This window comes from Pseudomonas sp. FW300-N2A2, assembly GCF_017351735.1.
Taxonomy (GTDB): Bacteria; Pseudomonadota; Gammaproteobacteria; order Pseudomonadales; family Pseudomonadaceae; genus Aquipseudomonas; species Aquipseudomonas migulae.
In genome coordinates this window covers 1-112,430 of sequence record NZ_JACNDU010000006.1, presented here as the reverse complement: position 1 = coordinate 112,430, position 112,430 = coordinate 1, and the positions used below count along the sequence as shown (strand labels likewise).

Annotated in this window: 111 protein-coding genes and 2 pseudogenes (1 of these 113 running past the window's edge); 68 read left to right on the top strand and 45 right to left on the bottom strand. The window is 59.7% G+C overall.

Translation table 11 applies throughout. The annotated features are described in order from the left end of the window. Both gatA and gatC read right to left on the bottom strand, forming a co-directional pair. Nucleotides 1–394 carry the 5' end (the start) of an Asp-tRNA(Asn)/Glu-tRNA(Gln) amidotransferase subunit GatA gene (gene gatA / locus J4E42_RS11330; protein ID WP_008026874.1) on the bottom strand. The gene continues 1,058 nt to the left of window position 1, outside the view, so only the first 394 of its 1,452 coding nucleotides appear in the window; the start codon lies at nucleotides 392–394; the stop codon falls past the left edge of the window. A gap of 16 nt (nucleotides 395–410) precedes the next feature. Then, nucleotides 411–698 carry an Asp-tRNA(Asn)/Glu-tRNA(Gln) amidotransferase subunit GatC gene (gene gatC, locus J4E42_RS11325; RefSeq protein ID WP_008026876.1) on the bottom strand — a complete coding sequence of 96 codons (288 nt, stop codon included), beginning with the start codon at nucleotides 696–698 and terminating at the stop codon, nucleotides 411–413. Between the two features lie 214 nt (nucleotides 699–912). Here gatC and mreB point away from each other — a divergent pair, with 214 nt between their 5' ends. The 8 genes from mreB (at nucleotide 913) to tldD (ending at nucleotide 12,271) form a co-directional block, all read left to right on the top strand. Continuing rightward, nucleotides 913–1,950, top strand: a complete 1,038-nt coding sequence (gene mreB, locus J4E42_RS11320; RefSeq protein ID WP_002555108.1) for a rod shape-determining protein MreB — start codon at nucleotides 913–915, stop codon at nucleotides 1,948–1,950. Nucleotides 1,951–2,088: 138 nt separating this feature from the next. After that, nucleotides 2,089–3,240, top strand: a complete 1,152-nt coding sequence (gene mreC, locus J4E42_RS11315) for a rod shape-determining protein MreC (protein WP_081500181.1) — start codon at nucleotides 2,089–2,091, stop codon at nucleotides 3,238–3,240. Beyond that, a complete protein-coding gene (gene mreD / locus J4E42_RS11310) occupies nucleotides 3,240–3,731 on the top strand; it encodes a rod shape-determining protein MreD (RefSeq protein ID WP_008037410.1) in 492 nt (163 codons plus the stop codon). Before mreC ends, mreD begins: the two co-directional genes overlap by 1 nt. A gap of 44 nt (nucleotides 3,732–3,775) precedes the next feature. Further along, nucleotides 3,776–4,372 (top strand): nucleoside triphosphate pyrophosphatase, encoded by a 597-nt coding sequence (locus tag J4E42_RS11305; RefSeq protein WP_207285279.1) that lies wholly within the window; start codon nucleotides 3,776–3,778, stop codon nucleotides 4,370–4,372. A 57-nt stretch (nucleotides 4,373–4,429) separates the two neighbouring features. Beyond that, the gene (rng, locus tag J4E42_RS11300) at nucleotides 4,430–5,887 is read left to right on the top strand and encodes a ribonuclease G (protein WP_008026884.1); all 1,458 of its coding nucleotides are present in this window, start codon (nucleotides 4,430–4,432) and stop codon (nucleotides 5,885–5,887) included. A gap of 75 nt (nucleotides 5,888–5,962) precedes the next feature. Then, entirely contained in the window at nucleotides 5,963–9,766 is a 3,804-nt protein-coding gene (locus J4E42_RS11295) for a YhdP family protein (protein ID WP_207285278.1), read from the top strand. Nucleotides 9,767–9,961: 195 nt separating this feature from the next. After that, a complete protein-coding gene (locus J4E42_RS11290; RefSeq protein ID WP_008037403.1) occupies nucleotides 9,962–10,810 on the top strand; it encodes a carbon-nitrogen hydrolase family protein in 849 nt (282 codons plus the stop codon). A gap of 18 nt (nucleotides 10,811–10,828) precedes the next feature. Continuing rightward, nucleotides 10,829–12,271, top strand: a complete 1,443-nt coding sequence (gene tldD / locus J4E42_RS11285) for a metalloprotease TldD (protein ID WP_207285277.1) — start codon at nucleotides 10,829–10,831, stop codon at nucleotides 12,269–12,271. A 48-nt stretch (nucleotides 12,272–12,319) separates the two neighbouring features. Here the strand turns inward: tldD and yjgA are convergent, their stop codons facing one another. After that, entirely contained in the window at nucleotides 12,320–12,844 is a 525-nt protein-coding gene (yjgA, locus tag J4E42_RS11280) for a ribosome biogenesis factor YjgA (RefSeq protein WP_008026892.1), read from the bottom strand. Nucleotides 12,845–12,952: 108 nt separating this feature from the next. Here yjgA and pmbA point away from each other — a divergent pair, with 108 nt between their 5' ends. The 6 genes from pmbA to J4E42_RS11250 all read left to right on the top strand — a co-directional run bounded on the left by pmbA (nucleotide 12,953) and on the right by J4E42_RS11250 (nucleotide 18,298). Beyond that, nucleotides 12,953–14,299 carry a metalloprotease PmbA gene (pmbA, locus tag J4E42_RS11275; protein ID WP_207285276.1) on the top strand — a complete coding sequence of 449 codons (1,347 nt, stop codon included), beginning with the start codon at nucleotides 12,953–12,955 and terminating at the stop codon, nucleotides 14,297–14,299. A 238-nt stretch (nucleotides 14,300–14,537) separates the two neighbouring features. Then, nucleotides 14,538–14,945 (top strand): hypothetical protein, encoded by a 408-nt coding sequence (locus J4E42_RS11270; RefSeq protein WP_008026896.1) that lies wholly within the window; start codon nucleotides 14,538–14,540, stop codon nucleotides 14,943–14,945. Then, the gene (locus J4E42_RS11265) at nucleotides 14,926–16,302 is read left to right on the top strand and encodes an aspartate ammonia-lyase (protein WP_207285275.1); all 1,377 of its coding nucleotides are present in this window, start codon (nucleotides 14,926–14,928) and stop codon (nucleotides 16,300–16,302) included. Before J4E42_RS11270 ends, J4E42_RS11265 begins: the two co-directional genes overlap by 20 nt. A 27-nt stretch (nucleotides 16,303–16,329) precedes the next feature. Then, complete coding sequence (locus tag J4E42_RS11260) at nucleotides 16,330–16,761, top strand: hypothetical protein (protein ID WP_008026901.1); 432 nt, start codon at nucleotides 16,330–16,332, stop codon at nucleotides 16,759–16,761. A gap of 1 nt (nucleotide 16,762) precedes the next feature. Continuing rightward, nucleotides 16,763–17,374: a superoxide dismutase gene (locus J4E42_RS11255; protein ID WP_207285274.1), complete on the top strand. Its 612-nt coding sequence runs from the start codon at nucleotides 16,763–16,765 to the stop codon at nucleotides 17,372–17,374. A gap of 30 nt (nucleotides 17,375–17,404) precedes the next feature. Then, nucleotides 17,405–18,298 carry a ZIP family metal transporter gene (locus tag J4E42_RS11250; RefSeq protein ID WP_207285273.1) on the top strand — a complete coding sequence of 298 codons (894 nt, stop codon included), beginning with the start codon at nucleotides 17,405–17,407 and terminating at the stop codon, nucleotides 18,296–18,298. Nucleotides 18,299–18,305: 7 nt separating this feature from the next. On the opposite strand, the gene J4E42_RS11245 is transcribed toward J4E42_RS11250, so the two are convergent. The 10 genes from J4E42_RS11245 to J4E42_RS11200 form a co-directional block, all read right to left on the bottom strand. Further along, a complete protein-coding gene (locus tag J4E42_RS11245) occupies nucleotides 18,306–18,581 on the bottom strand; it encodes an HPr family phosphocarrier protein (protein ID WP_008037392.1) in 276 nt (91 codons plus the stop codon). Between the two features lie 15 nt (nucleotides 18,582–18,596). Beyond that, nucleotides 18,597–19,454: an RNase adapter RapZ gene (gene rapZ / locus J4E42_RS11240; RefSeq protein WP_008037390.1), complete on the bottom strand. Its 858-nt coding sequence runs from the start codon at nucleotides 19,452–19,454 to the stop codon at nucleotides 18,597–18,599. A 2-nt stretch (nucleotides 19,455–19,456) separates the two neighbouring features. Continuing rightward, the gene (ptsN, locus tag J4E42_RS11235; protein WP_008026914.1) at nucleotides 19,457–19,921 is read right to left on the bottom strand and encodes a PTS IIA-like nitrogen regulatory protein PtsN; all 465 of its coding nucleotides are present in this window, start codon (nucleotides 19,919–19,921) and stop codon (nucleotides 19,457–19,459) included. Nucleotides 19,922–19,933: 12 nt separating this feature from the next. Then, a complete protein-coding gene (hpf, locus tag J4E42_RS11230) occupies nucleotides 19,934–20,242 on the bottom strand; it encodes a ribosome hibernation-promoting factor, HPF/YfiA family (protein ID WP_007941242.1) in 309 nt (102 codons plus the stop codon). Nucleotides 20,243–20,316: 74 nt separating this feature from the next. After that, the gene (locus J4E42_RS11225; RefSeq protein WP_032828652.1) at nucleotides 20,317–21,810 is read right to left on the bottom strand and encodes an RNA polymerase factor sigma-54; all 1,494 of its coding nucleotides are present in this window, start codon (nucleotides 21,808–21,810) and stop codon (nucleotides 20,317–20,319) included. 184 nt (nucleotides 21,811–21,994) lie between these two features. Further along, entirely contained in the window at nucleotides 21,995–22,720 is a 726-nt protein-coding gene (gene lptB / locus J4E42_RS11220; protein WP_008026918.1) for an LPS export ABC transporter ATP-binding protein, read from the bottom strand. Beyond that, complete coding sequence (lptA, locus tag J4E42_RS11215) at nucleotides 22,720–23,268, bottom strand: lipopolysaccharide transport periplasmic protein LptA (protein ID WP_008026920.1); 549 nt, start codon at nucleotides 23,266–23,268, stop codon at nucleotides 22,720–22,722. Before lptA ends, lptB begins: the two co-directional genes overlap by 1 nt. Next, nucleotides 23,255–23,827, bottom strand: a complete 573-nt coding sequence (gene lptC, locus J4E42_RS11210) for an LPS export ABC transporter periplasmic protein LptC (protein ID WP_008026921.1) — start codon at nucleotides 23,825–23,827, stop codon at nucleotides 23,255–23,257. The genes lptA and lptC overlap by 14 nt, the downstream gene beginning before the upstream one ends. A 7-nt stretch (nucleotides 23,828–23,834) precedes the next feature. Then, complete coding sequence (locus tag J4E42_RS11205; protein ID WP_008037377.1) at nucleotides 23,835–24,359, bottom strand: HAD family hydrolase; 525 nt, start codon at nucleotides 24,357–24,359, stop codon at nucleotides 23,835–23,837. Next, nucleotides 24,359–25,333 (bottom strand): KpsF/GutQ family sugar-phosphate isomerase, encoded by a 975-nt coding sequence (locus J4E42_RS11200; protein ID WP_008026924.1) that lies wholly within the window; start codon nucleotides 25,331–25,333, stop codon nucleotides 24,359–24,361. The genes J4E42_RS11205 and J4E42_RS11200 overlap by 1 nt, the downstream gene beginning before the upstream one ends. Before the next feature lie 276 nt (nucleotides 25,334–25,609). Here J4E42_RS11200 and J4E42_RS11195 point away from each other — a divergent pair, with 276 nt between their 5' ends. From J4E42_RS11195 to hisC, 10 genes are all read left to right on the top strand, one after another. Beyond that, complete coding sequence (locus tag J4E42_RS11195; RefSeq protein ID WP_008026926.1) at nucleotides 25,610–26,419, top strand: ATP-binding cassette domain-containing protein; 810 nt, start codon at nucleotides 25,610–25,612, stop codon at nucleotides 26,417–26,419. Further along, nucleotides 26,419–27,216, top strand: a complete 798-nt coding sequence (mlaE, locus tag J4E42_RS11190; protein WP_008026928.1) for a lipid asymmetry maintenance ABC transporter permease subunit MlaE — start codon at nucleotides 26,419–26,421, stop codon at nucleotides 27,214–27,216. Before J4E42_RS11195 ends, mlaE begins: the two co-directional genes overlap by 1 nt. Continuing rightward, a complete protein-coding gene (gene mlaD / locus J4E42_RS11185) occupies nucleotides 27,216–27,683 on the top strand; it encodes an outer membrane lipid asymmetry maintenance protein MlaD (protein WP_008026930.1) in 468 nt (155 codons plus the stop codon). Before mlaE ends, mlaD begins: the two co-directional genes overlap by 1 nt. 11 nt (nucleotides 27,684–27,694) lie before the next feature. After that, on the top strand, nucleotides 27,695–28,351 hold the full coding sequence (locus tag J4E42_RS11180; RefSeq protein ID WP_192417373.1) for a phospholipid-binding protein MlaC: 657 nt from the start codon (nucleotides 27,695–27,697) through the stop codon (nucleotides 28,349–28,351). Then, nucleotides 28,348–28,653 carry a lipid asymmetry maintenance protein MlaB gene (locus tag J4E42_RS11175; RefSeq protein ID WP_008037374.1) on the top strand — a complete coding sequence of 102 codons (306 nt, stop codon included), beginning with the start codon at nucleotides 28,348–28,350 and terminating at the stop codon, nucleotides 28,651–28,653. Before J4E42_RS11180 ends, J4E42_RS11175 begins: the two co-directional genes overlap by 4 nt. A 113-nt stretch (nucleotides 28,654–28,766) precedes the next feature. Continuing rightward, nucleotides 28,767–29,006 (top strand): BolA family protein, encoded by a 240-nt coding sequence (locus tag J4E42_RS11170; RefSeq protein WP_007901566.1) that lies wholly within the window; start codon nucleotides 28,767–28,769, stop codon nucleotides 29,004–29,006. 22 nt (nucleotides 29,007–29,028) lie between these two features. Next, entirely contained in the window at nucleotides 29,029–30,294 is a 1,266-nt protein-coding gene (gene murA, locus J4E42_RS11165) for a UDP-N-acetylglucosamine 1-carboxyvinyltransferase (protein ID WP_008026938.1), read from the top strand. Between the two features lie 127 nt (nucleotides 30,295–30,421). Then, a complete protein-coding gene (gene hisG / locus J4E42_RS11160) occupies nucleotides 30,422–31,057 on the top strand; it encodes an ATP phosphoribosyltransferase (RefSeq protein ID WP_008026940.1) in 636 nt (211 codons plus the stop codon). A gap of 125 nt (nucleotides 31,058–31,182) precedes the next feature. After that, complete coding sequence (hisD, locus tag J4E42_RS11155; protein ID WP_008026941.1) at nucleotides 31,183–32,508, top strand: histidinol dehydrogenase; 1,326 nt, start codon at nucleotides 31,183–31,185, stop codon at nucleotides 32,506–32,508. 1 nt (nucleotide 32,509) lies between these two features. Further along, nucleotides 32,510–33,562: a histidinol-phosphate transaminase gene (hisC, locus tag J4E42_RS11150; RefSeq protein ID WP_207285272.1), complete on the top strand. Its 1,053-nt coding sequence runs from the start codon at nucleotides 32,510–32,512 to the stop codon at nucleotides 33,560–33,562. A 135-nt stretch (nucleotides 33,563–33,697) separates the two neighbouring features. Here the strand turns inward: hisC and algW are convergent, their stop codons facing one another. Next, a complete protein-coding gene (gene algW / locus J4E42_RS11145; RefSeq protein ID WP_008026944.1) occupies nucleotides 33,698–34,858 on the bottom strand; it encodes a Do family serine endopeptidase AlgW in 1,161 nt (386 codons plus the stop codon). A gap of 102 nt (nucleotides 34,859–34,960) precedes the next feature. Here algW and J4E42_RS11140 point away from each other — a divergent pair, with 102 nt between their 5' ends. From J4E42_RS11140 to cysN, 3 genes are all read left to right on the top strand, one after another. Next, a complete protein-coding gene (locus tag J4E42_RS11140; RefSeq protein WP_008037366.1) occupies nucleotides 34,961–35,719 on the top strand; it encodes a Nif3-like dinuclear metal center hexameric protein in 759 nt (252 codons plus the stop codon). Between the two features lie 243 nt (nucleotides 35,720–35,962). After that, nucleotides 35,963–36,880, top strand: coding sequence for a sulfate adenylyltransferase subunit CysD (cysD, locus tag J4E42_RS11135; protein ID WP_008026947.1), 918 nt, complete (start codon nucleotides 35,963–35,965; stop codon nucleotides 36,878–36,880). Between the two features lie 9 nt (nucleotides 36,881–36,889). After that, nucleotides 36,890–38,788, top strand: a complete 1,899-nt coding sequence (gene cysN, locus J4E42_RS11130; RefSeq protein ID WP_192417369.1) for a sulfate adenylyltransferase subunit CysN — start codon at nucleotides 36,890–36,892, stop codon at nucleotides 38,786–38,788. A 168-nt stretch (nucleotides 38,789–38,956) separates the two neighbouring features. On the opposite strand, the gene J4E42_RS11125 is transcribed toward cysN, so the two are convergent. From J4E42_RS11125 to J4E42_RS11115, 3 genes are read right to left on the bottom strand one after another with little or no spacing between them, the layout of a single operon-like run. Then, nucleotides 38,957–39,862, bottom strand: a complete 906-nt coding sequence (locus tag J4E42_RS11125; RefSeq protein ID WP_207285271.1) for an acyltransferase — start codon at nucleotides 39,860–39,862, stop codon at nucleotides 38,957–38,959. Continuing rightward, complete coding sequence (gene pta, locus J4E42_RS11120) at nucleotides 39,863–41,962, bottom strand: phosphate acetyltransferase (protein ID WP_008026952.1); 2,100 nt, start codon at nucleotides 41,960–41,962, stop codon at nucleotides 39,863–39,865. It abuts the gene before it with no gap. A gap of 60 nt (nucleotides 41,963–42,022) precedes the next feature. Then, nucleotides 42,023–42,361 (bottom strand): DUF3565 domain-containing protein, encoded by a 339-nt coding sequence (locus J4E42_RS11115; protein WP_192227739.1) that lies wholly within the window; start codon nucleotides 42,359–42,361, stop codon nucleotides 42,023–42,025. On the opposite strand from J4E42_RS11115, the gene J4E42_RS11110 reads away from it, so the two are divergent. From J4E42_RS11110 to J4E42_RS11100, 3 genes are all read left to right on the top strand, one after another. After that, on the top strand, nucleotides 42,330–42,815 hold the full coding sequence (locus tag J4E42_RS11110) for a peptidylprolyl isomerase (RefSeq protein ID WP_008026954.1): 486 nt from the start codon (nucleotides 42,330–42,332) through the stop codon (nucleotides 42,813–42,815). The genes J4E42_RS11115 and J4E42_RS11110 overlap by 32 nt on opposite strands. 122 nt (nucleotides 42,816–42,937) lie before the next feature. Beyond that, on the top strand, nucleotides 42,938–43,420 hold the full coding sequence (locus J4E42_RS11105) for a glutathione peroxidase (RefSeq protein WP_008037360.1): 483 nt from the start codon (nucleotides 42,938–42,940) through the stop codon (nucleotides 43,418–43,420). A 220-nt stretch (nucleotides 43,421–43,640) separates the two neighbouring features. Continuing rightward, nucleotides 43,641–44,744 (top strand): NADH:flavin oxidoreductase, encoded by a 1,104-nt coding sequence (locus J4E42_RS11100; RefSeq protein ID WP_207285270.1) that lies wholly within the window; start codon nucleotides 43,641–43,643, stop codon nucleotides 44,742–44,744. 99 nt (nucleotides 44,745–44,843) lie between these two features. Here J4E42_RS11100 and J4E42_RS11095 read toward each other — a convergent pair whose 3' ends face one another. Beyond that, nucleotides 44,844–46,043, bottom strand: coding sequence for a glycosyltransferase family 1 protein (locus J4E42_RS11095; protein ID WP_207285269.1), 1,200 nt, complete (start codon nucleotides 46,041–46,043; stop codon nucleotides 44,844–44,846). A 288-nt stretch (nucleotides 46,044–46,331) separates the two neighbouring features. On the opposite strand from J4E42_RS11095, the gene J4E42_RS11090 reads away from it, so the two are divergent. From J4E42_RS11090 to J4E42_RS11065, 6 genes are read left to right on the top strand one after another with little or no spacing between them, the layout of a single operon-like run. Continuing rightward, nucleotides 46,332–47,027, top strand: coding sequence for a WbqC family protein (locus tag J4E42_RS11090; RefSeq protein WP_207285268.1), 696 nt, complete (start codon nucleotides 46,332–46,334; stop codon nucleotides 47,025–47,027). After that, nucleotides 47,024–47,953, top strand: a complete 930-nt coding sequence (locus tag J4E42_RS11085) for a glycosyltransferase family 2 protein (protein ID WP_008037356.1) — start codon at nucleotides 47,024–47,026, stop codon at nucleotides 47,951–47,953. Before J4E42_RS11090 ends, J4E42_RS11085 begins: the two co-directional genes overlap by 4 nt. Beyond that, nucleotides 47,934–48,566: a trans-aconitate 2-methyltransferase gene (locus tag J4E42_RS11080; RefSeq protein WP_008037355.1), complete on the top strand. Its 633-nt coding sequence runs from the start codon at nucleotides 47,934–47,936 to the stop codon at nucleotides 48,564–48,566. The genes J4E42_RS11085 and J4E42_RS11080 overlap by 20 nt, the downstream gene beginning before the upstream one ends. Beyond that, the gene (locus tag J4E42_RS11075) at nucleotides 48,566–49,231 is read left to right on the top strand and encodes an acetyltransferase (RefSeq protein WP_008037353.1); all 666 of its coding nucleotides are present in this window, start codon (nucleotides 48,566–48,568) and stop codon (nucleotides 49,229–49,231) included. Before J4E42_RS11080 ends, J4E42_RS11075 begins: the two co-directional genes overlap by 1 nt. Further along, nucleotides 49,228–50,151, top strand: a complete 924-nt coding sequence (locus tag J4E42_RS11070; protein ID WP_008037351.1) for a hypothetical protein — start codon at nucleotides 49,228–49,230, stop codon at nucleotides 50,149–50,151. The genes J4E42_RS11075 and J4E42_RS11070 overlap by 4 nt, the downstream gene beginning before the upstream one ends. Next, complete coding sequence (locus tag J4E42_RS11065) at nucleotides 50,151–50,525, top strand: EamA family transporter (protein ID WP_008037350.1); 375 nt, start codon at nucleotides 50,151–50,153, stop codon at nucleotides 50,523–50,525. The genes J4E42_RS11070 and J4E42_RS11065 overlap by 1 nt, the downstream gene beginning before the upstream one ends. Nucleotides 50,526–50,542: 17 nt before the next feature. On the opposite strand, the gene cysZ is transcribed toward J4E42_RS11065, so the two are convergent. Continuing rightward, entirely contained in the window at nucleotides 50,543–51,298 is a 756-nt protein-coding gene (gene cysZ / locus J4E42_RS11060) for a sulfate transporter CysZ (protein WP_192230120.1), read from the bottom strand. 315 nt (nucleotides 51,299–51,613) lie between these two features. Here cysZ and trxB point away from each other — a divergent pair, with 315 nt between their 5' ends. Beyond that, nucleotides 51,614–52,576: a thioredoxin-disulfide reductase gene (gene trxB / locus J4E42_RS11055; RefSeq protein WP_008026963.1), complete on the top strand. Its 963-nt coding sequence runs from the start codon at nucleotides 51,614–51,616 to the stop codon at nucleotides 52,574–52,576. Between the two features lie 155 nt (nucleotides 52,577–52,731). Here the strand turns inward: trxB and J4E42_RS11050 are convergent, their stop codons facing one another. From J4E42_RS11050 to J4E42_RS11020, 7 genes are all read right to left on the bottom strand, one after another. Further along, a complete protein-coding gene (locus J4E42_RS11050; RefSeq protein ID WP_207285267.1) occupies nucleotides 52,732–53,982 on the bottom strand; it encodes an aspartate aminotransferase family protein in 1,251 nt (416 codons plus the stop codon). Between the two features lie 253 nt (nucleotides 53,983–54,235). Then, the gene (locus J4E42_RS11045) at nucleotides 54,236–54,574 is read right to left on the bottom strand and encodes a HopJ type III effector protein (protein WP_008037347.1); all 339 of its coding nucleotides are present in this window, start codon (nucleotides 54,572–54,574) and stop codon (nucleotides 54,236–54,238) included. Continuing rightward, nucleotides 54,567–54,863: a DUF1244 domain-containing protein gene (locus J4E42_RS11040; RefSeq protein WP_008026968.1), complete on the bottom strand. Its 297-nt coding sequence runs from the start codon at nucleotides 54,861–54,863 to the stop codon at nucleotides 54,567–54,569. The genes J4E42_RS11045 and J4E42_RS11040 overlap by 8 nt, the downstream gene beginning before the upstream one ends. 68 nt (nucleotides 54,864–54,931) lie before the next feature. Next, nucleotides 54,932–55,303, bottom strand: a complete 372-nt coding sequence (gene folX, locus J4E42_RS11035) for a dihydroneopterin triphosphate 2'-epimerase (protein ID WP_008026970.1) — start codon at nucleotides 55,301–55,303, stop codon at nucleotides 54,932–54,934. 2 nt (nucleotides 55,304–55,305) lie between these two features. Then, nucleotides 55,306–55,881: a GTP cyclohydrolase I FolE gene (gene folE / locus J4E42_RS11030; protein WP_008026971.1), complete on the bottom strand. Its 576-nt coding sequence runs from the start codon at nucleotides 55,879–55,881 to the stop codon at nucleotides 55,306–55,308. 21 nt (nucleotides 55,882–55,902) lie between these two features. Next, nucleotides 55,903–56,613, bottom strand: a complete 711-nt coding sequence (folM, locus tag J4E42_RS11025; RefSeq protein ID WP_207285266.1) for a dihydromonapterin reductase — start codon at nucleotides 56,611–56,613, stop codon at nucleotides 55,903–55,905. Nucleotides 56,614–56,782: 169 nt separating this feature from the next. After that, nucleotides 56,783–57,352, bottom strand: a complete 570-nt coding sequence (locus J4E42_RS11020) for an antibiotic biosynthesis monooxygenase (protein ID WP_207285265.1) — start codon at nucleotides 57,350–57,352, stop codon at nucleotides 56,783–56,785. A 175-nt stretch (nucleotides 57,353–57,527) separates the two neighbouring features. Between J4E42_RS11020 and J4E42_RS11015 the strand changes: the two genes are divergently transcribed. Further along, a complete protein-coding gene (locus J4E42_RS11015) occupies nucleotides 57,528–58,523 on the top strand; it encodes a MerR family transcriptional regulator (protein ID WP_207285264.1) in 996 nt (331 codons plus the stop codon). A gap of 1 nt (nucleotide 58,524) precedes the next feature. On the opposite strand, the gene J4E42_RS11010 is transcribed toward J4E42_RS11015, so the two are convergent. Both J4E42_RS11010 and J4E42_RS11005 read right to left on the bottom strand, forming a co-directional pair. After that, nucleotides 58,525–59,130: a hypothetical protein gene (locus tag J4E42_RS11010; protein ID WP_192227748.1), complete on the bottom strand. Its 606-nt coding sequence runs from the start codon at nucleotides 59,128–59,130 to the stop codon at nucleotides 58,525–58,527. 54 nt (nucleotides 59,131–59,184) lie between these two features. After that, on the bottom strand, nucleotides 59,185–59,661 hold the full coding sequence (locus J4E42_RS11005; protein ID WP_008037334.1) for a PAS domain-containing protein: 477 nt from the start codon (nucleotides 59,659–59,661) through the stop codon (nucleotides 59,185–59,187). 143 nt (nucleotides 59,662–59,804) lie between these two features. On the opposite strand from J4E42_RS11005, the gene J4E42_RS11000 reads away from it, so the two are divergent. The 8 genes from J4E42_RS11000 (at nucleotide 59,805) to J4E42_RS10965 (ending at nucleotide 70,372) form a co-directional block, all read left to right on the top strand. Further along, entirely contained in the window at nucleotides 59,805–60,260 is a 456-nt protein-coding gene (locus tag J4E42_RS11000) for a flavodoxin (RefSeq protein ID WP_008026983.1), read from the top strand. A gap of 223 nt (nucleotides 60,261–60,483) precedes the next feature. Further along, nucleotides 60,484–61,266 (top strand): class II aldolase/adducin family protein, encoded by a 783-nt coding sequence (locus tag J4E42_RS10995; protein WP_207285263.1) that lies wholly within the window; start codon nucleotides 60,484–60,486, stop codon nucleotides 61,264–61,266. Beyond that, nucleotides 61,266–62,168, top strand: a complete 903-nt coding sequence (locus J4E42_RS10990) for an alpha/beta fold hydrolase (protein WP_008037329.1) — start codon at nucleotides 61,266–61,268, stop codon at nucleotides 62,166–62,168. Before J4E42_RS10995 ends, J4E42_RS10990 begins: the two co-directional genes overlap by 1 nt. 414 nt (nucleotides 62,169–62,582) lie before the next feature. Beyond that, nucleotides 62,583–63,494, top strand: a complete 912-nt coding sequence (locus tag J4E42_RS10985) for an SDR family oxidoreductase (protein ID WP_207285262.1) — start codon at nucleotides 62,583–62,585, stop codon at nucleotides 63,492–63,494. Between the two features lie 494 nt (nucleotides 63,495–63,988). After that, a complete protein-coding gene (locus J4E42_RS10980; protein ID WP_192417351.1) occupies nucleotides 63,989–65,782 on the top strand; it encodes a DUF1302 domain-containing protein in 1,794 nt (597 codons plus the stop codon). A 23-nt stretch (nucleotides 65,783–65,805) separates the two neighbouring features. Further along, the gene (locus J4E42_RS10975) at nucleotides 65,806–67,173 is read left to right on the top strand and encodes a DUF1329 domain-containing protein (RefSeq protein WP_207285261.1); all 1,368 of its coding nucleotides are present in this window, start codon (nucleotides 65,806–65,808) and stop codon (nucleotides 67,171–67,173) included. A 140-nt stretch (nucleotides 67,174–67,313) separates the two neighbouring features. Next, the gene (locus tag J4E42_RS10970) at nucleotides 67,314–69,869 is read left to right on the top strand and encodes a LuxR C-terminal-related transcriptional regulator (protein WP_207285260.1); all 2,556 of its coding nucleotides are present in this window, start codon (nucleotides 67,314–67,316) and stop codon (nucleotides 69,867–69,869) included. A gap of 140 nt (nucleotides 69,870–70,009) precedes the next feature. Beyond that, complete coding sequence (locus J4E42_RS10965; protein ID WP_219739816.1) at nucleotides 70,010–70,372, top strand: hypothetical protein; 363 nt, start codon at nucleotides 70,010–70,012, stop codon at nucleotides 70,370–70,372. Here J4E42_RS10965 and J4E42_RS10960 read toward each other — a convergent pair whose 3' ends face one another. Further along, a complete protein-coding gene (locus tag J4E42_RS10960; protein ID WP_192417347.1) occupies nucleotides 70,373–71,167 on the bottom strand; it encodes an IclR family transcriptional regulator in 795 nt (264 codons plus the stop codon). 165 nt (nucleotides 71,168–71,332) lie between these two features. On the opposite strand from J4E42_RS10960, the gene hmgA reads away from it, so the two are divergent. The 3 genes from hmgA to maiA are packed head-to-tail and all read left to right on the top strand — an operon-like array spanning nucleotide 71,333 to nucleotide 74,593. Continuing rightward, nucleotides 71,333–72,637 carry a homogentisate 1,2-dioxygenase gene (gene hmgA, locus J4E42_RS10955; protein WP_207285258.1) on the top strand — a complete coding sequence of 435 codons (1,305 nt, stop codon included), beginning with the start codon at nucleotides 71,333–71,335 and terminating at the stop codon, nucleotides 72,635–72,637. Between the two features lie 3 nt (nucleotides 72,638–72,640). Beyond that, on the top strand, nucleotides 72,641–73,945 hold the full coding sequence (gene fahA, locus J4E42_RS10950) for a fumarylacetoacetase (protein ID WP_207285257.1): 1,305 nt from the start codon (nucleotides 72,641–72,643) through the stop codon (nucleotides 73,943–73,945). Nucleotides 73,946–73,957: 12 nt separating this feature from the next. Then, complete coding sequence (maiA, locus tag J4E42_RS10945) at nucleotides 73,958–74,593, top strand: maleylacetoacetate isomerase (protein WP_207285256.1); 636 nt, start codon at nucleotides 73,958–73,960, stop codon at nucleotides 74,591–74,593. 446 nt (nucleotides 74,594–75,039) lie between these two features. On the opposite strand, the gene J4E42_RS10940 is transcribed toward maiA, so the two are convergent. Beyond that, nucleotides 75,040–75,843, bottom strand: a complete 804-nt coding sequence (locus tag J4E42_RS10940) for a SirB1 family protein (protein WP_008025317.1) — start codon at nucleotides 75,841–75,843, stop codon at nucleotides 75,040–75,042. A gap of 172 nt (nucleotides 75,844–76,015) precedes the next feature. Here J4E42_RS10940 and J4E42_RS10935 point away from each other — a divergent pair, with 172 nt between their 5' ends. The 3 genes from J4E42_RS10935 to J4E42_RS10925 all read left to right on the top strand — a co-directional run bounded on the left by J4E42_RS10935 (nucleotide 76,016) and on the right by J4E42_RS10925 (nucleotide 78,395). Continuing rightward, nucleotides 76,016–77,035, top strand: a complete 1,020-nt coding sequence (locus J4E42_RS10935) for a Glu/Leu/Phe/Val dehydrogenase dimerization domain-containing protein (protein ID WP_008025318.1) — start codon at nucleotides 76,016–76,018, stop codon at nucleotides 77,033–77,035. 158 nt (nucleotides 77,036–77,193) lie between these two features. Beyond that, on the top strand, nucleotides 77,194–77,967 hold the full coding sequence (locus J4E42_RS10930; protein WP_207285255.1) for a hypothetical protein: 774 nt from the start codon (nucleotides 77,194–77,196) through the stop codon (nucleotides 77,965–77,967). Continuing rightward, entirely contained in the window at nucleotides 77,964–78,395 is a 432-nt protein-coding gene (locus J4E42_RS10925; protein ID WP_008041821.1) for a hypothetical protein, read from the top strand. Before J4E42_RS10930 ends, J4E42_RS10925 begins: the two co-directional genes overlap by 4 nt. Nucleotides 78,396–78,559: 164 nt before the next feature. Here the strand turns inward: J4E42_RS10925 and J4E42_RS10920 are convergent. After that, nucleotides 78,560–78,799, bottom strand: a pseudogene (locus J4E42_RS10920) (YebG family protein); the annotation flags it as partial. Between the two features lie 357 nt (nucleotides 78,800–79,156). Here J4E42_RS10920 and J4E42_RS10915 point away from each other — a divergent pair. Further along, nucleotides 79,157–79,657, top strand: a complete 501-nt coding sequence (locus tag J4E42_RS10915; RefSeq protein ID WP_192417342.1) for a phosphate-starvation-inducible protein PsiE — start codon at nucleotides 79,157–79,159, stop codon at nucleotides 79,655–79,657. Here J4E42_RS10915 and J4E42_RS10910 read toward each other — a convergent pair. The 3 genes from J4E42_RS10910 to J4E42_RS10900 form a co-directional block, all read right to left on the bottom strand. Next, nucleotides 79,654–79,971: a DUF3509 domain-containing protein gene (locus tag J4E42_RS10910; protein ID WP_008025323.1), complete on the bottom strand. Its 318-nt coding sequence runs from the start codon at nucleotides 79,969–79,971 to the stop codon at nucleotides 79,654–79,656. The two genes, J4E42_RS10915 and J4E42_RS10910, sit on opposite strands and share 4 nt — an antisense overlap. A gap of 275 nt (nucleotides 79,972–80,246) precedes the next feature. After that, a complete protein-coding gene (locus J4E42_RS10905) occupies nucleotides 80,247–81,548 on the bottom strand; it encodes an HAAAP family serine/threonine permease (RefSeq protein WP_207285254.1) in 1,302 nt (433 codons plus the stop codon). 63 nt (nucleotides 81,549–81,611) lie between these two features. Further along, the gene (locus J4E42_RS10900) at nucleotides 81,612–82,988 is read right to left on the bottom strand and encodes an L-serine ammonia-lyase (protein ID WP_207285253.1); all 1,377 of its coding nucleotides are present in this window, start codon (nucleotides 82,986–82,988) and stop codon (nucleotides 81,612–81,614) included. A gap of 135 nt (nucleotides 82,989–83,123) precedes the next feature. Between J4E42_RS10900 and J4E42_RS10895 the strand changes: the two genes are divergently transcribed. Together J4E42_RS10895 and J4E42_RS10890 are read left to right on the top strand one after the other, a co-directional pair. Further along, nucleotides 83,124–84,071 carry a LysR substrate-binding domain-containing protein gene (locus J4E42_RS10895; RefSeq protein WP_008041817.1) on the top strand — a complete coding sequence of 316 codons (948 nt, stop codon included), beginning with the start codon at nucleotides 83,124–83,126 and terminating at the stop codon, nucleotides 84,069–84,071. Between the two features lie 213 nt (nucleotides 84,072–84,284). Continuing rightward, on the top strand, nucleotides 84,285–84,692 hold the full coding sequence (locus tag J4E42_RS10890; RefSeq protein ID WP_008025327.1) for an HPF/RaiA family ribosome-associated protein: 408 nt from the start codon (nucleotides 84,285–84,287) through the stop codon (nucleotides 84,690–84,692). 212 nt (nucleotides 84,693–84,904) lie between these two features. Here J4E42_RS10890 and fecA read toward each other — a convergent pair whose 3' ends face one another. From fecA to J4E42_RS10875, 3 genes are all read right to left on the bottom strand, one after another. Then, nucleotides 84,905–87,238 carry a TonB-dependent Fe(3+) dicitrate receptor FecA gene (fecA, locus tag J4E42_RS10885; protein ID WP_207285252.1) on the bottom strand — a complete coding sequence of 778 codons (2,334 nt, stop codon included), beginning with the start codon at nucleotides 87,236–87,238 and terminating at the stop codon, nucleotides 84,905–84,907. A gap of 245 nt (nucleotides 87,239–87,483) precedes the next feature. Then, the gene (locus J4E42_RS10880; protein ID WP_207285251.1) at nucleotides 87,484–88,422 is read right to left on the bottom strand and encodes a FecR domain-containing protein; all 939 of its coding nucleotides are present in this window, start codon (nucleotides 88,420–88,422) and stop codon (nucleotides 87,484–87,486) included. Further along, nucleotides 88,419–88,907 (bottom strand): sigma-70 family RNA polymerase sigma factor, encoded by a 489-nt coding sequence (locus J4E42_RS10875; RefSeq protein ID WP_207285250.1) that lies wholly within the window; start codon nucleotides 88,905–88,907, stop codon nucleotides 88,419–88,421. The genes J4E42_RS10880 and J4E42_RS10875 overlap by 4 nt, the downstream gene beginning before the upstream one ends. Nucleotides 88,908–89,089: 182 nt before the next feature. On the opposite strand from J4E42_RS10875, the gene J4E42_RS10870 reads away from it, so the two are divergent. The 6 genes from J4E42_RS10870 to J4E42_RS10845 all read left to right on the top strand — a co-directional run bounded on the left by J4E42_RS10870 (nucleotide 89,090) and on the right by J4E42_RS10845 (nucleotide 95,481). Beyond that, nucleotides 89,090–89,383 (top strand): DUF3649 domain-containing protein, encoded by a 294-nt coding sequence (locus tag J4E42_RS10870; protein WP_008041811.1) that lies wholly within the window; start codon nucleotides 89,090–89,092, stop codon nucleotides 89,381–89,383. Beyond that, on the top strand, nucleotides 89,380–90,960 hold the full coding sequence (locus J4E42_RS10865) for a PepSY domain-containing protein (RefSeq protein ID WP_207285249.1): 1,581 nt from the start codon (nucleotides 89,380–89,382) through the stop codon (nucleotides 90,958–90,960). Before J4E42_RS10870 ends, J4E42_RS10865 begins: the two co-directional genes overlap by 4 nt. Then, nucleotides 90,961–91,287: a DUF3325 domain-containing protein gene (locus J4E42_RS10860; protein WP_119922357.1), complete on the top strand. Its 327-nt coding sequence runs from the start codon at nucleotides 90,961–90,963 to the stop codon at nucleotides 91,285–91,287. Between the two features lie 4 nt (nucleotides 91,288–91,291). Further along, nucleotides 91,292–91,855, top strand: coding sequence for an RNA polymerase sigma factor (locus J4E42_RS10855; protein WP_008041802.1), 564 nt, complete (start codon nucleotides 91,292–91,294; stop codon nucleotides 91,853–91,855). After that, entirely contained in the window at nucleotides 91,852–92,838 is a 987-nt protein-coding gene (locus J4E42_RS10850; RefSeq protein WP_207285248.1) for a FecR family protein, read from the top strand. Before J4E42_RS10855 ends, J4E42_RS10850 begins: the two co-directional genes overlap by 4 nt. A 213-nt stretch (nucleotides 92,839–93,051) precedes the next feature. Next, the gene (locus J4E42_RS10845) at nucleotides 93,052–95,481 is read left to right on the top strand and encodes a TonB-dependent receptor (protein ID WP_192227769.1); all 2,430 of its coding nucleotides are present in this window, start codon (nucleotides 93,052–93,054) and stop codon (nucleotides 95,479–95,481) included. 117 nt (nucleotides 95,482–95,598) lie between these two features. On the opposite strand, the gene J4E42_RS10840 is transcribed toward J4E42_RS10845, so the two are convergent. Then, on the bottom strand, nucleotides 95,599–96,474 hold the full coding sequence (locus J4E42_RS10840) for a helix-turn-helix domain-containing protein (protein ID WP_207285247.1): 876 nt from the start codon (nucleotides 96,472–96,474) through the stop codon (nucleotides 95,599–95,601). 136 nt (nucleotides 96,475–96,610) lie between these two features. On the opposite strand from J4E42_RS10840, the gene J4E42_RS10835 reads away from it, so the two are divergent. Next, nucleotides 96,611–97,513 (top strand): DMT family transporter, encoded by a 903-nt coding sequence (locus J4E42_RS10835; RefSeq protein WP_207285246.1) that lies wholly within the window; start codon nucleotides 96,611–96,613, stop codon nucleotides 97,511–97,513. Between the two features lie 28 nt (nucleotides 97,514–97,541). Here J4E42_RS10835 and J4E42_RS10830 read toward each other — a convergent pair whose 3' ends face one another. From J4E42_RS10830 to J4E42_RS10815, 4 genes are all read right to left on the bottom strand, one after another. After that, nucleotides 97,542–98,051 (bottom strand): DUF2165 family protein, encoded by a 510-nt coding sequence (locus J4E42_RS10830; RefSeq protein ID WP_207285245.1) that lies wholly within the window; start codon nucleotides 98,049–98,051, stop codon nucleotides 97,542–97,544. A gap of 172 nt (nucleotides 98,052–98,223) precedes the next feature. Further along, nucleotides 98,224–99,198, bottom strand: a complete 975-nt coding sequence (locus J4E42_RS10825) for a D-glycerate dehydrogenase (protein ID WP_207285244.1) — start codon at nucleotides 99,196–99,198, stop codon at nucleotides 98,224–98,226. Nucleotides 99,199–99,552: 354 nt separating this feature from the next. Continuing rightward, nucleotides 99,553–99,858: a DUF6124 family protein gene (locus J4E42_RS10820; protein WP_207285243.1), complete on the bottom strand. Its 306-nt coding sequence runs from the start codon at nucleotides 99,856–99,858 to the stop codon at nucleotides 99,553–99,555. Nucleotides 99,859–100,278: 420 nt separating this feature from the next. Further along, nucleotides 100,279–101,247: a LysR family transcriptional regulator gene (locus J4E42_RS10815; protein WP_008025343.1), complete on the bottom strand. Its 969-nt coding sequence runs from the start codon at nucleotides 101,245–101,247 to the stop codon at nucleotides 100,279–100,281. Nucleotides 101,248–101,521: 274 nt separating this feature from the next. Between J4E42_RS10815 and J4E42_RS10810 the strand changes: the two genes are divergently transcribed. The 4 genes from J4E42_RS10810 to J4E42_RS10795 all read left to right on the top strand — a co-directional run bounded on the left by J4E42_RS10810 (nucleotide 101,522) and on the right by J4E42_RS10795 (nucleotide 106,411). Beyond that, nucleotides 101,522–103,021, top strand: a complete 1,500-nt coding sequence (locus tag J4E42_RS10810; RefSeq protein WP_207285242.1) for an efflux transporter outer membrane subunit — start codon at nucleotides 101,522–101,524, stop codon at nucleotides 103,019–103,021. Nucleotides 103,022–103,154: 133 nt separating this feature from the next. Continuing rightward, nucleotides 103,155–105,347, top strand: coding sequence for an FUSC family protein (locus J4E42_RS10805; RefSeq protein ID WP_207285241.1), 2,193 nt, complete (start codon nucleotides 103,155–103,157; stop codon nucleotides 105,345–105,347). Then, nucleotides 105,337–105,537 (top strand): DUF1656 domain-containing protein, encoded by a 201-nt coding sequence (locus tag J4E42_RS10800; RefSeq protein ID WP_008025348.1) that lies wholly within the window; start codon nucleotides 105,337–105,339, stop codon nucleotides 105,535–105,537. Before J4E42_RS10805 ends, J4E42_RS10800 begins: the two co-directional genes overlap by 11 nt. A gap of 25 nt (nucleotides 105,538–105,562) precedes the next feature. Next, nucleotides 105,563–106,411, top strand: coding sequence for an HlyD family secretion protein (locus J4E42_RS10795; protein ID WP_207285240.1), 849 nt, complete (start codon nucleotides 105,563–105,565; stop codon nucleotides 106,409–106,411). Between the two features lie 136 nt (nucleotides 106,412–106,547). Here J4E42_RS10795 and J4E42_RS10790 read toward each other — a convergent pair whose 3' ends face one another. From J4E42_RS10790 to J4E42_RS10780, 3 genes are all read right to left on the bottom strand, one after another. Next, complete coding sequence (locus tag J4E42_RS10790) at nucleotides 106,548–106,946, bottom strand: DUF4440 domain-containing protein (protein WP_207285239.1); 399 nt, start codon at nucleotides 106,944–106,946, stop codon at nucleotides 106,548–106,550. Nucleotides 106,947–107,067: 121 nt separating this feature from the next. Beyond that, nucleotides 107,068–107,892, bottom strand: coding sequence for an SDR family oxidoreductase (locus J4E42_RS10785; protein WP_008044485.1), 825 nt, complete (start codon nucleotides 107,890–107,892; stop codon nucleotides 107,068–107,070). Nucleotides 107,893–107,925: 33 nt separating this feature from the next. Next, complete coding sequence (locus J4E42_RS10780; protein WP_008044486.1) at nucleotides 107,926–108,390, bottom strand: hypothetical protein; 465 nt, start codon at nucleotides 108,388–108,390, stop codon at nucleotides 107,926–107,928. Nucleotides 108,391–108,550: 160 nt separating this feature from the next. Between J4E42_RS10780 and J4E42_RS10775 the strand changes: the two genes are divergently transcribed. Then, nucleotides 108,551–111,352 (top strand): RHS repeat domain-containing protein, encoded by a 2,802-nt coding sequence (locus tag J4E42_RS10775; RefSeq protein WP_207285238.1) that lies wholly within the window; start codon nucleotides 108,551–108,553, stop codon nucleotides 111,350–111,352. A 156-nt stretch (nucleotides 111,353–111,508) separates the two neighbouring features. Next, a pseudogene (locus tag J4E42_RS10770) lies at nucleotides 111,509–112,430 on the top strand (toxin); the annotation flags it as partial.

The following is a 112,430-nucleotide window of genomic DNA, read 5'->3' as shown; positions in this document are numbered from 1 at the left end:
ACTCGTTGGCCGAACCCATGGCGAATTCGTCCATGTTGGTCTTGCCCAGGGTCACCGCGCCGGCGGCTGCCAGTTTGGCGACGACGGTGGCGTCGTACGGTGCCTTGAAGTTGTCGAGCATCTTCGAGCCGCAGCTGGTGCGCACGCCCTGGGTGCAGAACAGGTCTTTATGGGCGATCGGCGCGCCGAGCAGGGCGCCGCTCTCACCATTGGCCCGGCGTGCGTCAGCGGCTTTCGCCTGCTGGAGCGCCAGGTCTTCGGTGAGGCTGATGAAGCTGTTGAGCTGTGGATCGAGCTGGGCGATGCGCGCCAGCAGGACTTTGGTCAGCTCTTCGGAAGAAAACTTTTTATCGGCGAGTCCGCGGGCGATCTCGGCCAGAGTCAATTGATGCATTGCAGGCTCTTTCCCTTTAGTCGATGACTTTCGGAACCAGGTACAGGCCGTTTTCGACCGCTGGTGCGATGGACTGATAGGCCTCGCGATGATTGGTCTCGGTCACGACGTCTGCACGCAGGCGCTGGCTGGCTTCCAGTGGGTGGGCGAGCGGCTCGATACCGTCGGTATTGACCGCCTGCATTTCGTCGACCAGTCCCAGAATGCTGTTCAGGGCCGAAGTGATGTGTGGAAGATCGGCATCATTGAGGCCCAGACAGGCCAGATGAGCGATTTTTTCCACGTCGGAGCGTTCAAGCGTCATGGGATTCTCCAGTGGAAGGAAAACAGAACGGATGCTATCCGTGTGTTAGATTGTCGGAACACTACCGCATTTCTACGGTCATAAGGCCGCGATTGTGGGGGTTGGTGCACAGAAAAGCGGCCAATTTAACATATTGGCGCCTTGCCCAAAATCCCTGTCGTTGTTAGAGTTTGCCGCACTTTTTTACCCACGCGTTGCCTAGGGTCCCTTTCCCATGTTCAAGAAACTGCGTGGCATGTTTTCCAGCGATCTTTCCATTGACCTGGGCACTGCCAACACCCTTATTTACGTGCGCGAGCGCGGAATCGTCCTGAATGAGCCATCGGTTGTGGCTATTCGGACACACGGTAACCAGAAAAGTGTCGTTGCTGTCGGCACCGAGGCCAAGCGCATGCTCGGCCGTACGCCGGGCAACATTGCCGCCATTCGTCCGATGAAGGATGGCGTCATTGCCGACTTCAGCGTCTGCGAAAAGATGCTGCAATACTTTATCAACAAGGTTCACGAAAACAGCTTCCTGCAGCCTAGCCCTCGTGTGCTGATCTGCGTTCCGTGCAAATCCACTCAGGTTGAGCGTCGTGCCATCCGTGAATCGGCCCTTGGTGCCGGCGCACGTGAAGTGTTCCTGATCGAAGAGCCGATGGCGGCTGCGATCGGTGCCGGCCTGCCGGTTGAAGAAGCACGCGGTTCGATGGTGGTCGATATCGGTGGTGGTACCACTGAAATCGCACTGATCTCCCTGAACGGTGTGGTTTACGCCGAATCCGTACGGGTTGGCGGCGACCGCTTCGACGAAGCGATCATCACCTACGTGCGCCGCAACTACGGCAGCCTGATCGGCGAATCCACCGCCGAGCGCATCAAACAGGAAATCGGTACTGCCTACCCGGGCGGCGAAGTTCGCGAAGTCGACGTTCGCGGCCGTAACCTGGCCGAAGGCGTTCCACGCGCATTCACCCTGAACTCCAATGAAGTGCTGGAAGCTCTGCAAGAGTCCCTGGCCACTATCGTTCAGGCTGTTAAAAGCGCACTGGAGCAATCGCCTCCGGAGCTGGCTTCCGACATCGCCGAGCGTGGCCTGGTACTGACCGGTGGTGGCGCCTTGCTGCGTGACCTCGACAAGTTGCTGGCCCAGGAAACCGGTCTGCCGGTGATCGTTGCCGAAGACCCGCTGACCTGCGTTGCTCGCGGCGGTGGCCGCGCATTGGAAATGATGGATAAACACACCATGGATCTGCTGTCGAGCGAGTGATCGCCCGATGCAACTATGCTGTTGAGCGCGCAGGCGGCACTTTGCAGTGCTGCCTGTTTGCGTTTACCTTCTGTCAGTCTGTATCCAGGCCGGTCTGCCGTATGAATAAAGAAAACATTTGCCTGGGAGGAGCGGCTTATTAAACCGCTTTTCACCAAAGGGCCTTCACTGGGCGTGCGCTTGTTGGTGCTGGTCGTGCTATCGGTCGCGCTGATGGTGGTCGATGCCCGCTTCACACTGCTCAAGCCAGTGCGTAGCCAGATGTCGCTGGTGCTGATGCAGTCTTACTGGATCACCGACCTGCCGCAGCGGCTATGGCAAGGTGTGGCCAGCCAGTTTGGCAGCCGTACCGAGCTGGTCGCCGAAAACGAAAAACTCAAGACCGAAAACCTGCTGCTGCAGGGTCGCATGCAAAAGCTTGCCGCCCTCACCGAGCAGAACGTTCGGCTGCGCGAGTTGCTCAATTCCTCCGCGCTGGTCAACGAGAAGGTCGAAGTGGCCGAGTTGATCGGCATGGACCCCAACCCCTTCACCCATCGCATCATCATCAATAAAGGTGAGCGCGACGGTGTGGTCCTCGGTCAGCCGGTGCTCGATGCCCGTGGCCTGATGGGCCAGGTGGTCGAGTTGATGCCGTACACCTCCCGTGTGCTGTTGCTCACCGACACCACCCACAGCATCCCGGTGCAAGTGAACCGTAACGGACTGCGAGCGATTGCCAGCGGCACCGGCAACCCGGAGCGTCTGGAACTGCGTCACGTGGCCGACACGGCGGACATCAAGGAAGGCGACTTGCTGGTCAGCTCCGGTCTCGGCCAGCGATTCCCGGCGGGTTACCCGGTGGCGACGGTCAAGGAAGTGATTCACGATTCCGGCCAGCCATTTGCCATTGTCCGCGCCGTGCCGACCGCTGCCTTGAACCGTAGCCGTTACCTGTTGCTGGTGTTCAGCGATACGCGTACACCGGAAGAGCGTGCAAACGACGCCGCTCAGGCCCAGGAAAACCTCGATGCGCAAGGCGGCGGGCCAATCATTCCCGCCACCGTGCCGAAACCTGCTGCGGTGATTGCTCCTGCTGCTGCCGCCGCCGTTCCAGCGACTGCACCTGCTGCGACCCCGGCCAAGCCTGCTGCCACAACCCCGGTCAAACCCGCTGCCGCACACCCTGCCGCCGCCAAGCCGCCCGCGACTGCACCCGCCGCCAAACCACCGGCGACACAACCCGCTGTCGTGAAGCCCGCTGCCAAACCGCCTGTCTCTGCACCGGCTACCACTGGGGGAAGAGAATAATGGTCGGTGCTACCGCCTCCCGAAACGGCTGGATGATCTGGCTGACGTTCGCCATCGGCATGTTGCTCAGCGTTTCGCCGCTGCCGCAATTCATGGAAATCCTTCGCCCGCTATGGCTCGCCTTGCTGCTGGCGTTCTGGGCGTTGGCCCTGCCGCAGAAAGTCGGCATGGTCACCGCGTGGTGCCTGGGCCTGGCCGAAGATGTGCTTTACGGCACGCTACTGGGCCAGAACGCGTTGATCCTGACGCTCATCACGTTCCTGGTGCTGTCGCTGCAACAGCGGCTGCGGATGTTCCCGATGTGGCAACAGAGCCTGGTGATCCTGGTGATCTTCGGCCTCGCGCAGCTTGTTCAGCTGTGGCTCAGCGCCCTGACCGGCAATCGTCAGCCAACGCTGGCGCTGGTCTTGCCGGCACTGGTCAGCGCGTTGCTCTGGCCGTGGATCAGCTTCGGTTTGCGCGGTCTGCGTCGACGTTACAAAATTAACTGATTCGGTCAGGCATTTGCCCACACCATGACAAGGGAGATGTCTTGATGAAACAGCTATTCCTCGCCTCAGGCTCGCCGCGTCGGCGTGAGCTGCTTACGCAGATCGGCGTGCCGTTCTCCGCCATCAGCGCGGACATCGATGAAACCCCTTTGAACCATGAATCGCCGTCGGCCTATGTCGAGCGCCTTGCGCGCGGCAAGGCTGAAGCCGGGCGTGGTGCGGTCGTGTCCGACGCCGATTTTTGCGTGCTGGGCGCTGATACCGCCGTAGTGCTCAACGGCAAAATTCTCGGCAAACCGGTGGACGAAGCCGACGCGTGCGCCATGCTTATGATGTTGGCAGGACAAGAACATGAAGTGCTGACCGCCATTGCCGTGCTTGACGGTGAGCGTTGCGAGTCTCGTGTTGTGCGCAGCCTGGTGCGTTTTCGCCCCATCGATCTCGATGAAGCGGCGGCCTACTGGGCCAGCGGCGAACCGCGGGACAAGGCGGGTGGCTATGGCATTCAAGGACTGGGCGCGGTGTTTGTCGCCGGGCTCAATGGCAGCTACTCGGCGGTGGTCGGACTGCCGCTGTGCGAAACCGCTGAGCTGCTTGGCCATTTCGGCATACCCTGTTGGCAAACCCTTAACGCGCGCTGAGCGTCGTACTGACAAGATGCGGCCATTATCGTGAACATGCCTGAACGAGACCCTGCCATGAGTGAAGAGATCCTGATCAACATCACGCCGATGGAATCGCGCGTGGCGGTGGTTGAAAACGGTGTCCTGCAAGAGGTCCACGTCGAACGCACGCAAAAACGCGGTATCGTCGGCAACATCTATAAAGGCAAAGTCGTGCGGGTGTTGCCGGGCATGCAGGCGGCGTTCGTCGACATCGGTCTGGACCGCGCAGCGTTCATTCATGCCTCGGAAATTTCCCTGCGCGAAGGCCCTGCGGTCGAAAGCATCAGCTCCCTGGTCCATGAAGGCCAAAGCCTGGTCGTGCAAGTCACCAAGGACCCGATCGGTTCCAAAGGCGCACGCCTGACCACACAACTATCAATACCTTCGCGTTATCTGGTGTACATGCCGCGTACCGCGCATGTCGGCATTTCCCTGAAGATCGAAGACGAAGCCGAGCGCGAGCGCCTCAAGCAAGTGGTCACCGATTGCGTGGCCACGGAAGGTATCAAGGAAGCCGGTGGTTTCATCCTGCGTACCGCCGCCGAAGGCGCCGGGGCCGATGAGATCCTCATGGACATCCGCTACCTGCGCCGGCTCTGGGATCAGATCAACGAGCAGATCAAAACCATCAGCGCGCCGAGTGTGATCTACGAAGACCTCGGCCTGGCACTACGCACCTTGCGCGACCTGGTCAGCCCGAAGATCGAGAAGATCCGCATCGACTCCCGGGAAACCTTCCAGAAAACCACGCAGTTCGTGGCCGAACTGATGCCGGAAATCGCGGATCGCCTGGAGCATTATCCGGGCGAGCGGCCGATCTTCGACCTGTACGGCGTCGAAGACGAAATCCAGAAAGCCCTCGAACGCAAGGTTCCGCTGAAGTCCGGCGGTTACCTGGTGGTGGACCCGGCGGAAGCCATGAGCACCATCGACGTCAATACCGGGGCGTTCGTCGGTCATCGCAACCTTGAAGAAACCATCTTCAAGACCAACCTCGAAGCCGCGACCGCCATCGCTCGCCAACTGCGCCTGCGCAATCTGGGCGGGATCATCATCATCGACTTCATCGACATGGAAGACGAAGAGCATCAGCGTCAGGTGCTGCGCACGCTGGAGAAACAACTGGAGCGCGACCACGCCAAGACCAACATTATCGGCATCACCGAGTTGGGCCTGGTGCAGATGACCCGCAAGCGCACTCGCGAAAGTCTCGAACAAGTACTGTGCGAGCCGTGCAACAGTTGCCAGGGGCGCGGCAAGCTCAAGACACCGGAAACGGTCTGCTACGAAATTTTCCGCGAAATCCTCCGTGAGGCTCGCGCCTATCAAGCGGAAGGCTATCGTGTATTGGCGAATCAGAAAGTCGTCGACCGCTTGCTCGATGAAGAGTCGGGCAACGTCGCCGAGCTGGAAGGATTTATCGGACGCACCATTCGGTTCCAGGTGGAAACCATGTATTCCCAGGAACAATACGACGTGGTGCTGCTCTGAATCGCTGTGTTTCAACCCGACTAGAACAGCTGGCCTCAGCTTTTTGCAGTAATTTTGCCATGGGAGCCAACTGACATGGACCGTCTGACACGCATTTTGGCCGCACTGACCCGCTGGGGTCTGGGCCTGTGCGCGTTGGCTTTGGTGATGATGGCGCTTTACGTCAGTCTCGGTCGCGAGCTGGCGCCGCTGGTGGCCGAATATCGGGCCGAAGTCGAAACCAAAGCCGGCGCAGCCCTGGGCATGCCGCTGCATATCGGTGAGCTGGAAGGCAACTGGAGTGGCTTCGCGCCGATTCTGCTGGCTCACGACGTGATGGTGGGCGAGGGCGCCAATGCCCTGCGTCTGGATCAGGTGCGCGCGGTGCCGGACCTCTGGGCCAGCCTGGCGGCCCGTGAACTGCGCATCGCTCATCTGGAACTCAACGGTCTGAAGATCAGCCTCAAGGAAGGCGAGGACGGTCATTGGGCGCTGGAAGGCTTGCCGGTGCAGCAGGATCAGCCGCTGGATCCGGAACAACTGCTCAATCGCATGCAGATGGTCCAGCAGTTGTCGGTGCTCGACAGCCAAGTGACCTTGCAGCCACTGGATCACCCGCCGCTGACCTTGACCTACGTTGGCCTGAATCTGAAAACCGGCGTCTCCCGGCAGCGACTCGACGCACGGCTGACCCTGCCCGACGGCCAGCCGGTCGCCATGAGCGTTCGCACCCGCATTAGCGCCAGTCAGTGGCAGGACGGTGCAGCGGATGCGTACCTGAGCCTGCCGCAAAGCGACTGGTCGAAATGGCTGCCCGAGCGTGTGACCCAGCAATGGAACTTTTCCGAAATCAAGGCCGGTGGCGAACTCTGGGTCAACTGGGATAAGGGCGCTCTGCAAAGCGCCGCGATCCGCTTGAACGCGCCGCAACTCAAGGGCGCCTACGCCGAGCGCAAGCCGATCCAGATCAACAACCTGGCGCTCAACAGCTATTTCCAGCGCAGTGCGGAAGGCTTTCTGGTGACGGTGGACTCGCTGTCCATGAACTTCGGTGAGACCCGCTGGGAATCGCACCTGCAACTCAAACAGAGCCTGGCCACCGACACGACCGAAGAGCTCTGGCATCTGCAAGCCGACCGCCTCGACCTCACCCCGCTGACTCCGCTGCTGAATGCCTTGGGGCCATTGCCCGAAGGCCTCGCCACCGCCGTCGAGCGGCTCAAGGTGACGGGTGGTTTGCGTAACGTGCTGGTCGACATCCGGCCCAACGCCACCGACGACAGCAAGGTCAGTTTTGCCGCCAACCTCGACCGGGTCGGCTTTGATGCCTATCACGGTGCCCCGGCTGCACGGAATGTCAGCGGCAGCATCAGCGGTGATCTGGGTCACGGCGAACTGCGCATGGACAGCAAGGATTTTTCCCTGCACCTGGACCCGATTTTCGCCAAGCCATGGCAGTACATTCAGGCCAACGCCCGTTTGACCTGGAAGCTCGACAAAGAAGGTTTCACCCTGATCGCGCCGTACCTGAAGGTGCTGGGCGAAGAGGGCAAGATTGCCGGCGACTTCCTGATCCGCCTGCATTTCGATCACACCCAGGAAGACTACATGGACCTGCGGGTCGGCCTGGTGGAGGGCGATGGCAAGTACACCGCCAAGTACCTGCCCGAAGTGCTCAGCCCGGCGCTGGACGAATGGTTGCGTACGGCGATTCTCAAGGGCGCGGTGGACCAGGGCTTCTTCCAGTATCAAGGCTCGCTGAACCATGGCGCCGCCGACACCGCGCGCAGCATCAGCCTGTTCTTCAAAGTGCACGATGCCGAGCTGGCGTTCCAGCCGGGTTGGCCGCATGTCAGCAAGGTCACTGGCGACGTGTTCATCGAAGACAGTGGCGTGCGGATTCTGGCCAGCAAAGGTCAGTTGCTCGACACACAAGTCAGCGATATTTACGTCAACATTCCCCATGCGCCCGCCGGGCAAAACCCTCACCTGTTGCTCGATGGCGCTTTCGCTGGCGGGTTGGGCGATGGCCTGAAAATTCTCCAGGAAGCGCCGATCGGCACCGCCGCCACCTTCGCCGGATGGGAAGGCGAGGGCGAGCTGAAGGGCAAGCTGAAACTGGATATTCCGCTGGCCAAAGGCGAACAGCCGAATATCCTCGTCGACTTCAAGACCGCCAAGGCGCGCTTGAAACTGGCCGAGCCAGTCCTTGAACTGACTCAGTTGAAGGGCGATTTCCGCTTCGACAGCACCAAAGGCTTGAGTGGGCAGAACATCACCGCTCGTGCCTTTGACAAACCCGTCACCGCACAGATTTTCGCCGATGGCAGTCCAGGCGACATCAAGACGCGCGTCACCGCTTCCGGCCAGGTCGAGGTCAAAAAGCTGACTGACTGGCTGAGTGTCACGCAGCCGTTGCCGGTCTCTGGTTTGATCCCGTATCAGTTGCAACTGAACCTGGATGGCGCAGACAGCCAGTTGATGGTCAATTCCAGCCTCAAAGGCGTGGCCGTCGATTTGCCTGCGCCGTTCGGCATGGCGGCCGATGTGGGGCGCGACACGACGTTCCGCATGACCCTGCAAGGGCCGGAACGGCGTTACTGGGTCAAGTACGGCGAATTGGCCAGCTTCACGTTTGCAGCGCCGGCCGGCAGTTTTGCCGACGGTCGCGGTGAACTGTTCCTCGGTGGTGGCGATGCCGTATTGCCAGGCGGCAAAGGCCTGCGGGTGCGCGGCGTGCTGTCGGAGCTGGATGTCGGCCCGTGGAAGGATCTGGTGGACAAGTATGCCGGCCAGGATCCGGGCGGCAGCGCCAAGCAGTTGCTCAGCGGCGCGGATTTCAAGGTTGGCAAGCTCAGCGGCATCGGTACCACGCTTGATCAGGCCTCGGTGCAGTTGAACCGAAAGCCGAGTGCATGGGCCCTGCAACTCGACAGCCAACAGGTCAAGGGCACCGCCGGTATCCCCGATGCGAAAGGCGCACCGATTGCGATCAATCTGCAATACGTGCGTTTGCCGGCACCGGACCCAACGATTTTGGCCGATGAAAATTCGCCGGATCCATTGGCCTCAGTGGATCCGACGAAGATCCCGGCGCTGGATATCACCATCAATCAACTGTTCCAGGGGCAGGACCTGGTCGGGGGCTGGTCGCTGAAAGTGCGTCCGACCGCCAAAGGCATCGCGCTCAATACGCTGGATCTGGGCCTCAAGGGCCTTCTGTTGCAGGGCAGCGGCGGCTGGGAAGGCGCGCCTGGTGCTTCCACCAGTTGGTACAAGGGCCGGGTCAGCGGCAAAAATCTGGCGGATGTGCTGAAAGGCTGGGGCTTTGCGCCCAGTGTCACCAGCGAAGAGTTTCATATGGATGTCGACGGTCGCTGGCCCGGTTCACCGGCCTGGCTGGCCACCAAGCGCTTCTCCGGGACGCTTGATGCGTCGCTGAACAAAGGCCAGTTCGTTGAAGTCGAGGGTGGCGCTCAGGCGTTGCGGGTATTTGGCCTGCTCAACTTCAACTCCATCGGCCGGCGCTTGCGGCTGGACTTCTCCGATCTGTTTGGCAAAGGCTTGAGTTACGACCGGGTCAAAGGCTTGCTGGTCGGGACCAACGGCGTTTACGTGACCCGTGAGCCGATTCTGCTGACCGGTCCGTCGAGCAATGTCGAGCTCAATGGCACGCTGGACCTGGTGGGTGATCAGATCGATGCGAAACTGCTGGTGACCTTGCCGGTTACCAACAACTTGCCGATTGCCGCGCTGATTGTCGGTGCACCGGCCATCGGTGGGGCGCTGTTCCTGATCGACAAGCTGATCGGTGACCGCGTGGCACGTTTCGCCAGCGTGAAATACACCGTCAAAGGCCCGTGGAAAGAGCCGAAAATCACCTTCGACAAACCTTTTTGAAAAGCCACTCCCCAAGCCTATGGAGTAGCATGGCCCTAGGCTCTAATGCTCCGACGCTAATCTCTGTAGGAGCGAGCGATGCGGCGACCCGACTTGCCCGCGAACCGACCCACCGAGGTGTGTCAGGAACGACGCTTTCGCGGGCAAGCCTCGCTCCTACGGGGTATCTATTGATTTCCAGGTAAAGGGAAGGCCATGTCTGTAGCGGTGATTCAAATGGTCAGCCAGAGCGACGTGCTGGCCAATCTGGCCCAGGCCCGTCGGCTGCTCGAGCAAGCGGCCGTCGGGGGCGCAAAGCTTGCCGTGCTGCCGGAAAACTTCGCCGCCATGGGCCGACGCGACATCGCTGACATCGGCCGCGCCGAGGCGTTGGGCGAAGGTCCGATCCTGCCCTGGTTGAAACAGACCGCCCGCGACCTCAAGTTATGGATAGTGGCCGGCACATTGCCGTTGCCGCCGGCGGATCAGCCAGCGGCGAAAGTGCATGCCTGCTCGCTGCTGGTCAATGATCAGGGCGAAACGGTGGCACGCTACGACAAGCTGCACTTGTTCGACGTGGACGTGGCGGACAACCGTGGGCGGTATCGTGAGTCCGATGACTATGCTTATGGCAGTGACGTGGTGGTCGTGGACACGCCCGTCGGTCGAGTCGGCCTGACGGTCTGTTACGACCTGCGCTTCCCGGAGCTGTACAGCGAATTACGCGCTGCCGGGGCGGAGTTGATTACCGCGCCGTCGGCCTTTACTGCGGTGACCGGTGCGGCGCATTGGGATGTACTGATTCGCGCGCGGGCCATTGAGACCCAGTGTTATGTGCTCGCGGCTGCCCAGGGTGGAACGCATCCGGGGCCGCGAGAAACCTGGGGGCATGCCGCAATTGTCGACCCGTGGGGTCGAGTGCTGGCGCAACAGGATCAAGGCGAGGCCGTGCTGCTGGCCGAACGCGATAGCAGCGAACAGGCGTCCATCCGGGCGCGGATGCCGGTGTCCAGTCACCGGCGCTTTTTCTCGCAGGGCGCCCGGCGACCTGCCTCAGAACGATGAATTTAAGGCGTAAAGCATATGAGCGAGTTGTTGTCCTCAGTCAGTGAACACCTCCTGGCGCCCGGCGGCGTTACCATCGAAAGCCTGCAAGGTGTGCTCGGCGATCTGGCCGGCCCGGGCATCGATGCCGCCGACCTGTATTTCCAAGGGCAGATTTCCGAGTCCTGGGCCCTGGAAGACGGCATCGTCAAGGAAGGCAGTTTCAACCTTGACCAGGGCGTTGGCGTGCGCGCGCAATCGGGTGAGAAAACCGGTTTTGCCTACAGCAATGCCATTACCCTCGAAGCCCTTGGCGCTGCGGCCCGTGCTGCGCGCTCGATCTCCCGCGCCGGGCAGAATGGCACGGTGCAGGCCTTCACCACTCAGGACGTCGCCCAGTTGTACGGGCCGGACAACCCGCTGGAAGTGCTGACCCGCGCCGAGAAAGTCGAACTGCTCAAACGCATCGACGTCGCCACTCGCGCTCTCGACCCGCGTATCCAGCAAGTGACCGTGAGCATGGCCGGCGTCTGGGAGCGCATTCTTGTCGCTTCGACCGACGGCAGCCTAGCGGCGGATGTGCGGCCGCTGGTGCGCTTCAATGTCAGCGTCATCGTCGAGCAGAACGGTCGCCGCGAGCGCGGTGGCCATGGCGGCGGCGGACGTACCGATTACCGTTATTTCCTCAGCGACGACCGCGCCATGGGCTACGCCCGTGAAGCGTTGCGTCAGGCGCTGGTCAACCTCGAAGCCATTCCGGCGCCGGCCGGTACGTTGCCGGTGGTGTTGGGTTCGGGCTGGTCCGGCGTGTTGCTGCACGAAGCGGTCGGTCACGGTCTGGAAGGCGATTTCAACCGCAAGGGCAGCTCCGCTTACAGTGGTCGTATGGGCGAGATGGTTGCGTCCAAGCTCTGCACCATCGTCGATGACGGCACGCTGGCCGGTCGTCGCGGTTCGTTGAGCGTCGACGACGAAGGCACCCCGACCGAGTGCACCACGCTGATCGAAAACGGCGTACTCAAAGGCTACATGCAGGACAAGCTCAACGCGCGCCTGATGGGCGTCGCCCGCACCGGTAACGGTCGCCGTGAATCCTACGCGCACCTGCCAATGCCGCGCATGACCAATACCTACATGCTGGCGGGCGAAAGCGATCCGGCGGAAATCATCGCCTCGGTGAAGCGCGGCATCTACTGCGCCAACCTTGGCGGCGGCCAGGTGGACATCACCAGCGGCAAGTTCGTGTTCTCCACCAGCGAGGCGTACCTGATCGAAGACGGCAAGATTACAGCGCCGGTCAAAGGCGCAACGTTGATCGGCAACGGGCCTGAAGCGATGAGCAAGGTGTCGATGGTCGGTAATGACCTGGCGCTGGACAGCGGCGTGGGCACGTGCGGCAAGGATGGGCAGTCGGTGCCGGTGGGTGTCGGCCAGCCAACGCTGAAAATCGATGCGATCACTGTGGGTGGTACAGGATCGTAAGGGATGGAGCTTCGGGTGAGCCGCGTGGCGACTCACCCGAGAAGAGATTCAACGCAGACCGCGTTGAGTCTCGTCCAGCTCACGGATGTACTTGAAGATTTTACGGCTCGATGCCGGTGGCTTGTTGGTCGCCAGTTCGTGCTGGGCCTGACGGATCAGGGAGCGCAACTGCTGGCGATCAGCCTCCGGGTAGTCGAGCACGAACTTCTCCAGGACTGCATCGTCGCCCGCGATCAAGCGATCGCGCCAGCGTTCCAGGCCATGGAAACGTTCGTTGTACTGCCGGGTGGAGGCATCGAGTTGATCGAGCAAAGTCAGAATGGCGTCAGTGTCCTGATCGCGCATCAGTTTGCCGATGAACATAAGGTGCCGTTTACGCGCGATATTCGCGGTGTGCTTGGGCGCATCGCCCAGAGCCCGGCGCAGAGCGTCGGTCAACGGGAGTTTTGCCAGCAAGTCAGGCTTGAGCGTTGTAAGGCGTTCGCCGAGGTCAACCAGAGCATGCAGCTCGCGTTTAACCTGGGATTTGCTTTTTTCTCCCGTATCGAGGGAGTCGTCGTAAGAATCAACCATGGTGGCCGTCCGCAAAGAAACGCCGCCATGATAACCAGTCGGGGGCCGCTTGTCCGGCCCGGTCGCTCGAAGGCCTTTACCGAAAGCAGAATTTGAGTGGAGAACAGCATGAGTGCAGTTGAAAGCGTCGGCCCACAAGCGTTGCCGGCACTGCAAGAACAAGTCGAGCAGATCATCGCTGAAGCCAAGCGTCAGGGCGCCAGTGCCTGTGAAGTGGCGGTGTCCCTGGAGCAGGGCCTGTCCACATCGGTGCGTCAGCGCGAGGTCGAAACCGTCGAATTCAACCGCGATCAGGGCTTTGGCATCACCTTGTACGTCGGGCAGCGCAAGGGCTCGGCCAGCACGTCGGCCAGTGGTCCTGAAGCGATTCGTGAAACCGTCGCTGCGGCGCTGGCCATCGCTAAACACACCTCCGAAGACGAAGCCGCCGGCCTGGCGGATGCCGCGCTGATGGCCAAGGATCTGCAGGATTTCGACCTGTTCCATCAGTGGGACATCACACCGGAACAAGCCATCGAGATGGCCCTGAGCTGTGAAGCTGCGGCATTTGCCACCGACAGCCGGATCAAGAACGCCGACGGCACCACCCTCAGCACGCATCAGGGCTGCCGCGTTTACGGCAACAGCCACGGTTTTATCGGCGGCTATGCATCGACTCGTCATAGCTTGAGCTGCGTCATGATCGCCGAAGCCGACGGCCAGATGCAGCGTGATTACTGGTACGACGTCAATCGCCAGGGCAACTTGCTGGCCGACCCGGCGAGCATCGGCCAGCGTGCCGCGCAGCGGGCGGCGAGCCGACTGGGCGCGCGTCCGGTGCCGACCTGTGAAGTACCGGTATTGTTTTCCGCTGAGCTGGCCGGTGGCTTGTTCGGCAGTTTCCTTTCGGCGATTTCCGGCGGCAGTCTGTATCGCAAATCGTCGTTCCTTGAAGGGACCTTGGGTCAGAAGCTGTTCCCGGAATGGCTGACCATCGATGAGCGTCCGCATTTGATGCGTGCAATGGGCAGCTCGGCGTTTGACGGCGATGGCCTGGCGACCTACGCCAAACCGTTCGTCGAAAAAGGCGAGTTGGTGTCCTACATCCTCGGCACCTATTCCGGTCGCAAACTCGGCATGCCGAGCACGGCCAACGCCGGCGGCGTGCACAACCTGTTCGTCACCCATGGCGATGAAGATCAGGCGGCGTTGCTGCGCCGCATGGGCCGTGGCTTGCTGGTCACCGAGCTGATGGGCCAGGGCCTGAACATGGTCACGGGCGATTACTCCCGTGGCGCGGCGGGTTACTGGGTCGAGAATGGCGAAATCCAGTTCGCCGTCCAGGAAGTGACCATCGCCGGCAACATGCGTGACATGTTCAAACAGATCATTGCGGTGGGTAACGACCTGGAATTGCGCAGCAACATTCGCACGGGTTCGGTGCTGATCGAGCGGATGACAGTCGCCGGCAGCTAACCCGCGACCGTTACACAAAAGGCGCGCCACCCATCGGGTGGCGCGCCTTTTTTTGTGCCCGCATAACACACCTGTAGGAGCCGGCTTGCTGGCGATTGCGGTCAATCAGTCGACATCGATGTTGAATGCCAGATCGCAATCGCCAGCAAGCCGGCTCCTACAAGGGACCATGCTCGGGCTTGTGTTGGTTCTCATTATCATCTAATAATAAATCTCATTACCGAATGAGCCCCGGATCATGAGTTCTGCCTTGCACGAGCAGCCTTACCTCGAAAGCTGGCGCTGGATGAGTCGCCAGATCCGTTGCGGGATGGACCCTGACGAGCCGCGCCTGATCGACCACTACCTGGCCGAAGGCAGGTATCTGGCGTGTTGCACGGCGACTTCACCCTGGACCATCGCTGAAACCTCTTTCCGTTTATTGCTCGACACCGCCGCAGACGTCGCGCTGCCCTGGCACTGGCGAACCTATTGCCTGGACCAGGCATGGCGCCCGTTGCGCGAACTCGAACGCCTCTCTCTGTGCAAATGCCGCCTCAAGCGCTGGCAAAGCTACACCTGGCAACTGGCGACCTGCGAGTTGCAGCCTTCGATTCCTCTCATAGAACTGGTGCAAGGATTTTCTGATGACCAAGACACGTATTGAGCGCGACAGCATGGGCGAGCTCCAAGTCCCGATGGACGCCCTCTACGGCGCACAGACCCAGCGTGCGGTGAACAACTTCCCGATCAGCGGCAAGCCGATGCCCGTGCAGTTCATTCGCGCGCTGATCCTGGCCAAGGCCGCCGCCGCCCGCGCCAACGTCGAACTCAAGCAGATCAGCGAATCCCAGGGCAATGCCATCGTCGAAGCGGCGTTGGGTTTGCTCAAGGACGATTTCATGCAGCACTTCCCGGTGGATATCTTCCAGACCGGTTCCGGCACCAGTTCCAACATGAACGCCAACGAAGTGATTGCCACGCTGGCGAGCCGACTGCTTGGCGAGCCGGTGAACCCCAACGATCACGTCAATTGCGGGCAGAGCAGCAACGACATCATCCCGACCACCATCCACGTCAGCGCTGCGCTGGCATTGCATGAGCAATTGCTGCCGGCATTGGTGCGCTTGGTGCAGGTGATCGAGCAAAAGGCTGAAGAGGTTCACCACCACGTCAAAACCGGTCGCACTCACTTGATGGATGCGATGCCGGTGCGCATGAGCCAGGTGCTCAACGGTTGGGCGCAACAGCTCAAAGCCAACATCGGCCATCTGCAGGATCTGCTGCCGAGCCTGCAATCCCTGGCTCAGGGTGGCACGGCGGTGGGCACCGGTATCAATGCGCACCCTGAATTTGCCGGGCTTTTCAGCCAGCAGTTGAGCAAGTTGACTCAGGTGCAATTCACGCCGGGCACCGATCTGTTTGCACTGATCGGCTCTCAGGACACCGCCGTTGCGGTCTCCGGGCAGCTGAAAACCACCGCTGTCTCGCTGATGAAAATCGCCAACGACCTGCGCTGGATGAACTCCGGCCCGCTGGCCGGCCTCGGTGAAATCGAACTCGAAGCCTTGCAGCCAGGCTCGTCGATCATGCCCGGCAAGGTCAACCCGGTGATCCCGGAAGCCACCGCGATGGTCGCCGCTCAGGTGATCGGCAATGACACGGTGATCACCATCGCCGGTCAGTCGGGCAATTTCGAGCTGAACGTGATGCTGCCGATCATCGCCCAGAACCTGCTGAGCAGCATCGAATTGCTGGCCAACTCCAGCCACCTCTTGGGTGAAAAGGCTATCGCCAGTTTCAAGGTCAACGAAGCCAGGCTCAAGGAAGCGCTGTCGCGCAACCCGATTCTGGTCACGGCACTGAACCCGATCATTGGTTACCAAAAAGCTGCGGAGATCGCCAAGAAGGCTTATCAGCAAGGCCGGCCGGTGATCGATGTCGCTCTGGAGCACACCGAACTGTCGCGCAGCCAACTGGAAGAGTTGCTCAATCCGGAAAAGCTCACCGCAGGCGGCGTGTAATCACCGCAACCGCTTTGGAGGCTCACCATGGAGCACTGGAAACGCACGATCGAAAGGGCAAACCGTTGTTTCATGCTGGGCGAATACGTCGATGCCCGCGAGGCTTACTTGCAGGCATTGGCCCTGGCCCAGGTGTTGTTCGAGCGCTGGGCGGATGCCGACGAAGCGGTGGCGGCCTGCGTCATTTCCCATCACAACCTGGCGGACCTGCATTTGCGTCTGAACCAGCCGGAGGAGAGCGCCGAATACCTGTGCGCCATCCACCAGCGCTTGTTGAAGACCATGCAGGACCCGCGACTGGCGCCGGCATTGCGTGAAGCCGCACTGCGTCAGAGCAGCAAAACCTACGTCGAACTGCTGAATTTCATCAGCGAGCATGGCGAATACCCGCGCACTCATCGTTTGCTGCACGTCGATGCCGCGTCGCCCCCTGCGCCTCTACATCATGGAGTCCACTGAAATGGCTTTTAGCTTGCCTGCCTTGCCGTACGCCTACGATGCCCTGGAACCGCACATCGATGCGCAGACCATGGAAATCCACTACACCAAGCATCACCAGACTTACATCAATAACCTCAACGCGGCTGTCGAAGGCACCGAGTTCGCCGAGTGGCCGGTGGAAAAACTGGTGGCAGCAGTCCAGCAACTGCCGGAAAAGCTCCGCGCGGCGGTGATCAATCAGGGCGGCGGTCACGCCAACCACTCGCTGTTCTGGGAAGTGATGGTGCCCAACGGCGGCGGTCAGCCGGACGGTGAATTGGCCAAGGCCATCGAAGAGCAGTTGGGCGGCCTCGACCGTTTCAAGGAGGCCTTCACCAAAGCCGCGCTGACCCGTTTCGGCAGTGGCTGGGCCTGGCTGAGTGTGACGCCGCAAAAGACGCTGGTCGTTGAAAGCAGCGGCAACCAGGACAGTCCCTTGATGAACGGCAATACGCCGATTCTGGGGCTGGATGTCTGGGAGCATGCCTATTACCTGCAGTATCAAAACCGCCGGCCGGAATACATCAACGCTTTTTACAACGTGATCAATTGGCCCGAAGTCGCTGCGCGCTATCAGGCTGCACTGGTTTAAGTCTTCTATAAAAACAATCCTGGGCGGGCTATGGGCACTGAAACACTGGCGATCGGAAGTGGACGAATGTTTCGTTACGCGTTTGGGTCGCTGTTACTACTGGCGGGCATGAGCCTGTTGGTTGCGCATGGGCTCGCGTGGCTGGATCTTGAGCCGAAACTGCTGCGTGCGTTGCAGGGCGGGGCCATTTGCGCCTTGGGCACGGCCTTGGGCGCGGTGCCGGTGCTGGTGATTCGACGCATGCCCCAGGCGGTCAGCGATACGCTGCTCGGCTTCGGTGCCGGGGTGATGCTCGCGGCGACGGCGTTTTCGCTGATCGTGCCAGGCATTGCCGCCGCTGAAAGCCTGGGGCTGACACCTTGGGCGGCCAGCGGTCTGATCAGTTTCGGCATCATGCTTGGCGCGTTCGGGCTGTATCTGGTGGATCGAAAGGTTTCCGGCGCTTCACCGGAAATGCTCGTCGGCACGCTGGAGCGGCCGGTCATTGCGCCACGGATCTGGTTGTTCGTGTTTGCCATCATTGCCCACAACATTCCCGAAGGCATGGCGGTCGGTGTCTCGGCGGGTGGCGGCATGCCCGACGCCGACAGCCTGGCCATGGGCATCGCCTTGCAGGATGTGCCGGAAGGATTGGTCATTGCGTTGGTGTTGGCCGGGGCAGGGATGTCGCGGGTCAAGGCGTTCCTGATCGGGGCGGCATCAGGCTTGGTCGAGCCGGTCTTCGCACTGTTGTGCGCCTGGCTGGTGAGCCTGGCCGAATTGCTGTTGCCGTTGGGCCTGGCGCTCGCGGCCGGGGCCATGTTGCTGGTGGTCACGCACGAAGTCATCCCCGAGTCGCGCCGCCATGGTCACGACAAGCTGGCCAGCCTTGGGCTGCTGATCGGGTTTTGTTTGATGATGGTGATGGATACAGCGCTCGCCTAGGCGAGCGTTATTCGCCTTCGTCGAAGTAGCGGTTGATCAAGTCTGTCAGCGCATCCAGCGCTCTTTGCTCGTCTTCGCCTTCGGTGCTGATATAGATTTTGGTGCCTTTGCCCGCAGCGAGCATCATCATTGCCATGATGCTTTTGCCGTCGACCGTTGATTCCGGCGTTCGTCCGACTCTGATCGTGCAGTCTTTGAACTCGCCGGCGACACCAACGAATTTGGCGGAAGCACGGGCATGCAGACCCAGCTTGTTGATGATTTCGATTTCCAGAGCAGGCATCGCGATGTGAATCCTTTAGCTGAGGTCGCGGTGGCGGACCTGGACGTTCTTCAGGGTTTTTTGCAGGGCCTGACCCAGACGTTCGGTCAGATAGACGGAGCGGTGATGCCCGCCGGTGCAGCCGATGGCAATGGTGACATAAGCGCGGTTGCTGGCGGCAAAGCGCGGCAGCCATTTGAGCAGGTACGTGGAAATGTCCTGGAACATCTCTTCGACGTCCGGCTGGGCGGCCAGGTACGTGGCAACCGGTTCATCAAGCCCGGACTGATCGCGTAGCTCGGGCTTCCAATAGGGGTTCGGCAGGCAGCGCACGTCGAACACCAGGTCGGCGTCCACCGGCATGCCGCGCTTGAATCCGAACGACTCCACCAAAAACGCAGTACCGGGTTCCGGCTGGTTCAGCAGGCGCAACTTGATGGTATCGCGCAGCTGATACAGGTTCAGGTTGGTGGTGATGACCTTGAGATCGGCGAGGTCGGCAATCGGCCCGAGCAGGCTGGTTTCATCGTTGATCGCCTCGGCCAGCGAGCGGTTGGCGCTGCTCAGCGGGTGACGACGGCGAGTTTCCGAAAAACGCTTCAGCAAGGTTTCTTCGTCGGCGTCCAGGTACAGGACGTCGCACTGGATATGCCGGCTGCGAACTTCTTCGAGCAGTTCCGGAAACCGGCTCAGGTGGCTCGGCAGGTTGCGCGCATCAATAGAGACGGCAACCAGTGGCTGTGGCAGTTCGGTGTGGACCAGCGCGCGTTCGGCCAGTTCCGGCAACAACCCGGCGGGCAGGTTGTCGATGCAGTAATAGCCGTTGTCCTCGAGAACATCGAGCGCGGTGCTTTTACCTGAGCCGGAACGGCCACTGACGATGATCAAGCGCATGATTAGTGCCCGTTTTGCTCGTCCAGGACAACCTGATACAAGGCTTCATTGCTCGGGGCGCTACGCAGGCGATCGCGGACTTCCTTGCGATCGAGCATGCTGGCGATCTGGCGGAGCAATTCAAGGTGCGCATCGGTAGCGGCTTCGGGGACCAGCAAGACGAACAGCAGGTCAACCGGAGCACCGTCGATGGCGTCGAAATCGATGGGGGCGTCCAGGTGCATCAAGGCGCTGATAGGCGAGGTGCAACCTTTCAGCCGGCAGTGAGGGATAGCGATGCCGTTGCCAAAACCGGTCGAGCCGAGTTTTTCACGGGCAATCAACGCCTCGAAGACATCTTGCATCTCCAGATCCGGCACTTCCCGGGCGATCAGGTTGGCAATTTGCTCGAGGGCTTTCTTTTTGCTGCCGCCCGGCACGTTCACGAGGGAACGGCCGGGGGTCAGGATGCTTTCAAGTCGGATCATGGGTTGGGAGTGTTAACGACCGGTCGCGCCCTGGAGGAGGCTCTGGGTCTTTTCCTTATGCTTTTTGAGTTGTTTATCCAGCTTGTCGGTCAATGCGTCGATCGCCGCGTACATATCGGTATGTTCCGCGTTGGCGACCACTTCATTGCCGGGAATATGCAGCGTGGCTTCGATTTTCTGCTTCAGCTTTTCGACCGTCATCGTGACCTGCACGTTGGTGATCTTGTCGAAATGCCTCTCTAACCGTTCGAGTTTTTCGCCGATGTAGGTGCGAAGAGGTTCGGTCACTTCCAGTTGGTGTCCACTGATGTTGACTTGCATACAGCTTCTCCTTCGTTGCCAGTGCATAAAGCGGTAGACCAGATGATCTACCACTGGAACGCTGTGGCGTGGCTCTACATCAACCGCTTGCGTTCGCTCGAAGGCGCGATCCCGAGGGATTCGCGGTACTTGGCGACGGTGCGGCGAGCCACCTGAATGCCTTGTGCCTCCAGTAAACCAGCGATCTTGCTGTCACTCAACGGCTTTTTCTGATTTTCCGCGGCAACCAGTTTTTTGATGATCGCGCGGATCGCCGTGGACGAGCATTCACCGCCTTCGGAGGTGCTGACGTGACTGGAGAAAAAGTATTTCAGCTCATATATGCCCCGGGGGGTATGCATGAATTTTTGTGTGGTTACGCGGGAAATCGTCGACTCGTGCATGCCCACTGCTTCGGCGATGTCATGCAGCACCAGCGGTTTCATCGCTTCGTCGCCGTATTCCAGAAAACCGCGCTGATGCTCGACGATCTGGGTGGCAACTTTCATCAGGGTTTCGTTGCGGCTTTGCAGGCTCTTGATGAACCAGCGGGCCTCTTGCAACTGATTGCGCATGAAGGTGTTGTCGGCACTGGTGTCGGCGCGGCGCACAAAACCGGCGTATTGGGCGTTGACCCGCAGCCGTGGCACCGATTCCTGGTTCAGCTCGACCAGCCAGCGCTCGTTGTCCTTGCGCACGATCACGTCGGGGACGACGTACTCGGCTTCGCTGGATTCGATCTGCGAGCCGGGGCGCGGGTTGAGGCTCTGAACCAGTTCGATCACCTGGCGCAGTTCATCTTCCTTGAGCTTCATGCGGCGCATCAGCTGGCTGTAGTCGCGGCTGCCGAGCAGGTCGATGTAGTCGGTGACCAGGCGCTTGGCCTCGGCCAGCCAAGGTGTCTTGGCAGGGAGTTGGCGCAATTGCAGCAGCAGGCATTCACCCAGGTTGCGGGCGCCGATGCCGGCGGGTTCGAATTGCTGGATGCGATGCAGGACGGCTTCGATCTCGTCCAGTTCGATGTCGAGTTCCGGATCGAAGGCTTCGAGGATTTCCTCGAGGGTTTCGTCCAGGTAACCCTGATTGTTGATGCAATCGATCAGGGTCACGGCGATCAGGCGATCGGTGTCGGACATCGGCGCCAGGTTCAGTTGCCACAACAGGTGGCTTTGCAGGCTCTCACCGGCGGATGTACGGGTTGTGAAATCCCACTCGTCGTCATCGTTGCTCGGCAGGCTGCTGGCGCTGGTCTGGTAGACGTCTTCCCAGGCGGTGTCGACGGGCAGTTCGTTGGGAATGCGCTCGTTCCAGTCACCTTCCTCGAGGTTGTCCACCGTCGGGGCGGTTTCCTGATAGGAGGGTTCTGAAACGTCGGCGTTGGGTTGCTGTTCGGCTTTGTCGGCCAAGGGGTCGGCGTTATCGAAGTCGTCGCCTTCTTCCTGGCGTTCGAGCATCGGATTGGACTCCAGGGCCTCCTGGATTTCCTGTTGCAGGTCCAGGGTCGACAATTGGAGCAGGCGGATGGCCTGTTGCAGCTGCGGTGTCATCGTCAGCTGCTGGCCCATTCTCAAGACTAGCGATGGTTTCATGGCAGGGGCTAAACACCTTATTCGCCGGCGCACATGCGCCATCCACTACAGGGCGCCGAAGCGCCAAACATAAGCAAATTATATGCCCGAAACCGTAGCGTTTGCCTAGAGCGCTGTAACAATAAAAAAGTATTGATTTTTTATCGAGACAAGCGCTCGGGCAGCCAGCCAGACACCTTAGTGCTTACAGGCGGAACTCATGGCCCAGATAGACTTCTTTCACGAGGTCGTTGGCCAGGATGGTGGCCGAATCACCTTCGGCGATCAGTTGGCCATCGTTGACGATGTAGGCGGTTTCGCAGATATCCAGCGTCTCACGGACGTTGTGGTCGGTGATCAGCACGCCAATGCCCTTGGCCTTGAGGTGGTAGATGATCTGTTTGATGTCGCCCACCGAAATCGGGTCCACGCCGGCGAACGGTTCGTCGAGGAGGATGAATTTCGGGTTGGTGGCCAGAGCCCGGGCGATTTCCACGCGGCGGCGCTCGCCACCGGACAGGCTCATGCCGAGGCTGTCGCGGATGTGGCTGATGTGGAATTCCTGCAGCAGGCTTTCCAGTTCCTTGCGGCGATCGGCCTTGTCGAGTTCCTTGCGGGTCTCAAGGATCGCCATGATGTTGTCGGCGACCGAGAGTTTGCGGAAGATCGACGCTTCTTGCGGAAGATAGCCGATACCGGCCTTCGCACGACCGTGCATCGGCTGGTGGCTGACGTCCAGATCATCGATCAGTACGCGACCCTGATCCGCCTGAACCAGGCCGACAATCATGTAGAAACAGGTGGTTTTACCGGCGCCGTTAGGGCCAAGCAGGCCGACGATCTGACCGCTGTCGATGGACAGGCTGACGTCGCGCACGACCTGACGGCTCTTGTAGCTCTTGGCCAAATGCTGAGCTTTCAGAGTTGCCATTACGGGGCCTTTTGCTCGTCAGTTTTCTTTTTCGGCTGGATAACCATGTCGATACGCGGACGCGACTCGGTCACATTGGTGCCCGTGGCACGGCCTGCGCTGGCAAGCTTTTTGTTGGTGTCGTAGACGATTTTCTCGCCTTGGGTGACGTTGCCGTCCTTATCGACAACTTTGGCGCGATCGATCAGCACGACGCGGTCTTGCGAGGCGTGGTACTGGATGGTGACGCCCCAGCCCTGAACCGGCTTGGTGTCGCCCGCCGTTTGCAGTTGTTCGAAATAGGCAAGGTTGCCCACCGAAGTCACCACGTCGATGTCGCCCGCAGGGGTGCGGGTCATGGTCACAGTATTGCCTTTAACGATCATCGAACCTTGGGTGATGATCACGTCACCTTTATAGGTGGCAATACCGTTCTTGTCGTCCAGTTGGGCGTCGTCGGCCTGGATGCGGATCGGCTGCTGTTGATCGTTCGGCAGAGCCCAGGCGCTCACGCTTCCCAGTGCTGCGCTCAGACCGAGCAAAATAGGGAGAGTTTTAACGAGCCTCATACTGTCCTCTTACGTTCGATAGCAGGTGTATCCTGCTTTCTTTCAAATACGCTTTCATTCCCTTGCCAGTCGATACACCGCCAGCGCCGTCGATTCTAACGGGTTGCTCGGTCTGCGCATATTGCTGTTGCGGGAACACGGTCATACGGGTGGTAGTAATCAGGGTCTTGCGGTTTTTCTCGTCGAAACGCGTGATGCGCACCGAGTCGATCAGTTCGACCTGGGTGCCGTCCGGGTTGACCTCGCCGTGTTCGCTCTGGACGTGCCAAGGGAACTGGGTGCCGCGGAACAGGTTCAGGTCCGGGTTGGTCAGCAGCGTCACTTCGGTCGCCTTCAGGTGTTCAACCTTGTCGGACGTCATTTCGTATTGCAGTTTGCCATCCGGCAGGAACTGGACGCTGTGCGCGTTGATCGCGTAGTAGTCGATTTCGCTTTCATCGACCTTTGCCACAGGCTTGTCGAGGAAGCGCTCCGGGCTGATGTTCCAGTAGCCGACCGCAGCAAATATCGCTGCGATGCAACCGAACATCAGGATGTTGCGAAATTTCTTGCTCAGCATAGTTGGCTCACAGGTACGCGGCGTTGGCCGCATCGAGGCGGCCCTGGGCGCGCAGGATCAATTCGCAGAATTCGCGAGCGGCACCCTCGCCACCACGGGCCTGGGTGATGCCGTGGGCGTGTTCACGCACGAAGCTGGCGGCATTGGCCACCGCCATGCCCAGGCCAACGCGGCGGATCACCGGCAGGTCTGGCAGGTCGTCGCCGAGGTAGGCGACTTGTTCATAGCTTAGATTGAGCTGTGCGAGAAGCTCGTCAAGCACCACCAGTTTATCTTCACGGCCCTGATAAAGGTGGGGAATACCGAGGTTCTTCGCCCGTCGCTCGACCACCGGGGTCTTGCGGCCGCTGATGATAGCCGTCTGCACGCCCGCTGCCATCAACATCTTGATGCCCTGGCCGTCGAGAGTATTGAATGTCTTGAATTCGCTGCCGTCTTCAAGGAAGTACAGGCGTCCGTCAGTCAGGACGCCGTCGACGTCGAATACCGCCAGTTTGATCTGTTTGCCGCGTTGCAGCAGGTCCGTGCTCATTACATTACTCCCGCACGCAGCAAATCGTGCATGTTCAAGGCGCCGACCGGGCGGTCTTCGCTATCGACCACGACCAGCGCGTTGATTTTATGGTCTTCCATGATTTTCAGGGCCTCGGCCGCGAGCATCTCGGCGCGGGCGGTCTTGCCGTGAGCGGTCATGACCTGGTCGATCGTCGCGCTGTGGATGTCGATGCTGCGATCCAGGGTGCGGCGCAAATCGCCGTCGGTGAAGATCCCGGCGAGTTTGCCGTCGGCTTCCAGGATCACGGTCATGCCCAGACCCTTGCGGGTCATTTCCATCAGCGCGTCCTTGAGCAAGGTGCCACGCTGGACTTGCGGCAGCTCCTGCCCGGCGTGCATGACGTTTTCCACTTTCAACAGCAGGCGTCGGCCCAGTGCGCCACCCGGGTGGGAAAAGGCGAAGTCTTCAGCAGTAAAGCCGCGGGCTTCCAGCAGCGCAACGGCCAGGGCGTCGCCCATGACCAGCGCCGCGGTGGTCGACGATGTCGGCGCCAGGTTCAGCGGGCAGGCTTCGTGCTCGACGTGCACGTTGAGGTTGACCTCGGCGGCCTTGGCCAGCGGTGAGTCGGGGTTGCCGGTCACGCTGATCAGTTTGATGCCCAGGCGCTTGATCAGCGGCAGCAGGGTCACGATTTCGTTGGTGGAACCGGAGTTCGACAGGGCCAGGATGATGTCGTCGCGGGTGATCATGCCCATGTCGCCGTGACTGGCTTCGGCCGGGTGCACGAAAAACGCCGTGGTGCCGGTGCTGGCCAGGGTGGCCGCGATCTTGTTGCCGATGTGCCCTGATTTGCCCATGCCGACCACGACTACGCGGCCTTTGCTGGCCAGAATCATCTCGCAAGCGCGTACGAAATCTGCGTCGATATGGGGCAGCAAGCCTTCTACGGCTTCCAGTTCGAGGCGGATGGTGCGTTGTGCTGATTGAATCAGGTCGCTGGATTGGCTCATGTCAGAAATCGTATAGCCTGATGAAAAGGCGGCGATTATAGCGGTAATGATCGAAACCCTCACGCAAGTTCGTCGCGCTTTGTCATTCCCTGTTACCGAAACCCTCCGAGTGAAAGCTTTTTGCCTGTCATGTTGCTGAACATGGCCCGGCTTGGCGCTTGGGCGCTTGGCCTTTGCAGTGATATAGTTCGCCGCCAGTTCGGCCTGCCCGGGAGGTATGTGCTTTCGTCAGAAAGTCAGGCGTCCGAGTGAGAGGCTGCATCGCAAGGAGTTTAGATGAGTGCCGATAACGCCTACGCGGTCGAGCTGAAGGGACTGACCTTCAAGCGCGGTTCGCGCAGCATTTTCAATAACGTCGATATCCGTATTCCACGCGGCAAGGTCACCGGCATCATGGGGCCTTCCGGGTGTGGCAAGACCACATTGCTGCGTTTGATGGGCGCACAGCTGCGTCCCACCAAGGGCGAAGTCTGGGTCAACGGTCAAAACCTGCCGAAGCTGTCGCGCAGCGATTTGTTCGACGCTCGCAAGCACATGGGCGTGCTGTTTCAGAGCGGCGCACTGTTTACCGATCTCGATGTGTTCGAGAACGTCGCCTTTCCGCTTCGCGTTCATACCGAGCTTCCGGAAGAAATGATCCGGGACATCGTCCTGCTCAAATTACAGGCCGTGGGCCTGCGTGGCGCCATCGACCTGATGCCCGAGGAGCTGTCCGGCGGCATGAAGCGTCGTGTGGCGCTGGCCCGGGCAATTGCTCTCGATCCGCAGATTCTCATGTATGACGAACCCTTCGTCGGTCAGGACCCGATCGCCATGGGCGTCCTGGTGCGCCTGATCCGCCTGCTCAACGACGCGCTGGGCATCACCAGCATCGTGGTCTCCCACGATCTGGCCGAGACAGCGAGCATCGCCGACTACATCTATGTGGTCGGCGAAGGCCAGGTGTTGGGGCAGGGCACGCCCGAGGAGCTGATGAACTCGCAGGAGCCGCGAATTCGCCAATTCATGACCGGCGAACCCGACGGCCCGGTGGCGTACCACTTTCCAGCGACGGATTACCGCGCAGATCTTCTGGGGAAGCGTTGATGCGCAAGATTTCACTATTGGAGCGCGTGCGCCGGTTCGGCCACTCCGGCATCGATGTGCTGGCGGTGTTCGGTCGTTCGACGATCTTCCTGTTTCATGCCTTGCTCGGCCGTGGCGGTATCGGCGGCGGGTTCGGGCTGCTGATCAAGCAATTGCATTCGGTGGGCGTGATGTCCCTGGTGATCATCGTGGTCTCCGGGGTGTTCATCGGCATGGTGCTGGCGCTGCAGGGGTTCAATATCCTGTCCAGCTATGGTTCGGAGCAGGCGGTCGGGCAGATGGTTGCGCTGACGTTGCTGCGTGAACTGGGCCCCGTGGTCACGGCGTTGTTGTTCGCCGGGCGCGCCGGTTCGGCCCTGACGGCTGAAATCGGCAACATGAAGTCCACCGAGCAGTTGTCCAGTCTGGAAATGATTGGTGTCGACCCGCTCAAGTACATCATTGCCCCGCGCCTGTGGGCCGGCTTCATTTCCCTGCCGGTGCTGGCGATGATTTTCAGCGTGGTGGGTATCTGGGGCGGTTCGTGGGTGGCCGTCGACTGGCTGGGTGTCTATGAAGGTTCCTACTGGTCGAACATGCAAAACAGCGTGACCTTTGCCGATGATGTGCTGAACGGCATCATCAAAAGCATTGTCTTCGCTTTTGTCGTGACCTGGATCGCCGTATTCCAAGGCTATGACTGTGAGCCCACATCCGAGGGGATCAGTCGTGCCACTACCAAGACCGTTGTGTACGCCTCGTTGGCGGTACTCGGCCTGGACTTTATTCTGACCGCCTTGATGTTTGGAGATTTCTGATGCAAAACCGCACCCTGGAAATCGGTGTCGGCCTTTTCTTGCTGGCTGGCATCCTGGCTTTGCTGTTGCTGGCGTTGCGGGTGAGTGGCCTGTCCCCGAGCGCAACCAACGATACTTATAAACTTTATGCGTATTTCGACAATATCGCCGGTTTGACGGTCAGAGCTAAAGTGACCATGGCCGGTGTGACCATCGGCAAGGTCACGGCGATCGATCTGGACCGCGACAGTTTCACCGGTCGAGTGACGATGCAGCTGGAAAAGCGCGTAGATAACCTGCCGAATGACTCCACTGCATCTATCCTGACTGCTGGCCTGTTGGGCGAGAAGTACATCGGTATCAGCGTGGGCGGCGAAGAAGCCCTGCTCAAGGATGGTGGAACCATCCATGACACCCAGTCGTCGCTGGTGCTCGAGGACCTGATCGGTAAATTCCTGCTCAATACCGTTAGCAAAGACGCCAAATGAGGAGCTTTTGAATGATCTCTACCTTGCGACGTGGCCTGTTGGTATTACTCGCGGCCCTGCCGTTGATGGCTAACGCCGTGGCGGCGCCTTCCGCGCACGAACTGGTACAAGACACCACGACCCGGTTGCTGGCGGATCTGTCGGCCAACAAAGAGAAGTACAAACAGGACCCGCAGGACTTTTACACGGCGCTGAACACCATCGTCGGGCCTGTGGTGGATGCCGAGGGTATTTCCAAGAGCATCATGACGGTCAAATATTCGCGCAAGGCCACGCCGGCGCAAATGAAGACCTTTGAAGAAAACTTCAAGAAAGGCCTGTTCCAGTTCTATGGTAACGCCTTGCTCGAGTACAACAACCAGGGCATCGTCGTCGACCCTGCCAAGGATGAGTCGGGAGACCGCACCAGCGTTGGCATGACGGTCAAAGGCAGCAACGGCGCGATCTATCCTGTGTCCTACACGCTCGAGAAGATCAACGGCGAGTGGAAGCTGCGTAACGTGATCATCAACGGCATCAACATCGGCAAACTGTTCCGCGATCAGTTCGCCGATGCGATGCAGCGCAATGGCAACGACCTGGACAAGACCATCAATGGTTGGGCCGGTGAAGTCGCCAAGGCCAAGGAAGCCAGCCAGAAGCAATCCACCGAGCAGCAGACCCAATGAGTGTATCGGCCATTCGCATGAATGAATCCGGTGAGCTGATGCTCAGCGGCATGCTGGACTACCTCACTGGCCCGGGCCTGCGCAAGCAGGGCCAGGCGCTGATCAAGGCCAGCAAGGCCCCCGCACTGGTGGTGGACTGTTCGGCGGTGTTGAAATCCAGCAGCGTCGGCTTGTCGTTGCTGCTGTGTTTCATGCGGGATGCGCACGAGGCCGGCAAGTCGCTGAGCATTCGCGCGATGCCCGAAGACATGCGCGAAATCGCTCAGGTCAGCGAAATGACTGAGCTGTTGGCGCATCCCTAACCGCATCGACAGAGAAGCCCCCCGTCAGAGTCCTGCTTCGCGGGGTTCGCAGGCGCGGGGCTTTTTTGTATGATGTCCGACCCGCGCGCACAGGGCGCCGATTGAGGTTGAGCATGCAGGCCGTAGAAGTGAAGAGCTTCCTTGAAGGAAAGCTGCCAAACACCAAGGTGGAAGTTGAAGGCGAAGGCTGCAATTTCCAGCTGAATGTGATTAGCGATGAACTGGCGGCGTTGAGCCCGGTGAAGCGTCAGCAGCAGGTCTATGCCCATTTGAACCCATGGATCACCGATGGCAGCATCCATGCGGTCACTATGAAATTTTTCAGCAGCGCGGCCTGGGCCGAGCGCACCTGAGCCCAAGGGCGTCGAGATTCTTATGGATAAATTGATTATTACCGGTGGCGCTCGTCTTGATGGCGAGATCCGCATTTCCGGGGCAAAGAACTCTGCCCTGCCGATCCTGGCTGCAACTTTGCTGTGCGATGGCCCGGTTACCGTTGCCAACCTGCCGCACCTGCACGACATCACCACCATGATCGAGCTGTTCGGTCGCATGGGCATCGAGCCGGTGATCGACGAGAAACTCAGCGTCGAAATCGACCCGCGCACCATCAAGACCCTGATCGCTCCGTACGAACTGGTTAAAACCATGCGTGCGTCGATCCTGGTACTGGGCCCGATGGTTGCCCGTTTCGGTGAAGCCGAAGTCGCACTGCCTGGCGGTTGCGCCATCGGTTCGCGTCCGGTGGACCTGCACATCCGTGGTCTTGAAGCCATGGGCGCGGTCATCGACGTCGAAGGCGGCTACATCAAGGCCAAGGCGCCTGAAGGCGGCCTGCGTGGCGCGCACTTCTTCTTCGACACCGTCAGTGTGACCGGTACCGAAAACATCATGATGGCCGCTGCCCTGGCCAAGGGCCGCAGCGTGCTGGCCAACGCCGCGCGCGAGCCTGAAGTGGTCGACCTGGCGAACTTCCTGATCGCCATGGGCGCCAAGATCTCTGGCGCCGGCACCGACACCATCACCATCGATGGCGTCGAGCGTCTGCACACCACCACTTACAAAGTGATGCCGGACCGTATCGAAACCGGTACCTACCTGGTTGCCGCCGCCGTGACCGGCGGTCGTGTGAAGGTCAAGGACACCGATCCGACCATCCTCGAAGCCGTCCTGGAAAAACTCCGTGAGTCGGGTGCCGAAATCAACTGCGGCGAAGACTGGATCGAGCTGAACATGCACGGCAAGCGGCCAAAAGCCGTCAACGTGCGCACCGCTCCATACCCGGCGTTCCCGACTGACATGCAGGCGCAGTTCATCTCGCTCAACGCCATTGCCGAAGGCACCGGTGCCGTGATCGAGACGATCTTCGAAAACCGCTTCATGCACGTTTATGAACTGCACCGCATGGGCGCCAAGATCCAGGTCGAAGGCAACACCGCCATTGTCACCGGTACCGAGAAGCTGAAAGGCGCGCCAGTCATGGCCACCGACCTGCGTGCTTCGGCCAGCCTGGTGATCTCGGCGCTGATCGCTGAAGGCGACACCCTGATCGACCGCATCTACCACATCGACCGTGGTTACGAGTGCATCGAAGAGAAACTGCAGATGCTCGGCGCCAAGATCCGCCGCGTACCGGGCTAGTTTTTTGCTGCATGGGCATAAGGATGTGCCCGTTGAATTCGTTTCAAGTCGAGGGTACTTCACCCACGATGTGTGTCCGGCGCCGTTTGTGACCGGGCACGTACCTTGATAAGGACTGACGTTTCCCATGTTGACCATCGCACTGTCCAAGGGCCGCATCCTTGACGACACCCTGCCGCTTCTGGCTGAAGCGGGCATCGTGCCGACCGAGAATCCGGACAAGAGCCGCAAGCTGATCATCCCCACGACCCAGGAAGATGTACGCCTGCTGATCGTGCGCGCCACCGATGTGCCGACCTATGTCGAGCATGGTGCCGCTGACCTGGGCGTCGCCGGTAAAGATGTGCTGATGGAATACGGCGGCCAGGGCTTGTACGAGCCACTGGACCTGCGCATTGCCCTCTGCAAGCTGATGACCGCTGGCCGTGTCGGCGACGTCGAGCCCAAGGGCCGTTTGCGGGTGGCGACCAAGTTCGTCAACGTTGCCAAGCGTTACTACGCCGAACAGGGTCGTCAGGTCGACATCATCAAGCTGTACGGCTCGATGGAACTGGCGCCGCTGATCGGTCTGGCGGACAAGATCATCGACGTGGTCGACACCGGCAACACCCTGCGCGCCAATGGCCTGGAACCCCAGGATTTCATTGCCGACATCAGCTCCCGGCTGATCGTCAACAAAGCTTCGATGAAAATGCAGCACGCCCGTATCCAGGCGTTGATCGACACCCTGCGCAAGGCAGTGGAGTCTCGACACCGCGGCTGATTCACCTGCGCGACCTTGAGTCGCGCCCGTCTATCCGCCTCATAGCCAGAATCTCAGGTGCCCAAGCGGAAACGACTGCTAAGTTAGGGCGCCTGAGTTTTTGCCATTCCTATGAGGCTCTCGCTATGACCGCACCGACTGCAATTCGCCGACTCAACGCTGCTGACCCGGATTTCGCACATCATCTGGATCATCTGCTGAGCTGGGAAAGTGTGTCTGACGACTCGGTCAATCAGCGGGTGCTGGACATCATCAAGGCCGTGCGCGAGCGTGGCGATGCGGCGCTGGTGGAATTCACCCAGAAGTTCGACGGCCTGGAAGTCGCCTCGATGGCCGACCTGATCCTGCCACGCGAACGCCTGGAACTGGCGCTGACCCGCATCACCGTGCCGCAGCGTGAAGCGCTGGAAAAAGCCGCGGCCCGTGTGCGCAGCTACCACGAAAAGCAGAAACAGGATTCCTGGAGCTATACCGAGGCCGATGGCACGGTGCTGGGCCAGAAGGTCACGCCGCTGGATCGCGCCGGTCTTTATGTCCCGGGCGGCAAAGCGTCGTACCCGTCGTCCGTACTGATGAACGCGATCCCGGCCAAAGTGGCGGGCGTGACCGAAGTGGTCATGGTGGTACCGACCCCGCGCGGTGAAATCAACGAGCTGGTATTGGCCGCAGCGTGCATCGCGGGTGTCGACCGTGTCTTCACCATCGGTGGCGCCCAAGCCGTTGCCGCGTTGGCTTATGGCACCGAAAGCGTGCCGAAGGTCGACAAGGTGGTCGGCCCGGGCAACATCTATGTCGCCACCGCCAAGCGTCACGTGTTCGGCCAGGTCGGTATCGACATGATCGCCGGCCCGTCGGAAATCCTCGTTGTGTGCGACGGCCAGACCGATCCGGACTGGATCGCCATGGACCTGTTCTCCCAGGCCGAGCACGACGAAGACGCCCAGGCGATTCTGGTCAGCCCGGACGCCGGGTTCCTCGACAAGGTCGCCGCCAGCATCGCCAAACTGCTGCCGACCATGGAACGCGCCGAGATCATCGAAACCTCGATCAATGGCCGTGGGGCGCTGATCCAGGTTCGCGATATGGAACAAGCCATCGAAGTGGCTAACCGCATCGCACCGGAGCACCTGGAGTTGTCGGTCGCCGATCCACAAGCGTGGCTGCCGCAGATCCGTCACGCCGGCGCAATCTTCATGGGCCGTCACACCTCCGAAGCCTTGGGCGACTACTGCGCCGGCCCGAACCACGTGCTGCCGACTTCCGGCACCGCACGGTTCTCCTCGCCGCTGGGCGTGTACGACTTCCAGAAACGCTCGTCGATCATCTTCTGCTCCGAGCAGGGTGCGTCGGAACTTGGCAAGACCGCTTCCGTGCTGGCCCGTGGCGAGTCGCTGACCGCCCACGCCCGCAGCGCCGAATACCGCATCATTGACGACAAGCAGGGGAACTGAGATGAGTAAATTCTGGAGCCCGTTCGTCAAGAACCTGGTGCCTTACGTGCCGGGCGAGCAACCGAAACTGGCGAAACTGGTGAAGCTCAACACCAACGAAAACCCGTACGGCCCATCGCCAAAAGCCCTGGCGGCGATGCAGACCGAGCTCAACGACAACCTGCGTTTGTACCCGGACCCGAACAGCGACTTGTTGAAAAACGCAGTCGCCCATTACTACGGTGTTCAAAGTAATCAGGTGTTCCTCGGCAACGGTTCCGATGAAGTCCTGGCGCACATCTTTCACGGTTTGCTGCAACACGATCAGCCGGTGTTGTTCCCGGACATCAGCTACAGCTTCTACCCGGTCTACTGCGGGTTGTATGGCATCACGTTCGACGCGGTGCCGCTGGACGAACAGTTCCAGATCAACCCGGCGGATTACGCCAAGCCAAACGGCGGGATCATCTTCCCGAACCCGAACGCGCCGACCGGTTGCCTGTTGGCGCTGGACGCGGTTGAGCAGATCCTCAAGGCCAGCCCGGATTCGGTGGTCGTGGTGGATGAGGCTTACATCGACTTCGGTGGCGAGACGGCGATCAGTCTGGTGGACCGTTATCCGAATTTGCTGGTGACTCAGACCTTGTCCAAATCCCGTTCCCTGGCCGGCCTGCGGGTCGGTCTGGCGGTGGGGCATCCGGACCTGATCGAGGCGCTGGAGCGGATCAAGAACAGCTTCAACTCTTATCCGCTGGATCGCCTGGCGAACGTCGGTGCAGCCGCCGCATTCGAAGACCGCGAATACTTCGACAAGACCTGTGGGTTGGTGATCGAGAATCGCGAGAAGGTCGTTGCGCAACTGCAAGCCAAGGGCTTTGAAGTGCTGCCGTCAGCGGCGAACTTCATCTTCGCCCGGCATCCGCAGCACGATGCGGCGGGGCTGGCGGCGAAGTTGCGCGAGCAAGGCGTGATCGTCCGGCACTTCAAGCAGGAGCGCATTGCGCAGTTCCTGCGGATTTCGATTGGCACACCTGAACAGAATCAGGCACTGATCGACGGCCTCGGCGACCTCTAAAACATACCACTGTAGGAGCGAGGCTTGCCCGCGAAGAACGATGACACGGTGCATCAAGTACACCGCGTTATCGTTCTTCGCGGGCAAGTCGGATCGCCGCACCGCTCGCTCCTACAGGGATTGTGTAGTGAGTGCTTACTGTTCTTCTTTCTCTTTGACCGGCGCCGGTGGCGGGCGCAAGCCGATTTCAGCGGTGAGCTTCAGTTCCTTGCCGTTGCGCATCACCTGAACCGTGACTTTGTCGGTCGGTTTGATCCGCGCGACCTGGTTCATCGAGCGACGACCATCACCGGCCGGTTCGCCGTCGATGGTGAGAATCACGTCGCCCAATTGCAGGCCGGCCTTCTGCGCCGGGCCGTCACGGAAAATCCCCGCGACCACAATGCCCGGACGTCCCGACAGGCCATACGACTCCGCCAGTTCCTGGCTCAACGGCTGCACTTCGATACCGAGCCAGCCGCGAATCACCTGGCCGTGTTCGATGATCGACTTCATCACTTCCATCGCCAGTTTGACCGGGATCGCGAAACCGATGCCTTGCGAACCGCCGGACTTGGAGAAGATCGCCGTGTTGATCCCGGTCAGGTTGCCATTGGCATCCACCAGCGCACCGCCGGAGTTGCCGGGGTTGATCGCGGCGTCGGTCTGGATGAAATCTTCGTAGTTGTTCAGGCCCAGCTGGTTACGGCCGGTGGCGCTGATGATGCCCATGGTCACGGTCTGGCCGACGCCGAACGGGTTGCCGATGGCCAGCGCGACGTCGCCGATGCGGATGTTGTCGGAGCGGCCGACGGTGATCGACGGCAGGTTTTTCAGATCGATCTTCAGGACCGCGAGGTCGGTTTCCGGGTCGCTGCCGATGACGCGGGCCAGGGTTTCACGCCCGTCCTTCAGCGCGACGACAATCTGGTCGGCGCCGCTGGTCACGTGGTTGTTGGTCAGCAGGTAGCCTTCCGGGCTCATGATCACGCCGGAGCCGAGGCTCGATTCCATGCGTTTCTGCTTGGGCGCGTTGTCGCCGAAGAAGCGGCGGAACTGCGGGTCTTCGAACAGCGGATGGTTCGGCTTGTTGATGACTTTGGTGGTGTACAGGTTCACCACCGACGGCGCAGCGGTGGTGACGGCGTCGGCATAGGACACCGGCCCCTGTTGCATGGTGGTGGTTTGCGGGGCTTGTTGCAGGTTGACGTCGAGGCTTGGAAGCCCGACCCACTGCGGGTAACGCTGGATGATCAATAGAGCGATAAGCACGCCGGCCAACAGCGGCCAGCCGGAAAAACGCAGCGCCTTGAGCATTAAGCACGTCCTGAGAGGTTGCAGGCGGTTAGAGACCGCCCATAATGTCGCGCATTATACGAGGCCGCGCGCGCCTCTGAACGGGATATTTAGGAGTCTTTTATGGCCGTCGCCCTGAGCACCCTGGTCGAAGAAGCCGACCGTTATCTGAACAGTGCAAAGATTGCCGATTATTGCCCCAACGGGTTACAGGTCGAAGGCCGACCGCAGGTGATGCGCATCGTCAGTGGCGTCACGGCCAGCCAGGCGTTGCTGGATGCAGCCGTCGAAGCGCAGGCCGATCTGGTGCTGGTGCATCACGGTTACTTCTGGAAGGGCGAGAACCCGTGCATCACCGGCATGAAGCAGCGTCGGTTGAAAACCCTGCTCAAGCACGACATCAGCCTGCTGTCCTATCACTTGCCGCTGGACCTGCACCCGGAAGTCGGTAACAACGTGCAGCTCGCCCGTCAGTTGGACATCACCGTCGAAGGGCCGCTGGACCCGGATAACCTGAAGATTGTCGGTCTGGTCGGCTCGTTGAACGAACCGGTGACGCCGCGTGATTTCGCTCGCCGCGTGCAGGAAGTCATGGGGCGCGAGCCGCTGCTGATTGAAGGCAGCGAGATGATTCGTCGGGTCGGCTGGTGCACTGGTGGCGGTCAGGGGTATATCGATCAGGCGGTCTTGGCGGGCGTCGATCTGTACCTCAGCGGCGAGGCGTCCGAGCAAACCTTCCATAGCGCCCGTGAAAACGACATCAGTTTCATCGCCGCCGGTCACCACGCCACCGAGCGTTATGGTGTGCAGGCGCTGGGGGATTACCTGGCGCGACGGTTTGCGCTGGAGCACATCTTCATCGATTGCCCGAATCCGATCTGAATACACAGCTGTCTTTGTAGGAGCCGGCTTGCCGGCGATGGCGTCCTGCTGATCGCCTCACTATTCGAGGGACTCATCGCTGGCAAGCCAGCTCCTACAGGTCCGGTGTCACCCAAACAGGGGGGTATATTCATATACCCTTTCGATCTAGCTCGCGTCCTGATTAGAAGAGGTCGCTGTGCTAGGATTCCCCGCTCGAACACGGCCCGCTGGCCGTCCATAAGATCGTTTTCGTGAGTAGCCATGGTCGACAAACTGACGCATCTGAAACAGCTGGAGGCCGAAAGCATCCACATCATCCGCGAGGTCGCCGCCGAGTTCGATAACCCGGTGATGCTGTACTCCGTCGGTAAAGATTCCGCCGTGATGCTGCACCTTGCGCGCAAGGCATTCTTCCCGGGCAAATTGCCGTTCCCGGTGATGCACGTCGACACCCGGTGGAAGTTCAAGGAAATGTACGAATTCCGCGACCGTATGGTCGAAGAACTCGGCCTGGACCTGCTGGTGCACGTGAACCCCGATGGCGTGGCCCAGGGCATCAACCCGCTGACCCACGGTAGCGCCAAGCATACCGACATCATGAAAACCGAGGGCCTGAAACAGGCGCTCGACAAGTACGGTTTCGACGCCGCTTTCGGTGGCGCTCGCCGCGACGAAGAGAAGTCCCGCGCCAAAGAGCGCGTGTATTCCTTCCGCGACACCAAGCACCGCTGGGACCCGAAAAACCAGCGTCCAGAGCTGTGGAACGTCTACAACGGCAACGTCAACAAGGGCGAATCGATCCGCGTTTTCCCATTGTCGAACTGGACCGAACTGGACATCTGGCAGTACATCTACCTCGAAGGCATCCCGATTGTGCCGCTGTATTTCGCCGCCGAGCGCGACGTCATCGAGATGAATGGCACCTGGATCATGATCGACGACGAACGCCTGCTCAATCACCTGAGCGACGAAGACAAGGCGCGCATCGTCAAGAAGAAAGTCCGTTTCCGTACACTGGGTGACTACCCGCTGACCGGTGCGGTCGAGTCCGAGGCCACCAGCCTGACCGACATCATTCAGGAAATGCTCCTGACGCGAACTTCCGAACGCCAGGGCCGGGTCATCGATCACGATGGCGCAGGCTCGATGGAAGAAAAGAAACGTCAGGGTTATTTCTAAGGGGTTGTCATGTCGCACGCATCTGATTTGATCAGCGAGGACATCCTCGCCTACCTGGGCCAGCACGAACGCAAGGAAATGCTGCGCTTTCTGACCTGTGGCAACGTCGACGACGGCAAGAGCACCCTGATCGGGCGCCTGCTGCACGACTCCAAGATGATCTACGAAGATCACCTGGAAGCCATTACCCGCGACTCGAAAAAAGTCGGCACCACTGGCGAAGACATCGACCTGGCATTGCTGGTCGACGGCCTGCAGGCCGAGCGTGAGCAGGGCATCACCATCGATGTCGCTTACCGCTACTTCTCCACCGCCAAGCGCAAATTCATCATTGCCGACACCCCTGGCCATGAGCAGTACACCCGCAACATGGCCACCGGTGCATCCACCTGTGACCTGGCGATCATCCTGGTCGACGCCCGCTACGGCGTGCAGACCCAGACCCGTCGCCACAGCTTCATCGCCTCGTTGCTGGGCATCAAGCACATCGTGGTCGCCATCAACAAGATGGACCTCAATGGCTTCGACGAAAGCGTGTTCGAGTCGATCAAGGCCGATTACCTGAAGTTCGCCGAAGGCATCGCGTTCAAGCCGACCACCATGGCCTTCGTGCCGATGTCGGCGCTGAAGGGCGACAACGTGGTGAACAAGTCCGAGCGCTCGCCGTGGTACACCGGCCAGTCGCTGATGGAAATTCTCGAAACCGTCGAAATCGCCAGCGACCGCAACTACACCGACCTGCGTTTCCCGGTGCAGTACGTCAACCGTCCGAACCTGAACTTCCGTGGTTTCGCCGGCACCCTGGCCAGCGGCGTCGTGCACAAGGGCGATGAAGTCGTTGTGCTGCCGTCGGGCAAGAGCAGCCGCGTGAAATCCATCGTCACCTTCGAAGGTGAGCTGGAGCATGCCGGGCCGGGTCAAGCGGTGACGCTGACCATGGAAGACGAGATCGATATCTCTCGCGGCGACTTGCTGGTGCACGCCGACAACCTGCCGCAAGTGACTGACGCCTTCGACGCCATGCTGGTGTGGATGGCCGAAGAACCGATGCTGCCGGGCAAGAAATACGACATCAAGCGCGCCACGACGTACGTGCCGGGTTCGATCACCAGCATCGTCAACCGCGTTGACGTGAACACCCTGGAAGAAGGCCCTGCCAGCGCGTTGCAGTTGAACGAGATCGGTCGCGTCAAGATCAGCCTCGACGCCGCCATCGCGCTGGACGGTTACGCGAGCAACCGCACCACCGGTTCGTTCATCGTCATCGACCGTTTGACCAACGGCACCGTCGCCGCCGGCATGATCATCGCTCAGCCGTTGGCGCATGGCAGCAGCACGCACCACGGCAAACTGGCGCACGTTGCCACCGAAGAACGCGCTCAGCGTTTCGGCCAACAGCCGGCCACCGTGTTGTTCAGCGGTTTGTCGGGCGCGGGCAAAAGCACTCTGGCGTATGCGGTTGAACGCAAGCTGTTCGACCTGGGCCGTGCGGTGTTTGTGCTCGATGGCCAGAACCTGCGTCACGACCTGAATAAAGGTCTGCCACAGGATCGCGCCGGGCGTACCGAGAACTGGCGTCGTGCCGCGCACGTTGCGCGTCAGTTCAACGAAGCGGGTCTGCTGACCCTCGCTGCGTTTGTTGCGCCGAGTGCAGAAGGGCGTGAGCAGGCCAAGGACCTGATCGGCAAGGAGCGTCTGCTGACGGTCTACGTCCAGGCCTCGCCGACTGTTTGTGCCGAGCGTGATCCGCAAGGCTTGTACGCGGCGGCCGGGGATAACATTCCGGGTGATTCCTTCCCGTACGACGTGCCGCTGGACGCCGACCTCGTGGTCGACACCCAGTCGCTGTCGCTGGAAGAAAGCGTCAAGCAAGTGCTGGATCTGCTGCGCAAGCATGGCGCGATCTAAGCGTTAGCTGCTCATAAAAAACCCGCCGATGAGTGATCATCGGCGGGCTTTTTTGTGGGTCAACTCGGTCAACTGTGGGAGCTAGCCTGCTAGCGATTGCGGTGATTCAGGCAATAAATCTGCTGAATGTGAACCCGCTATCGCCAGCAGGCTGGCTCCCACAGTAGGTCAGTGTTTATCGGGGTATTCGCGATGCATCTGCTCAAGCAACGCATCCTTGTCTAGCCAAAGCTGATTGATCCACCCCTGAAACTGCAACCGATACTCCCCATCCTGGTCGTAGTTCTTGCCAATAAACTGCGGCGGAATCTTCAACTCCTGAAAGTGCACCACCACGTCCGCAACGTTCCCGCATAACAGATCCCAGTACCCCGGACGCCCGCCCGGATAGTGAATCGTCACGTTGACGATCGACTCCAGCTGCTCACCCATGGCGTCCAGCACAAACGCAATGCCACCGGCCTTGGGTTTGAGCAAATACTTGAACGGTGATTTCTGCTGCGCATGCTTGCCTTCGGTGAAGCGCGTGCCTTCGACGAAATTGAAAATCCCCACCGGGTTATCACGAAACTTCGCGCAGGTCTTGCGCGTGGTTTCCAGGTCTTTGCCTTTCTTCTCCGGGTGCTTTTCCAGGTAAGCCTTGGAATAGCGCTTCATGAACGGAAAGCCCAGCGTCCACCAAGCCAGGCCAATCACCGGCACCCAGATCAACTCTTGCTTGAGAAAGAACTTCAGCGGCTGGATACGACGGTTGAGCACGTACTGCAACACCATGATGTCGACCCAGCTCTGGTGGTTGCTGGTGATCAGGTACGAGTGCTGATAGTCCAGCCCTTCAAGGCCGCTGAGGTGCCAGCGGGTGCGGCGGACCAGGTTCATCCAGGCCTTGTTGTTGCTGATCCAGGCTTCATGGGTATGGTTCATCAGCCAGCGCGTGAAACGCTGGGTGAGGGCGAACGGCAACACCTTGAAAATCGCCACGCAGAACAGAAACGAGCAGAGCAGAATCGTATTGAGTGCCAGCAACAACGATGCAATCACGCCGCGTGCGGCGGCAGGCAGGAAATCCAGCATTTAAACATCCAGAGGTCGGTTGGCAGCTTGAATCGCGGTCAACGCGATGGTGTACACGATGTCGTCGACTTGCGCGCCACGCGGCAGGTCGTTCACCGGTTTGCGCAGGCCTTGCAGCATCGGGCCGAGGCTGACGCAGTCGGCGCTGCGCTGCACGGCTTTGTGCGTGGTGTTGCCGGTATTCAGGTCGGGGAACACGAACACCGTGGCGCGACCGGCGACCTGACTGTTCGGCGCCAGTTGCCGGGCAACGGTTTCGTTGGCGGCGGCGTCGTACTGCAACGGACCGTCGATCAGCAGTGAATGTTGTTGCTCGTGGGCGAGCAACGTCGCCTCGCGGACCTTCTCGACCTCTTCGCCGCTGGCCGATTCACCGCTGGAATAGCTGATCATCGCCACGCGCGGCGTAATGCCGAACGCTGCTGCCGAGTCCGCACTTTGCAGGGCGATCTCGGCCAGTTCCGTGGCGCTCGGGTGCGGGTTCATCACGCAGTCGCCGTAGACCAGCACCTCTTCGGGGAACAGCATGAAGAACACCGACGACACCAGGGTGCAGCCCGGAGCGGTCTTGATCAGCTGCAAGGCCGGGCGGATGGTGTTGGCGGTGGAGTGAATGACACCGGACACCAGGCCGTCGACTTCATCCAGCGCCAGCATCATGGTGCCGATCACCACGGTGTCTTCCAGTTGCTGCTCGGCCATCGGCGCGTTGAGGCTTTTGGTCTTGCGCAACGCAACCATCGGCTCGACGTAACGTTCGCGAATCAGGTCCGGGTCGAGAATCTCCAGGCCTGGCGGCAGTTCGATATCGTGGGCACGCGCCACGGCTTCGACATCCGCCGGTTTCGCCAGCAACACACAGCGGGCAATGCCGCGCGCTTGGCAGATTGCGGCGGCTTGCACGGTCAGTGGCTCACTACCCTCGGGCAGCACGATGCGCTTGTTGGCGGCCTGGGCGCGCTGGATCAATTGATAACGGAACACCGCAGGCGACAGGCGCATCTCCCTTGGCGTGCCGCAACGCTGGTGCAGCCAGTTGGCGTCGAGGTGGCTGGCGACGAAGTCGGTGATGATCTCCGCTCGCTCGCGGTCGTCGATCGGGATTTCCTTGTTCAAACCGTTCAGCTGGTTCGCGGTGTCGTAGGAGCCGGTGCTCACCGACAACACCGGCAAACCGGCCTGCAAGGCGCCACGGCACAGGTCCATGATGCGCGGGTCGGGCAGGGTGTCGCTGGTCAGCAGCAGGCCGGCCAGCGGCACGCCGTTCATGGCAGCGAGGCTGACGGCGAGGATGATGTCGTCGCGATCGCCGGGCGTCACCACCAGCACGCCGGGCTTGAGCAGCTCCACGGTGTTGCGCATGGTGCGCGCACAAATGATGATTTTGGTCATGCGCCGGGTTTCGTAGTCGCCGGCATTGAGGATTTGCGCGCCCATCAGATCGGCCACGTCGCGGGTGCGCGGCGCGTTCAGTTCCGGCTGGTACGGGATGCAACCGAGCAAGCGGAAATCCCCGCTGCGCAGCAACGGCGAATGCTCCTTGAGGCGCGAGGCGAAGGCCTCCATGCTCTCGTCGGTCTTGACCTTGTTGAGGATCACGCCGAGGACTTTCGGGTCTTTCGGCCCGCCGAACAATTGCGCCTGCAACTCCACGCGACCGGAGAGCTCGGTCAGCACTTCGTTTTCCGGTGCCGAAACCAGAATCACGTCGGCATCCAGACTCTTGGCCAAATGCAGATTGACCCGCGCGGCGTAACTGGCGCTGCGGGTCGGGACCATGCCTTCGACGATCAGCACGTCCTTGCCGATGGCCGCTTGCTGATAGAGCGTGATGATTTCTTCGAGCAGCTCATCGAGCTGGCCGTCGCCGAGCATGCGCTCGACGTGCGCCAGGCCCAGCGGTTGCGGCGGTTTCAAACCGTGGGTGCGCGCCACCAGTTCGGTGGAGCGCTCCGGCCCGGTATCACCCGGATGCGGCTGGGCAATCGGTTTGAAAAAGCCGACTTTGAGGCCGGCCCGCTCGAGGGTGCGCACCAGCCCGAGGCTGATGGAGGTCAGACCCACACCAAAATCGGTGGGCGCGATAAAAAAAGTTTGCATGCGGATTCTCTAAGGGAGCATGACAAAGGTGATCATCTATAGCTGACGATCTACCGAAATTCAGTCGCCAAGGTTATCGCTAACCGAGCCTTGTGCGCACCAACCGCATTCAAAGGGCTGGCCTATTTTTTCATGACGCAGCAGTGGGTCCATGACCCAGGCGCGCGATTGCCACGGTGGCTGGTGGCGCAGGTGCTGCGTGTGGCCACAGGACAGCTCGGCCACCCAATGCCCGTCCTCGTCCTGATGAAAACCTGTGACCGTCGAGCCTGGCGCCGCATTCCGTCTGTCCGGGTTGTGTTCGCTTTCGGACGATTGCTTCGCTAAACTTGGCCTTTCTAAATTCTTATGCAAAAGGTCTCGCCCCATGCTGATCGCCGCCAATAAGGCTGTCTCCATCGACTATACCCTGACCAACGACGCTGGTGAGGTCATCGACAGCTCCGCCGGCGGCGCGCCGCTGGTCTACCTGCAAGGCGCAGGTAACATCATTCCGGGCCTGGAAAAGGCTCTGGAAGGCAAAGCAGTCGGCGACGAGCTGACCGTGGCCGTTGAACCTGAAGACGCTTACGGCGAATACGCTGCCGAACTGGTCAGCACCCTGAGCCGCAGCATGTTCGAAGGCGTCGACGAGCTGGAAGTGGGCATGCAGTTCCACGCTTCCGCACCGGACGGCCAAATGCAGATCGTGACTATTCGCGATCTGGATGGCGACGATGTCACCGTCGACGGCAACCACCCGTTGGCCGGTCAGCGCCTGAACTTCCAGGTCAAGATCATCGCCATCCGTGACGCCAGCCAGGAAGAAATCGCTCATGGTCACGTCCATGGCGAAGGTGGCCATCACCACTGATTTTCTGCGCTAAGCTCAGAGAACTGGAGAGGCGCCCGAGGGCGCCTTTTTAGTCCGCGGCTGTCCTTGGTGGCCTCACCAAGAGGCTGTTTCGAGAAGAACACGGGAATCTGGAGTACGTCATGAGTGCTTTTCACGACCTTAATTTGACAGGCCTGGATGGTCAGGAGCTACCTCTGGCGCCCTTCAAGGGGCATGTCGTGCTGGTGGTCAACGTCGCCTCCAAATGTGGCTTGACCCCACAATACGCGGCGCTGGAAAACCTTTACCAGCAATACAAAGGTAAAGGCTTCAGCGTGCTGGGCTTGCCGTGCAACCAGTTTGCCGGGCAGGAACCGGGTACCGAGAAAGAGATCCAGGAGTTCTGCAGCCTCAACTATGGCGTGACCTTTCCGTTGTCCAGCAAGCTGGAAGTCAACGGTCATGAGCGTCATCAGTTGTACCGCCTGCTGGCGGGCGAGGGGGCTGAATTCCCGGGTGATATCACCTGGAATTTCGAAAAATTCCTGCTCGGCAAAGACGGTCGCGTACTGGCGCGGTTCTCACCGCGTACGGCGCCGGATGATCCCACTGTCATTCAGGCAATCGAAAAAGCCCTGAGCTGATTCCCCCTGTAGGAGCGAGGCTTGCCCGCGAAGGCGTCAGGTCAGTCAGTAATGATGTCGACTGACCGACCGCCTTCGCGGGCAAGTCGGAGCGCCGCCCGCTCGCTCCTACGATGCTTTCCACCTTTTATTCCTTAATCACCAAAATCAATAGTGCTATTCAAGGCGTTCCCAACTCCATATTATCGTCGTCATAAAGTCTAATCCCGTGGAGCGTCCCATGCCTGTCAAAGCCCTGTTCAAACCGTTCCACCTCGGCACCCTCGAACTGCCGACCCGTGTCGTCATGGCGCCGATGACCCGCTCGTTTTCGCCGGGTGGCGTACCCAATTCCAAAGTGATCGAGTACTACCGTCGTCGCGCCGCCGCCGGCGTGGGTTTGATCATCACCGAAGGCACCACCGTCGGCCACAAGGCCTCCAACGGCTACCCGAACGTGCCGCATTTCTACGGTGAAGCCGCGCTGGCTGGCTGGAAGAAAGTCGTTGATGCGGTGCATGCCGAAGGCGGCAAGATCGTTCCGCAGCTTTGGCATGTCGGCAGCGTGCGTCGCATCGGCACCGAGCCTGACGCCAGCGTGCCGGGTTACGGTCCGTCGGAAAAGCTGAAGGACGGTCAGGTCGTGGTTCACGGCATGACTAAACAGGATATCCAGGACGTGATCGCCGCGTTCGCTCAAGCCGCCAAAGACGCGCAAAGCATCGGCATGGACGGCGTGGAAATCCACGGCGCCCATGGCTATCTGGTGGACCAGTTCTTCTGGGAAGGCACCAATCAGCGCACCGATGAATACGGTGGCGACCTGGCGAACCGTTCGCGTTTTGCCATCGAACTGATTCAGGCGGTGCGTGCGGCAGTCGGTGAAGGCTTCCCGATCATCTTCCGTTTCTCTCAGTGGAAGCAGCAGGATTACACCGCGCGTCTGGTGCAAACTCCGGAAGCGCTGGGCGAGTTCCTCAAGCCGTTGTCCGACGCTGGCGTGGACATTTTCCACTGCTCGACGCGCCGTTTCTGGGAGCCGGAGTTCGACGGTTCCGAGCTGAACCTGGCAGGCTGGACGCGCAAACTGACCGGCAAGCCGACCATCACCGTGGGCAGCGTTGGCCTGGATGGCGAGTTCCTGCAATTCATGGTCAACACCGACAAGATCGCGCAGCCGGCCAGTCTGGAAAAACTGCTGGAGCGTTTGAACAACGACGAGTTCGATCTGGTGGCGGTGGGGCGTGCGCTGCTGGTGGACCCGGACTGGGCGCAGAAAGTGCGTGACGGTCGAGAGGGAGATATCCTGCCGTTCAGCCGTGAGGCGTTGATGACGCTGGTTTAAGTAGCGACTGGAAAGGCCTCTTCGCGGGCAAGCCTCGCTCCTACAGGGTATGTGCCGGAACGCAAGTCCCTGTAGGAGCGAGGCTTGCCCGCGAAGCTTTTAAGGCAACAAAGCCACATCAGGCAAAACCTGTTCCTGCGAACAAGCCCCCCGCAACTGCCCCTCGAATTGCTCGATAATCGCTGCCCAACCCTGCCGACTCGCATGCTGGCGCGCATTCAACCTTACGCATCGCAAGGTTTCGCGCTTCTCCAGCAGCCACACCGCGGCATCGCTGAACGCTTCCTCATCCCCCGGCATCGCCAGCACGCCGTTGTAGCCATGGCGAATATGCTGCGCCGCCGCAGCCTGATCGTAGGCCACCACGCCCAACCCTGACGCGAGTGCCTCAAGCACCACATTGCCGAAGGTTTCGGTCATGCTCGGAAACAAAAACACATCCCCTGACGCATAGTGGCTGGCCAGGGCCTCGCCGCGCTGAGTGCCACAGAAAATCGCTTCGGGCAGTTCCTGTTCCAGAGCCACCCGTTGCGGACCGTCACCGACGATGATCAGCTTTAGGTTTCGCTGTGGATAAGTCGCTTTCAACGTGTCGAAACAGCGCTTGAGCAAACCAAGGTTCTTCTCCGGTGCCAGGCGTCCTACGTGGATGACTGCGATGTCCTTCTCGCTCAGGCCCCATTGCTCACGCAACGATTGCAGCCGTTTGGTTGGGTGGAACAACTGACTGTCGACCCCGCGGGACAGCAATGCCAGCCGCTCGAAATGCCGGCGCTCCAGCTCCAGTCGCTGGCTGACACTCGGCACCAGCGTCAGGGTCGAGCGATTGTGAAACCAGCGCAGGTAGTGGGTCAGCAGGCGCGTGAGCAATCCGAGCCCGTACTGATTGGAGTACTGCTGGAAGTTGGTGTGAAAACCGCTGACCACCGAAATCCCCAGGCGCCGTGCCGCGCGCAACGCGGACAAGCCCAGCGGTCCTTCCGTGGCGATGTACAGCACGTCCGGGCGCTGGCGCTTCCAGCGTCGCAGCAGCTTGTGCATCGACGACTGACCCCATTGCAAACCCGGATACCCCGGCAGCGGCCAGCCCCGGCACAGCAGCAATTCATCGTCGCTGCCCAGCTGCTGATCGCAACCCTGACGTGGCCGCACCAGTTCAACCTGATGCCCGCGCGCGCGCAAACCGTCGCACAAGCGGCCAAGGGTATTGGCCACGCCGTTGATTTCGGGAGGGAAGGTTTCGGTGATCAGGGTGATATGCAGAGCTGTCGTCATGACCTCAGTGTCGGCTGAGGCCATGTCGTCGTTGTGGCGTTTTGATGATGGATTTGTGACCGCGCGAGCATTGAATGTCATTTGGCCGGGCGACTGAGGATAGGCGTGGGCTAGCGTCGCGTCCACAAAACGTTAACTCGTTCGAGCGTTTGCTGAGGCAAAAAACCATGAAAAGGGTGACGCTTCCCCCCATTGCAGATTAATATGACAGCCTTAAAAATTGTGTAGTGATATTGCTGTGCGTCTAAGTGCTCGTTCTACTTCACAATTACATTTCTCAATGAAGATTCACCGTCGCCAGGGAACAGTGCGTTGAAAAAAGTCGCGATACTTCAATCCAACTACATCCCTTGGAAAGGGTATTTTGACATGATCGCATCAGTGGATGAGTTCATTCTCTATGATGACATGCAATATACTCGGCGTGATTGGCGAAATCGTAATCAGATTAAAACCCCGCAAGGTGTGCAATGGTTGACCGTGCCAGTTTTAGTGAAAGGAAAATATCATCAGAAGATCAGGGAAACTGAGATAGATGGTGTTGACTGGGCCGCTTCACATTGGAAGTCTCTGGTTCAAAATTACAGTCGCGCTCCGCACTTCAATGAAATTGCAAAATGGCTTGAGCCGCTTTATCTGAATGAAAGTTATACTCATATTTCAGAGCTTAATCAGCGATTTATTCAGGCTGTTTGCGATTACCTGGAAATCAAGACAGTTATTAGTCGTTCATCGGATTATGAGTTGGTCGACGGTAAGACGGAACGCCTTGCCAATCTTTGTGCACAGGCTGGGGGGAGCGAGTACGTCTCCGGGCCATCTGCCAAGGACTACGTTGATGAAGCTGTATTTGAAGCGATGAATATAAAGTTAACCTGGTTCGATTACTCAGGTTATCCGGAGTATTCGCAGTTATGGGGCGAGTTTACCCATGGCGTCACGGTCCTTGACCTGCTTTTTAATTGTGGAAAAGACGCTCATCGCCAAATGAGGCATGTTGCTCCATGAAGCTCTCAATCGTAGCCACTCTTTATCAGTCAGCCTCTTACATAGAGGAGTTTCATTCGCGCGTGAGTGCTGTCGCGATGACGCTTGCAGGGGATGATTATGAGATCCTGCTGGTGAATGATGGATCTCCCGATAACAGTCTTGATATCGCCATCTCGCTCACTGAACGAGACCATCATGTCGTACTTATCGATCTCTCCCGTAATTTCGGCCATCATAAGGCCATGATGACGGGGCTCTCCCACGCAAAAGGCGAAAAAATATTCCTGATTGACAGCGATCTGGAAGAAGAGCCGGAGTGCTTGCTCAGCTTTGACCAGCAAATCAATCAGACCGCCTGTGATGTTGTTTACGGAGTGCAGGAGCAGCGCAAAGGCGGCTGGTTTGAGCGATGGAGCGGCCGGTGGTTCTATCGTTTCTTTCAAGCCCTGACTGGACTCGCCCTGCCAGAGAATATTGTCACTGCAAGATTAATGACTCGTCGCTACGTGGACGCTTTACTGCGCCATAAGGAACGAGAGGTATTTATTGCCGGTCTTTGGCATATTACCGGGTTTGAACAGCAGCCGCAGACGGTCAAAAAGAGCAATACCAGTCAGACGACTTATACACTCAGAAGAAAAATGTCTATATTGGTGAATTCGGTAACATCGTTCAGCAATGCGCCATTGATTGGTATTTTTTATATAGGTGTGTCTATTTCGTTTTTCGCACTACTTTATATTCTATATTTGACAGCGCACTGGATGTTTCTCGCAAAGCCAATGAGCGGCTGGACGTCGGTCATGGCCTCTATCTGGCTACTTGGCGGCATGATAATTTCGTTTATCGGTGTCGTGGGGATCTATCTTTCCAAGATATTTTCCGAGTCAAAACAGCGCCCCTACACTATCGTGAGGCAGATTTATGCACAGCGACAAAACTGAGCTCCTTGATGAAGTAGCGAGCTATTACTCGAGCAAGCTTGCACTGCATGGCGAGACACCGAATGGGGTGGACTGGAATGGTGAACAGGGCCAGGCGCTGCGTTTCGAGCAACTCTGCAAAGTAATCGATGGCCCGCAGGACTGTACTGTCAATGATCTGGGATGTGGCTACGGTGCGCTGGTTGACTACTTAAATAACAAGCCTCAGAAATTTTCATATCTTGGTATAGATGTTTCAAAAGAGATGATTCAGGCCGCCGAACAGCGTTACGCAAAACTGTCCGGTGTTCGATTCATTGCCGGGTCCGAGCCCGACTCTGTCGCTGACTATGGCGTTGCCAGTGGTATTTTTAATGTTCGCCTGGGTCGTTCAGACGACGAGTGGCTGAGCTATCTTGAAAAAACACTGGATGTTCTGGATCGAACAAGTCGTCTGGGGTTCTCTTTTAATTGCCTCACCTCCTACTCTGACGAAGATAAGAAGCGAGATGATCTGTACTACGCCGATCCTTGCCTGTTATTTGATATATGCAAGCGGCGTTACTCTCGTCATGTAGCCCTTCTGCACGATTATGGGTTGTACGAATTCACTATTCTTGTAAGGAAAATGTGATGAAAAAAAAATTAGTGATTTTCGGCTCTGGCGATATTGCGCAGCTGGCCCACTTTTATTTTAGTACAGACTCCGCTTATGAGATTGTTGCTTTCACTGTGGACGGTAGTTATATCGAAGCGCCTACTTTCTGTGGTCTACCAGTCGTTGCATTCGAAGACGTAGCCGAGCACTATCCAACGCACAGTCACGAGCTGTTTATTGCCCTGAGCTACTCGAAGCTCAATGCAGTGCGCAAAGAAAAATATCTTGCAGCCAAGGCGCTCGGCTACACGCTTGCCAGTTACATAAGCAGTCATGCCACGGTGCTCAATGAAGGCCGGATTGGCGACAATTGTTTTATTCTTGAAGACAATACCATTCAGCCATTCGTTAATATTGGCAATAATATTACGTTGTGGAGCGGTAACCATATTGGTCACCACTCTACGATTCAGGATCATACGTTTATCGCATCCCATGTAGTTATTTCTGGTGGTGTGCATATCGGCGAGCAGTGTTTTATCGGGGTCAATGCGACTCTTCGTGATCATATAACGGTCGAGGACAAGTGCGTCGTTGGTGCAGGCGCACTGCTGTTAGCAAACGCTGAACAGGAGGGTGTCTTTATCGGCACGGCGACTGAGCGCTCTAAAGTTCCCAGCAGCAAGCTGAGAAAACTATGAAGTCGACATGGAAAAAGCTCGGGCAATTATTTTTTGTCGAGGGTGATGCGCGTCATCCCAAGTTATTATCTCATGCCGCCAACCCGTTACCGGTACATCTGCACGATGATGTCTTTCGGGTATTTTTCAGTGGTCGGGATTCTGATAACCGCTCCTCCGTTGGGGCTGTGGATATCGATATTGAAAAACGAAAAGTCATCAAAGAACACCCTTCACCTTTCATGGAACACGGACCGAAAGGCAGTTTTTACGCTGATGGTATAAGCATTGGTAACTGCTACACGGTGGATGGCGTGCAATACATGCTTTTCATGGGTTGGCAGGCGCCAATTGATCAGCATTGGAGGGGGGATGTCGGCAGGTTAGTTGTCAATGCGGATACTACGCTGACGCTTGATAGCAAAAATCCGTTCATGAGCGCTGATAAAGACGATCCTATAAGCCTTTCTTACCCGTGGGTGCGTGAAGACGGAAACGGCGGGTATGACATGTGGTATGGATCGACCCGTACTTGGGATTCGGGTAACGGAGAAATGATTCATGTGATCAACTCGGCGCATTCCCTTGATGGCGAGAACTGGAAGCGTAACGGCTTGGCAATCCCCTTCGAACTTGGAGTCGCTCAAGCGTTTTCGCGCCCAACCGTCGCAAAAAACCATCTGGGTGGATTGGAGATGTGGTTCTCCTATCGCAGCGGAGCCGGGGAAACCTATCGTATCGGCTACGCAACCACTGACGAAGGCAAGCAATGGCGATTGGCGCTGGAGGAAGCCGCTATCGATGTTTCATCGGAAGGCTGGGATAGCGAGATGATCGAATACCCGTTTGTGTTTGATCATAAGGGAAGTCGGTACATGCTTTATAACGGTAATGGCTATGGTAAAACCGGCTTTGGCCTGGCTGTGCTGGAGAGAGGCTGATGGCTCGTATATTCGATTATGTGTATATATTTGCAACCATCCTGCTGACCGTCTATGGGCAACTTATTCTTAAATGGCGAATCTCTCACTACGGTGCATTCCCCGCTGACACAACTCAAAAAATTAAATTTCTTTTTTTGCTGTTTTTGGATCCGGCGATTGTTTCAGGGTTCGCAGCGGGATTTTTAGCATCGTTAGCCTGGATGGCGGCGATGACCAAGTTTGATCTTAGTCACGCCTATCCATTTATGAGCTTGAACTTCGTTGTCGTTTTGCTTTTAAGTGGTTGGATTCTAAGTGAGCCAATGACACTCCAGAAATCAATGGGCGTTGGCCTGATTATTCTGGGCACAGTTATTGCCGCGCGTGGATAACAACGAAAAGCAAGTACCTAACGAAGTTTGGCGGTGAGGTTTTCTACCCCACGCTCTCGCACCCAGAATAATGTCGCGCCGGCCACTGCCGCCGGCATCATCAGGATATTGACCACCGGAATCAGCAGCACCAGGTAAACACTCCCGCCGAAGCTCATGCTCTGCCAGCGCTTCTCACGCAGCCAGGCGAGCATCTCGTTCCAGCCCAGCTTGTGGTTGTCCGCCGGGTAGTCGATGTACTGGATCGCCATCATCCATACGCCGAACAGTAGCCACAGCGGTGCGGCGATGATGTTCACCACCGGGATGAACGAGAGGATGAACAGCCCGATCGCCCGCGGCAGGAAGTAGCCGAGTTTGCGCATTTCCCGGGCGAGGGTGCGCGGGATCATGGCGATCAGTTCACCCCAGCTGAAAGCCGGGAAGTCGTCGGTGCCGCGCACCACCACTTCGACTTTCTCCGCGAGAAAACCGTTGAACGGCGCAGCGATGACGTTGGCGAGCATGGTGAAGGTGAAGAACACCATCAACACCACCAGCACCACGAAAATCGGCCAGAGGATGTAGCTGAGAAAACTCAGCCAGTCGGGCAGAGACGGCATCAGCGTATCGACCCACAGACTGAATTGATGGCCGGCCAGATAGATCAATCCGACGAACAGCACCAGATTGATTGCCAGCGGCAGCAACACGAATAAACGCAGGCTGGGGCTGAGGACCAGCTTGAGGCCTTCGCGCAGGTATTGCGGGCCGGACAGAACAGGGGCGGGCATATCGAGCTCCGAGCAGAAGGGAAACGCGCCGACCTTACCGGCTTTGCCTTACGGGCGAAAGCGCGGTCGCAGCATCGACATCAACAGTAACAAAGGCGTCTATATATTGGCCGTGACGGGATAGAGACCGCCTATGAGCTGGATTGTTAAACCGTATTTCCTTAATCTTCGCCCCCTCGATACGCTGCACCCAATCTTTTTACAGGACTGTCGAGTTCAAGCCTTCCCCAAGTGCTTTCAACGGTCCTTTTTTATTCCCGCCGGCAACCCGGCGTTCCGCGCCAGGTATTCCGGGCCGGTCAACAGGAGCAGGTCATGTCTGAAGTCCGTCATTCGCGAGTGATTATTCTCGGTTCCGGCCCTGCCGGTTACAGCGCCGCGGTCTATGCCGCCCGTGCCAACCTCAAGCCACTGCTGATCACCGGTATGCAAGCCGGCGGTCAACTGACCACCACCACCGAAGTCGACAACTGGCCGGGCGATGTCCACGGTCTGACCGGCCCGGCGTTGATGGAGCGGATGCGTGAGCACGCCGAGCGCTTTGAAACCGAGATCGTTTTCGATCACATCAATGCCGTGGACTTCGCCGCCAAGCCTTACACCCTGACCGGCGACAGCGCGACTTACACCTGCGACGCCCTGATCATCGCCACCGGCGCCAGCGCTCGCTACCTGGGCCTGCCATCGGAAGAAGCGTTCATGGGCAAAGGCGTTTCGGCCTGCGCGACGTGCGACGGTTTCTTCTACCGCAACAAGCCAGTGGCCGTGGTCGGTGGCGGTAACACCGCTGTCGAAGAAGCCCTGTACCTGGCCAACATCGCCAGCACCGTGACCCTGATCCACCGTCGCGAAACCTTCCGCGCCGAGAAGATCCTGATCGACAAGCTCAATGCTCGCGTTGCCGAAGGCAAGATCATCCTGAAGTTGAACTCGAACCTGGACGAAGTCCTGGGCGACAACATGGGCGTGACCGGTGCTCGCCTGAAGAACAACGACGGCAGCTTCGACGAGCTGAAAGTCGACGGCGTGTTCATCGCCATCGGCCACACCCCGAACACCTCGCTGTTCGAAGGCCAGCTGACATTGAAAGACGGTTACCTGGTGGTGCACGGCGGCCGTGAAGGCAATGCGACCGCGACCAACGTTGAAGGCATCTTCGCCGCCGGTGACGTGGCTGACCACGTTTACCGTCAAGCGATCACCTCGGCCGGCGCCGGCTGCATGGCGGCACTGGACACCGAGCGTTACCTCGACGGTCTGCAGAACGCTTCGTTCTGATTCTGTTGAAATGAAAAAAAACCGGCTTCGGCCGGTTTTTTTGTGCCGCTCATTTTGCTTGTCCTGTAGGAGCCGGCTTGCTGGCGATGCAGGCGGCGCGGTGCTCCTGTCATACCGAGTCGACTGGATCGCCAGCAAGCCGGCTCCTACAGGGATCAGGTCAGCTTTTTCAGGCACGCTTCCAGGATGTCGAGGCCTTCTTCCAGCACCGCCGCCTCCGTGGTCAACGGCGCCAGCAGCCGGATGATGTGCCGCGACTTGCCGCTAGGCATCAGCAGCAACCCCGCTTCACGGGCCAGGGCCAACAGTTGTGTCAGCTGCGCCGGGGCGGGTGTGCCGTCGGCGTTGGCCAGTTCGATGCCGCGCATGGCGCCGACACCGGTCAGGCGTCCGAGATAAGGGGAAACCTTGTTGGCTCGCCAGGCTTCGTAGCGGCTGACGATTGCTTCTTCCTGCTGCGAACCCCAGGCGTGCAGGTTGGCGTCGGTCATTTCATCCAGCGTCGCCAACGCAGCGGCGCAGGCGATCGGATTGCCCGAGTAAGTGCCGCCCAGTCCGCCCTTGGGCAAAGTGTCGAGCAACGACTTGCGCCCGACCACCGCCCCCAGCGGCACGCCGCCGGCAATGCTTTTGGCCAGCAGGATCAGGTCCGGCTCGATGCCCAGTCGCGAGAACGCAAACCGCTGGCCGGTGCGGCCGAAGCCGGACTGAATTTCATCGGCGATCAGCAGGATGTTCTTTTCATCACAGAACTTGCGCAAGGCCTGAGCGAACTCGACATCCATCGCCAGGAAACCGGCTTCACCCTGCACAGGCTCGACGATAAAGCACGCCACGTCGTCGACATCGATCTCGACGCTGAACAGCCGATCCATCGCCTTCAACGCTTCGGCGCAGGTCACGCCGTTGTCCTTGCTCGGGTAGGGCAAATGGAACACCGGACCGGGCAACACGCCGACCTTCTGTTTGTAGGGCGCGACTTTGCCATTGAGGTTGAGAGTGGCGAGGGTGCGCCCGTGGAAGGCGCCGTCGAAAGCGATGACGGCCGTGCGACCGGTCGCACCCCGAACGATCTTCAGGGCGTTTTCCGCCGCTTCCGCGCCGCTGTTGGTGAGCATGCCGCTGACCGGGTAGTCCACCGGGATGAACGCGGCCAGACGCTCCATGAGTTCGAGGTAAGGCACGTGCGGGGCGGCGTTGAACGCGTAGTGCGTTAACCGGGTGGCTTGTTCGCGGATGGCCTCGACGATGCGCGGGTGGCAATGGCCGAGGTTCAACACGCCGATGCCGCCGACAAAGTCGATGTAGCGTTTGCCCTCGGTGTCCCAGACCTCGGCATTTTTGCCGTGGCTGAGCGTGACAGGGTGCACGATGTTGATCGACCGGCTGATGGTTTCGCTGCTCATGGATGACCGACTCTGAAGAAGGGAGGCTCTTCTTTTATCTAAGCCGCGAGCAGTGGTGCCGGGCAAACGAAATAAAGTTGCCGGATCAATCTTAAAAGTCGGGATGTGGTTTGAGCGTTGTGCAAAATCAGCCAGGCAACACGAAACCCTGTAGGAGCCGGCTTGCCGGCGATGGCGTCTTCGAAGGCGATGCACGACTCGAGGGACCCATCGCCGGCAAGCCGGCTCCTACAGGGGCGGTGTCAGTCAGAAATCAGCGGCGGGTCAGGGGTTGCTGGGTGAACTTCACACCGGCCAGGCCATGGGCAATCAACGCGCGGATGTTGCCGTGATCGCTGCCTTCGGGGGTGGCCACGACGGAGCGGTAATGCTCGCCGAATGCCAACAGCGCTTCTTCATCGCTCAACCCTTCCAGCAGCGCCAGGCCCAGGGTCTTGCACGAACCTTCGTTTTGCCCGGCGGCGTTTTCCACGCCACCGTTGTTGAACGCCTGTGGCTGGTAGTCATAACCGGCGGCGATGAAGGCCAGGGTGTCGGCAAAAACGTGTTCGCCGCTCTTGAGGCTGGCGCGCAGGGTGTTCAAATCACTCATTGGGTTTTCCTTTGGCGAACGCTGCTTGTTGCTCGGCGCTGGCTTCTTGCTGATATTGGGCTTTCCACTCGGCGTACGGCATGCCGTAGACGACTTCACGGGCGTCGTCGAGGCTGACCTCGATCTGACGTTCGTCAGCCGCGGCCTTGTACCATTTGGACAGGCAGTTGCGGCAGAAACCCGAGAGGTTCATCAGGTCGATGTTCTGCACATCCTTGCGGCTGTCCAGGTGCGCGACCAGCCGGCGGAAGGCGGCGGCTTCAAGTTCGAGGCGTTGTTGGTCAGTCATGATGGGCTCTGTGTTACTCAGTCGTGCGCGAGATAATAAAAGTCTGGCGAGCAATGCGCCAGACGCGGTCAGCGGCTCGCGGCCAGGGTGATCGACACCGACTCGGCGAAACGCAGGGCGTGGGGCTTGTCGACTTCGACTTCGGCGTACAGCACCGACTCATTGGCCATGACCAGATCGAGAATTTCCTGGGTCAGGCGTTCGAGCAGGGCAAAGCGATTGCCTTCCACGTGAGCGATGATCGCTTTGGTGATGGTCCGGTAATTCAGCGCGTGATCGATGTCGTTGTCACGCACCGCTTCCTGGGCTGCATACAGGATCGTCAGGTTGATCAGCACGTCCTGCTTGTTGAGGATTTCATCCTCGTTGATCCCGATGAACGTCCGCAGGCACAGGTCCTTGACCCGGATGCGTGCCATTCCTGGTTGAAGTTGTGGCATTGCTACTTGCTCCGTCCAATCAATTGCAGGAACTCCTGACGGGTGTTGCTCGACTCGCGGAAGGCGCCGAGCATCACCGAGGTGTTCATGGTCGAATTCTGTTTCTCGACGCCGCGCATCATCATGCACATGTGCTGTGCCTCGATGACCACCGCAACACCGGCGGCACCGGTCACTTGTTGCACCGCGTCGGCGATTTGCCGGGTGAGGTTTTCCTGGATTTGCAGGCGACGGGCAAACATGTCCACCAGCCGCGCAATCTTCGACAGGCCCAGCACTTTACCCGTTGGAATATAAGCCACATGCGCCTTGCCGATGAAGGGCAGCAGGTGATGTTCACAGAGTGAGTACAGCTCGATGTTGTCGACAATGATCATTTCATCGTTGTCGGAGGCGAACAACGCGCCGTTGACGATTTCTTCGACACATTGCTCGTAACCATGACACAGGTACTGCATGGCTTTGGCTGCGCGCGCCGGCGTATCGAGCAGGCCTTCGCGGTCGGGATTTTCACCGAGACCGATGAGGATCTCGCGGTAGTTCTGGGACAGGGCGTTCTGGGGCCGGGATAACGTCATGAAATATCCTCGCGGGGCAACTTACTTGAGGTGCCGCCCGCCGTTGACGGTCAGGGTCGTGCCGGTGACATAAGGGTTGTCGAGCAAATAACGCAGGCTTTGGTAGATCACGTCGCTACCGGGTTCGATACCCAATGCGGATTTGGCCAGAGCCTTGGCGCGGTACGCCGCGTCGTCGTCAGGGTTGAACAGTAGCAGGGCGGGCGCGATGCCGTTGACCTTGATGTCAGGCGCGTACTTCGCCGCGAAGGACAGGGTCAGGCTGTCGAGCCCGGCTTTGCTGGCGCAGTAGCCGATGTGCTTGCTGCTGCCCTTGCGCGTGACGTCATCGCTGATGTGCACGATGTCCGCCGGGGTCGAGCGTTGCAACAAGTCGGCACAGTGCAGGTTGATCAGGTAGGGCGCCAGCATGTGCACGCTGAACATGCGGGTAAACGCTGCGGCGTCGGTGTCCGGCGTTTCGGCCAGCCATTCGGATGCGTTGTGGATGATCGCCCGCAGGCCGTCGGTGTGGGTTTTCAGTTCGCTGATGAAGGCGAGAATCCCGCCCTCGCTGGAAAAGTCGGCGAGGATTGCCGTCGCCCCCAGATCGCGCAATGCCTGTACGCCGGGGCGTTCAGTGCGATAGCTGAAGATCAGCGCATGGCCGTCTTCGAGCAATCGCTGCGCGCAGTGCAGGCCGACACGCTGGCCGGCACCGGTGATGAGGATCGGGGCGGATGAAGAGGTCATGAACGGCTCGCGTCGCGGTAAGAGCAAAACTATACCAGCGCAACGCGACGTTCACCTATGACCTGTAGGAGCGAGCCTGCTCGCGATGGTCGTGAACGATAACACTGGGGGCCTGATACCCCGCGGCGCTTGGGCGTCCATCGCGAGCAGGCTCGCTCCTACATAGGTCTCATCGGTTTTGAGGGGAGGGTTCAACAGGTAATCGGCGTGTCGGCGCGCTGTTCAACCAACCTGCCAACAAACGGGTCGACAGCGGAATAAAGAGGTAGACCATCAACGGCGTCAGACACAGTGTGCTGATGAACACCCGAGGCAGCAGGCTCATTTCGCCGAGCAACGGCCCCAGTACGAAGTTGAACAACAACGACACCGGGAAGAACGCCAACCAGATTGCCACGGCCTGTTTCCAGCGAGGCGGACGTGCGCCGGCAGCACCGAACCAGCCTTCGATGCCGCTCACGCGATGTTCCGTCTTATGTGCAAACAAGTCGCTGCCGCGCGCGAGCCAGGCGGTACGCGAGGCCGAATGCTCCCAGGCGTGCATGGTCTGCGCGTTGGCGAAGCGGAAAATGATCTGGAATTCGTCATCGTCGGGCGGCGGGGCGAGCACGCCTGAGCCGAGATAACCCTGGAAGTCGGTGGCCAGTTGTTCGCCTTCGCGCAACCAGGCCATCAGGTCCTGATAACGCCCATCGGCGACGCGGCGCGCAACCATCAGCGTGACGGGGGAGGTAGACATTATGTATCTCCGTATGACAATTGCGTTACTCCGGATAGGAGTTTCGCCAGGCGCAGCGCCGGGGTGATGGGCTGCGTCTCGGAACAAGCAAGGATTAGTCCGGATTCTACAGGTTATGGCAGCGACAATCGTCGTCCATCAATGTATTGAATGGTGATGGGGCAAGAGAGGTAGAATGGGATCCAATTTATACGCGGACGTTGACTGCCCTATGCCTGTCTTGACTGAAGATGTCGCTGGTTTGCCGCGTGCTCTTTCCATAGAAAAGGAAGAACTGTTTCCGATCCGCGAAGTGTCACGGCTGACGGGCGTCAATCCGGTCACCTTGCGGGCGTGGGAGCGACGTTATGGTCTGATTCAGCCAATGCGCACCGAAAGCGGGCATCGCTTGTACGCAATGACCGATATCGAGCGGGTCCGCAGCATCCTGGGCTGGATCGAACGTGGCGTCGCCGTCAGCAAGGTCGGCAAGATACTGGCCAAGACTGCCCCGCTTCAAGCGTTGTCGCACATCATCCCCAACGAACTGGTGCAGGCTGACTACGCGCAGTGGCAGGAACAAGTCAAAGCGGCGGTGAGCGTGTTCGATGAGGTGCAACTGGAGCAGGTCTATGGGCAGATCTTTTCCAGTTACCCCCTGACCGTGGCGTTTCAGGACATTCTGATGCCACTCTGGAAGCAATTTCTGCAACGTCAGGAAGTGTTCGGCCAGGCCAGCGAGTGGCTATTCCTGGACGGTTTTTTGCGTTCCCGGGTGTTACAGCGGCTGCTGCTGGTGCGCGTCATGCAGCCACGGCGCGTGATTGTCTGTCCCCTGAACGATCAATGTCGCGAACTCGAACTGTTGGTCACGGCGTTGTTTTTGAGCAGTGTCGATTCGGCCATTCAATTGCTGGCGGTTGGTCAGCCCTTTGATGAACTGGCGCTGGTCTGCGAAAGGGTCAAGCCCCAGGCGTTGGTGCTGTTTTCCAATCACGCGCCCACCAGCGATTTGCCGCGACGTTTGAATCGTCTGGCGATGAGCCTGGATTGCCAGTTGATGCTGGCCGGTGACGCGTCGGAACTGTCGCAGGAGAGCCTGGACGGATCGTCCATTGGCTGCCTGGGTAACGAAGGAGTGGTGATGCGTCAGCGCCTGAAACAGTTCCTGGCCGGAAACCTGGATACCTGAATCACAGATGCAGGGTCGGGTGGGTCAGTCGATGCTGCTGAAGGATGTACTGGCGAAGGCGCTCGGTTTCATCCTTGTCGCTCTGACTCAACTGATAGGCAAAGAAGCCGTTCTCGGTTTCTCTCTCGAAGGTGCCGCGCAACGCGATACGTTCGTAGCCTGACGGGCTGAACCACAACGCGAAATGCTTGGGCGGTTTGGTCTTGTTGCGAACTTCCAGCAAAACCCCTTTGAACGACACTTCATGCACCCACATCGTGCCGGGATGGCCGGCGGCATTTTCCAGGGCGACCGGTTCTTCGAGGAGCAGGCGCCATGGCCGGACCAACGGTCCGTCTTCATAAATGCTAGGGACGCCGAGGCGTAAATGCAGCGCATGAAACTCGTCTTCCACCAGGTGCAGCGGGAAGGTCATTTGCTGATTTTCGAAGTTGGCCTGGATCGTGACTTGCTCATGAGCAGCAAGGCGCGTGAGCAAGTCACGGATTTGCGAACCACCATTTACAAGCAGACTCGACGTCGCATCCCGCACATTGAGTTGCGGGTTGTGTTGCATGGTCTGGATAAAATCCAGCTCATCCTGGGTCAGGAGTGCGTCGCGCTGCATGATGGGCTCGAAAGGAAAAGTAACAAAGTCATCGGTGATTGTAGTTAATGACAATCAATTCTCGGTTTTGTTTGCGCCGTTCGTCGGTTTGAGCGCGGCGAGCTCGGCCTGAAGCTCTGCCACTTGAGCTTCAAGCTGCGCTACCCGCTGCTGCGCCTTGACCTGCACGGTGACGTCCTTTTGCACGCCGACAAAATACGTCTGACCGTCACTCGGGTTTTTCACCGTCGAAAGCGACAGCTCATTCCAGAAGGGCGTGCCGTCCTTGCGGTAGTTGCGCAGGATTTCCCGGCAGGAGCCGCCACTGCTCAACGCATTGCGAATCAAGGGCAGCGCTTCCTGGTCGCGGTCACCTGATTGCAGAAAGCGGCAATCCTGGTAGAGGATTTCTTCGCTGGTGTAACCGGTCAGCCGTTCAAACGCCGGGTTGACGTAAATCAGGATGTTGTCGTGTTCACCTTCTTTTTCGGCAATCACGATGCCGTCGTTGGACGCGTCAATCACCATTTGCAGCAGTTGTGCGTTGATCATCGGAGAATCCTTTCCAGATTGATTGAGCGCAGCATTCTAAAAGAACTCTAGCGGCCTTCAATGCTTAATGAGAGCTAATCGCAGCTTTTTTGCTGTGGCTGTTAATATCCCTCATCTTTTTACTCAGCTTCAGGATCAGATTGATGAAAGTCGCCATTTTTTCGGGCTCGGTGTACGGCACGGCTGAAGAAGTCGCACGCCACGCTGCGAATATTTTGAAAACCGCGGGCTTCGAGACCTTTCACAACCCGCGCGCTAGCCTTGCCGATGTTCAGGCGTTTGGCCCGCAAGCCTTTCTGGCAGTGACTTCGACCACGGGCATGGGCGAACTGCCGGACAACCTGCAACCGTTGTATTTCGCCATTCGCGATCAATTGCCGGCCGCCTGGCGTGGTTTGCCGGGCGCGGTGATCGGCCTGGGCGATGCGAGCTACGGCGATACGTTCTGTGGCGGCGGTGAGCTGATGCGCGAGCTGTTCGGCGAACTGGGCATCCGCGAAGTGCTGCCGATGCTGCGCCTGGATGCCAGCGAAAGCGTCACCCCGGAAACCGATGCCGAACCCTGGCTGGCGGAACTCGTCACCGCTCTGCGGGGCTGACTGGCCAATCGCGCAGCAAGGCGAGCCAGGATTGTGCCGCTTCGGGGCTGCGGAACCGGTTCGCTGCCCCCTTGTTGGCGGCGGTACTTTGACATGGATCCAAGCTGTCTGGCGCAGTGACTCGCTAGGTCATCAAGCTGGCTGCCAATGCAACTACATGAACCCCGGGGGCTGACTAGACTGCTAAACGTGAGCAAAACAATAAGAACAGGAGTTCCTTGTCGTGAGCGTAGCCCCCGTCCAATCGCCCCACAGTGTCAAAGACCAGGTCAGTGCCGCCGAGTGGCAGACCCGCGTCGATCTGGCCGCCTGTTATCGTCTGGTCGCCCTGCATGGCTGGGATGATCTGATCTTCACGCACATTTCCGCCAAGGTGCCAGGCACTGAAGATTTCCTGATCAACCCGTTCGGGTTGATGTTCCACGAAATTACCGCTTCGAGCCTGGTCAAAGTCGATCAGGCCGGCAACAAGCTGATGGACAGCCCTTACGAGATCAACCCGGCGGGCTACACCATCCACAGTGCCGTGCACGAAGTGCGGCACGATGTCGTCTGTGTATTGCACACGCACACGGCGGCCGGCGTTGCGGTGTCGGCGCAGAAGCAAGGCGTTTTGCCGATCAGCCAACAGTCGCTGTTTGTTCTGTCGAGCCTGGCGTATCACGCCTATGAAGGCGTTGCGCTGAACCACGAAGAGAAGGCACGGCTGCAGGCCGACCTCGGTGAAAACAATTTCCTGATGCTGCACAACCATGGGTTGCTGACCTGCGGCGGCACCATCGCCGACACGTTCCTGATGATGTTCACCTTCCAGCGCGCCTGCGATATCCAGGTGCTGGCGCAGAACGGTGGTGCGGAACTCATCGCCATCGAACCGCAGATTCTGGCGGGCGCCAAGGCGATGATTGCCGGCGTCACCAAAAGTGCACAAGGGATGGGCGGCGCACTGGCCTGGCCGGCGCTGCTGCGCAAACTCGATAAACAAGACGCGGGATATAAACTCTGATGCCTCTCGCCGAGATCCCCCTGTGTGTCTGGCGCAAGCGCAGCCAGACGTTCGACTTTCGTGATCAGACGGTGCGTTACTGGACGGCGGGGCAGGGTGAGCCGCTGTTGCTCATTCATGGCTTCCCGACCGCCAGTTGGGACTGGCATTACCTGTGGCAGCCGCTGGCCCAGCGTTATCGGGTGATTGCCTGCGACATGCTCGGTTTCGGCGATTCAGCCAAACCGGTGGATCATGAATACAGCCTCTTGGAGCAGGCCGATCTGCAACAGGCGTTGCTGGAGCATTTGAACGTCGAGCAACCGGTGCACGTGCTCGCCCACGATTATGGTGACAGCGTGGCTCAGGAACTGTTGGCCCGGCATTACGAGGCGCGCATTCATCTCGCCAGTTGCGTGTTCCTCAATGGGGGGCTGTTTCCTGAAACCCATCGCCCGGTACTGATGCAAAAACTGTTGCTCAGCCCGGTGGGCTGGATGATCGGCCGCGCGTTTTCCCGTGATGCGCTGGTGAAGAGTTTCCGCCAGATTTTCGGACCGCAGAGCCGTCCGACCGAGAGTGAGATGGATGATTTCTGGAGCCTGATCGACAGCAATCACGGGCCACGGATCATGCACAAGCTGATTGCCTACATCCCCGAGCGCAGGGTTCAGCGCGAGCGTTGGGTGAGTGCCATGCAGCGCGGCGAAGTGCCGTTGCGGGTGATCGATGGCGAGGTCGATCCGATCTCCGGCGGGCACATGGTCGAGCGCTATCGGGAGCTGATCCCGAACCCGGACACGGTCCTGCTGCCCGGCATCGGCCATTACCCGCAAACCGAAGCACCGGCTCAGGTGCTCAAGCATTATCTGGCGTTTCGCGACCGGCTGATTTCAACGCCGCTGAAAGTGGCCTGTTCGTAAACATCGCAGCAACCTTGTAGGAGCCGGCTTGCCGGCGATGGCGTCCTCGAGGCTTGTGGTGTCTGTAAGATTGCCATCGCCAGCAAGCCGGCTCCTACAGGTTTTGTGGTGTTTGGTGAGGTGGTGTTCACCCCAATCCTTGCCGGCGAATGCGTCCTCGAGGCTTGTGGTGCCTGTCGGATTGCCATCGCCGGCAAGCCGGCTCCTACAGGGTTTTTGTGGTGTTTGATGAGTTTGGGGCACCCCGGTCCTGTAGGAGCCGGCTTGCTGGCGATGGGCCGTGACTCGGTCCTCGCGCTCATCATCCCCCCGCCTTATCGAGCACCATTCAGCCTACCCCGTGTTCATTGTGACCGGCAGCGCCTTGCCTGAGACTCGGACTTATTGTCCCTCGGCCTGCTGGAGTCCCCCCTAATGAATGAGCCTGTGCGCTTCGAAGATAAAGTCGTGATCATCACCGGAGCCGGTGGTGGCCTGGGCCGCGCTCATGCGCTGTTGTTCGCGAAACAGGGCGCCAGGGTGCTGGTCAACGATCTCGGTGGCTCGGCGCAAGGTGAAGGTGCAAACGCTTCGGCAGCAGACCGCGTAGTCGCGGAAATCCGTGAGGCCGGCGGCATTGCCGAGGCCAACCATGACTCCGTCACCGACGGCGACAAAATCGTCCAGAACGCCCTCGACGTTTTCGGCCGGGTCGACGTAGTGGTCAACAACGCCGGGATCCTGCGGGACAAGACTTTCCACAAAATGGACGATGCCGATTGGGACCTGGTCTATCGCGTCCACGTCGAAGGCGCCTACAAAGTCACCCGCGCCGCCTGGCCGCACATGCGCGAGCAAAATTATGGTCGCGTGATCTTCACCGCATCCACCTCGGGCATCTACGGCAACTTCGGCCAGTCCAACTACGGCATGGCCAAGCTCGGCCTCTACGGCCTGACCCGCACCCTGGCCATCGAAGGCCGCAAAAACAACATCCTGGTCAACGCCATCGCCCCAACCGGCGGCACCCGCATGACCGAAGGCCTGATCCCGCCGCAAGTGTTCGAACAACTCAAGCCGGAACTGGTCAGCCCGCTGGTGGTGTACCTCGCCAGCGAAATCTGCCAGGAAACCTCGGGGCTGTTTGAGGTCGGTGGCGGCTGGATGGGCAAGGTGCGTTGGGAGCGCAGCCTCGGCGCCGGGTTCGATCCACGGGTCGGGTTTTCACCGGAAGATGTGGCGGCGCACTGGCAGCAGATCTGCGACTTCGAAGGCGCAGCGCATCCAAAGGACAACATCGAGGCGCTGAAGGAAATGATGGGCAATTTGCAGAAGTATTCCCTCTGATTCCTTCGCCTCGCGCAGGGCTCGCCTGAGTTCTGCCTCCGCGCAAAACCATCGCCCATAAAAAAGGCCGCTGCAAACGCAGCGGCCAAAGTAAGACGTTGGATCAAGGAGCTACAAATCAACGTCAGTGAACATGGGGTGATGAGTCGAAACCTTCGACACATCTGAAATCTGTCGCCAATGGCGCGGACTGATCACACGCCATCGCGGTGTGCTGTCAGGCTGTTGCCGTGAAAGCCCGACAAGAATAAGCGCTTGAGTCCAAAGGAAAAATAGCGATTCCAGACATGCAGTATTGCAGCCTGGGCAACAGTCTTGCGCTCATGCATCCGGCTGATGAACCTCCATCCACTTCATCCATACCTCGCGCAACTCCCCGCGCCGCAAGGCCATTCATCCTTTAGAGCTACACAACGAATACCTCCTTGGTGCGCTTATCGCTCCCGACCTGCGGCAGTAGGGTGTGGCCTTCTGTCACTCACCGGGGAAGACGCATGACAAAAACAACAATGCGCGCCATCTTCACACCGCAGGCGCTGGCCGCTGCGGTTGCCTTGGGTTGCTGCGCCCAGGCGCAGGCCGTTTCATTCAACATTGGCGAAATCGAGGGGACATTCGACTCCTCACTGTCCGTCGGCGCGAGTTGGGGCATGCGCGATGCCGATAAATCGCTGGTGGGCATCGTCAACGGCGGGACCGGCCAGGCGTCGACCGGTGACGACGGGCGTCTGAACTTCAAGAAGGGCGAAACCTACTCCAAGATCTTCAAGGGCATTCACGACCTCGAACTGAAGTACGGCGACACCGGCGTGTTCGTCCGTGGCAAGTATTGGTACGACTTCGAACTGAAGGACGAAGACCGCGAGTTCAAGCCGATCAGCGATCACAATCGCAAAGAGGGTTCCAAGTCTGCCGGCGCGCAGATCCTCGATGCGTTCGTCTATCACAACTACTCCATCGCCGATCTGCCGGGCACCTTGCGCGCGGGTAAACAGGTGGTCAGTTGGGGCGAAAGTACCTTCATCGGCAACTCGATCAACAGCATCAACCCGGTCGACGTTTCAGCGTTCCGTCGTCCTGGCGCGGAAATCAAGGAAGGCCTGATTCCGGTGAACATGCTGTTCGCCTCTCAGGGCCTGACCGACAAACTTACCGTGGAAGGTTTCTATCAACTGGAGTGGGACCAGACCGTTCTCGACAACTGCGGCACCTTCTTCGGCGGGGACGTGGCGGCAGATGGCTGCAACACGGGATACACGGTCGCCAGCCCGGCGATTGCACCGTTGCAACCGATTGCTGCCGCATTCGGCCAAGGCTTCCAGGTCAGCAAGGAAGGGGTGATCGTGCCCCGTGGTGGCGACCGCGACGCCCGCGACTCCGGGCAATGGGGCACGGCGTTGCGCTGGTTGGGTGATGACACCGAGTACGGCCTGTACTTCATGAACTACCACAGCCGCACCCCGAATGTTGGCACCACCACTGCCGGGGCGGGGACGCTGGCACGGATTCCGGCCATCGTTTCTACCGCGAACGCCATCGCACCCGGCACCGGTTCGGCCTTGGCCCAGAGCGTGATGCTCGGTCGCGGTCAGTACTACCTCGAATACCCGGAAGACATCCGCCTCTACGGCGCGAGTTTCTCCACCACCTTGCCGACCGGCACCGCATGGACCGGCGAGATCAGCTATCGCCCCAACGCACCGGTGCAGGTCAACAGCACCGACCTGACACTGGCCTTGCTCAACCCGATTGCCGGCGGCGCTGCTTCACCAATCGCCACCCGGCCAGGCGCGGACAACAAAGGCTATCGCCGCAAGGAAGTGACGCAGATCCAGAGCACCCTGACGCACTTCATCGATCAGATCGCCGGCGCGGACCGTTTGACCCTGGTGGGTGAGGCGGCCGTTGTTCACGTTGGCGGGCTGGAAGACAAAAGCAAGCTGCGTTACGGCCGCGACTCGGTCTACGGACAGTACGGTTTCCGTGGTGATACCGACGGTTTCGTCACCTCGACATCCTGGGGCTACCGTGCCCGCGCGATCCTTGATTACAACAACGTCATCGCCGGAATCAATTTCAAACCCAACCTGTCGTGGTCCCATGACGTCGCCGGTTACGGCCCCAACGGGCTGTTCAACGAAGGCGCCAAGGCCATCAGCGTCGGCGTCGATGCGGACTATCGCAACACCTATACCGCGAGCTTGAGTTACACCGATTTCTTCGGCGGTGACTACAACACCCTGGAAGATCGCGACTTCCTGGCGCTGAGCTTTGGCGTGAACTTCTGATCTGGCTGAGAAGGATGATTTCAATGCGCAAAATGATTCTGCAATGCAGCGTTCTGGCCCTGAGCCTGTTGGCCGTCGATGTAATGGCTGCGGTGTCGCCGGACGAAGCCAACAAACTCGGTACCAGCCTGACGCCGTTGGGCGCCGAGAAGGCGGGTAATGCCGATGGCTCGATTCCGGCCTGGACCGGCGGCATCCCGAAAAACGCGGGCGCGGTGGACAGCAAAGGGTTCCTTGCCGACCCGTTCGCCAATGAAAAACCGCTGTTTACCATCACGGCGGCAACCGTCGACAAGTACAAGGACAAACTCTCCGACGGCCAGATCGCGATGTTCAAACGCTACCCGGAGACCTACAAGATCCCGGTCTATCCGACCCACCGTACAGTGGCCGTGCCACCGGACATCTACGAGTCGGCCAAGCGCAGCGCGCTGAATGTAACGCCGATCAACGACGGCAATGGCCTGGCCAATTTCACCGGCAATCGCTACTACGCGTTTCCGATTCCGAAGAACGGCGTTGAGGTGATCTGGAACCACGTTACCCGTTATCACGGCGGTAATTTGCGTCGCACCATCACCCAGGCCACGCCGCAGTCCAATGGCGATTTCACGGTGATCCGCTTCAAGGATGAAGTCGCCGTGCCTTCGCTGCTGGGGGACTTGAAACCCGGCAGCGACGACAACGTGCTCAGCTACTTCAAGCAGGAAGTCACGGCGCCAGCGCGGTTGGCCGGCAACGTGTTGCTGGTTCACGAGACCCTCGACCAGGTCAAGGAACCGCGCAAGGCCTGGATCTACAACGCCGGTCAGCGTCGCGTGCGGCGTGCACCGCAGGTGGCCTATGACGGCGTCGGCACCTCGTCCGACGGGTTGCGCACCACCGACAACTTCGACATGTTTTCCGGCGCACCGGATCGCTATGACTGGAAGCTGATCGGCAAGAAGGAAATGTACATCCCTTACAACAGCTACAAGCTCGACTCGCCCAACCTCAAGTACACCGATGTGATCAAGGCCGGGCACATCAATCAGGACCTGACACGCTACGAGTTGCACCGGGTCTGGGAGATTGTCGCCACGGTCAAGCCCAACGAACGGCACGTGTACGCCAAGCGTCACATGTACATCGACGAAGACAGCTGGCAGGTGGCACTGGCCGATCACTATGACGGTCGCGGTCAGCTGTGGCGTGTGGCCGAAGGTCATGCCCAGTTCTACTACGATCACCAGGTGCCGGCCTACACCGTTGAAGCGCTGTATGACTTGATCGCCGGTCGCTACATCGCACTGGGGATGAAGAACGAGGAGAAGCGCAGCTTCGAATTCGGCATCGATGCCAAAGCAGGTGACTACACGCCAGCAGCGCTGCGGAGTACAGGGGTGAGGTAATCATTCCTACGGGCTCTACAGAAAAAGGTGACTTCGCGGTCACCTTTTTTATAGGTGTCGATAAGTGTGTTGAATACTTCTTCAACAAGCCGTGTAGAGAGGGCTAGGGTGGCGCCACAATTATAAAAAGGCGCACCACTATGACCGCCATGACCCCGTGTCTGGACCGTCCTGGACTTCTGCCCCGTTTGTCGTCCCATCACCAGTCTCGCGAGCGGCTGATCGAGCCGTTGATGGCCTCGACCGCACGCGTGAAATTGCTCTGTGCGCCGGCTGGCAGTGGCAAGAGTGCGCTGCTGATCGAATGCCTGTTGCAGGCACCGGAGCAGTGCCGGGTCTGTTGGTTGCCGTTGGCGGGGGAGCCGATGGAGGCTGCCGATTTTCGGCAGCGGCTGGCCCACGCGTTGGGAATGGCCGCGGTGGACGAATCCGCATTGCTGGCATCGCTGGCTCAATGGCAGACGCCGACCTGGCTGTGCCTCGATGACTATTGCCGCACGCCCAACCCGGAGCTGGACCTGCTGCTCGACCGGTTGCTGGCCATCAGCAGCCCGATGATTACCTGGTGGCTCAGTGGTCGCCGCCGCCCGCAATGCAATTGGCCACGCTTGTTGCTCGCCGATGAGCTGTACGACTGCGAGCGCGCCACGCTGGCCTTCACTCAAACGGAAATTGCCCGACTGCTGCATCACCTGGAGCCGGAGCAGGCGGCGAAACGTGCCGGCAGGATCATCGAACTCAGCGGTGGCTGGTGCGCGGGCGTGCGGATAGCGCTGCTGCAAAAATGCGATTGGTCGCGCAACGAGTCGCTGCACGGTCGGCCGGACACCCTGCACGATTACCTCGAACACGAATTGTTCGGCATGCTGACCCCGGAGCTGGCAGAAGCCTGGCGGGTGCTGGCCCATTTGCAGCGATTCAATGCGCGGTTGTGCGACCACCTGTTCGGTGCAGGCGAGGGCGCCCAATGCCTGAGCACGTTGCAGGCGTTGGGCTGCTTCATCGAGCCCTGGCAGGACTCGACCGACTGGCTGCAGATTTTCACCCCCCTCACGCAATTGATGCGCGAAGAGCAATGGCCGGCGGGACGTTCCTGGCATCGCCGCGCTTGTCAGTGGTTCGCCGCCGAACTGGACTGGAAAGCTGCGTTTGAACAAGCCTTGCTGGCCGAAGAGTTCGAGGTCGCGGTCAGCCTGTTGCAGCATTTCAGTTTCGAGCACCTGTTCGAAGAGCAGACCGTGGTGCTGTTGTTGCGTCTGCATGAACACAAAGGCGACGAGCTGATGCTTGGCTCGCCGCAACTGGTGGGGTTGATCACCGCGGCGTTGCTGTTTGCCGGGCGGTTCGAGCAGGCGGGTGAGTGCATCGGGCATTTGTCACGCTTCGCCCCTCAGCCGTCGGCGTTGCATCAACGGCAGCTGATGGCGCGTTGGCAGGCGATGCAGGGTTGGCTGTTGCATTTGCAGGGGCGCATGGAGCCTTCGCGCGCGCATTTGCTTGAGGCACTCGACGAACTCGATCCCTCGCTCTGGACGGCTCGGCTGATGTGCCTGTCAGCGCTGACCCAGCAAGCCTTGCTCAGGGGCGAGCTCGACGTGGCGCAGGCGACCAACCGTGAGGCGTTGTGCCTGGCGCGTGCGCAAGGTTCGCTGGTGTTCGAGGGGCTGCTGGAACTCGATCATGCGCAATTGCTCGAGCAGCGTGGAGCGTCCGGTCGGGCTGAAACCCTGCTGGCCAATATGCATGGCTTGCTCGTCCAGCAGCAACCGCTGGCCCAACCGCTGCTGGGGCGGATTGCCTTGCAGCGCGGACGCTTGAGCCTGTGTCAGGGACGAGAGACGCAGGCGGCCGCGTACTTCGAGAGCGGCTTGCAAATCTGCCTGCGCAGCCAGGACAAACGCGTGCTTTACGGTTTCCTCGGCCTCGCGCAATTGGCCGCCAATCGCCAGGACTACGCCCAGGCTTTTGTCCTGCTGCGTGACGCCGAACGATTGATGCAACAGCGGCGGATTCCAGACACGGTCTACCGCAGTGTTCTGCTGCAATACAGCTGCCATTTCTGGTTGCAGCAGGGCCGTCCGGATTTGGCCCATGAAGCCCTGACCCGGGTGCTGCGCCACTATCACGGCGTCCATGCTCGTCAGGCGCCACCGGCGACGCTGGAGCTGATTCCCGGCCTTGAATACCTGCTGGTGCTGACCGAAGTGTATCGAGGGCAGGCGCCAAACCCTCTGGTGCAGCTCGAGGCTCAGTTGCACTGGGCGCGCCAACGGGGAATGGCGGGGCTGCAAGCGCAATTGCACCTGGCGCTGGCAGAAGTGGCCTGGCTGACGGGCGACACGCCTGCCGCTCGCGAGGCGATGCAGGAAGGTTTGGCACTGGTCGAGCGCTGCAATCTTCAACAGGCCCTGCGCGATCTGCAATTGCGCCAGCCACGCTTGCCGGAGGCGATCGGGCGTACCGAGTCGGGTAACCCTGCTGAACCGCTGGCTTCGGTCCAGAACCGCTTGAGTCAGCGTGAAATAGAAGTGCTTGAGTTAGTCGCCCTGGGTAACTCCAATCAACAGATAGCTGATCAGTTGTTCATATCGTTACATACCGTTAAAACCCACGCGCGGCGGATCAATGGAAAGTTGGGTGTAGAGCGGAGGACTCAGGCTGTGGCCAAAGCCAAAGTTCTGGGGATTGTTGTTTGAAGTGTTCGGTGTGTTTACGTCTACATACAAGTTTTGGGGTGTACTAAATTAGTTGGGTTGTTTATAAAGTGGGCGTCGGCCCGTCAATCAGTGTTTATATTTTTTGAATGTGTTTTGGCCGACTTCCATTATTAGTAAGGATGCTATTTGTGAGTAATAATTTGCTGGGAGAAGTAAGTAAAAAGTTGACTGGTGCGTTCGGTGTTTTAGGGTATACCATTAATGTTGATGAAACTTACCTGAACTCGGTAGTGATCAACGACGAGGGAAAGCAGGTGGTTGATTACTCCGAGAGTTTGAGCTGGGCTATCATGGAACAAGTGCAGGCGGATGAGTTGCCCAGGTTCAATACTGAATACGCGGGTATTTTTTCAAAGCGATGGACTTTTGATAAAGCCGATCGCGTTGCCTATTTGGACAGCATTGATCTTAATACTGCAGGTCGTATTGTGGTTGAGTCCTACCGAGAAGCAATTAAGCGCAACAGTAGCCTGTCAGCTTAATTAACCAGTGACAACGGATGGCTCATATCCCATTCGCCAACTAACGGCCCGCGTCGCCGCCAGCAATCGCTGCGCCGCCGGGCCGTTTTCGTCGGCGTGAAACAGTGACGCCGGGCCAACGATGGTCATGACGGCCACCACATTTCCCACCGCGTTGAATACCGGGGCCGACAACGCATCGACGCCGGGCATCAACAAACCATGCACATGGTGCAGGCCGCGCTCGCGGATCTGTTCACACAAGGTCACATAAGCCTGATCGTCCGCCAACGTATGGGAATTGCTTGCAAGCACTTCCTGCTCGCGCAAATCCACCGTTTCACGCTTGGGCAGATAAGCGCCAAACACCAATCCCGTAGATGAACTGAGCAACGGCAACACAGAGCCCAATTGCGTCACCACGGTCACCGCGCGCACCGCCGGTTCGATATGCACCACGGTTGCGCCCTGATTGCCCCACACCGCCAAAAAACACGTTTCATTCAATTCATCGCGCAGTTCGGCCAAGGGCAGGGCGGCGACTTTCAGCACGTCCATACTGTTAAGTGCGGCCAACCCCACGCGCAGGGCTTCGCGGCCCAGACCGTAGTGGTTGGTGGCGGTGTTCTGTTCGGCAAAACCGCTGGCGATCAACGCCTGTAGATAGCGGTGGACCTTGCTTGCCGGCATCTGCACATGCTCGGCCAGGCGCGACAGTGAAGTCGATGGCGACAACTCGGCCAGTGCCTTGAGGATGTCGGTGCCGACCTCGGCCGAGCGGACTTTCTGTTTGTCGTTGTTGCGCGGCGTTTCCATGGAGGCAGTCTGATCCCGGGACGAATGGGCGTCTTTATAGCTTGACGGTCAATACCAATCAAATTACGTTATGCGTAATTGAATTACGATAAAAATAACCCAGGCGTGCCGAGACCTCTGCAACAGAGCGACAGGCCATTGCCTACTCCCTGTTCAGGAGGCTCCATGAACCTCGATTCAACGGCGCCCGCGCTGGCTTATCAGTCCGGTTTCGGCAATGAGTTCAGCAGTGAAGCGTTGCCCGGCGCACTGCCCGTCGGCCAGAACTCCCCGCAAAAAGCCCCATACGGCCTCTACACTGAGCTGTTCTCCGGCACCGCGTTCACCATGGTTCGCGCCGAAGCGCGGCGGACCTGGATGTACCGCATTCAGCCCTCGGCCAATCACCCGGCATTCGTCAAACTGGATCGGCAACTGGCCGGCGGACCGTTGGGTGAAGTGACCCCCAATCGCCTGCGCTGGAACCCGTTGGACATCCCGACCGAGCCCACCGATTTCATTGACGGGCTGGTGAGCATGGCCGCCAATTCGGCGGCGGAAAAACCGGCCGGAATCAGCATTTACCATTACCGTGCCAACCGCTCCATGGAGCGCGTGTTCTTCAACGCGGATGGCGAACTGCTGCTGGTGCCGGAGCTGGGCCGCCTGCGCATTGCCACCGAGCTGGGCGTGCTGGAACTCGAGCCGCTGGAAATTGCCGTGCTGCCACGCGGTCTGAAGTTTCGCGTCGAACTGCTCGACCCGCAGGCGCGTGGCTATATTGCGGAAAACCACGGCGCGCCATTGCGCCTGCCGGACCTCGGACCGATTGGCAGCAACGGTCTGGCCAATCCACGGGACTTCCTGACCCCGGTCGCTCATTACGAAAATCTCAAGCAGCCGACCACCCTGGTGCAGAAATTCCTCGGCCAGTTGTGGGGTTGCGAGCTTGATCATTCGCCGCTGAACGTGGTCGCCTGGCACGGTAATAACGTGCCGTACAAATATGACCTGCGCCGTTTCAACACCATTGGTACGGTCAGCTTCGATCATCCGGATCCTTCGATTTTCACCGTCCTGACTTCGCCGACCAGCGTCCATGGCCTGGCCAATCTCGACTTCGTGATCTTCCCGCCACGCTGGATGGTCGCCGAAAAAACCTTCCGTCCACCGTGGTTCCACCGCAACCTGATGAACGAATTCATGGGCCTGATCAAGGGCGAGTACGACGCCAAGGCCGAAGGCTTCGTGCCCGGCGGTGCGTCGCTGCACAGTTGCATGAGCGCCCACGGCCCGGACGGCGAAACCTGCACCAAGGCAATCAACGCAGAACTCGCACCAGCGAAAATCGACAACACCATGGCCTTCATGTTCGAGACCAGCCAGGTGCTGCGCCCGAGTCGCTTCGCCCTCGACTGCCCACAACTGCAACCCCATTACGATGCCTGCTGGGCCACGCTGCCCGCCACTTTCGACCCGACCCGGAGATAACCCATGACTCAGACTTCCATCACTCGTAGCTGGGTTGCCTCCGCCAACGGCCATGTCGACTTCCCCCTGCAAAACCTGCCGCTGGGCGTGTTCAGCGTGAAGGGCTCTGCGCCGCGCAGTGGCGTGGCGATTGGCGAACACATCTTTGATCTGCAAGCGGCACTCGACGCCGGCCTGTTCGACGGCGCTGCAAAAGCGGCGGTCGAAGCCACCCGTGGCGGTCAGCTCAATGCGTTTTTCGAACTCGGCCGCGAGGCTCGTGTTGCCCTGCGTGAGCGCTTGATCGAACTGTTCAAGGAAGGCAGCACCCTGCACGGCAAGATCGAAGCCCAAGGTGCAAAACTGCTGCCGCTGGCGGCGAACTGCGAGATGCACCTGCCGGCGAAAATCAACGATTACACCGACTTCTACGTCGGCATCGAGCACGCGCAAAACGTCGGCAAACTGTTCCGTCCCGACAACCCGCTGCTGCCGAACTACAAGTACGTTCCGATCGGTTACCACGGCCGCGCATCGACCATTCGCCCGTCCGGCACCGACGTTCGCCGTCCGAAAGGCCAGACCCTGCCGGCCGGTCAGACCGAACCGACCTTCGGCCCGTGTGCACGGCTGGACTACGAACTGGAACTGGGCATCTGGATCGGCCAGGGCAACGACATGGGCGACTCGATTCCCATCGGCGACGCCGCCGATCACATCGCCGGTTTCTGCCTGCTCAACGACTGGTCGGCGCGGGATATCCAGGCGTGGGAATACCAGCCTCTGGGGCCGTTCCTGTCGAAGAGTTTCATTACCAGCATCTCGCCATGGGTGGTGACGGCCGAAGCGCTGGAGCCGTTCCGTCGTGCGCAACCGGCGCGTCCGGAAGGCGATCCGCAGCCGCTGCCTTACCTGTTCGACAAACGTGACCAGGCCGCGGGTGCCTTCGACATCGAACTGGAAGTGCTGCTGCTGACCGAAGGCATGCGCGAGCAGAACCTGCCGGCCCATCGCCTGACCCTGAGCAACACCCGACACATGTACTGGACCGTGGCGCAAATGGTCGCGCACCACAGCGTCAACGGCTGCCAGTTGCAGGCCGGCGATCTGTTTGGTTCGGGCACTTTGTCGGGGCCGGAAAACGGTCAGTTCGGCAGCCTGCTGGAAATCACCGAGGGCGGTAAAAAGCCGATCGAACTGGCCTCCGGCGAAGTGCGTAAATTCCTTGAGGACGGCGACGAAATCATCCTGCGCGCCCGTTGCAGCCGCGACGGTTTTGCCTCCATCGGTTTCGGCGAATGCCGCGGCAAAGTGCTGCCGGCGCGTTAAGAGGAACGGGTCATGGAACTCTATACCTACTACCGTTCGACTTCGTCTTACCGGGTGCGTATCGCCTTGGCGTTGAAGGGCCTGGATTACCGGGCGCTGCCGATCAACCTGATCGCGCCGCCGGGCGGTGAGCATCGCCAGCCACCGTACCTGGCGATCAATCCGCAAGGCCGGGTGCCGGCCTTGCGCACCGACGAAGGCGAGTTGCTGATCCAGTCACCGGCGATCATCGAGTACCTGGAGGAACGTTATCCACAGGTGCCGCTGCTGTCCAAAGACCTTGCCGCTCGCGCGCATGAGCGCGGTGTGGCGGCGGTGATTGGCTGCGACGTGCATCCGCTGCACAACGTCAGCGTGCTCAACAGGCTGCGGCAGTTGGGCCACGATGAACCGCAGGTGGTCGAGTGGATCGGGCACTGGATCAGCCAAGGGTTGGCGACGGTGGAACAGTTGATTGGTGATGAAGGTTATTGCTTCGGCAATGAACCGGGGCTGGCGGATGTGTACCTGATTCCGCAGCTGTACGCGGCTGAACGTTTCAACATTTCGCTGGAGGCATACCCACGGATTCGTCGAGTGGCGACGCTGGCGGCGACGCATCCAGCGTTCATGAAAGCGCACCCGGCCAATCAGCCAGACACTCCTTGAAAACATCACACCGCCCCCTGTAGGAGCAAGCTTGCTCGCGATGAACGATGACGCGGTGTTCCTGACTGACCGCGGCGTCTCAATCGCCAGCAAGCCGGCTCCTACAGGTTCAAATACCGCACAATTCCCTGTAGGAGCGAAGCTTGCTCGCGAAGAACGATAACGCGTTGTTCCTGATGGACCGCGGCGTTTGAATCGCCAGCAAGCTGGCTCCTACAGGTGCAATTGCCGCACAATTCCCTGTAGGAGCGAAGCTTGCTCGCGAAGAACGATAACGCGTTGTTCCTGACTGACCGCGGCGTTTGAATCGCCAGCAAGCCAGCTCCTACAGGGTCAAATACCGCGCAGTTTTTTGTAGGAGCCGGCTTGCCGGCGATGAACGATAACGCGGTGTTCCTGACGGACCGCGGCGTTTGAATCGCCAGCAAGCCGGCGCTTGCAGGTGTTCAGTGGACGATTGAGTTGGGGGGCAGGTGGCCGAGTCGTTCGGTCAGGCGGATCCGCTGGATCGGGTCGTCGCTGAGCAGCAGCGCATGCTCCAGATCGAAACGCTCGGCGTTCGGGCAGTCCAGCCGCTGGTAAAGGCTGGCCCGGGCCAGGTAATCGGAGGCGCTGGCGTTGCCCAGTTCCAGCACACGTTCGGCGTCGATCAACGCGCCAATGTAGTCATCGTGGGAAAGGTGCAACTGGCGCAGGTTGCGTGATAACCGCTGGAGCATTTGCACCGGCTCGGCCGTCAGCAAATGTTCGGCGCTGAGTTTCATGTTCGGGCCGTACTGGCGTTGCAGCAGTTCCCGGCAATCGTTGGGGTACAACCGTCGACCGCCGCAAGGGTCCAGCAGGTGATCGGCCCCCGGAACCCGCAGCAGGAAATGCCCTGGGAAGTTGACCCCGACCAGGGGGATTTCCAGGCCTCTGGCCAGTTCCAGTGCAATCAGGCCCAGGGCCAATGGCTGGCCACGTCGGCGCTCCAGCACTTTGTCGAGCAAGGCCACTTGCGGTCGCAATGGCGTGAAATCGTCCTGGGCGTATCCCAGATCATTCAGGCGTCGCAACAGCGGCTGGGCCAGCTCGCTGACCGGCAACATCGGCAAGCCGTAACTGACGCGTTGTTGCAGGTCCTTGAAATTTGCCAGTACCGCCTGCGGATCCACCTCTTTATCGTGCTCGACGGCAATCCACAGCGCCGCTTCGAACAGCGCGGGCGGTGATCGTTGCAGGCAGTCGAAAAAGCGTTGGCGGGGCGTCATCAAAATCTCCGGGACATGCCTCGTTTTAGCCTCCCCTGCGGCATTCGTCCAGTGCCGCGCAGGTTATGTCCGAAAGCCTGAATGGCGGCGCCGCTTATTCCGGTGCGCTTCTGCAAATTTTGGGCGCAAGCCTATACTGGCGACTACAAGAAGTGATTCGGGAGCCCCTACGATGTTCGCTCTCATGCAAAGCACTCGCCTTGAATCGCTGCATCTGAGCGTCGACTCGGTCACCGGGTTGAAGGCGGTCATTGCTATTCATAACAGCCGTCTGGGGCCTGCCCTGGGCGGGTGTCGTTACCTTGCCTATCCAAGCGACGAGTCCGCGGTCGAGGATGCCATTCGTCTGGCTCAAGGCATGAGTTACAAGGCGGCACTGGCCGGCCTGGCTCAGGGTGGCGGCGTGGCGGTGATTGTTCGACCGGTCCATGTGGAAAACCGCGCCGCGCTGTTCGAAGCGTTCGGGCGCTGCATCAATCAGCTCGACGGGCGCTACATCACGGCCATCGACAGCGGTACCTCAGTGGCGGACATGGATTGCATCGCCCAACAGACCCAGCACGTCACCAGCACCACTTCGGCGGGCGACCCGGCGCCTCACGCGGCGATGGGCGTATTCACCGGCATTCGTGCCACCGCCATGGCCCGCCTGGGCAGCGACAACCTCGAAGGCCTGCGCGTGGCCATTCAAGGCCTGGGCAATGTCGGTTATGCCTTGGCCGAGCAGTTACACGCTGCCGGTGCCGAACTGCTGGTCAGCGACATCGATCACGGCAAAGTGCAACTGGCGATGGAGCAACTCGGCGCTCACCCGATTGCCAACGAGGCGTTGCTCAGCACGCCCTGCGATATTCTCGCGCCGTGCGGCCTCGGCGGCGTGCTCAACAGCAACACCGTTACGCAACTGCGATGCTCGGCAGTGGCCGGTTCGGCGAATAACCAACTGACTCATCTGGATGTCGCGGATCAACTGGAACGGCGAGGCATTCTTTATGCGCCGGATTATGTGATCAATGCCGGCGGGCTGATTTACGTGTCGCTCAAACACCGTGGCGAAGAGCTGACGACCATCACCGCACACTTGTCGAAAATCAGCTCACGGCTGACCGAAGTGTTCGCCCATGCCCAGGCTGAGAAACGTTCCCCCGCCCGAGTGGCGGACGAGTTGGCGGAGAAAGTCTTGTACCGGTAAAGGCTCGCCGCGTCCTTCACCTCGCTGGCAAATTCTAAAGACCTGACTACGCTGCAAGCGGGATGGCGCAACGCCACCCGCCCGGTTGATGAGGGCCTGCCAGCGTCTGGGCAATCATGACTGGCGCACTGCTTTTTCGTGATTTCAAGGAGCGAATCATGTCTTCCAGTTCTTCTCTCACCTGCAATTTCACGATCAACTCCAGCCTTGATATTGGCGTGTCGTTTGTCAGCGACGATAACGGCGCCAATTACGGCGGGCAGATCACTATTTTCACCCCCGGCACCGCAGGTCCGGTGAGCACCGGTTTATGGGACAACGACGGCAACGTCTTCTTCACCCTCTACCAGTCTGAAAACCCGGCCATCAACTGCGTTATCAATTCGGGATCGACGCCCGGTTCCTGGGACCCCTACGTGGAGGTCGCCCAGCAAAATGGCCTGATCTGCACCATCACCGGCCCGGTGCAGCAGCCCGGTGAAAACACGTTTGGTTATACCCTCAATGTCGCGCAGGGCACGGGCGTTGGTCAGGGTGCCGTTACGGGACAGGCAGCAGGATCGCCGACGCCGCAATACGTTGCGCGAATGACGCTTCCTGCAGGCGGTAAAGAGGCGTGGACGCTGATCATGCAGGGCAATACCCCGGTGCCCGATGAAATCAGTGTTGGCTCGCCGGTCGTCATGGCGTGGGCGCGGTTTGACGACGGGACGCAGGTCGCCGGCGGTGTCTACAAATCGGCCACCCCGACAGACTACAACGTCAAGTTCATGTGGGTGCTGGACGCCGACGGTAATCAGTACCCCGGTTGGCCCATCGATGTCAGCGATCACGAGGACTTCCTCAACAATGGCTACCTGTTTTCACTGACGCCTGACAGTGAAGAGGTCTACCTGTTGAACGTCGTTGAACAGCCATGGGTGAAATCATGAGCACTTCTTACACCTTCTCCGTCAGCCTGTTCGACGCGAGCGCCAACCCGAACGGGTTGCAGGTTTGGCAGAGCGGCACGTTGACGTTCGACACCGATTCGGTGACGGGCGCATTGGCGCTACCGGATTTCTACCAGGATCCGATCCCGTACGAGGGAAGCACCGTATCGCCAGCAACGTTGGCGGGCACGATCATCGAGGCCTCGGGCAAAAGTGCCGAGGCACAGATCACCTTCACAGTGACCTATAACTTTGATGGTTTCCTTTACAACGGTAGCTATGTCGGCGGTTTGATCAGCGTGCTCGACTACGCTGCGCAAGAAACGTATCTCTACGTCATCCAGGGACTTTCTCCGCAGTCGCCATGGGGTGCGTCAGTACGTGGAAGCTCGACAGCTGCAGACGAGCGAACGCCGCGAACGGTTTGAGCCGCGTTTTTCGCAGGCATGAAAAAGGCCCTGAGTCATTCGACTCAGGGCCTGTTCAATTCGGGTGTTGCTTACTTCGGCGTTTTAGCGGCTTTGGCTGGCTTGGTCGGCTCAGCTGTTTCTGCCACTTCAACCTGTTCCGCGACTTCAACAGGCGCGCTCAGCAGCTCGGACAACGCATCCGGCTGGCTCTTGAACGCCTTGGCGAACACATCGCGATTCTTCGCCATGTAGATCCCGGCTTCTTCCACTTGCTGCTCGGTCAGGGACGGAACGGCTTTTTGCAACACTTCAGCCAGCAATTCGGCCAGTTCGAGCATTTTGTCATGACGGTCAGCTTCGGCTTTATCCATGAACAAGCGCTCCAGATCTCGGCTGCTGCGGTATACCACTTCGACGGCCATTCACCACCTCACATGCCTTCACGATAGTTGTCTGTTTCGACCACTGTGTTTTTATACAGCGAAAAGGATAAGCGAATCCCTGCGCTTTGGGTAGTGGCTTTTTAATGTAGACCGAAATCAGCGTTTGTTCAGTTGAATCGTGGCGTTCCCTTCGCGGGCAAGCCTCGCTCCTACAGGGCAATACCGCTAGGTAGGAGCGAGGCTTGCCCGCGAAGGCGCCCGTCCAGACACCACAAAAGTGTCCACTGGCAGCCTATCGCCATCTCACCATCAACCTCTGGCCTTTTTTCTGCATGCAGAACAACCGTCACGTCCAACCCGCATCATCCGCTCGAACCGAGCTAAGGAAGAATCATCGTGAAAATCAACTGGGCCGAGAACCTGCGGCAGAACGTGCACCAACTGGCCGAATCCCTGGGCAATCTGTTCGTCGAGACTTTCCACTACCTGGCGTTGTTCGCCATCGGTGCGGTGACCGCGTGGGCGGCGGTGATGGAGTTTCTGGGGATGATCGAAGCGGGGCACATCAAGATCGACGACATCTTGCTGCTGTTCATCTACCTCGAACTGGGCGCAATGGTCGGGATTTACTTCAAGACCAATCACATGCCGGTGCGTTTCCTGATCTACGTGGCGATCACCGCGCTGACGCGGTTGTTGATCTCCAACGTCTCGCACCACAATCCGCCGGACCTGGGCATCATTTACCTGTGCGGCGGGATTCTGCTGCTGGCGTTTGCGATTCTGGTGGTGCGTTACGCCTCGTCGCAATTCCCTTCGGTGAAGATCGAACACCCGCAACGCAAGACCGGTGCGGGTTCCGGTGAGCATCCCGAAGTGGAGAAGGGCGAGATTTAAAACCGCATGGCGGGGCGCGGGTGGGCTTTGGTCGATGGCGGCGGCGGGGTGCGATTGTCGCTGTCGGTCATGGCTTCGAGGATGGTCATTGCGCTGTGACCCTGCTCGATGGCGATGCCGAATTGAATACTTTGCACCAGGCGTTTGAGGCGCTTGGGGTCATTGCGTTGTTCGGCGCTGATCATTCGCTTGGCCACGACGCGGCCGCTGTTGGAGAGGGTCAGCATGATGCTGCCGTCCAGCCCCTGAATGCTCAGGTTGATCTGGTAATCCGGTGCAAAGGCATCGGTAATGAGCTGAAAAGGGTTGTCCATGATGCGTCACCGCCTGATTGAACGTGCAGTTGTTGACCGGCCATGATCGGGTTGGTTCGCAACACCGGACCATTGGCCTGTCGCTCGCTGAGGTTTTCAAACATCCTTTTTGCCTCGTCAGGGATGTAGCAAGGGGCATGCCGGAAAGATTGTCGAACAATGTAGGAGCGAGCTTGCTCGCGATGTTCGTCAACGATAACGCGTGTTTACCGGGTAAACGTGGCGCTCTGAAGTCCATCGCGAGCAGGCTCGCTCCTACAAGAACGTTGCCCGTTTCAGGGCATGAATGAGTAGATGATCGCAGACAGTGCAATCAGACCGATCAACACCACGAACACGTTCGACGCCTGGCCCGAATACTGGCGCAAAGCCGGCACGCGGCGGATGGCGTACATCGGCATCAGGAACAACAGGCACGCAATGATCGGCCCGCCGAGGGTTTCGATCATGCCGAGGATGCTCGGGTTGAAAGTGGCCACGGCCCAGCAGCTGAGGATCATGAACAATGCAGTCATGCGGTTCAGCCAGCTCGCCGACATCACCCGGCCACGGCCACGCAGGCTTTTCACGATCAGGCCCTGAAAGCCTTCGCTGGCGCCGATGTAATGGCCGAGGAAGGATTTGGTGATCGCCACCAGCGCAATCAGCGGCGCGGCGTAGGCAATGACCGGGGTCTGGAAGTGGTTGGCCAGGTACGACAGGATCGAGATGTTCTGTGCCTTCGCCGCCGCCAGATCAGCCGGGGACAGGGCCAGCACGCAGCTGAAACAGAAGAACATCACGGTCACCACCATCATCCCGTGGGCAATGGCGAGGATGCCGCTGCTCTTGCGCTCGGCCTGCTCGCCGTACCGCTGCTTCTGATCGACAGCGAAGGCGGAGATGATCGGCGAATGGTTGAACGAAAACACCATCACCGGGATCGCCAGCCACAGCGTTTTGAAGAACAGCGGCATCGGCATGCCGTCACCGGCGGTGGCGAAGAACGCGCCGTTCCAGTTCGGAATCAGACTGATGCCGAGCAGCAGCAACGCCGCGACGAACGGGTAAACCAGCACGCTCATGCATTTGACGATGACGCCCTGGCCGCAGCGGACAATCGCCATCAAACCAAGGATCAGCCCCAGCGACAGCACCGCCCGAGGTGGCGGGGTGATGTGCAACTGGTGCTCCATGAAACTGCTGAGGGTGTTGGTCAGCGCCACGCTGTACACCAGCAGAATCGGGAAGATCGCGAAAAAATACAGCAGCGTGATCAGCTTGCCGGCACCGATGCCGAAGTGTTCTTCCACCACTTCGGTGATGTCCCCGGAGCGTCCCGACAGCACGAAGCGAGTCAGGCCGCGGTGGGCGAAGAAGGTCATCGGAAACGCCAGCACCGCCAGGATCAGCAGCGGCCAGAAGCCACCCACGCCGGCGTTGATCGGCAGGAACAGCGTGCCGGCGCCAATCGCCGTGCCGTAGAGGCCCAGCATCCAGGTGGTGTCGTGTTTGCTCCAACCCTTGTGGGCTGTTTCTGTATTGCGTGTCAGGTCTACAGCAGGATTATCGGCAGCAGGTGTACGTACATCGGTCATCGTTATTGGCCTCGTTATTATTCTTGCTCGGGCTCACGTGTTGCGGACGGTCGGGAATGCTCCTCAGCACTCCACCCAGCTGACAGCCAGGCCGCCCCGTGAAGTCTCTTTGTATTTGTCGTGCATGTCGGCGCCGGTATCGCGCATGGTGCGGATCACCCGGTCCAGGGAAATGAAGTGTTTGCCGTCGCCGCGCAGGGCCATTTGCGTGGCGTTGATCGCCTTCACGGCCGCGATGGCGTTGCGCTCGATACACGGCACTTGCACCAGGCCGCCGACCGGGTCGCAGGTCAGGCCCAGGTTGTGTTCCAGGCCGATTTCGGCGGCGTTTTCCAGTTGCTCGGGCGTGGCGCCCAGTACGTCGGCCAGACCGGCGGCGGCCATGGCGCACGCCGAACCGACTTCGCCCTGACAGCCGACTTCGGCGCCGGAGATCGAGGCGTTTTTCTTACAGAGAATGCCTACGGCCGCGGCGCCCAAAAAGAACGCAACGACGTCATCGTCCGACGCGTCCGGGTTGAATTTCATGTAGTAGTGCAGGACGGCGGGAATGATCCCGGCCGCGCCGTTGGTAGGCGCGGTGACCATCCGTCCGCCGGCGGCGTTTTCTTCGTTCACGGCGAGGGCAAACAGGTTCACCCATTCCATCGCCGACAGTGTCGAAGTGATGACATTCGGCTTGCCGATTTCCAACAGGCTGCGGTGCAATTTCGCTGCGCGGCGCGGAACATTCAGACCGCCGGGCAGGATGCCTTCGTGGCGTAAACCCTGCTCGACGCACTCGCGCATCACCGACCAGATGTGCAGCAAGCCCTGACGGATTTCGGCTTCGCTGCGCCAGGCCCGTTCGTTGGCCATCATCAACTCGGAAACCCGCAGGCCATGCTGATTGCAGAGCTTGAGCAATTCGGCGGCGCTGGAAAAATCGTACGGCAGCACCACGTCGCTGGTCGGCGCGATGCCGGACTCAGCTTCGGCCGCTTCAATGATGAAACCGCCGCCGATCGAGTAGTACGTTTGCTCCGACAGCTCACCGGTGTCTCCGAAAGCTGTCAGCGACATGGCGTTGGGGTGGTAGGGCAGGCTCTCGTCGAGCAGCAGGAGATCGCGTTGCCAGTTGAAGGCGATTGTTTTTTTGCCGGCGAGATTCAGTTCGCCGGTCTCGAGCAGTGTTTTGATGCGGCTGTCGATGCTGGTCGGGTCGATGCTGTCCGGCCATTCGCCCATCAGGCCCATGACGCAGGCGCGGTCGGTGGCGTGGCCGACGCCGGTGGCGGAAAGGGAGCCGTACAGGCGGATTTCCACTCGGCGTACGGCGTCCAGCAAATGCTGGTCAATCAGTGCCTGGGCAAAGGTCGCGGCGGCGCGCATCGGGCCGACGGTGTGAGAACTGGACGGACCGATGCCGACTTTGAAAAGATCAAAAACACTGATAGCCATGCTAAAGCCTATACAAGCAATGGAAGAGAAATCGCTGCCATTTTTGTAGGACAAGCGCAATGTCGGCGATACTGCCTACCTCGGTCCTACGTGACCAACGAAACTTCCTAAGACAGCCTTTAGCAGGACTAAACAATGAGTCGCCAATTGCACGCCCAGACTTACGTCTGGCTGCACGTGTTTTCCTGTGCCGCACGGCACTTGTCCTTCACCCGCTGCGCCGAAGAACTGCACATCACGCCGGGGGCGGTCAGTCAGCAGATCCGACAACTGGAAGAGCGGCTGGGGTTTCGACTGTTCCACCGGCGTGCCCGAGGCGTGGAGTTGAGCGCGCAAGGCCAGCGACTGGCCATTACGGTCAACGAGGCTTACGGCAGCATCGACGCGGAATTGCGACGACTGGACGCGGGAATGATCAGCGGAATTCTGCGGGTACGGTCGATTCCATCGTTCCTGAGCAAATGGCTGACCCCGCGTCTGCCGCGCTTGCAGCAGCGTTTTCCGGACATTCAGCTGCGCCTGGTGGCCGAGGACAGCAGCGTGCCGTTGCATGAGGGCGACTTTGACCTGGCCATCGACCTGAACGACGGCAGCTACCCTGGCTTGTTATCCACAACCTTGCTCGACGAACAGATCTTCCCGGTGTGCGCGCCGAGTCTGTTGCGCGGGCGGCCGCCGTTGCATGGCCCGGCAGACCTGTCGCACTTTCCGCTGTTGCACGACATTACGGCCTGGCGCGGCAGTTACGAGTACGCGGAGTGGGAGTTCTATCTCAACGCCATCGGCTTCGAAGGCGCGGACGTGCGGCGCGGGCACACGTTCAATCGCAATCACCTGACCATCGAAGCGGCGATTGCCGGCATGGGCGTGGCGATTGCGCGGCGAACGCTGTTGAACGATGAGCTGGAGCGCGGGACGTTGATTGTGCCGTTCGGTCTGGCGGTGCCCAATCACAAACGTTACGTGTTGCTGTATGCGCCGGGGGCGCTGAGCCATCCGGGCGTGCGCGCAGTACATGACTGGCTGGTAGAGGAGGCGGGTATTTTTCGCAGCCTGCACCCGCTGGCGGAGCGGCAGATGTGAGTAATTATGACAAAGAAGTGAAGCGACCCAACTCCCGACCTTAACAGCGCTTTTGCTCCTTGTCCGGCTTTTTTTGCGTATGAAAATTTATCTTTTTTCAGGGGTTGAATTGTTCGTCGTACAGACCGATTGTGTAACCAAGAGGTCACGGTGATGACGCCCAAGGGCCAGCCGAGGGGCCTCTCGCGAGCTAGCTGAAATAAGGGATGAACTATGCAAATCCAAGTCAACAGCGATAACCATATTCAAAGCAGCATCCGACTGGAGGAGTGGGTACGTACTACCATTGAGAGCACGCTCGAACGTTATGAAGAGGACCTGACACGCGTCGAGGTCCATCTGCGGGACGAGAACGGCGACAAGCCCGGTCCCCATGATTTGCGCTGCCAGCTGGAAGCGCGGCCAAAAGGCCACCAACCGATTTCTGTCACCCATAAAGCCGAAAACCTGGAACTGGCGATCGACGGTGCGGCTGAAAAACTCGAACATGCACTGGAACATCTGTTCGGCAAACTGCGGGGCAAACCACGTGCCGCTGTGGTGCCGTTTGAGAGGCGTGCAGCCGATGCGCTGCTGGAAGACGAGTTTCTCGAGAATGAACAGGCTGCACAAAACGGCTGACGCCTGATTTAACGTCCCAACGAAAAACGGGCCTGCATTGCAGGCCCGTTGTTGTTTGTGCCGATTATCGCGGCGCCGCGATTCCTTGTAGGAGCGTGGCTTGCCCGCGAAGAGGCCCGGAAATCCAGCGCATATGTCGCTCGTTAAATCGCCTTCGCGGGCAAGCCTCGCTCCTACAGGGGTGAATTGCAGCGAGGCTGTTCAGTTTCAGATCAGAACGCCACCGACGTCTGCACATACACCGTCCGCGGTTCCCCGACGTACTTGCCCTTGTTGTTGTCATCGAACGAGCGTGTGAAGTACTGGTGGTTGAAGATGTTTTTCACCCCCACCGCCACATTCAAATCCGACAACTTCGGCCCGAAGTCATACGCCGCGCGGCTGCTGAACAGCATGTAGCCAGGAATCGTGCCCGTGCTGCCGTCGGCACTTTCTTTCGACGTATTGGCGTTGTCGGCAAACTGGTCGCTCTGATAGCTGCTGTCCAGGTTCAACTTCCACGCGCCTTCGGTGTAACCGACGCCCACGGTGCCCTTGTGTTTCGAGGAGAACGGCACACGATTGCCCTTGTTCGGCCCGTCTTCGCGGATGGTCGCGTCCACATAGGCGTACGTGGCGTAGACATCGAAACCGGCCAGTGCCGGGCTCACATCATCGAGTGCGTAGTTGACGCTGGTTTCGATGCCCTGATGGCGAGTCTCGCCCCGAGCGATCACCGAATCGTTGGTCTGATTACTTTCGTACTGATTGTCGAAGTTGATCAGGAACGCGCCGATTTCCGCGCGTAACGCACCGTTGTCGTAGCGGGTGCCCAGTTCCCAGGTGCGCGCTTTTTCCGGTTTGACTTCGCCGCTGGTCACGCGGTTTGGCATCTGGCTGTATTGCACGCTGCCGAACGAACCTTCGGTGTTGGCGTAGAGGTTCCAGCTGTCGGTCAGGTGATAGAGCACGTTCAGCGCCGGCAGGGCGGTGTTGTAGTCGCCCTTGTACTTCTCGTTCGTCAGGTTGTTGGTCTGTTGCGATTCGATCATTTCGTAGCGGATACCCGGCGTCACCGTCCATTTGCCGATGTCGATCCGGTCATCGATAAAGAACGCGTTGGCCTCGGTGCCGCCGCGTGTATCACGATCGTTGCGGCTGTTGGTGGTCGGGTATTGGTTGCTGGCAATCGGCGTGCGATAGCGCAGTTCGTGGCCGGCCTCGTTGATGTAGCGATAGCCGACACCGACTTCATGGCTGGTCGGGCCAACATCAAAGCCTTGGGCGAAGCGGGTTTCCAGGCCACGTACCCAGTACTCGCGCGGTGACAGCGACAGGAACGTGCCCTGATCCAGATAGCCGCTGCGCAGGGTTTTGGTGAAGAAGGTGTTAGCGGTGAATTCGCGGCGATCTTCCTGATAGCGATAGCCGAAGTTGAACATCGTCCGGCGGCCCCAGAACTGATCTTTCGGGCGGGTCGACTGGTACGGATCGGCATCATAATCGGCAACGTTCAGGCCACCGGGCATGTCGGCCTTGCCTTCGTAATACTGGGCCATGGCGTTGAAGCTGTTGGCGTCGTCGAGCTGGTATTTGCCTTTGAGAATCAGGTCGTCGATCTCGGTGTCGCTGTGTTCACGCCAGTCGCCACCGCGTGTGCCGGAATACAACAACGCGCCGCCCAGGCCATTGTCGCCAGTGCCGCCGGCCAGCAGGTTGCCGGTGGTCTTGAAACCGTCGTGGCTGGAGGAGGGGCTGGTTTCGGTCTGGAAACCGCCTTTCACCGTGGGCTCGTCGGGAATCGCGCGGGTCACGAAGTTGACCACGCCGCCGACGTTTTGCGGGCCGTAACGCACCGCGCCGCCGCCGCGCACCACGTCGACCGCGTCCATGTTGCCCATGCTGATCGGCGCGAACGACAACTGTGGCTGACCGTAAGGCGCGAAGGGCACCGGGATGCCATCCATCAACACCGTCGAGCGCGATGCCAGGCGCGGATTGAGACCACGAATCCCGAAGTTCAGTGCCATGTCATGGCTGCCGGTGCCATTGTTGTCCGGCGCGTTGACGCCGGGGATGCGGTTGAGCACGTCCCTGGCCTGGGTTGCGCCCTGGCGTTCGAACTCCTCGCGGCGGATCACGTCACGCGCGCCGGGATGCTCGAAGACGTTGATTTGCTGCGCATCGCCGAGCCAGTCGCCGACCACTTTGGACGTGTCCAGCTCCAGCGCAGCATTGCCCACCGGTTGCAGGCTGAACGCGTTGTTGCCTTCGGCGCGGGCCTGCAGGCCGGTGCCTTCGAGCAAGGCGTTCAAGCCCTGTTCGGCGGTGTAGTTGCCCTCCAGGCCACGACTCTGCACACCGCTGGTGACTTGCGAGCCAAACGAAATCAACACGCCGGCTTCACGGCCGAACTGGTTGAGGGCGTTTTCCAGCGACGATGGCGCGATGTGGTACGGCTTGGCATCGTCTGCGTGGGCGAGTGGCAACGCGCCGAAGCTCAGGCTGGCGCCCAGCAAGAGTTGGCGCAACGTGCGGGCCAGCGGGGTGAGGCGGGTGGGGTGCATGGAGGACGATCCTGAGAAGGTGGAATCAAGGTGGCTTTCTTTCTCTGTCACGCCAGATCTGAAAAACGGCTCACGGTTGTGTGAATATTTTTGGGGGCTCTCGCAAGCAACCCCGCTGCCACAGGATTTCTGAACAAACACCGTAACTGTAGGAGCCTGGCTTGCCGGCGAAGGCGGTGTATCAGACAGACCGCGGCGTGCCGATCGTCGGAACGCCGCCCGCAGCAAGCCGGCTCCTACAAGAGTCAGGCGCGCGATTCGACGGTTACCCAATACCGCGTAAAGCGCTTCACCTTCACCGGCAAACTGATTTCCAGCAGATCCAGAATCCGCTCGCTGTCGTCCAGTGGATAAGTCCCGGAGATCAACAAGTCCGCAACTTTCGCATCGCAATTGAGCTGCCCGCGACGATAGCGGCCAAGTTCCTCAAGGAAATCCCCGAGGCGCATGTGCGCAGCCACCAGCATGCCGTCGGCCCAGGCGCCGCTGTTGGCGTCCAGAGGCACAGGGTTGCCGATTCCGCGAGCATCAAAACTCAACTGCCGGGCGCTTTGCAGTACCCAGGGAGAACCGCCATCAGGCGTCAATTCGACATGGCCTTCAAACACCGCGACCTGAGTGCGATCCGCAAGCTGCCGAACGTTCAGGCGCGCCCCTTCGGTTTTCAACAAGCCTTGTGCCGTGCGCACTTGAAACGTTTTGGACGTCGTCAGCAGCATCTCGCCTTCAAGCAAACGGATCAGCCGTTGCTGACCCTCGACCCGCACATCCGCCGAACTTGCGGTATTGAGTTGCAATTGGCTGCCGTCTGCGAGCGCGATCTTGCGCCGCTGGCCAATGGGGCTGCGGTAGTCGGCCAGCAACGGTGGCAGCAGGTTGTGCTCGCGCATGCCCCAGGTGACGGCCGAACCGGCACCAAGAATCAGCAACAACTTCAGCGCCTGACGCCGGCTGCTGGACGTCGGTGCATTCAGGGCCGCATGCGCCAGCGGCGAAGACAAACCGCGCAGGCGCTGGTTGACCCGCTGAATATGCTCCCACGCCCGTTGATGCTCGCTGTGCGCATCGAGCCATTGCTGCCAGGCGTTTTGCTGGCGCGGGCTCAACGGCCCTTGCTGCATTTTCATCAACCACTGCACCGCCTGCTCGGCGACTTGCGGTGAAAAATCCGGGGTGCCGTTCATAGGGCGAAGTAGCAGCGCATCGCCGCTTTATTCAGGTGCCGCTTGACCGTGGCGATGGAAATCCCCAGCTCGGTGGCGATTTGTGGATACGTCAGGCCATCGACCTGGGCCAGCAGAAATGCGCGCTTGACCAGGCGCGGCAAACCGTCGAGCAACTGGTCCAGCTCCATCAGGGTTTGCAGGATGATCGCCCGTTCTTCTTCCGACGGCGCGACCCTTTCCGGCATCTGCGCCAGGGCGTCGAGGTAGGCGCGCTCCAGATCCAGACGGCGGTAATGATTGGACAGCACGCGTTTGGCGAGGGTGGTAAGGAACGCTCGCGGCTCGATGATCTGCGGCGTGTCTCGTGCGGTCAGCACCCGCATGAACGTGTCCTGGGCCAGATCTGCCGCGCTGTCCGGGCAGCCGAGCTTGCGCCGCAACCAACCGGTGAGCCAGTTGTGATGGGCGTGATAGAGGACTTCGACGGTGTGGGCTGGCTGCAACGGTAACTCCGAGCGCGGTTTAATGCGTTAGAGAACAAGAATTGTTCGCATTGTAGAGGCGAGAACCCGCTCCGGCAATCGGCGCTGATCGTATCTCTTTTGCGTATGAGAATATTTATCATTAATATTGCGACCCTGGCCTCGTGATTTTCCCCAGGCCTCACCGGTTTCAAGGTCGAAACATGAAAGTAATCCCCGTGTCCTATCGATTGGCCGTCACCTCCCGGGTGCTGGCCGCCGTGCTGGGCGGCTACATCGTTGCGGCGCTGGCCAGTGTCAGCCTGACGCTGTGGGTGCCCATGGCCCGCGCCGACGCCGTGGTGACCGGGATGATGACTTCGTTTCTGGCCTACCTCGGCGCAGTGATCTGGTGCTTCGCCTGCCGCAGCGCATGGCGGGCCTGGCTCGGGTTGATCGTGCCAAGCCTGGTGCTGGCGGCGATTTCGGGCCTCGCGTACTGGATGGGCCGCACATGAAAGAGGGCTTTCGTCAGGCCATGGCCTGGTTGCACACTTGGGCCGGGTTGATCTTCGGCTGGTTGCTGTTCGCGATTTTCCTCACCGGCACACTCGCGTATTTCAAGGACGAGATCAGCCACTGGATGCAGCCGGAAATCCCTGCGCGTTCGGTGACTTCCGAAGCCAGCCTGACCGTGGCGCAAAACTACCTTCAGCAACACGCCCCGGGAGCCTCGCGCTGGCTCATCGACCTGCCCGATGCCCGCGAACCCGGCCTGTCGGTACGCTGGCAGCAAACCCCGGCCAAACGTGGCGAACGCGGCCAGTTCACAGAAAAACTCCTCGACCCGCAAACCGGCGCCGAAGTGCAGGGCCGGGCAACCACCGGCGGCGAGTTTTTCTACCGTTTCCACTTTCAGCTGCAAATGCCTTATCCGTGGGGCCGCTGGTTGTCGACCATCGCCGCCATGGTGATGTTCGTCGCGCTGATCAGCGGGATCATCACCCACAAGAAAATCTTCAAGGACTTCTTCACCTTCCGCCCGCGCAAGGGCCAGCGTTCCTGGCTCGACGGGCACAATGCGGTGGGTGTGCTGGTGCTGCCGTTTCACCTGATGATCACCTACAGCAGCCTGGTGATTTTCATGTCGATGGTGATGCCGGCGAGCATTCTTGCCGCGTACAACGGTGATGCGCGGGCGTTTTACGATGAGGTGTTCCCGGCTTCCACGGCTCCGGAGCGTGCGGACAAACCGGCGCAGTTGGCGCCGCTGGCACCGCTGCTGGAAAAGGCGCGCGAGCAGTGGTCGGGCGGGCGCGTCGGGCGGCTGACGGTGAACAATCCGGGCGACGCGAATGCCTCGGTGGTGCTCGTGCGTGATGGCGCGGACCGCGTGGTCCACGACTTCGGCCGCGCGGTGACCTTCAACGGCGTGACCGGGCAATTGCTCGGCACGACCCCGGAGCAATCGCTGCCGAGGGCGATTGCCGGCAGTTTCTATGGTTTGCACATGGGCCATTTCGCCGGCCCGGTGCTGCGCTGGTTGTACTTCATTTGCGGGTTGGCCGGCACGGCGATGATCGGCACCGGGCTGGTGATCTGGCTCGGCAAGCGTCAGCTCAAACACGCGAAAAGTGCGGTGATGCCGTTCGAATTGCGACTGGTGGAAGTGCTGAACATTGCCAGCATGTCCGGGTTGATGGTGGCGGTGGCGGCGTTCTTTTGGGCCAATCGGGTGTTGCCGGTCGACATGGCCGGACGTGCGGATTGGGAGGTGAACAGCTTCTTCATCGTCTGGGGTTTGAGTGTGCTGCATGCCATGGTCCGCCGGGGCCGCACGGCGTGGATCGAGCAATTGGCACTGGTGGCATTGCTGTTTGGCGCGATGCCGCTGCTGAACGCCATGACCACGCCGTTTCACTTGGGAAACACGCTGGCCCAGGGCGATTGGGCGATGGCCGGTTTCGATCTGACGTGCCTGGGCAGCGGTGTGTTTTTCGCCTGGGCTGCGTGGAAAATGCAGCGTTCGGGACAGGCCAGGATCGTCATCCGGCAGCGTGCACAACCGATCACCTTTGAGCGAGAGGCGAACTGAATGTTGCTGTCGCTGTTGCTCTGTTACGGCGGTTTCACCGCACTGTGTTTATCGATGGATCGGCATCACGCCGAACTGTTGGGCGGCAAGCCGACGGCCCGTCGTCGTCGGTTATTGAAACTGGGTGGCTGGCTGTTGCTGGTCTTGTCTCTGTGGGCGGCGGTGTCTTCGACCGGCTGGGGACTTGGCCTGGTGGAATGGTGTGCGGTGTTGATGCTCAGCGCGTTGCTGCTGGTGCTGTTGATGCCGTATCGCCCGCGCCTGGCGCTGTCGATGGCTGCATTGAGCCTGCTCGTCAGCCCCGTTGCCGCGTTTGCGCAGTACTGACCCGATGATGACTAGCCCTCCGGATTCCCATGACGACGAACCTCGCGGAGCACGTGCGCATTTCCTGCAAGTGTTCTTGTCCCAGCGTTCGCAGATGGAAGCGCTGGTGAACCGTCGCGTCGGCTGTCGGGCAACGGCGGCGGACCTGGTGCAGGATTTGTTTTTGCGCTTCTGGCGCCGGCCGCTGGTGCAGGTCGAAGAGCTCAGCACCTACCTGTTGCGTTGTGCCGGCAACATTGCCATCGACCACTTGCGCAGCGAAGGCACGCGGGTGCGGGTCACTGAAGGCTGGCAACCGGATCAACCGGACAGCCACGGCAGTGAGCCGCAAGCCGCGCTGGAAGCCGGCAACGATTTGCGCCATGTCGAAGCGGCGTTGCGTGCGTTGCCCGAGCGCACGCGGCAGATCTTTTTGCTCAATCGCATCCATGGCCGCAAATACGCCGAGATCGCCAAGGCCATGGGTTTGTCCCAAAGCGCCGTGGAAAAACATATGATGCGCGCCCTCGAAGCCTGCAAGGCCAGCCTGCGGGACCCCGAACCGCGCACGCCAGGGAAAGCACCGTGAATCACATCGAACGCGTCACCCCGACGCCCGCTCAGGAACAGGCCGCTTTCGCCTGGCTGAGTCTGCTGCATGACCAGCCGAGCAGCGGTGATCAGGCTACTTTCAGCCATTGGTTGCAGGCCGACCCCGCGCATGCCGAGGCCTATGCCCAGGCGCAAGTGGTGTGGGAATTGAGCGAAGGCCCGGCGCGGACGCTGGCCAACGAAGACGCGTTTGCCTTGCAGGGTTACCTCAACGCGATGAATCGCTCGCGGCGCAGCAGCGTTCGGCGCTGGTCTGGAGCGCTGGCAATGGCGGCGTGCCTGTTGTTGATGGTCAGCCTCGGTTCAGGCTGGCAACCGATGCGCTGGGTGGATGATCTGGGCGCTGACTATGTGTCGGCGCCGGGGGAAGTTCGCACCGTCACGCTGGCGGATCAATCGCAGGTCACGCTGGATGCCGACAGCGCCATCGCGGTGGATTTCAGTCGCGGTGAGCGTCACGTGCAGTTGCGTCGCGGCGCCGGATTTTTCAGCGTGACGCACACCGGCGAGCCGTTTGTGGTTGAGGCTGAAAAGGGCCAGGCGCGGGTGCTGGGGACGCAGTTTGAAGTGCGTTTGCAACCTCACGGCGCGCAAGTGACGGTGTTGTCCGGCCGGGTCGGCGTGACGGCAGACAAGCATGCCGAGCAGCAGGTTCTGACCGCCGGCCAACAAGTGGCTTACGGCGAAGGCACGGCGGAAAAACTCCATGCCGTGGACAGCGAAGCGCAGTTGGCGTGGCGTCAGGGTTGGCTCAATTACTACAAGGCGCCACTGGCTGACGTGGTGCAGGATTTGCGACGTTACTACCCGGGGCGGATTGTGCTGCTCGACGATGAGCTGGCGGCGCGGCGGGTCAGTGGCAGTTTTCCGAGCAAGGATCCGCAGGCGGTGTTGAGTTCGTTGCAGGGGGTGATGGGGTTTGAGCAGCATGCCGTGGGGCATTTGATTATTTTGCGTTGAGGCGTCCGGCCTCTTCGCGGGCAAGCCTCGCTCCTACGGATCACACTGCCCTGTAGGAGCGAGGCTTGCCCGCGAAGGCGTCAAATCAAACACCCCATCACTCAAATAAAAATATTTTCAAAATGATGGTGAGGTAAACCCAAGCCCCATCCGTGTAGTGACTGAAACTGCGAGTCATTCGCATCCGTAGCGGTTCTACACAGGTCATGAGCAATGAAGTCCAGGGCAAAATCGGGTTCGGTCAAACAGTGGTTGGGCGCTTCGGCGCTGAGCATTTCGGCATTGGCATTGCTGCCATTGAGCGTGGCATTGGCCGCTGAAGCGGGCACGACGCAGCAGCGCACGCAGTTCAGCTTCGCGATGGCCGCCAAACCGCTGCCCCAGGCCCTGAGCGACTTCAGCCGGATCACCGGCATCAGCGTCGTCTACACCGATGAAGCGCCGTACGGCATGACCGCGCCAGCGGTCAGCGGGCAGATGAGCGCCGAACAGGCGATCCAGCGTTTGCTCAGCGGTTCGGGCTTGACCTTCCGTCGCACCGATGCGCACACCATGGCGCTGGAACCGCAGCCTACCGAAGGCGCCTTGAACCTCGGCGCGACCACCATCACCTCGGTGATGGATCAATCCATGAGCTACCAGCCGCCGCCGACCAGTTCGGTGATGCGCTCTTCGGCCTTGCTCCAGGAAATCCCCCAGACCGTCAACGTCATCCCGGCCCAAGTCATTCGCGATCAGGCGCCGCGCAACCTCGACGACGCGCTGGCCAACGTCAGCGGCATCACCCAGGGCAACACGCTGGGCAGCACCCAGGATTCGGTGATGACCCGCGGTTTCGGCGACAACCGCAACGGCTCGATCATGCGCGACGGCATGCCGGTGGTGCAGGGCCGTGGTCTCAACGCCACAGTCGATCGGGTCGAAGTGCTCAAGGGCCCGGCCTCGTTGCTCTACGGCATCCAGGACCCGGGCGGCGTGGTCAACATGGTCAGCAAGAAACCTGAACTGGAACAGTACAACGCGTTGACCGTGCGTGGCTCGACGTACGGCGACGGCAAAAACGGCAGCGGCGGCAGCTTCGACAGCACCGGCGCGCTCGGTGATTCCGGGCTGGCCTACCGCATGGTGCTCGACCACGAAGACGAAGATTACTGGCGCAATTTCGGCACCCACCGCGAGACGCTGGTGGCGCCGTCCCTGGCCTGGTTCGGTGAAAGCACCAAGCTGTTGTTCGCCTACGAACACCGTGAATTCCTGACCCCGTTCGACCGTGGCACGCTGATCGATCCACGCGACAACCACCCGCTGGACATCTCCCGCGAGCGTCGCCTGGACGAGCCGTTCAACAACATGGAAGGGCGTTCGGACCTCTATCACTTCGAGGCCGACCACGAGCTCAACGACAACTGGAAAGCGCACTTTGGCTACAGCTGGAACCGTGAAACCTACGACGCCAGCCAAGTGCGCGTTACCGCCATCGACACCAAAAAAGGCACGCTGACCCGCAGCATGGACGGCACGCAAAACGCGATCAGCACCGACCGCTTCACCACGGCCAGCCTCGAAGGCAAAGTGAATGCGCTGGGCATGCAACATGACCTGGTGTTCGGCGTCGATGACGAGTACCGCAAGATCTACCGCGAAGACCTGATCCGCCAGAAAAGCCTGACCACCTTCAGCTACCTCAACCCGGTCTATGGCCGTGAAGTCGCCGGCACCACCGTCAGCCCGGCGGACAGCGCGCAGACCGATCTGCTGCGCAGCGATTCGCTGTTTCTGCAGGACTCGATCCACCTCACTGACCAGTGGATTCTGGTGGCCGGCGGCCGTTTCCAGGAGTACGACCAGTACGCCGGCAAAGGCGTGCCGTTCAAGGCCAACACCGACAGCAACGGCCAGAAATGGGTGCCGCGTGCCGGCCTTGTCTACAAGTACACCGACGCGTTGTCGTTCTACGGCAGCTACACCGAATCGTTCAAACCGAACTCGACCATCGCCCCGTTGAGCGGCAGCAGTACCGTGCTCGACGGCAGCATCGCGCCGGAAGAAGCCAAGTCCTGGGAAGTCGGCGCCAAGCTGGATATTCCGGGGCGTGTGACGGGTAACGTCGCCCTGTTCGACATCAAGAAACGCAACGTGCTGGTGGCCAATGCCGAAGGTCCGGTGACCCTTTACAGCGCCGCCGGCGAAGTGCGTTCCCGGGGGCTGGAAGTGGACCTGAGCGGTCAGCTCAGCGATCGCTGGAGCATGATCGGCAGCTATGCCTACACCGATGCCGAAGTCACCGAAGACCCGGACTACAAAGGCAAAAAACTGCAAAACGTGGCGAAGAACACCGGCTCGCTGTCGGCGGTCTATGACTTCGGCACCATCGTTGGTGGGGATCAGTTGCGGGTCGGCGCGGGCGCGCGATATGTCGGTGAGCGGGCGGGTAACGCAGTGAACGATTTTGATCTGCCGAGCTACACCGTGGCCGATGCATTCGCCACCTACGACACCAAGGTCGAGGGGCAGAAGGTCAAGTTCCAGCTCAACGTGAAGAACCTGTTTGACCGCACTTACTACACCTCGGCGGCGAGCCGGTTCTTTGTGTCGATGGGGGATTCGCGGCAGGTTTCGTTGTCCAGCACCTTGGAGTTCTGACGGTAGACCGTGTCATCGTTCATCGCGAGCAGGCTCACTCCCACATTTGAAATGCATTCCCCTGTGGGAGCGAGCCTGCTCGCGATGGCGGCCTTACAGGCGCAGAAAATCTGAGGACTACCGCAAAAACGCCTGCCGATACTCGCCAGGCGTCCCACCGAGAACCTGCCGAAACCGATTGGTGAAATGACTCGCACTGGCAAACCCGCACGCCAATGCAATCTCCCCCAACGGCTGCGATGTCGAACGCAATAACTCCCGCGCCCGACTCAATCGCCTTGCCAACACATACTGATGTGGCGGCAAACCAAAGCTCTCCCGGAACATCCGCGCAAAGTGATACTCCGACAGCGCACACAACCCCGCCAACTGCCCGAGGCTGATGGCTTCGGCCAACTGATTGTCGATGAACTCGACCAGTTGCCGGCGCTGGTGCGCCGCCAATCCGCCCTTGAGCCGCAAGCCGTCGCGCATCCCGACCTGGCCGAGTAACACGTGGCTGAGCATTTCATGGGCGAGGCTGCTGGTCAGCAGGCGTTCGCCGGGTTCATTCCAGTTGAGCGTGAGCATCTGGCGAAAGCGCCGGGCTTGCTGCGGGTCGTCGAGAAAAGTCCCTTCGCGCAACTGCAATTCGCGAGGTTCGCGGTCCAGCAGCGTGACGCAACCGAGGGCGAACTGTTCCGGGCTGAAATACAGATGGGCCAGGCGAATGTCGCCATTGATCACCCAGCCTGACTGATGGTCGGCCGGCAGAATGCACAGTTTGTCCGGACCGCCCTTGGTGCCGGGCTGATCGCGGCGAAAAGTGCCGGTGCCGCCCGCGATGTAACAGGACAAGGTGTGATGGCTCGGCGCTTCGTAGTCCTGAGCGTCGTGATGGTTGCTCCACAAGGCTGCAGCCATGCCGTCACCGAGCTCGGCGCTGTGCTCGAGGCGAGCATTGGGCGAGCGGTTGAGGGCTTGAAAGACTTGCAGTGATTCCAGTGCGGGCATGATCGTTTCTCCAACGCTTCGCATCCTACTCCGTAGACGTTGGCCTGCCAGCCTCTGCGCCGACAAAAGCGCAAGTTTATGCAAGTGCGAAAAAGCTTGGCGCAGGACACTGGGCACCTATTGAGGAGCCTTCGCCATGAACCTTTCGCTGTATTTGCTGACCGTGCTGATCTGGGGCACCACCTGGATTGCCTTGAAATGGCAACTGGGCGTGGTGGCCATTCCGGTGTCGATCGTCTATCGCTTCGGCCTCGCCGCGCTGGTGCTGTTCGTGATGCTGTTGCTCAGCCGCAAGCTGCAAGTGATGAACCGTCGCGGACACCTGATCTGCCTGGCGCAGGGCCTTTGCCTGTTTTGCATCAACTTCATGTGCTTCCTGACGGCCAGCCAATGGATCCCCAGTGGCCTGGTAGCCGTGGTGTTTTCCACTGCCACGCTGTGGAATGCCCTGAATGCGCGGGTGTTCTTCGGCCAGAAAATCGCCCGCAACGTCCTGTTGGGTGGCGCGCTCGGTTTGTTCGGGCTGGGGTTGCTGTTCTGGCCGGAGCTGGCCGGCCACACCGCCAGCCCGGAAACCTTGCTGGGCCTGGGCCTGGCCTTGTTGGGCACGCTGTGCTTCTCGGCGGGCAACATGCTGTCCAGCCTGCAACAGAAGGCCGGGCTCAAGCCGCTGACAACCAATGCCTGGGGCATGGCCTATGGCGCGGCGATGCTGTCGGTGTGGTGCCTGGTCAAAGGCATTCCGTTCGAGATGGAATGGAATGCGCGTTACATCGGCTCGCTGCTGTACCTGGTCATTCCGGGGTCGGTGATCGGCTTCACCGCCTACCTGACGCTGGTCGGGCGCATGGGCCCGGAGCGCGCAGCCTATTGCACGGTGCTGTTCCCGGTGGTGGCGCTCAACGTCTCGGCGTTTGCCGAAGGCTACCAATGGACCGCGCCGGCGCTGATGGGCCTGGTGTTGGTGATGCTGGGCAACGTGCTGGTGTTTCGCAAACCCAAGGCACCGGCGGTGCAGGGGAGCGGCAAGCTGGCTTGAAGACGTTTTGGATCTAGTGCTTGTGTACTCAGCGCTCGATCCGGATGGCCACATAGATCATTAGCGGCATGATGAAATCAACAATATGTCGGGCCCAGTCTTTATAGTTCCACTGTTGTGATTCATCCATGTTGAACCATTCGACACCCACCACCTGAAAACACACGTAGTAGATAAATACGGCAATCAGCAAGCCAATCAGTGCATATTTCTTTGCCTCGTGAAACTTTTTGGCACTGGTGTTTATATTCTTGAATAGTTGGTAAGTGCCCATCATGCAAAAGGCGGTGAAGAGGACTTCGAGTGTAATGATCAGCCAGTAAATCCTGTGATGGGCCATGGGGGAGGTAATGGCGCGATAACCGTATTTCTCGCCCTCGCGGGTGGTGTCCATGCTGAGGATGTGGGCGATGTATTCGTAGTTGGAAGGGTAGTCGGTGAAGTTGCTAAACAACATTAAAAAACCAAAGAAGCTTATAAATAGCATCAATGTGGCTTTGCTGATTCTAATTGTTTGCTCGGTCGTCAAGTGGTTCAAGGTAATAGTTCTCCAGAACGGGTTCCCGTCAGGGCGGGTAAGTAAGGAGAGTCTATAGCGAAGTGTATTTGTTGAGGGGTGGACTAAATTACAAGTTGTGTATTTGTTGTGTTGTAATGTGTGAGGCTTAGTTGTAAGCGGGCAGGCGCTTTAATCGCCTGCCCGTTTTTTTTCAGCCTTTCCAGACTTGCGGGTTCACCAGGTCCTGCGGTCGTTCACCCAACAAGGCGCTGCGCAGGTTGGCCAAGGCGCGATTGGCCATCGCTTCACGGGTTTCATGGGTGGCGGAGCCGATGTGCGGCAAAGTCACGGCGTTTTTCAGTTGGAACAGCGGCGATTCGGCCAGCGGTTCTTTCTCGTAGACATCCAGCCCGGCGCCACGGATCTGGTTGTTTTGCAGCGCTTCGATCAGCGCGGGCTCGTCCACCACCGGGCCGCGGGCGATGTTGATCAGAATCGCGTCCGACTTCATCAGCGCCAGTTCACGGCGGCTGATCAGGTGTTTGGTCTTTTCGCTGAGCGGCACCACCAGGCAAACGAAATCGGCTTCAGCCAGCAACTCATCGAGGCTGCGGAACTGCGCACCGAGCTCTTGCTCAAGTGCCGTTTTGCGGCTGTTGCCACTGTAGATAATCGGCATGTTGAAACCGAGCCGACCGCGCCGGGCGATGGCGGCGCCGATGTTACCCATGCCGACGATGCCCAGAGTCTTGCCATAGACATCGGTGCCGAACAGCGGGGCGCCGACAGTGGCTTGCCATTGACCGGCCTTGGTCCAGGCATCGAGTTCGGCGACGCGGCGGGCGCTGCTCATGATCAGGGCGAAGGCCAGGTCGGCGGTGCTTTCGGTCAGCACATCCGGCGTGTTGGTCAGCATGATCCCGCGTTCGTTGAAGTACGCGACGTCGTAGTTGTCGTAGCCCACCGAGACGCTGGACACCACCTCCAGGCTGCTCGCGTTCTCCAGTTGTGCGCGACCGAGCTTGCGACCCACGCCAATCAAACCGTGGGCATGGGGCAGGGCCTCGTTGAATTGGGCGTTGATGTCGCCTTTTTTCGGGTCAGGCACGATGACGTCGAAATCCTGCTGGAGGCGTTCGATCATGGCGGGAGTGACGCGGCTGAAAGCGAGGACGGTCTTTTTCATGGGAGGCGGGCTCGTCGGGCGTGGAGAATGCCAAGCACGCTAACATTCTTCCGCGCTTTTGTGCGAGTGCCCGGATGGTTCGGATGCACGCATTCCCCCCTGTTGGATGGGTGATGCGCAAATGGCACTTCGTACGCGAACTTGTAGGAGCTGGCTTGCCAGCGATGGCGGTGGGTCAGGCACACCGTGTTGTAGCGATCGCCGGCAAGCCGGCTCCTACAGGTGATGGGTGATGCGCAAAGGGTGCTTCGTACGCGAACTTGTAGGAGCTGGCTTGCCAGCGATGGCGGTGGGTCAGGCACACCGTGTTGCCGTGATCGCCAGCAAGCCGGCTCCTACAGATTGGGGGGGGGCCTAATCCTGCGGGTCGATGTTATCCAGCGCGCGGTTGACGGCCAGTTCGCCCAACATGATGACTTGTTGAATGCCCAGCAGGGTGTTGCGGTGGGGGCCGTCGAGAAATCCGGCGAGGTCGCTGGCCATGACGCTGGCCGAGGCGAGGGATTCGCTGGCGTGGACCAAGAGGGTTTCGGTGTTGATGTCGGGGACGAAGGTGAATAGATGGCTGGGGGTATGGGGCGGGATCAAGGCTTTCAGGGTGAATGAGTTTTGGGGGGAGGTGACTTCCGCATCTGGCGGATTGGGTGAGGGCTTTTTCATGAGGGCGTCGCTCCATGCTGGGATTAAGGAGCTGCCAATTTCGTTTCCAGGCGAAAGGTGGCAGCTGTGCGCAGGCTGGAAAACCGGTCAATCCCACCAAAACCCGGCAGACCCGAAGGTCTCCCGCGCACAGCCGCCATAACATTGCGGGCAGAAAAAAGCGCCGCAGTATGACATGTGCAGAGGAGGGATTAATCAGGTTTCCAGGCCCGACCGCTGATTCGTCAGCGACTTCAGAGCCTATCCATTTAACGTCTTACCCGACAACCGACAGAACGCGTCAGAACCATCCTAGGACACCACGCTTTTTGTAGGAGCGAGCCTGCTCGCGAAAAACGTGAGAACACCGCGGGGTATCAGGTTTACAACGTTATCGTTCACGACCATCGCGAGCAGGCTCGCTCCCACAGTGTTCTGTCGTCAATTCGCCAATCGCGCGCCACCCAGGCTCCCGCTCAACTCATACGCCGCCAGTTCCGCCTGATGCGCCGCCAATATCTCCGGCAACGACCCGCGCAAATACTCGACCCAGGTTTTGATCTTCGCATCAAGATACTGCCGCGACGGATAGATCGCATACAGATTCAGTTCCTGCGAGCGGTAGTTCGGCATCACCCGCACCAGCGTGCCGTTGCGCAAGCCTTCGATCGCCGCATACACCGGCAACACGCCGACGCCCATGCCGCTGATGATCGCGGTTTTCATCGCATCGGCGGAGTTCACCAGAAACGGCGAGCTGTTGATGGTGACCATTTCCTGGCCTTCCGGACCGTCGAAATTCCATTTCTCCAGCGGAATCACCGGGCTCACCAGGCGCAGGCACGCATGGTTCAGCAAATCGCTGGGCTTGTGTGCGCAGCCGTTGGCTTTCACGTAGGCCGGGGAGGCGCAAACGATGCTGTAGGTGATGCCCAGGCGCTGGGAGACGAAGCCCGAGTCCGGCAGTTCGCTGGCAAGGACGATGGACACGTCGTAACCCTCATCGAGCAAGTCCGGCACACGGTTGGCCATGGTCAGGTCGAAGGTCACGTCGGGGTGCGTTTTGCGGTAGCGGGCGATGGCGTCGATCACGAAGTGCTGACCGATACCGGTCATGGTGTGCACCTTGAGTTGCCCGGCCGGGCGCGCGTGGGCATCGCTGGCCTCGGCTTCGGCCTCTTCGACGTACGCCAGGATTTGCTCGCAGCGCAACAGATAACGCTTGCCGGCCTCGGTCAGGGCGATGCGACGAGTGGTGCGGTTGAGCAGGCGGGTTTGCAGGTGGGCTTCCAGGTTGGAGACCGCGCGCGAGACGTTGGCCGTGGTGGTGTCGAGTTGCACGGCGGCGGCGGTGAAGCTGCCGGCCTCGGCCACGTAGCTGAAGGCGCGCATGTTTTGCAAAGTGTCCATGGGGTGCTCTCGGGTGCGATGGCAAATTGTGACACGAAGTTTCAGAGTCTGAGACCCCGACCAAGGGATTATCGCGTTAACGGTAACAAAGATTCACAGGAATCCCAGCTTATCGCCATCAAACCCGCCCCCTAGAATTGCGCCGTTCCTTGTAGGAGCGAAGCTTGCTCGCGAAGAACGATAACGCGGTTTAACAGATGGACCGCGTTATCGTTCTTCGCGAGCAAGCTTCGCTCCTACGGGATCCAGTCCACTTTCTCAGGAAATCGCCGCAGTGCCGCGTCGCATCAGCAGAGCGCTTCAGACGCTCAGTGTTTTGGCTTTAACCCTGGCAATCAGCGGCTGCATCGGAACCGCAGGTATTGCCCCGCAGGGCAAGGCACTGGAGGCCAATTCACTGGCCACCGACGACGCCATCCAGAGCGCCGCGCAGGACGCTCACTGGCCCACCGCGCAATGGTGGCAGGCGTATGGCGACCCGCAACTGAACCGCTGGATCGACCTTGCCCTGCAAGGCAGCCCGACCATGGCCATGGCGGCGGCGCGGGTGCGTCAGGCCAAATCCATGGCGGGCATCGCCGAGTCTGCCGAGTCGCTGCAGATCAATGGCGGGTCCACCCTCAAGCGCCACAACTGGCCCACCGATCAGTTCTACGGGCCGGGCGAGCTGGCCAACGCGACGACGTGGGACAACAACGCTGCGCTGGGCTTCAGCTACGCCCTCGACCTCTGGGGCCGTGAAAGCAACGCCACCGAGCGCGCCGTCGACATGGCGCACATGAGCGCCGCCGAAGCGCGTCTGGCCCAGCTCGAACTGCAGAACAACATCGTTCGCGCCTACATCGAACTGTCGCTGCATTACGCGCAACGGGACATCGTCGCCGCGACCCTGCAACAGCAGCAGCAAATTCTCGACCTCGCACAGAAGCGCTTGAACGGCGGCATCGGCACCCACTTCGAAGTCAGCCAGGCCGAAACGCCGCTGCCGGAAACCCACCGCCAGCTCGACGCGCTGGACGAAGAAATCGCCCTCAGCCGCAATCAGCTTGCCGCACTCGCAGGCAAAGGCCCGGGCGACGGCGCGCAGTTGCAGCGACCCACGCTGGCATTGGGCACTGCGCTGAAACTGCCATCGTCGCTGCCGGCGCAATTGCTCGGCCAGCGTCCCGATGTGGTCGCCAGCCGCTGGCAAGTGGCGGCTCAGGCGCGGGGCATCGATGTGGCTCACGCGGGTTTCTATCCCAACGTCGATCTGGTCGGCAGCCTCGGCTACATGGCCACCGGCGGCGGTGCGCTGGAGTTCTTGACCGGCAAGAAACTCAACTACAGCGTCGGCCCGGCGATCTCGTTGCCGATCTTTGACGGTGGCCGATTGCGCGCCGAGTTGGGGGAAGCCTCGGCCGGTTACGACATCGCCGTGGCGAAGTACAACCAGACGCTGGTCAATGCGCTGAAAAACATCTCCGACCAGTTGATCCGCCGCGAATCCATGGACAAGCAGCAAACCTTCGCCGCCGAATCCGTGTCCACCGCGCAGAAGACTTACGACATCGCGATGATCGCTTATCAACGCGGGCTCACCGATTACCTCAACGTGCTCAATGCCCAGACCTTGCTGTTCAAACAGCAGCAGGTTCAGCAACAGGTTCAGGCTGCGCGGCTCAGTGCGCACGCCGAGTTGGTGACGGCGCTCGGTGGCGGGCTTGGTGCGGGTAATGACGTGCCGAATGCTGAGAAAACCCAGCCCCCGAAAACCCCGGTTCTATTGCGTTGAACACAAAACCTGTGGGAGTGAGCCTGCTCGCGATGAGGGAGTGTCAGTCGACATCGATGTTGAATGTCAGACCGCTATCGCGAGCAGGCTCGCTCCTACAGGTCTCCGGTCAGACTGAATTAAGCAGGATTTCATGACTCCCTTGCCCGCACCGCTGCGCTGGCTGTATTCCCTTGAATGGCGCCGGGGTTTTTTCGACTGGGCACGCAGCGACGGCGTGACCTGGGTCTACATTTTCAAGGTGTTGTTCGCCGCATTCCTGACCCTGTGGCTGGCCATGCGTCTGGAATTGCCGCAACCGCGCACGGCGATGATCACCGTGTTCATCGTCATGCAGCCGCAAAGCGGCCAGGTGTTCGCCAAGAGTTTCTACCGCTTTCTCGGCACGCTGACCGGGTCGGCGGTGATGGTCGCGCTGATTGCCTTGTTCGCACAGAACACCGAGTTGTTCCTCGGTTCGCTGGCGATCTGGGTCGGCATCTGCTCGGCCGGTGCGGCGCGTTCTCGCAACTTCCGCGCCTACGGTTTTGTGCTGGCCGGGTACACCGCCGCGATGGTCGGCTTGCCGGCCCTGGCGCACCCGGAGGGCGCGTTCATGGCGGCGGTCTGGCGCGTGCTGGAAATCTCGTTGGGGATTCTCTGTGCCACGCTGGTCAGCGCTGCGATCCTGCCGCAAACCGCCAGCGCGGCGATGCGCAACGCTTTGTATCAACGCTTTGGTGTGTTCGCCTTGTTCGTCACCGATGGCTTGCGCGGTCGCAGCAAACGGGACGCTTTTGAAGCCAGTAACGTGCGCTTCATCGCCGAGGCGGTCGGCCTGGAAGGGCTGCGCAGCGTCACCGTGTTCGAAGACCCGCACATGCGTCGGCGCAACGGTCGGCTCAGTCGCTTGAACAGCGAGTTCATGGGCGTCACCACGCGGTTCAATGCCCTGCACCAACTGCTCGAACGCTTGCGCAGCAGTGGCGCCGATCATGTGGTCGCGGCAATCAAGCCGGGCTTGCAGGACCTCGCGGAAGTGCTCGACGGTTTCAGTGGTCGCGCGTTGACCAGCCCTGACGCCGTACGCCTGGTGATTGCGCTGAGCGCCTACAAGGAAGCGCTGCCGGCGCGTGTCCGCAGCCTGCGCGCGACGTTTCAGGAGAGCGAGCCAAGCGACGCCGAGCAACTCGATTTTCATACCGCGTATGAGTTGCTCTATCGCTTCGTCGACGACCTGCACGGTTATGCACAGACCCACGCGTCCCTGGCTGATCACCGTCATGAACGGGAGCAGTGGGACGAGCCTTTCACCCCGCAAACCAACTGGATGGCGTCCGCCGCTTCGGGGATTCGCGCGGCGTTTATTCTGGTGGTGTTGGGCAGTTATTGGGTTGCCACCGCGTGGCCGAGCGGGGCGATGATGACCCTGATTGCCGCCGCCACCGTGGGCCTTTCGGCGGCAACGCCGAACCCGAAACGCATGGCGTTCCAGATGGCCTGCGGCACATTCCTGGGGGCGCTGATCGGCTTCGTCGAGATGTTTTTCATCTTCCCGTGGATCGATGGTTTTCCGTTGCTGTGCGTGATGCTCGCGCCGGTGATCGTGCTCGGTTCGTTCCTGACCTCGCGCCCGCAATACGCCGGTGTCGGCCTCGGTTTGCTGATCTTCTTCAGCACCGGTTCGGTGCCGGACAACCTCACCATCTACAACCCTTACACCTTCATCAACGACTACATCGCCATGGTGCTCGGCATGCTGGTGTGCGCCGCTGCGGGGGCGATCATCCTGCCGCCGAACAGCCGCTGGTTATGGCGCCGGTTGGAGCAGGATCTGCGCGGGCAAGTGGTGTATGCGATCAGCGGCAAACTGAAGGGCCTGGCGTCGAGTTTCGAAAGCCGTACGCGGGACTTGCTGCACCAGGCTTATGGCCTCGCCGCCGGTCAGCCGCAGGTGCAACGGGACTTGCTGCGCTGGATGTTCGTGGTGCTGGAAGTCGGTCACGCGATCATCGAGTTGCGCAAGGAACAGGCGATTCTGCCGGTGCACCCGGCGTACGCCGAATCGCAGCCGTGGCGCCAGGCCATCCGCGTGATGGGCCGTTCGCTGGTGCGGCTGTTTCTGCAACCGGGCCAGAGCAATCTGCAGCGCTGCCTGATCGCGGTCGACCATGCGATCAGCCGCGTGCAAGCCACCGACGAGCCCTTCGCGCCGCACTTCGACACCTCGGCGTTGCGCCGGGTGAAGAGCTACCTGCATTTCATCCGCACCTCATTACTCGACCCGCAATCACCGCTTGCCGCCTACGCAATGACCACGCCCCAAGGACTTGAACATGCCTCGTGAAATCGCCTTCCACGGCGTGTACATGCCAACCATGACGCTGATGTTTTTCATCGCCGCGGTGCTGGCCTGGGCGCTGGACAGGTTCCTGTCCGGGTTCGATCTGTACCGTTTTTTCTGGCACCCGGCGTTGCTGCGCCTGAGTTTGTTTACCTGTCTGTTTGGTGCTTTGGCGCTGACTGTCTACCACTGACTCTCTATCTCTGAAGAAGGCTCTGATGAAAAAGCTTTTCAGCCTGCTCGCCACTCTGCTGGTGCTGGCCCTCGCGCTATGGATTGGCCGAACCCTGTGGGTGCATTACATGAACACGCCGTGGACCCGCGACGGCCGGGTGCGCGCCGACATCATCAACGTCGCCGCCGACGTCACCGGTGAAGTGGTGGAAGTGCCGGTGCGCGACAACCAACAGGTGAAGAAGGGCGATCTGCTGATGCGCATCGACCCCGAGCACTACCGCATCGCGGTCAAACAGGCGCAGGCACTGGTGGCTTCACGCAAGTCGACGTGGGAGATGCGCAAGGTCAACGCCCATCGCCGCGCCGACATGGATGCCCTGGTGATCTCCAAAGAAAACCGCGACGACGCCAGCAATATCGCAGACTCGGCCCTCGCCGATTACCAACACGCGCAAGCGCAACTGGAAGCCGCCGAACTGAACCTCAAACGCACCGAAGTGCGCGCGGCGGTGGACGGTTACGTGACCAACCTCAACGTGCATCCCGGCGACTACGCACGCATCGGCGAAGCGAAAATGGCCGTGGTCGATATGAACTCGTTCTGGGTCTACGGCTTCTTCGAAGAAACCAAACTGCCGCACGTGCGGGTGGGCGATAAGGCCGACATGCAACTGATGAGCGGCGAAGTGCTCAAGGGGCATGTGGAGAGTATTTCTCGCGGGATCTACGACCGCGATAACCCGGAAAGCCGCGAGCTGATTGCGGACGTGAACCCGACCTTCAACTGGGTGCGCCTGGCACAGCGAGTGCCGGTGCGGATTCACATTGATGAAGTGCCGGATGGGGTGTTGTTGGCGGCGGGGATTACGTGCACGGTAGTGGTTAACTAACTTTTGGACCGAGTCGCGGCCATCGCGAGCAGGCTCGCTCCCACACTTGATCTCCGTCGTACATATATCTTGTGTTCACTGAAGTTTTACTGTGGGAGTGAGCCTGCTCGCGATGCAGGCGCCTCGGTCTTACAGTTCACTCCTTGCAAAACGTTTCATGCAAATGCCGCCAAACCACCTTTCCACCGGCCTGCTTCTCAAACACCACCGTCGAACGCCGGTCCGTCTGCTGGCCGGTCGCATCGGTCTGCTGCTCGCGATAACTCACGGTCGCGCCGTTGTCGGACAGCGCAATGCCACGCAACTCGCTGAGCTCAATCCTGAACCCGAGCTTCTTCCCGCCCGCCATCCGGAACAACTCGCCAAGCGCGTCGAAATCCAGCACTCGGCCCAACGGCGAGACCATGGAAAACTGCGGTGAAAAACGGGCGAGCAATTGTTCAAGTTCGGTGACGTTTCGTTCTTCGGCCAGCCATTGCTCGATGGCGACATGGGCCTGGATCACTTCGTCAAAGTATTCGGTGTAGTCGGTCATGTTACTTCCTGAAGATTTTGCAGAGTCTGATCTGACGCTTTCGCGGGCAAGCCTCGCTCCTACAAGGCTTGCGCAAAACCTGTAGGAGCGAGGCTCGCCCGCGAAGAACGATAACGCGGTCTCAAAGCTGCCCACTCAACCCGAACCGCTTCATCAACCCCGACTCCAGCAACCCTTTGGGCAGCAACCCCGCCAACAGCGGCAACGCCCGGCTGCCATTGCCCAAACGAATCAGGCGCGGCGGTTTGTCCTGCTGCACTGCCTTGAGCAAACCGGCGGCAAACTCACTGGCCGGCGTCGGGTTGTCCTGGGACGCCTTGGCCCGCGCACGAATGCCCTCACGCAGCGGAAACCACGGTGACTGTTCGCTGATCAACTGCTCCGCCTCGGCCCCGGCATTCTTGGCAAAACTGGACGCGATGGCGCCCGGTTGCACCTCCATCACCCGCACACCGAACGGTGCCAGTTCCATGCGCAGCGCATCGCTCAAGGCATGCACTGCGGCTTTCGAGGCGCAGTAAGCACCGGCAAATGGCGTGACCAGAACCCCGGAAACGCTGCCGATATTCACCACTATCCCTTTGGCCCGGCGCAGCACTGGAAACAGCGCGCGCGTCACACCGACAATCGCAAACACATTGGTTTCGAACTGCCGCTGCATGGCCGGCACACCGCCGTCCAGCAGCGGCCCCATGGCGCCATAACCGGCGTTGTTGATCAGCACATCGAGGCCGCCATGTTGCTGGTTGATCTGCCCGGCCAACGCTTCAAGTGCCACGCCATCGTTGACGTCCAGTTGCACGGCGGTGAAACCGGCCGCCGTCAACGCGGCAACGTCTTCAGCCTTGCGGGCGCTGGCCCAGACTTTATAACCGGCACCTTTAAAGGCATCCGCCAGAGCGCGGCCAATGCCGCTGGAACAACCGGTAATCAACGCAACGGGCATGGCGCGGTCCTTGTGCAAAGGGAAGAGTGGGGATCAGTCGGAGAAACTACCCTGCAAACGCTCGGCGCGAAACTCCAGGGTTTGCGGGCGATAACCGGGACGCAGCGGCGGCATGGGCAGGCAATCTTCCCAGTTCGCCCCGGCTTGCAGTTCGCCTGGGCCGCGATAACGCGGTGCGGCGTATTGATTGTCGGCGAGGTTGACCGTATCGCCCGGCGCGTAGGCAGCGACGCGCCAGCGCAGTTCGGTCAGCGGCACGTCGTTGCCGTTGTTCATCTTCAATAGCAAAGGGCGATCCGCCGGGCAGTGCTCCGGCGCGTAAGTGATGCGCAACTCAAGGCGCGCCAATTGCTTGACCTCGCGATTGTCCAGCCAGACCACCCAGGTGGCCACCAGCCCCAGTCCGATGGCGGCCGCCACCGAAACGGGCAGGGCCTTGGACGGGTAGCGCAGCAACAGGATCAGCCAGGTGATGACCAACAGGACGCCGATGAACATGTCGCACAACCTCGCAGGAGAGAGGCTCATCCTACCTAAGGGCGGGTGTGCTTGGCGATGGGCGTGGTGAGGGCGACCGTTTGTCGAGCCTGTAATTTGTGACAGTAGCCATGCATGGGTTTTCAGCATTAGCTGGTGCAAATCGACATGAAGACGCCTGATGCAGCCTCAGCTGGCTTTCCTGCACCGCGACACCCCAAGCATGACGGTCGTTGAACCGCGGGGGCTGGCCGTGCGTTCGGTGGATTATTACCGTGCCGCGCAGGGTGAAGTCGCCGAAGCTCGGGTCAACCGCACGGTTCATGACCCCGCTGGGCGGGCGATTGCGCAGCGGGATCCGCGGTTGTTCCTGGAGGCTTCGGCACCGGCGAACCTCAGCAGCATCCTGTCACTGTCCGACACTGCGTTGAGTACCGTCAGTGTCGACGCCGGCTTGAGCGTGAATCTTTTCGGCGAGGCGGATCAACCGGTTCAATCCTGGGATGGCCGGGGTTCGCGACGCTGGATGCACTATGACGATCAGCTGCGCCTGACCGTGCTGTTCGAGCAAGCCGCGAGGGGCGAAGCGGTTTGCGCAGAGCGTCTGACTTATGCAGCCAATGATCCGGCGTCTGCCGATCACAACCAGTGCGGCCAATTGATCCGGCATGACGACCGGGCAGGCACGCAGCTGTTCCCGACGTTTGGATTGACTGGCGGGTTGCTTGAGCAGACCCGGCACTTTCTACGTACGTTGGAGATCCCCGATTGGCCCGAGCCCGTGGACGAGCGCGATACCTGGCTGGAACCGGGATCTGGCGCGACCACTCGCTCACGCTTCAACCCGCTGGGCGAGGCTGTTGAACAGACCGACGCCCAAGGCAACCGTCAGTTGTTCAGCCACACCGTCGCCGGCCAGTTGCGCGAGGTGCGACTGCAACTGCGCAGCGACACCACGCCAAAAACGCTGGTCAGCGCCATCCAGTACAACGCCCATGGCCAGACCGAACGGGAAGTGGCGGGCAACGGCGTGATCACCACGCTCGAATACGCCGCGCAAGACGCTCGCCTGATTCGCTTACACGCCAGGCGCGGCAACGACGTCCTGCAAGATTCCCATTATGAATACGACCCGACGGGCAACGTGTTGCGCATCGAAGACGCCGCCGTGCCGATTCGCTACTTCGCCAACCAGCGTATCGACCCGGTCAACGGATATGCCTACGACAGCCTCAATCAGTTGATTCGTGCGACGGGCTGGGAGGCCGGCGGCGCGAACAGAGGCCCACAGTTTTCGGCCTTCGACGATCCCGCGCCACGGGGCAATTACTGCCAGAGCTATCGCTACGATCGGGGCGGCAACCTGTTGGAACTCATCCACGAAGGGCCGCAAAAGCATGGGCATCGTCTGGTCGCCGCGCCCTTCAGCAACCGTTGCCTGCCAGTGGTCGAGGGCGTGGAACCCGGCGAAGAGGATTTTCGCAGGGGCTTCGACGCCAACGGCAACCTGCTGACGTTGCAACCGGGACAAACCTTGAGTTGGGACCTGCGTAACCAGTTGTGCGAAGTGCGGCCGGTAGAACGAGACGGCGCCTCAGATGACAGTGAGCACTATGTTTACGGAGCCGACGGCATGCGCGTGCGCAAAGTCCGCTCGACGCAGACCAATGCCCGTACGGTGATCGCAGAAGTGCGTTATTTGCCAAACCTGGAAATACGTACCCACAACGGCACCGGCGAAGTGCTGCATGTGATCAACGTCCAGGCCGGACGCAGCAGCGTACGGGTGTTGCACTGGGAAACGGCGCCGCCGAAGGACAGCGCCAATGATCAGTACCGGTTCTGCCTGAGTGATCATTTGGGGTCCTCCACCCTGGAACTCGACAGCGACGGCGAAGTGATCAGCCAGGAGCGTTATCACCCGTTCGGGACTACCGCCTGGTTTGCCGGGAGGGGGGAGGTAGAGGCGAGTCGTAAAACGGTTCGGTATTCGGGGAAAGAGAGGGATGCGACGGGGCTTTATTACTATGGGTTGCGGTATTACGTGGCTTGGTTGCAGCGGTGGTTGAGTCCGGATCCGGCGGGAATTATCGATGGGCTTAATCAATTTTGTTTTGTCGGAAACAATCCGTTGAACTTCATTGATCATTCCGGACTAACCCGACGTCGCGCGGACCAGGCTTATTTGGCAATGCAGCAAGGCGAGTTTTGGGGGGCGTGGCTGGACAAGGTGGAGGGACGAGGCCGTGAGTTGGGGGGATTGGAAATGATGCAGAAAATCAGTGCGGATAATTTGATAGAAGCTAGAAACATTCCCTTGGAACCTAGCGAGAGGGCATTCCTTAATAATTTTGTGGAAGCAGGTAAGGATAGCTACATAGTTCACTTTACGGGAAACGAAATCCCTCAGGATAAGAAAGGGGATGTTGTATTAAGGTCGCGTAAAAGCTTGCAAAAAAAAGGAATTAAATTTAATCAGGGCAACAGCAAGCCGAGTGATATTGATGATGTGGGTGGTGTCGATTTTGTATATTTTTCACTTGATGTTGCTCCTGATGCAAAGGTTAAAAGTAGATTTGGAGGGCATCGATATCAAATGAAGCTGGTTGACGCAAATAAATCACACTACGTTCAGTATGCTCATGTGCAGTTGAACGACATTCATGATTATGAATCACGTCAGACAAATCATTATCCGGACTATTTTTCTGAAACTGACGTTGAAATACTTAAAAAACAAGAGGTGGCCAAAGATCCTACCGAATTGATGTCTAGTCTGGAACATGCCATCGAGTTGCTGGGGCGTAGAATCATTCGCGACGTGAGACTGCTAAGTCCTGCGGCTCAGGAGAAAATCATGTCATTAAGGGAGGGGCGTGAATTGGGTGAAGTTCTTAATATATTTTATAGGCCGCAATTTGCTGTTCCCAAAAAAATGGTAATGAATAAAACAGATTTCGATCACAAATATATTGGTGAGTAAGCTGGGGTTTAGGTGAAATTACGCAAGTGGGGAGGCGAATCTGTCGTAATGCAAATCGACTTTTTATCGCGCCGACAGTCGCGGCTGTAACTTTTGACAGTAGCCAAGTATGGGTTTTAAGCATTAGCTGATCGTCATTCTTCGAGATGAATTGTCATGGATGCTCAAGTAACGGCCATGCACCGCCATACCCCAAAGCTGATTGCCATCGATCCCCGCAGTCTGGCCGTTCGCTCGGTGGATTATTACCGTGCCGATTCGGGCGATATGGCAGAGGCGCGGGTCGATTACACGACCCATGACCCAGCGAGAAGGGCAGTTGTGCAGTGCGATTCGCGCCTGTTTCAGGATGCCTCGGCGCCGGCCAATCTGGTTACGACTCATGGTCTCTCCGGCACGGCCTTGTGCACCCTCAGTGTCGATGCCGGGCTGCGCTTGAGCCTGTTCGGCGAGGCGGGTCCACCGGTTCAATCCTGGGATGGCCGGGGTTCGCAACGTTGGATGCACTACGACAATCAACTGCGATTGACCGCATTGTTCGAGCAAACGTTAGAGGGCGAAGCGATTTGCGCAGAGCATCTGACTTATGCGGCCAACGATCCCGTTTCCGCCGCTCACAACCAGTGCAGCCAACTGATCAGCCACACAGACCTTGCCGGTGTTCTGCTGTTCAACGACTACGGATTGACCGGCACGCTTCTCGAACAAGAGCGGCGTCTCGATGACATCGCGCAGTCGTTTTCAACGCATTCACGCTTCAACCCAGCGGGTGACCTGCTATCCCGAACCGATGCCCAAGGCAATGAACAACGCTTCAGCCAGACTGTGGACGGACAGTTGCGCGCCGTGGATTTGCGCCTGAGCAACACGACTCAACACCTGCCGATGGTCAGCGCCATCACCTACAACGCCCACGCCCAGGTCGAAAGGGAAGTCGCCGGCAATGGCGTGATCACCACCCTTGAATACGCCGCCGAGGACGGGCGTCTACAACGGCTGTTATCCCGGCTCGGCCAGAACGAGCCGTTGCAGGATCTGCGTTACAGCTACGACCCGGTCGGCAATGTGCGAAGCATCA

Coding starts and splice junctions, on each gene's coding strand:
- J4E42_RS11110 (WP_008026954.1), top strand. CDS start 42,330: ATGCTGATCGCCGCCAATAAGGCTGTCTCCATCGACTATACCCTGACC.
- J4E42_RS11000 (WP_008026983.1), top strand. CDS start 59,805: ATGAAAGTCGCCATTTTTTCGGGCTCGGTGTACGGCACGGCTGAAGAA.
- J4E42_RS11075 (WP_008037353.1), top strand. CDS start 48,566: ATGAAAAAAAAATTAGTGATTTTCGGCTCTGGCGATATTGCGCAGCTG.
- fecA (WP_207285252.1), bottom strand. CDS start 87,238: ATGCACCCCACCCGCCTCACCCCGCTGGCCCGCACGTTGCGCCAACTC.
- rng (WP_008026884.1), top strand. CDS start 4,430: ATGAGTGAAGAGATCCTGATCAACATCACGCCGATGGAATCGCGCGTG.
- J4E42_RS10790 (WP_207285239.1), bottom strand. CDS start 106,946: ATGACCGACTACACCGAATACTTTGACGAAGTGATCCAGGCCCATGTC.
- J4E42_RS10865 (WP_207285249.1), top strand. CDS start 89,380: ATGAAAGAGGGCTTTCGTCAGGCCATGGCCTGGTTGCACACTTGGGCC.
- J4E42_RS10940 (WP_008025317.1), bottom strand. CDS start 75,843: ATGACGCCCCGCCAACGCTTTTTCGACTGCCTGCAACGATCACCGCCC.
- murA (WP_008026938.1), top strand. CDS start 29,029: ATGGATAAATTGATTATTACCGGTGGCGCTCGTCTTGATGGCGAGATC.
- J4E42_RS11200 (WP_008026924.1), bottom strand. CDS start 25,333: ATGAGCCAATCCAGCGACCTGATTCAATCAGCACAACGCACCATCCGC.
- algW (WP_008026944.1), bottom strand. CDS start 34,858: ATGCTCAAGGCGCTGCGTTTTTCCGGCTGGCCGCTGTTGGCCGGCGTG.
- J4E42_RS10930 (WP_207285255.1), top strand. CDS start 77,194: ATGTCTTCCAGTTCTTCTCTCACCTGCAATTTCACGATCAACTCCAGC.
- cysD (WP_008026947.1), top strand. CDS start 35,963: ATGGTCGACAAACTGACGCATCTGAAACAGCTGGAGGCCGAAAGCATC.
- J4E42_RS11020 (WP_207285265.1), bottom strand. CDS start 57,352: ATGTCTACCTCCCCCGTCACGCTGATGGTTGCGCGCCGCGTCGCCGAT.
- pmbA (WP_207285276.1), top strand. CDS start 12,953: ATGAGTGCAGTTGAAAGCGTCGGCCCACAAGCGTTGCCGGCACTGCAA.
- J4E42_RS11180 (WP_192417373.1), top strand. CDS start 27,695: ATGATCTCTACCTTGCGACGTGGCCTGTTGGTATTACTCGCGGCCCTG.
- J4E42_RS11265 (WP_207285275.1), top strand. CDS start 14,926: ATGACCAAGACACGTATTGAGCGCGACAGCATGGGCGAGCTCCAAGTC.
- yjgA (WP_008026892.1), bottom strand. CDS start 12,844: ATGGTTGATTCTTACGACGACTCCCTCGATACGGGAGAAAAAAGCAAA.
- J4E42_RS11005 (WP_008037334.1), bottom strand. CDS start 59,661: ATGATCAACGCACAACTGCTGCAAATGGTGATTGACGCGTCCAACGAC.
- hisC (WP_207285272.1), top strand. CDS start 32,510: ATGAGTAAATTCTGGAGCCCGTTCGTCAAGAACCTGGTGCCTTACGTG.
- J4E42_RS10805 (WP_207285241.1), top strand. CDS start 103,155: ATGACTCCCTTGCCCGCACCGCTGCGCTGGCTGTATTCCCTTGAATGG.
- J4E42_RS11085 (WP_008037356.1), top strand. CDS start 47,024: ATGAAGCTCTCAATCGTAGCCACTCTTTATCAGTCAGCCTCTTACATA.
- J4E42_RS11045 (WP_008037347.1), bottom strand. CDS start 54,574: ATGAGTGATTTGAACACCCTGCGCGCCAGCCTCAAGAGCGGCGAACAC.
- J4E42_RS10990 (WP_008037329.1), top strand. CDS start 61,266: ATGCCTCTCGCCGAGATCCCCCTGTGTGTCTGGCGCAAGCGCAGCCAG.
- J4E42_RS10900 (WP_207285253.1), bottom strand. CDS start 82,988: ATGGCTATCAGTGTTTTTGATCTTTTCAAAGTCGGCATCGGTCCGTCC.
- J4E42_RS11115 (WP_192227739.1), bottom strand. CDS start 42,361: ATGGAGACAGCCTTATTGGCGGCGATCAGCATGGGGCGAGACCTTTTG.
- J4E42_RS11015 (WP_207285264.1), top strand. CDS start 57,528: ATGGGATCCAATTTATACGCGGACGTTGACTGCCCTATGCCTGTCTTG.
- J4E42_RS10880 (WP_207285251.1), bottom strand. CDS start 88,422: ATGAACGGCACCCCGGATTTTTCACCGCAAGTCGCCGAGCAGGCGGTG.
- J4E42_RS11050 (WP_207285267.1), bottom strand. CDS start 53,982: ATGAGCAGCGAAACCATCAGCCGGTCGATCAACATCGTGCACCCTGTC.
- J4E42_RS11245 (WP_008037392.1), bottom strand. CDS start 18,581: ATGCCTGCTCTGGAAATCGAAATCATCAACAAGCTGGGTCTGCATGCC.
- hisD (WP_008026941.1), top strand. CDS start 31,183: ATGACCGCACCGACTGCAATTCGCCGACTCAACGCTGCTGACCCGGAT.
- ptsN (WP_008026914.1), bottom strand. CDS start 19,921: ATGATCCGACTTGAAAGCATCCTGACCCCCGGCCGTTCCCTCGTGAAC.
- J4E42_RS10825 (WP_207285244.1), bottom strand. CDS start 99,198: ATGAAAAAGACCGTCCTCGCTTTCAGCCGCGTCACTCCCGCCATGATC.
- J4E42_RS11170 (WP_007901566.1), top strand. CDS start 28,767: ATGCAGGCCGTAGAAGTGAAGAGCTTCCTTGAAGGAAAGCTGCCAAAC.
- lptA (WP_008026920.1), bottom strand. CDS start 23,268: ATGAGGCTCGTTAAAACTCTCCCTATTTTGCTCGGTCTGAGCGCAGCA.
- J4E42_RS11105 (WP_008037360.1), top strand. CDS start 42,938: ATGAGTGCTTTTCACGACCTTAATTTGACAGGCCTGGATGGTCAGGAG.
- J4E42_RS10905 (WP_207285254.1), bottom strand. CDS start 81,548: ATGACCGATGTACGTACACCTGCTGCCGATAATCCTGCTGTAGACCTG.
- J4E42_RS10860 (WP_119922357.1), top strand. CDS start 90,961: ATGTTGCTGTCGCTGTTGCTCTGTTACGGCGGTTTCACCGCACTGTGT.
- J4E42_RS11225 (WP_032828652.1), bottom strand. CDS start 21,810: ATGAAACCATCGCTAGTCTTGAGAATGGGCCAGCAGCTGACGATGACA.
- J4E42_RS11125 (WP_207285271.1), bottom strand. CDS start 39,862: ATGCTGGATTTCCTGCCTGCCGCCGCACGCGGCGTGATTGCATCGTTG.
- J4E42_RS11250 (WP_207285273.1), top strand. CDS start 17,405: ATGGGCACTGAAACACTGGCGATCGGAAGTGGACGAATGTTTCGTTAC.
- J4E42_RS11290 (WP_008037403.1), top strand. CDS start 9,962: ATGTCTGTAGCGGTGATTCAAATGGTCAGCCAGAGCGACGTGCTGGCC.
- cysZ (WP_192230120.1), bottom strand. CDS start 51,298: ATGCCCGCCCCTGTTCTGTCCGGCCCGCAATACCTGCGCGAAGGCCTC.
- lptC (WP_008026921.1), bottom strand. CDS start 23,827: ATGCTGAGCAAGAAATTTCGCAACATCCTGATGTTCGGTTGCATCGCA.
- J4E42_RS10890 (WP_008025327.1), top strand. CDS start 84,285: ATGCAAATCCAAGTCAACAGCGATAACCATATTCAAAGCAGCATCCGA.
- J4E42_RS11255 (WP_207285274.1), top strand. CDS start 16,763: ATGGCTTTTAGCTTGCCTGCCTTGCCGTACGCCTACGATGCCCTGGAA.
- J4E42_RS10785 (WP_008044485.1), bottom strand. CDS start 107,892: ATGCCCGTTGCGTTGATTACCGGTTGTTCCAGCGGCATTGGCCGCGCT.
- J4E42_RS11140 (WP_008037366.1), top strand. CDS start 34,961: ATGGCCGTCGCCCTGAGCACCCTGGTCGAAGAAGCCGACCGTTATCTG.
- fahA (WP_207285257.1), top strand. CDS start 72,641: ATGACTCAGACTTCCATCACTCGTAGCTGGGTTGCCTCCGCCAACGGC.
- J4E42_RS11100 (WP_207285270.1), top strand. CDS start 43,641: ATGCCTGTCAAAGCCCTGTTCAAACCGTTCCACCTCGGCACCCTCGAA.
- J4E42_RS10895 (WP_008041817.1), top strand. CDS start 83,124: ATGAGTCGCCAATTGCACGCCCAGACTTACGTCTGGCTGCACGTGTTT.
- J4E42_RS10780 (WP_008044486.1), bottom strand. CDS start 108,390: ATGTTCATCGGCGTCCTGTTGGTCATCACCTGGCTGATCCTGTTGCTG.
- J4E42_RS11080 (WP_008037355.1), top strand. CDS start 47,934: ATGCACAGCGACAAAACTGAGCTCCTTGATGAAGTAGCGAGCTATTAC.
- J4E42_RS11205 (WP_008037377.1), bottom strand. CDS start 24,359: ATGAGCACGGACCTGCTGCAACGCGGCAAACAGATCAAACTGGCGGTA.
- hisG (WP_008026940.1), top strand. CDS start 30,422: ATGTTGACCATCGCACTGTCCAAGGGCCGCATCCTTGACGACACCCTG.
- J4E42_RS11295 (WP_207285278.1), top strand. CDS start 5,963: ATGGACCGTCTGACACGCATTTTGGCCGCACTGACCCGCTGGGGTCTG.
- rapZ (WP_008037390.1), bottom strand. CDS start 19,454: ATGCGCTTGATCATCGTCAGTGGCCGTTCCGGCTCAGGTAAAAGCACC.
- maiA (WP_207285256.1), top strand. CDS start 73,958: ATGGAACTCTATACCTACTACCGTTCGACTTCGTCTTACCGGGTGCGT.
- hmgA (WP_207285258.1), top strand. CDS start 71,333: ATGAACCTCGATTCAACGGCGCCCGCGCTGGCTTATCAGTCCGGTTTC.
- J4E42_RS10965 (WP_219739816.1), top strand. CDS start 70,010: ATGCTATTTGTGAGTAATAATTTGCTGGGAGAAGTAAGTAAAAAGTTG.
- J4E42_RS10815 (WP_008025343.1), bottom strand. CDS start 101,247: ATGGACACTTTGCAAAACATGCGCGCCTTCAGCTACGTGGCCGAGGCC.
- J4E42_RS10910 (WP_008025323.1), bottom strand. CDS start 79,971: ATGGACAACCCTTTTCAGCTCATTACCGATGCCTTTGCACCGGATTAC.
- hpf (WP_007941242.1), bottom strand. CDS start 20,242: ATGCAAGTCAACATCAGTGGACACCAACTGGAAGTGACCGAACCTCTT.
- gatC (WP_008026876.1), bottom strand. CDS start 698: ATGACGCTTGAACGCTCCGACGTGGAAAAAATCGCTCATCTGGCCTGT.
- J4E42_RS10970 (WP_207285260.1), top strand. CDS start 67,314: ATGACCGCCATGACCCCGTGTCTGGACCGTCCTGGACTTCTGCCCCGT.
- mreB (WP_002555108.1), top strand. CDS start 913: ATGTTCAAGAAACTGCGTGGCATGTTTTCCAGCGATCTTTCCATTGAC.
- J4E42_RS11070 (WP_008037351.1), top strand. CDS start 49,228: ATGAAGTCGACATGGAAAAAGCTCGGGCAATTATTTTTTGTCGAGGGT.
- J4E42_RS10845 (WP_192227769.1), top strand. CDS start 93,052: ATGAAGTCCAGGGCAAAATCGGGTTCGGTCAAACAGTGGTTGGGCGCT.
- J4E42_RS11270 (WP_008026896.1), top strand. CDS start 14,538: ATGAGTTCTGCCTTGCACGAGCAGCCTTACCTCGAAAGCTGGCGCTGG.
- J4E42_RS10925 (WP_008041821.1), top strand. CDS start 77,964: ATGAGCACTTCTTACACCTTCTCCGTCAGCCTGTTCGACGCGAGCGCC.
- tldD (WP_207285277.1), top strand. CDS start 10,829: ATGAGCGAGTTGTTGTCCTCAGTCAGTGAACACCTCCTGGCGCCCGGC.
- J4E42_RS11305 (WP_207285279.1), top strand. CDS start 3,776: ATGAAACAGCTATTCCTCGCCTCAGGCTCGCCGCGTCGGCGTGAGCTG.
- folX (WP_008026970.1), bottom strand. CDS start 55,303: ATGCCACAACTTCAACCAGGAATGGCACGCATCCGGGTCAAGGACCTG.
- pta (WP_008026952.1), bottom strand. CDS start 41,962: ATGCAAACTTTTTTTATCGCGCCCACCGATTTTGGTGTGGGTCTGACC.
- J4E42_RS10775 (WP_207285238.1), top strand. CDS start 108,551: ATGCAGCCTCAGCTGGCTTTCCTGCACCGCGACACCCCAAGCATGACG.
- J4E42_RS11195 (WP_008026926.1), top strand. CDS start 25,610: ATGAGTGCCGATAACGCCTACGCGGTCGAGCTGAAGGGACTGACCTTC.
- J4E42_RS10960 (WP_192417347.1), bottom strand. CDS start 71,167: ATGGAAACGCCGCGCAACAACGACAAACAGAAAGTCCGCTCGGCCGAG.
- mreD (WP_008037410.1), top strand. CDS start 3,240: ATGGTCGGTGCTACCGCCTCCCGAAACGGCTGGATGATCTGGCTGACG.
- folM (WP_207285266.1), bottom strand. CDS start 56,613: ATGACCTCTTCATCCGCCCCGATCCTCATCACCGGTGCCGGCCAGCGT.
- trxB (WP_008026963.1), top strand. CDS start 51,614: ATGTCTGAAGTCCGTCATTCGCGAGTGATTATTCTCGGTTCCGGCCCT.
- J4E42_RS11040 (WP_008026968.1), bottom strand. CDS start 54,863: ATGACTGACCAACAACGCCTCGAACTTGAAGCCGCCGCCTTCCGCCGG.
- J4E42_RS10835 (WP_207285246.1), top strand. CDS start 96,611: ATGAACCTTTCGCTGTATTTGCTGACCGTGCTGATCTGGGGCACCACC.
- J4E42_RS10980 (WP_192417351.1), top strand. CDS start 63,989: ATGACAAAAACAACAATGCGCGCCATCTTCACACCGCAGGCGCTGGCC.
- J4E42_RS10975 (WP_207285261.1), top strand. CDS start 65,806: ATGCGCAAAATGATTCTGCAATGCAGCGTTCTGGCCCTGAGCCTGTTG.
- J4E42_RS10820 (WP_207285243.1), bottom strand. CDS start 99,858: ATGAAAAAGCCCTCACCCAATCCGCCAGATGCGGAAGTCACCTCCCCC.
- J4E42_RS10855 (WP_008041802.1), top strand. CDS start 91,292: ATGATGACTAGCCCTCCGGATTCCCATGACGACGAACCTCGCGGAGCA.
- J4E42_RS11010 (WP_192227748.1), bottom strand. CDS start 59,130: ATGCAGCGCGACGCACTCCTGACCCAGGATGAGCTGGATTTTATCCAG.
- J4E42_RS10800 (WP_008025348.1), top strand. CDS start 105,337: ATGCCTCGTGAAATCGCCTTCCACGGCGTGTACATGCCAACCATGACG.
- J4E42_RS10985 (WP_207285262.1), top strand. CDS start 62,583: ATGAATGAGCCTGTGCGCTTCGAAGATAAAGTCGTGATCATCACCGGA.
- J4E42_RS11095 (WP_207285269.1), bottom strand. CDS start 46,043: ATGGCCTCAGCCGACACTGAGGTCATGACGACAGCTCTGCATATCACC.
- J4E42_RS11260 (WP_008026901.1), top strand. CDS start 16,330: ATGGAGCACTGGAAACGCACGATCGAAAGGGCAAACCGTTGTTTCATG.
- folE (WP_008026971.1), bottom strand. CDS start 55,881: ATGACGTTATCCCGGCCCCAGAACGCCCTGTCCCAGAACTACCGCGAG.
- J4E42_RS10795 (WP_207285240.1), top strand. CDS start 105,563: ATGAAAAAGCTTTTCAGCCTGCTCGCCACTCTGCTGGTGCTGGCCCTC.
- mlaD (WP_008026930.1), top strand. CDS start 27,216: ATGCAAAACCGCACCCTGGAAATCGGTGTCGGCCTTTTCTTGCTGGCT.
- J4E42_RS11175 (WP_008037374.1), top strand. CDS start 28,348: ATGAGTGTATCGGCCATTCGCATGAATGAATCCGGTGAGCTGATGCTC.
- J4E42_RS11065 (WP_008037350.1), top strand. CDS start 50,151: ATGGCTCGTATATTCGATTATGTGTATATATTTGCAACCATCCTGCTG.
- J4E42_RS10935 (WP_008025318.1), top strand. CDS start 76,016: ATGTTCGCTCTCATGCAAAGCACTCGCCTTGAATCGCTGCATCTGAGC.
- J4E42_RS10840 (WP_207285247.1), bottom strand. CDS start 96,474: ATGCCCGCACTGGAATCACTGCAAGTCTTTCAAGCCCTCAACCGCTCG.
- cysN (WP_192417369.1), top strand. CDS start 36,890: ATGTCGCACGCATCTGATTTGATCAGCGAGGACATCCTCGCCTACCTG.
- J4E42_RS10870 (WP_008041811.1), top strand. CDS start 89,090: ATGAAAGTAATCCCCGTGTCCTATCGATTGGCCGTCACCTCCCGGGTG.
- mlaE (WP_008026928.1), top strand. CDS start 26,419: ATGCGCAAGATTTCACTATTGGAGCGCGTGCGCCGGTTCGGCCACTCC.
- lptB (WP_008026918.1), bottom strand. CDS start 22,720: ATGGCAACTCTGAAAGCTCAGCATTTGGCCAAGAGCTACAAGAGCCGT.